Below are 115,343 nucleotides of genomic sequence, written 5' to 3'. Positions count from 1 at the left end.
CTTGCATAATACCAACAAGTACAGAAATTAATATCATACCTAACCAAATTATATTCAGCATTCTTGCCCCCAAGCCTTAAAAAGGAGTAGCATACAGGCTAAAACCAACTCAACGGATGTAAATCTCTTGATGAAATACACTCCCTCTCCTTTACATTGTTTATTAATTTTTGTTTGCATATTAAGCAGTTATTTCTGTCATGCTATAGACTCGGCAGCAATTGAACAACAAGCCGATGCATCAATTAGAGAACTATATCATAGTCTTGAAAGCATACCGAACGCCAGTATCACAGAGCGCATAGACTGGATTAGCGAACATTTTAAAGGTACCCCTTACATACTGGGTTCTCTAGGAGAAGGGCCAAATGCACGCTATGATCAATTTCCACGTTATCGAGTTGATGGTTTTGACTGTGACACCTACGTCAATACTGTACTTGCACTGGCAGTGGCGAACTCTCTTGAAACCTTTAAACAATGCTTGCAATACACTCGTTATAATGACGGTAAAATCGCCTACATCAATCGCAATCACTTTACTTCTATAGATTGGAATCGTAACAACCAAAACCGAGGCTTAATTAAAGACATCACTCTTTCTATAAAAAACAAACTCAATCAACCCGTAGCTCTCTATACCAAAACAATGATAGACAAACCGGGTTGGTATGCCCATAAAACCAAGGATACAATCAGATGGGTGCATGAAAATAAATCCGAACAAGCTAAATGCCTATCAGAGCTACAAAAGAAAGGCCATAAGCTGAAAGCTACTTTGTCTGTCGTTCCCTACATTCCACTGAACGTATTATTCACAAAAGACGGAACACCGGATCGTGATCTGTTTAATCAAATTCCTTCAGGTTCAATAGTAGAAATAGTCAGAATCAACTGGAATATACGTCATCTGATTGGTACTTCGCTCAATATTTCTCATTTAGGATTTGCGATCAGGAAGAATGACCAACTTTATTTTAGACAGGCTTCATCACAGCATGGAAAAGTAGTTGACGTACCCTTAATTGATTACCTCAATGCAGCGCAAAAGAGCCCTACTATAAAAGGAATAAATATTCAGGTACTGATACCCAAAAAACCAATCACGCATTTTTGCAAAAATTTTAAGTCTGATTTAGTTTCCAAGAAATAAGGCTCCGTTGGATTACTCTATTCTTTAATCCAACAAAACCTTTTTACAACATGACGTGACTACTTGGCTCTATTGTCGTATCAATCTAATATTTTGTACATTAAAATCAGGCTTTTGTGTTGAACGATAAGGGTTGATGTCTATTCCGCCTCGACGAGTATAACGCCCGTATACAGTCAATTCCTGTGGCTTGCACTGTTTCATAATATCAACAAAAATTCGTTCTATACATTGCTCATGAAATTCATTGTGATTACGAAAAGAAACAATATAACGTAACAAACCTTCTTTATTTATTTTAGGGCCTTTATAGTGAATTTGCACACTCCCCCAATCAGGCTGATAGGTCACCAGACAATTGGATTTTAATAAATCGGTATATAAAACCTCTTCCACCTGTTCCTCTTCAACGGTCAGGAAGGAAGGGTCTACCGAGTATACAGAGCAGGAGATATCCAATGAATCAATAGATTCACCATTGAAGGCATTCTGCAGACCTGTTGTATGAGCATTTCCGAGCTGATTAATTCTTACATGTACGTCTGATTTTAAACTGTGACTCAGATCGTTAATGATAGTGTGTTCGACATCAGCTATTGAATCAAAGCGAGTATTATTAAACGTATTAAAATACAGTTTTAATGATTTGGACTCTATAATATTTGGAGAATGACAATCATAAACAATTTCTGCCACAGCAACCACAGGCTTGCCTTTAGAATTAAGCCAGGACACTTCATAATGGTTCCAGGCATCAAATCCCCAAAATGGTAGCTGTTCGGGATTAATCCCTATTTCAAGGCGCTTACCTTCTCGAGGAATAGGAAATAATTTATCGGCATTATAATGTGCCTCATAATCCGATTTCTTACCCAATTCCAATTTCCGATTCTGTTCCAATTCAAATTCCACCAGACAACTCTTATATACATGCAAACTTAATTGCTCTAAAAAGATACATTATACAACAAGGAACAACATATCGTAATAGCCAAGGGGGGAAGAAAAGAAACAAGGTTTTAAAGTTTATATTACGATAGTCGTTTTTAGTTTAAAGTCTATTTTTACGATTACCAGTCTTAATGGATTTAATAAGCCCCCTCCAGTAAGGAGCGAAGAGGGCTTGTCTTTTAGCGTTTCTCGATGATTCAATACATCGTCAACTGATATTTTTCGGTGATTTTCGGGCGTGGCACGGTTTCCGAAAATTCATAAAGCATACGCAGACTGGTGCTAACTTTTTGAAAAGGTGGGCGGTATCGCTCTGAACACTGGCGAAATGCTCCCTCCGGAGAAATATCCGTCGACAACGCACCACCGTGTGCACGAATGAGGTCAATAGCATAAGAAATCATTTGAAAATAACATGCTTGTTGAGACTCATTGGGAGCAGAGAGAGCACGACACATCTCCATTGCACGCTCAAATTCCTGCGGTGTGTAGCATCGAGGCAAATCGAGTTTGTGTGCCACCGTCAGGATACGATGGATAAAATTGCGATGGTGTCTTTCATTAATATCAGGATGGTCGTTCTTGATATCAGGCCCCTGTTCATAGTGAGGGTTTCCCATCCAACGTACGACATGCAACAAGCGTTCATGCATGCCCTCATCGAGGGCGTGCGGGGCATATTTGTTTAAAAAGTCGCTAAGATTCTGCATACTCACCAACCTGAATTCATCATAGCGCAAAAGATTTTCCCGTGCTGCAATTTCGCTTTCCCGACCGGTAATGCTGTAGGCTGCGGCAACACGCATCCAGTCACATTCCTCTGGAGTCACGCTTTGACAGTAACGCTGAAACTCAACTTCACGGGCGTGGTGCGCAAAATAATCAATCACGACATCGACTAATGACATCATGCGGTATGTATGAGCCAGACCATGATTTGGCCTTTGCACACTAACACCCTCAAGGATTATTTGATGCTCCGCATCCTGATAAGCATGGCGCAAATGATTGCGATAAGCTTCAGCAAGTGCAAATGACGACCAGTAGCTTCCGCCAGGTTGTACACCAGGGCTATTGATTTCCCTTGCAAAAAAACGCCCGGCTGCATCCCTGGTGTAGAGAAATGTGGTTCCCGCAGGGATGAGAATCTCTCCTTCGGTACTATTCATAACAGGTCTTAACGAGCAATCTGTTTCAAGCTTTGTCCGCACGGTACCGTGATTATGAAAATACGAGGAGCCCTCCTGGAAAATACTAAAGCTTGTCACAGAAGGCATAAAACTGGGATTGGCCAAACGACGCATAGCAATATCCGCATCTCCACGTGTGCTGACAGCTTTTAAATTTTCACCCCTATCAACCAGCCCATACCTTGGAAACAGTAAATGCAAGTTGTTGAATCCTTGAATAACCTTGTGATATTCATCCCGGTCAATCACCGCTGTTTCAACAGCAGATCGCAGTATAGCTTCGTAGGATGCCTGGTCTGTCTTCAATGTCTCAATGGTCTCGGCATTCAATTCGCCTCGCGCCAAAAGAACCCGCTCCAGTATCTGACGCTCTTCCAAGCTGATTAACACTTTGGGTAACTGAGCGGCTGACCAGTTGACCAGACTGCCACACAGAAAGTTAGCCATCAGGTTTGCGTGGCCATCTGCCGGACTTATCCATACATATCGTGAATTTGAATCCTGAGGCTCCCCGCGAAATAGACGATTCATGTTTTTATATTTATTAGAGACATACTTTGCCAATGCATTCTGAGCCGTTTCGGGAAGCCTGTCGACAATACTTTTTAAAACGCCATCACCGGATTTCAGGCTGAAATCGTTGCTCAATCCTTGAATCGTTTCACCAAGGCGCATAACTTGAGCCTCAGTAAGTTCGATATGATTGAAATTCGCCTCTCGCAACAGACCACCAAGGTAAATATCGGGCTCTACACCAAATTGCAAAACATAACCAAGCGAGTCATCGTAACGCATTTGGGCCTGCTCAATATCCTCTGGCGTGCTTAGCCGAACCAAAATCGCCTCAAGGGCCAGTGTGGCGTCAGATTTGTTCAACGGCCCCTCGGTAATAGAGAATTCAGTATCCATTGTGTCCGATATCCGTGCGAGAATTTTTTCACGTTGAGCGTTGTATCCTTCCTGTTCAGGCATAAGAAGTGGATGAGCGTCTGAAATAAGGTTACGAAGAGCCATCATCACTTTTGTCATGAGATAGTGAGAACACGCTAAGGGTTTATTACCTGAAAAAAATGCCTCATATAAGTAGTGGTGATAGACGATACTGGCCCCACAAATGCGAAACCAGTGCAACAAGGGAGTAATCCTGTCAGGCCTGTCCATTATCGCTTCAAAATAACTGCGGTGTTCGGGGAGCCTGGCACCAGAAGCCGTTATCAGACGAAGATGCTTTTGCAGCCTGTATACATTCTCAGCTTGTTCAATAACCAGTTCAAAAAGTCGCCGGTCTTCAGGCAGACGAGCACCTACGGCTATTAATCCGCAAAGAGGTGCTGTTAAATTGAGGGCATTCGCTTCCTCGTCAATAAGAGCCTCAAAAAGGGTCTGATCTTCAGGCAGGCGGGCACCGGCAGTGATTAATGCCCGCAACCCAGGTTTCAGGAGCAAGACATCTTGTGCCTGCTTGAGAATGGGCTCAAAAAACTCCTGTTTTTCGGCTAAATAAATATCTGATTCGGTCTGGGGAATACAGGGAACTTCAAGGCTTTCCATATCTTGTGCCTGTTGAATAACCGCTTCAAATAGCGCCTGGTGCTCAGGCAGGATGGCCCCTGCAATGATCAGGGAGTAAATCCGAGTGGTAAGGTTCACTGCATGCGCAGCCCTGGGTATAAGCGCTTGAAAAAGTGCCTCGTCTGTAGGCAGAATGGCTCCTGCAGTAATCAATAATCTAATCGGTTCCTGCAGCTTGTCTGCATATTCTGCCTCATTGATAACCTCTTCAAAAAGGGCGCTGTTTTCGAAAACACTTGCACCTAAGCTACCTAATGAAGCAAACGCGACAACCAGCTTGTCTGCATATTTTGACTGCTCGATAAGCGCTTCAAATAGTGCCCCGTGTGAGAGAGCGCTGGCACCAGCCTGCATTAAAGCGGCTAATGCCGCCTGAAGCCCGCGGCCATATTGTGCATGATGGATAACACGTTCAAAAAGGGACGGGTGTTCATGCAATGTGGCGCCTGCATCCAGCAGTGCCTGAAATGAGGATTCAAGTCCCGATGCATATCTTGCCTGCTGGATAACTTTTTGAAATAGCTCCTGGTGAGTTGCAAGGCTTGCCCCTGCCCTCTCTAGTCCTGCAAATGCGACTTTCAATGCCTCTGCATATGCGAGGGGATAATGATACCCAAATTCCTGCCAACTGGCTGAAGCGACTGCTTGTTGGCTTATTAACTCAAAAAGTATCCGGTTTTCAGGAAGCTGAACCCGCATACCATATAACAAATCAACCCCGGCTTTCAATTTGTCCGTATATTGTGCTTGATCGATAAACAGTTCAAAAAGCGACCGCTCTTGAGGAAAGCGGGCCCCTGCGTCGTATAATGCCCGTAAAGCGCTTTTCAGGTGGTCTGCGAGCAGCGTCTTTCGAATAAGTGCCCGAAAAAGGGACTCATCTGCAGGGAGGCTCGCACCTATTTCGTACATCACAGCATAGAGGTCTTCGAGCGGTTGAGCGAAAGAAGCTTGATGCATCAATCGTTCAAAAATGGATTGACAGTCAGGCAAGCTTGCTCCTACAGCTTTTAAGGCGGGATAATCACTTTGCTTCAGGGCATCACTATCAATTACTTCATTTTGAAGTGGGGAGGCATTGGTGAGGAGTTCATTATCATCATCTTCACCAAGCTTATTTGCATCAAACGTGTCATTTGGGACGGCATTGAGGTAGTCCAGGCTATCAGAATAGACTTCATCCGCTTGTGCTGATTGGATTTTGATATCGTTATTATCGGGCATAACAAAGCTCACCAATTGATCAATATGAAAATTATTATATCACGGATCGGAATTGGTCGACAATTAAACATGATGTGATTTAATTGACTTGGACAGTATGGTTAAAAGATAGTGTGTTCAATTTGAGATAAAAGCCAATGAGATCTAATCATTAATAATTTTTTAAATTTCTAATACAGGATCCGCTGGTATTCATATTTTAAAACGTATAAGGGGTCAGATCTTGCCCTTTGCTGATCCAATTCAAATTCCATAAAATTTCTCTTTACTTAATATGCGCTCAATTGACTTAAAAAAAAACATTATACATGAAAACAATGCATATGATAAAAAGTAAGATGACCTAAAAATAACCCGAACGTGAGCATTAGCCCTGCTCGGCAGTTATTACACAGGGATTAAATGCGGCTCTAGGGGCGCATCTGGTCCTTATTATCCTGTAGAAGGATACCAGCTCCGAAACCAGCTCCGAATGCAGCAGCAGCGGTGACGAAAAATCCTAAGCTCATCAGCAAAACTGAAGAATAAGACTCTGATTTGGGGGAAGTGCACTTAGGAGGTGAAAATGGCTCATCGGTCTTTGCCGATATACTGGAATCATGGATAACTCCCATTTCTTCGGCAATAAGCGCAGCTTCAAATTGCTCTCCTGAATATACACGATGCACTGTAATAGTCCTGTTGGTAATGGCTCGAGCAGGCGTACTTCGTTGTAAGGCCAGTTGCGAGTTTCTGGGAATATATCCCAACGTACTTGGCACCCCACAATCAGCATCACCGCATTCAATGTGCGAACACACTCCCTCATAAAAATGTAGAGGCTCCTCCTCCTCAATCCAGCTATTGCTCAACATAAATGCCCTAAGCTGGGTGAGTTGTCCCGTTTTCCAATCATGACTTAAGGTAATTAACGATCTGTCTTTAAGTGTAGGATTAATGTATGAAATCAAAATAGGCCGGCTCTCACCCTCAACCTGGTACACTGCGATCAAGTTTTTTTCTTCTGGTATCGTTAAATTGGTGTCGACTCTTTTAAGCTCTCTTCCAAGAATATAAGCCAAATATCCAGCAATATAATCTGGATAACTGTGAAAAGTTACAATAGCGCTGGTATAGTGATCATCATGTAAAAACCATGCGGCAACATTGGTTTTTAGTAATGCCGGGGCATCTCTCTTACCGCATTCATAGTCAGATTGATTGAAATTAAAATGTAATATTGGTTCGTGTTTTCTGCGTTCATCGCAATCAACGACCCGATTTTTGAAATAATAAAACGTTGGTTTTCGACATAAAGTATGATCAAATCCAAATAATGCAACTCTATACTTATTACGATTAGTCATTGAAATCATCCATCAAGCTCACCTCTCCATTGCAATCCATCATATAACGACTGCTATCAACACGTCCATATTCCAATGATAAAAAGAAGAGATGTGCTCTTTGCATGGAGTTGACTGAAGAACGATGATGTTGAATATCCATTCAAAACTGGATTAGTGGTTTTTACAACAGAACATTAACCAATAGTTTATGAAGTATTTTTTAATCGCCAGACAGAGTTTTAATGTTTCATGTATATCAAAGATGCCTCGGGCAAGCCGAGGCATAAAACGTGGGCTGAAGTGTTAACGAACTCTATTTAAACTCAGCAGCATTTTTTTTCGCATCATTGACCAAACCTAACATTGCTTGTTCAATAATATGAAAAGACTGTTGCATATAATCCAAAGCCTTGTGGCCATTTTCAACTGCCATGTTAATTTGTTTTTCAAGAATTTCTTCAGGCTTTTTAACATGAGCCAGTTCATCAGGCTTAAGATAGCTCAGGCCTTGTAGAGTCTTAACATTAAGTTCTGCGATTGCTTGAAAAGGCTCTTGTAATTTTTTAGCCATTTCGCTCCATTTTTCAAAATTTGCCTGGTTCATGATATTCTCCAATATGTTGCACTGCACAATTTAATAATAGACCTTGTTTTTCATAGGTGTCAATAGAAAATCAAAAAAAATTTTGCACTGCACCATTGTATTACCCTTTAAACAACTGTTGCCATTGCTGCAACGCCTGCTGGATTTGTTTATTCCAGGTTTCTGTTGCTTGTTGATAGGGGTTATTTTGCAAGGGCTTATCCATAGTCTGAAAAAGATGTTCCATCATACTTTTTAAAGACACATGCATGGGGTGATTTGCCAACACGATGATTTGCCGCAATATTTGAGGAGATAGAAACTGGGTAGGCCCCGCTTCCATCTCAACTATAATTTGCAGCAACACCGAGTTAGTCAAATCCTTACCCGTCTCTGAATCCTCAATCGTGAATTCAATTCCCTCCACTACATAACTCTGAAGCTGTTCCTGAGTAATGTACTGGCTGGTTTCAGTATCATAAAGTCGACGATTTTTATATTTTTTAATTAAACGGGCCATAAAAACTCTCAAAGGTAAATTACATCCTAGTTTAATACATATGTAACCCACCGTTAACACTGAGATTTGCACCTGTTATATAACGGCTTTTTTCACTGATTAAAAACTCTATAGCCCATGCAATTTCCTGGGGATCAGCCAATCTTTTTGCCGGTATTAAGTCTATGATACTCGCTAAAATATCAGGTCTGATTCCTTGCATTAATCGTGTATTGACATATCCTGGCGATATGCTGTTCACCGTGATGTTTTTGCTCATTAACTCTTGAGCCAGACTTTTGGTAAAACCATAGACCCCGGCTTTAGATGCGGCATAATTAGCCTGGGAGAATTGTCCCTTTTGAGCATTCACTGACGATACATTAACAATACGACCCGAAGCCTGAGCTTTCATACTGTCAACAACCTGCCGCGTCACATTAAACATACCATCAAGATTAACCCGTAATACCTCATCCCATTGTTGTTTGGTCATTTTGGTAAATACCGCATCTCGAGTAATGCCGGCATTATTAATTAATGCATCAACAGCACCCAATTCTTTGATAATGACACTGATAACTTCCTGGCATTGATCAAAATCAGTAACGTCCATATGCCTAAAAGTTATATTTTTATATCCTTCATCCCTTAATTCTTTTATCCAGGCGTTTCCTCTGTCATCGGAAACAAGATCAAGTGCAACAACATGCTTATAAGTGGCATCCAATTGCTTGGCAACCGCCGTTCCAATATCACCAGTTCCACCGGTAATTAATACAACATTATTATTTTGCATGAAATTCTCTGTTTAATTGATAAAATCGGCTCAAAAAGTACGTATGTGACTCTAGCAAAATACTCCAATAATTTGCAGTACCTGCCAGAATTCAATTACATATATTGGCCGCCATTAACGTCGAGATTTGCGCCAGTAATAAAGCCGCTATCAGGCGAAGACAAAAAAGCCACTGCATCTGCCACTTCTTTTGGATATCCTAGTCGACCAACCGGAATATTTGCAATAATGGAGTTCAGTACGTCTTCTTTGACCGATGCCAGCATAGGCGTTTCAATATACCCTGGCGAAATGGTGTTGACTGTAATCCCTTTGCTTGCCACTTCTAATGCAAGACTTTTGGTAAACCCAAACAATGCCGCTTTAGTTGACGCATAATTACATTGACCAAATTGACCTTTTCGTCCGTTAATGGACGAAATACTGATGATGCGACCAAATCCTTTGTCCAACATCATAGGGATGACATTACGGGTCATATTAAAAACACTGGTGAGATTGGCATCTAATACACTTTGCCATTGCTGTGGGGTCATTTTTCTTAAACTGGAGTCTTGGGTAACGCCGGCATTATTTACCAGAACATCAATGCGACCATACCGTTCCATTATTAAATTGGTTATTTTTTCACAATCACTGTATTGGGCAATATCACCGTAAACGATATCAATATCATACCCTAATTGTTTTTGTTCCGTTTGCCATTGTTTTGCTTCTTCATGGCGCCCGTCTTTAAAATAACACGCAATAACCTTGAAATCCGCTGACAAGCGTTGACTTATTGCAGATCCTATCCCTCCGGTTCCTCCGGTCACAACAGCTATCATTTGTTCCATAACAACTCCCTGTTTTGAAATGATTACTGAACTTATTACTACAATGTAAATTCCTTCACTTGTCAATCCTGTACTTTCTAAATCAGATCTGTCCGCAAAATTAAATACAAAGTCAATAAACCATAGACCACACCATAAAAAAAAGCGAATTAAAAAAATGACGCTGTATTTTGAGACTAACCTACGACACTAACTAATTGAATTCCTACTCTTTTTGTAACTCTCCACCTCATCCCAAGCGCAGCGAGGGATGACGTGGGGGGGTACCTCTTTTTTAGAAAAAAAATGAAGAAAGAAAACATATTTAGGATTGAAGATACTTCAGGATGAGAGATATATTAGACCTTGAATGGAACACAAACTGCATTAATGCATGATGTTTACTTTATGAGGACACTATGATCAACAAATTACTCTGCACCACGCTTTCACTTAGCACACTAATAATCCCCTTCCACGCATATGCCAATGACGATTCGTGCGAAATCCAGATTGCCGTATCAAGCCCACCCATTCAACCGGATCAGAATGTTGCTTTTAATATCACTAATGACAATGGTCTGAGTAAATCAATCATTCTTCAAGGTGGAAGTTCACCAAAGATCATTGGAAAATTAACCTGCTCTCCCATGCCGTATACTGTAAGTGCCACTTTGTTCAATACTCTGCCGAATACACCAGTCATAAATGGCGCTCAGATTGGTCAATGCACACTCAAAGCAGGCAACATATCTTTAAATGGTTCCAATAACAGTGTGTCGGTTGTTTTTCCTAATGATTTTATATGTAATTCGTAGAAGGTCAGAATAAACTAGTTGTTTGCTTTATTAGTTGTCACAGTAAATGTGTTTTTGATTCAAGAAAGATTGAAGAGTGTGGATAAAAAAACCACACTCTCATATGATAACTACTTGCCATAAACAGGCACATATCCTTTTAACTGCTGAGCAAATTGCCTCAACACATCAAGACCTGATTCTTCAGCCTGACGGCACCATTGTTGCAGTGCATCGATTAATTCTTTTTGTGATGAGGCTGTTTTCATCCAGACATTCTGCAACGATTTTTTGTAACTGTATACGATACGTAATTGCTCTCGAGCTTCCAAAAGCCTCTCTAATCGTGTTTTGGCTTTAGTCGTCAGCAACATGTCGTCACGGCGAAGTAATTTGCCTGCTCGTTGAAACAGCTTTCTGTCCTCCTTGGACTCAACGCTTTGGCTCTTCTCTTGCTTGAGTATAGGTCTTATTACTTCTTTGTAATAATTGGACATCACTTGAAAACGATTGGAAATGACTGCCTTAACGGTGTCAATATCTACCTGCAGTTTTCCTTCTGCCCTAGCGAGTTTAGGCGGTAATTTTTTAACTTTAGCTAAACCGAAGAATGACAGAATGCAAATATACATCCATCCTAAATCAAATTCCCACCACTTAACCGAAAATTTGGCTGATGATGCGAAAGTATGGTGATTGTTGTGCAGCTCTTCGCCACCTATCCAAAATCCCCAGGGAATAATATTGGTTGCAGCATCCAGACACTCAAAATTTCTGTATCCCCAATGATGGCCTATACCGTTGATAACCCCTGCAGCAAACAATGGGATCCACATCATTTGAATGGCCCAAACGGTTAATCCAGGAACACCAAATAAAAATAAATCAATAACTAACATCAGCAAGATACCCTTAGCTGAATGGCGAGAATAAACATGACGTTCCAACCAGTCATTTGGAGTACCATGAGCGTATTTCGCAACCATCTCTTTATCCTTGCGTGCTGCACGGTAAAGCTCAGCTCCTTGCCAAAATACTTTCTTAATGCCTAAAACCACTGGACTGTGAGGGTCGCCCTCAACATCGGTAGTTGCATGATGCTTTCTATGGATGGCTACCCAATCAGCGGTAACCATGCCAGTAGTTAACCACAGCCAAAAACGAAAAAAATGACTGACTACTGGATGCAATGTTAACGCTCGGTGCGTTTGATTGCGATGAAGATAAATGGTCACTGCAGCTATAGTTATTTGCGTTAACACGACAGTTGCAAGAACATATCCCCAGAAAGACAGGTTTAAAAATCCGAACACCATAAAGACCCCGCTTTATATAAAATTGGTAACAAAAAAATAGAGCATCTCCCTTTGGGATGCAATAGTTTCATAACATTATATCCATATAGTACAATGATAACACATTTTTCATGATAACATTGCATCATTTAACGATGTAACCGATAATTGAGATCTCACTTTCTTCTGGAATAAGCCATGAACGATAAATTAAAACAGATTTTGGAACAGATAGCCCCGTTTATTATCATAGGCGTTGGGATTGCTGTTTTTATTGGCTTATTGTTTATGTTCTTTTATGTTGCTGTTTGGGGCGTGCTCATCGGCGGCGCTTTATATCTGGCAGCCCTGGCAAGAAACTACTTTTTTCCTCCTAAACCTACGGACACCGAATCAGGACGGATTATTGAGCATGATGATAAAAAATAATGCCTGAATTACCAGAGGTTGAGACGACAAAACAGGGAATATTACCCCACCTGGAAGGTCAAATAATTAAAGGCGCACACGTACGTAACGCCTCACTGCGCTTGCCTGTTCCTGCTCAAATGAATGAATGGTGTCTTGGGAAAAAAATTCTCACTGTCACCCGAAGAGCGAAATATCTAATTATTCATTTAAACGAGGGCTACCTGCTCATCCATCTGGGTATGTCAGGTCATTTAAGAGTAGTTCCTGAGGGAACCCAAGCACAAAAACATGATCACATCGATATTAGCCTCACCAATGGATTCATGCTCCGCTATTGTGATCCTCGACGATTTGGACTGTTCGTTTATACAGAAGATAACCCGCATCAACATAGTCTTCTGAGCCATTTGGGCCCCGAGCCCTTGAGTGAAGATTTTAATCCTGAGTATTTGTCGAACAAAGCGCAAAATAAGAATCAACCGGTTAAATCATTCATCATGAATAACGACACCGTTGTTGGTGTTGGTAATATTTACGCCAGCGAAAGTCTCTTTCTAACGGGTTTACATCCCTTGACACCGGCTAAAAATCTCTCAAAACCCCAGATAAATGATTTAACCGCCCACATAAAAAAAATACTGCACTCAGCAATAACTGCGGGGGGTACTACATTAAAAGATTTTTATGCTTTCGATGGCAAACCAGGTTATTTCAGGATATCACTGCAAGTCTATGGTCGAAAAAAACAAACCTGTTACCGCTGTTCCTCTCTCATAGACAGCATACTGATAGCGGGTCGCCAGTCGGCATTTTGTCCGCAATGCCAACCACTAGTCGTCCTCCCTGAATAACTGGATTAATAAATTACAATATATCAAATATTAGATCATTTGTTTTCTATTCTGTATAATCACTTCGATTTAAAACTTTCACAAGGTTATTCCAGTGCTTCATATCAATGCAAGAATTCACGAAACATCTCGCTATCAAGACAACGGGATTGTTTATCGCCCGGATTTTATCATTTACGATATGGATCTAAACCAATACCGCAGATTTTGGGACAAAATAAAAAAACATCCCAAAAATCAACTCTATACGGATGGAATACACGTACGGCCTGTCAACTGGTTACAATCCCTTTTTCAATCCTTTAAAGGATGGCTGGGTTTTGAAAATCATTGTCAGGCAGACAAAGTTGAATTGGCTTTAGCTAAAATTGCCTACTCCGGTTACCTGAAAAATATTCATCAGGAATACCCTCTACACTCTAACCCACCCATTATTTCAGCCCAATTTGAAAAGCTGATTAATTCCCCACGAACAAACGAATGCTCTGCGCAATTACAAAAAATGCTGATGGATTATTATGCAAACGACTTCATAAAACAACCAGTAGGTCTTACTCCCTATGTTGCTTTCGGCCAAACATTTAACGAACAAAATTTGGAATATTTACTCCCTACCGTTGATCCTCAAGATGAAGTAGTCATAACGAAAGCGATTCAATCCATGAACTATAAATATCGCCCCGACCTTGCACAGCGTTTAAAAGACAGTCGTTTTAATTCAGTGTATGCAAGACATCTGGTACAAAGAAATGAATTTCAGCATGCCTTATGCTGGGACGAGGACATCAAATATGTTTTTCCGGAAGAGTACATAATCTACTTCATCTACCACAAAAAGGTCATCGGTAATGCATTAAAATGGGCAATTGATCTCATGGTCTGTATATTCGTATCGTCAGACCGTGAAAAGCAAATGGAATTAATTACATACATTAAAAAAAATTTAACTCTCGCAGAGCAACTGCACCATATGCCCCCCCATTCTGAATTAACGCAAAACCTTGCCCAAAGTTATTTGGAAGATGCAAAAAAAGAACATAATAAATATTCTTTAAATAAATTAATTTTCGGATCACAGGCTATCCCTTTGCTGACCCACGCTACTGGTCTGGTTCCTGATATTCTGGACAAAGACCACTCGCTCCAAAACATCACCTTGATTAATCTATGGCGCAATCATCAGTTAGATCAGGCAATAAAAGACGGTAACTTCGGTATTGCCAAGGTGCTTTTTGAATCGCATCAGGATACAGTATTCGATACCAATAACCTCTATGCCTTAAAACAAGCCTATCTTCTCGAATACACAAAAAATCAATCTTTAGCCCAAAAAGAACTGCTGCAAAAAAATTACCCACAAGTCATTCAGGTAGCCAAACGTAATATACAACTGTCTAAACAAATTGCTCGCATCACCCCCGAAGATAATCCGCTAATGACATCGGTCATAGATTATGTCAATTGGATACTTAAGATTGATAAAAAAGAGCATCCTGAAGCTAAAGATGCAGCACTTGCAACTCTGGAAGAAGCACAAAATCTTTTAAAAAAGCATAGGTTAATGAATAATTCACCAAACTGTCTTCACACTGTGAATCAATTGTTGCTGCGCAAGATTGAGTGCCTCATGGAACACATCAAAGTTCCCAGTAATTTTTTATCCATACGCAAGGAAATCCTCCCCCAGATCACCAAACCACTTGAGCAATTACACATAAATCTCGACACATTCATCAAACTTAATGAGTCCAATCCTACAAACGAGATTAAACCCGTGCTGGGAAAAATCTATTACATCAAGGGAGATGTGCTCCATTTTTATAACAACGATCTCAAAAATGCGCTTTCCTTTTTTAAGAGAGCAGCGGACATTATGCCTAAAAATTCTTATTACAGATTACGTTACTTTGAGCTTACTCAAGATGACAGGCGCCATAAAGTACGGGATGAAATAAAACAGACCTCAGCACTGTACTCAGGATGGCTGGAGGAACGATGGAATCATAAACGCTTTATGTCTGATAATTTTGACATTCATGTCCCCCAGACTCAAGCGACTACTCAAGGTATTTTATCCCGCATCACAGGTTTTTTTAACGGTTGATTGGAGCTAAAGCGATCAAAATATCCAGTTGATTAATTCATCTAGGCAATCTAATTCGCTTGCTGTATGATTACTCACCAATCAAACAAATATGATGACAATGAAAATAAGCCGATTGAGAACTGCCTGGATAGTTCTTGCACTGTTCTATTATACAAGTGCTGTAAGTGTACGCTCCATATTTAAATATTACTTTAGTACGCCTACCAGACCCTGGGTAGACAAAAATATTCATCGCTGGATAGATCAGCTCCTCAACAAAGTCAAAGTAGACTACAAAGTCGTCAATGAATTTAACGTGCAACCACAACCCGGTGAAGCAACCATTTTAATGTGCAACCACTCCAGCGCTTATGACATCCCACTGGGATTTAAAGCGTTTCCACAAAACTCCATTCGAATGTTAGCCAAAAAAGAATTGTCCCGTGTACCGTTACTTGGCAAGGGCATGAAAGCCGCAGAATTTCCTTTCGTAGACAGAAAAAACAGATATCAGGCAATCAAAGATCTGGAATATGCCAAGCAACTTATGGAAAGCGGCATTATCATCTGGATTGCTCCGGAGGGCACCCGCTCAAAAGATGGCAAACTCGCCCCATTTAAAAAGGGCGCATTTATTACCGCCATCCAGGCACGAGCAACGATAATACCTATTGGTATAAGAGGCGCATTTGATATTCTCCCTGCTCGTTCTTTTCAGATCAATCTGAATCAAAAAGCAGAAATTCATATTGGAAAACCAATAAAAGCGGCAGACTATACCATTGAAACTAAAGAAGAACTGATTCAAAAAACCTATCAGGCCATTAAAATATTGACCGGAGAGGAAAAAAATCAATAACTGATTCCATAGCCTTTAGGAGTGGATGCCACCTTTGCAGCCAAACCAATGCCTCTGGGATCGGAGGCAACAGTTAACAGATTACGCTCTTTATCCCAGGTAATTGCTTGCATATCTCCGTAATTTTGTTCTAATGGCATTAACCGATAACCCATCGCCTTCAACCCATCCTGGATAATTTTTGGAAAAGCATCAGGCTCAAACTGCAGCAAATCGGGCAAATATTGATGATGAAAGCGCATGGCTGAAACCATGCTGATTGCTCCATATCCCTCGTTAAAAAGTAAAGAGGCTAACAAAACCATAGTCGGAATTCTGCTTCCTCCAGGGGTACCCAGGATGGCAATACGATCAGGCAACTCAAGAAAGGTAGGCGTCATACTGGATAAAGGTCTTTTACCTGGCATTATTGCGTTTTTATCGCTTCCTACTATGCCAAACACATTCTCAACTCCGGTTTTATTTGAAAAATCATCCATTTCATCATTGAGCAGCACCCCTGTTCCTTCTGCAACGACACTGGAACCAAAAATGTAATGTACCGTCATTGTTGCAGCAACCCGGTTTCCTTCAGCATCAATAATTGAAAAATGAGTAGTCGTTGTACTGGCTTGTGACGCAGTACTTTCCCCTTTTAAAGCCTTGCTCGAGATAGGCTTATCAGGAGTAATTAACGTGCTTAAATACTTTGCGTTCTCTGCACTGATTAATTTATCCACTGGAACCGTTACATAATCAGGATCGCCTAAAAATTGATCCCGTTGCCAATAGGTTAATCGCATGGATTCAACCACACAGTGAACCCATTGAATTTTATTGTAAGCAGGAAGAGGAAAATAGCTCAAAATATTAAGCATGGTTAATAATGCGATTCCGCCCGCCGATGGCGGAGGAGCGGTAATGATTAACATATTATGATAAGCCCCAATTAAAGGCTCTCTGACTTTAATCGTGTATTCAGCCAAATCAGCAAGAGTCCAAATTCCTCCTGCAGCGTTAACTCCCTGAACCAAACGTTGCGCTGTTTCGCCCTGATAAAATCCTTTTTCACCGCGTTGAGCGATAAGCATTAAGGTATTTGCCAAATCAGTTTGCACCAAAGTATCGCCAAGAGCATAAGGTTGACCATTTTTCAGAAAAACAGCAGCACTTGCAGGATATTTTTTTAGTTGTTCCATTCTGTCGTTCATTGTTGAAAATGCAATAAATCGCTCATCAACAAGAAAGCCCTCTTTTGCCAGCTTAATCGCTGGTGCCAAAGTTTTGGTCAATGGTAAACGACCGAAATGTTTTGCAATATAGACCAGTGCAGCAGGCTCACCTGGTATGGCTGCTGCAAGCCCACCATTTAACGATAATCTGGGTTTAACCTTTCCTTCACTATCCAGAAACATATTCCTGGATGCAGCCTTGGGAGCAGTCTCTCGAGCGTCTATAAACACATTTTTGTGGGTTTTTTCTTCATGCAATAACCAAAATCCGCCTCCCCCTAAGCCAGAATGATAAGGTTCAACAACAGCAAGAGCGGCAGTAACCGCCACGGCTGCGTCAAAAGCATTTCCACCGGCAGCCAGAATCTCAAGTCCCGCATTGGTAGCTAGAGGATGAGCACTCGCTATGGCGTAGCCAGGAGGTTGACTGGATATAGAATAAGCATATATGGGGTAGGTGCTGACAATAAAAAAAAGTACACGATTACACCAACTTAACATCCGTTTCATCTCGTCTCTTGTTTAATTCGGTAACAACGCAGGGAGGGACAAATTGAGAAACATCGCCATTAAGGGCTGCGATTTCTCGTACCAGGGTAGATGATATAAACATTAGATTCTCAGAAGGTGTTAAAAATAAAGTCTCCACTTTTTTTGAGAGTTTTCTATTCATTCCGGCTAATTGAAATTCGTATTCAAAGTCAGATACCGCACGTAAACCCCGTAAAATTATGCTTGCATTTTGTTCAATAACGAAATCAATTAAGAGATTATCAAAGCCAACGACCTTAACTCCTGGTATGTGCCCAACGGCCTCTTCAAGCAGGCGAATTCGAGTTTCCAAAGCAAGATAAGGCCTTTTCATTTTATTACTGGCTACGGCTACTGTGAGTTCCGGAAAAATGCGTGCAGCACGGGAAATTATATCGACATGGCCGTTAGTCACTGGATCAAATGTGCCTGGATATATTGCTTTATTTTTCATATTTATTAACATCGATTGCATATAAACGCAGTCTAGCGTATTGTTAATTGAAAAACTATAGAAATGGAATTTGAGGTGAGCAATGAATGCATTAAAACGCTGTGCAATCGTATCTGTCTGTTTACTTACCGCTTGTGCTCCCCCCCGTCCTGCGGAAGACCTGCCAATAAATAAGGTAGTCCCACTGGCAGAGCGCAAAGCAGAAACCGCAACCATCTCATCATGGAATATTAAAGGTGCTTTAGCTGCTAAAAGTAAAACAAAAGGATGGTCAGCTACCATGAACTGGGTGCAACATGGCCCCGGCTCCTATCAAATACGCTTGATGGGTCCCTTGGGCGGTGGTACGGTGCTGATTAATAAAAGCGGCGGCACGGTAACCTTCCAGGATGGTTCTAAAACATCAACGTCCAATAATGCGGATGAATTACTCTTTAAACAAACAGGTATTCGCTTGCCCGTAAATAATCTGTACTATTGGGTTAGAGGATTGCCTGCTCCCGGTGGCGTGCAAACAGAGCAACACGATAAATACAACCACCTGACTCAATTAAGACAAAGTGGCTATACCATTAATTTCACCAAGTATACTTCGGTCAAAGGTATCGATTTACCCAGTATGATCCGCCTTGAAGGAAACGGGGTGATGATTAAGGTCATTATCAAAAACTGGTCTGTTTCTGCATGAAATGTTCTGTTGCCTGCTCAAATAAAATAGCTTAGCAGGCAACAGGAGTTATTCAGGAACAGAAAATTTTACGGTGATGTATTTTAAAAGGCTTTAGAATACAAATTTAGTAAATTATTTGCGTTATGAAGTTGACATCATTCAAAAAGCACTGCAAAATACGCAGCACGATGCAAGGATGATTGAATTTATTATCATCATGGATGATGTAAGAATCTACAATTTTTAGGGGTGTCGCCAAGCGGTAAGGCACAGGGTTTTGATCCCTGCATACCTAGGTTCGAATCCTAGCACCCCTGCCATTTTCTTGTTGATTCAACCTAGAATAAAAGTAGTTGAATCTAGGTACAAGTAAACAGACGGCAGAAGATACCCTGGAAGGATGCGTGCTTCGTATCGCTCAAACAATAATAATATCTTTCTGGCTGTCTTCTGCTATGTGTTTAAGTTAAGCGATTAACCTAAATCTAAGGCTTTTTACACATGTCCACAATGATGATTTTTACCGGGAATGCTAACCCTGAATTGGCTCTAAAAATATCCTCTCACTTGCAAATACCCATTGGTCAAGCGACTGTTGGTACATTCAGCGATGGAGAAACCATGGTCGAGATATTGGAAAATGTCCGTGGTAAAGATGTTTTCGTTCTTCAATCAACCTGTGCACCCTCCAACAATAATCTAATGGAATTGCTGACCATGGCAGATGCCCTGAGACGCTCATCAGCTGGTCGAATTACCGCTGTAGTTCCTTATTTTGGATATGCTCGCCAGGACAGAAGAGTGCGATCTGCTCGTGTCCCAATTACTGCTAAAGTTGTTGCCGACATGATGGCATCGGTAGGAATTTGCCGAGTGCTTACCGTTGATTTGCATGCAGATCAAATACAGGGTTTTTTCTACATGCCTGTTGATAACGTCTACTCAACGCCCATACTTATAGAAGATATAGCAAAGCAAAATCTCAATAACATCATGATAGTTTCACCTGATGTGGGTGGTGTGGTCAGAGCAAGGGCAGTAGCTAAACGACTGGACGATGCGGAATTGTCGATAATTGACAAACGACGAAGCGGACCTAACAAATCAGAAGTAATGCATATTATTGGCGAACCTGCCGGAAAAAATTGCATTATTGTTGACGACATAGTAGATACGGCGGGAACACTATGTTCCGCAGCACATGAATTAAAAAAGAATGGTGCTTTAAGCGTCAGAGCCTACATCACTCATCCCGTATTATCCGGTCCTGCAGTGAATAACATCAGACACTCCTGTCTTGATGAAGTAGTAGTAACGGATACCATCCCGTTATCTCTCGATGCACAGAACTGTGAAAAAATTCGCATAGTAAGCCTTGCGGATATGCTGGCGCAAGCAATAAAACGAGTTAATGTTGAAGAATCTGTAAGCTCAATGTTTGCAGAATAAAATCACACCAAATTTTAACCCGTATCTGGAGTTTAATCCGATACGGGTTCCATCCTACCCAAATAAATAAAACCTGAAAACTGCAGATTTAAGCAACGTGAGTTAATTACTGGCATGTCGTTCATTCATTCTCAGCGTGCTTAAAACAATCCAATTTAATTTGATTTTATTTCAAAATTCATGCCAGTTAGGACTTTATTTTTAATTATTTTGTTGCTACCATACAAAATCAAATATTCATAACCACTTTTCCTCCTGTGGATATTTTTTCTTGATCTCTTGCTTCTTACTCCCAAAATAAAACTCTTAATATTCATCAACTCTTGTAACACATAGTGTTTCGTGCACTTTTCGTGTATTTTAGAATGATTACTTATCCACATTTTTTGTGGATATCTCTGTGTATAGGCTCTTAATGTTCAGGTAAATTAAGCGCATCAATTAAGTGATAATCCTCTATACAAAGATGAAGGTTTTCAAAATAAAGAAAATAGATCAAATTCATCGAAGAGTGTTCATTTATTTAGTGTTTAATCTTTTCCTTCATCGAGTTGTGTTCTTATAACAAACACTACGTGCTAAACTGACAAAAAATATATCATGAGGCACTAATGAGTACAGAAAATATTAATATTGTTGGAATACTGATCGATGCAATATATGAAAATTTTATACTTTATAAAATAAGCGATAGATGGGAAAAAACCAATCAAGGCAATGTTCATAATGGGACTAGCATCTATGAAATGAAAGACTTCGAACGCATCATTGAAGTATTACCTAATATTTTATCCGCTAATACTCAACTGATTATTGTTTATGATGTGTCCTGTGTTAACAAAGAAAACTCCATAAAACAACTTCTTTCAAAAATAAATCAATTAAAGAAAAATAATTTATTGCCTGCATTGGTTTGTATTGGACATGAGCAATCACCATGGAACAATGAAATTATAGAACAATTCTCATCTTTTAAAGAGCTTAAAAGCATTCGCTCTGTTGATCATGTAAATTTATTAAAAAAAATAGTAAACCACGAGTTAGCTAAAACTCAACGAGAACTTATAGACACTAATAAAGAAAAACCGAGTATGATGATTTTGGGCGGTTTTATTGCCGTAATGGGAATTGCTGCGGTAGCTATTGCATTGACTGTACTCAATACCTCTATTGCAGGATTGATAGTAACCGCTATTGGCATAGCAGCCACTTTTACAGGATGGGGATTATTTGCTAACGAAGCATTCAAAAACAAAAAAACAATAACCGATGAACCTTTAGATTATTCAGAATACAAAGTATTACTTTAAACAAAGTATGATGGGTTAACTGGTTTTCTTGCAACATAAAAGCCAGTTATTGCCTAGAGAGCCCAAATTGAGTATTTGATTGCTGGTGTTCAGCACTCATAGCGGCAGAACTTGAACCACCGAATAATGTTTGAGTAGATGAAGCTAGACTATGCGAAGCCATGGATTCTTTTAATTTTGCTTCTTCTTCAGTAATGGCCATGTCTTCAGGTGCGTGAGTACGGGCTTGGTGCAGCGCATTCTCCGCTTCACCCCACTGACGCTCCATTCTGAACGTACACGCAATATTCAACCATGCGTCTGCAATTTCCTGATGATCGGCTGTTTTTTTGAGAATAGTAGAAAAATATTCTCTTGCCTCAGAAAAACGCTGCTGTTTATAAAAACACATCCCCATTTGATTGATGACCACAAGATGCTCTGGGTCGAATTGCAGTGCTTCATGATAAATATCTTGCGCATACGAATAAGCGCAATTTCGATATAAATGATGTCCGTATTGCGCAATACATTCGGTAAGATTGGAGGTGATAATCATTTTTAAGGCTGGATTTTGCTCTTGGCAAACAGATAATGCTTTACGGTAATAATCTATTGCATAGACGAAACTTCTGGCCACAGCCTGCTCTACCGCATCCTCATCTTTAATTATTCTTTTTAGCACTTCGGTATAATGCTCATACCAACTGGCAAGACTGTGTATTAACACAGGACTATCACTACAAAAATTTAAGGCCTTACTAATACAAGTAAACGCTTCACTAAACATTCCAGAACTGGTGGACACATCTGACTCAAGACAAGATAAGGCTAGTTTGATGTACAGTAGCCCCATATTGTTCCAGGCAGAGGCTCCGGACGGGTAGATTTGGGTAGCAGTCTGGTAACTATTAAGAGCCGCTGACAGCTCCTCTTGCAGGTCATAACATTGACCTAATAGATCATATGCATCAGCAAGATTAGATACATCTTCCTCAGTATTTTTCCGCAATTCTATGTATTTATTAAGCGAGGATATCGCTCGTTGGTTGTCATCCAAAAAAAAGCAGCATTTACCCAAATACAGATAACTCTCGCCTACTTCCGGATTTTGATTTATCGCTTGCAAAAATAGGCTCTGAGCTAAAGCATAATTATTTGCATCAAATGCCTTAACCCCATCGATGTGAAACGAATTAAACATAGTATATTCAGGCCAACACGTCAAAAGGTTATAATTTTATCACTTTGGATTAATTACGGCAATTATTGTCTAAGTTGTTATTACCCTGATTGTAACTCTCCAGAGATTTAATTAATCTCACTGGATTTTCCTTGGTTAAATGAATTAGCTAAATTCAGAGGCAATGCTGCGAAATGTTAAATTAATACGTGGCTCTTTAATTTTCTTATTTTGCGGTAAACTATGCTGCCAATGAGTTTGGGTTATTCCTTTCATTATCAATAGACTTCCTGAAGGTAAATCAATTGAAATGACTTCTTTGGATTTTTTGTGCTTCAACATAAACCGCCGCTGCGCCCCAAGGCTTAATGATGCTATTGCACCATTTTTAATTAACTCCTTTTCTGCGTCACTGTGCCATCCCATGCCCTCGCTGCCATTATGGTATAAATTCATGAGACATGAGTTAAATTGCTCTTTGCTTTGCTGTTCAATCAATGATTTCAAAACGAGCAATTCATCAGTCCATAAATGAGCCTGTCTACGAATTTGCGAATAAGTATAGGTATAAGGATGATCCGCATACCAAGCTGTTTTTCGTTTAGTAATAATGTGCTTCCCAAAAATCAATGCCTCATCAGGTTTCCAGGAAATTTGATGTAACAAATAGTTAAAATAGTAATGAATTTGCTTGGGTGTTAATACAATACCTTGATAATAAACCTCTCCATCATAGGGAAGAATATTTGCATTTAATTCGGGAGGTAAATTGTAATGGTGCATTCAATGCTCTTTGGCGGGTAGTTTATTCGTTGCGACTGTATACAGTACCATGGTTGTCCGTAACAACAATTTTTTATAAAAAAAAGGGAGCTGCGCTCCCTTTTTTTAATTTAACTCTTTATTAATCACGAGTACCAACATATTTATCATCAAAATAACGTCGTAATTTTGTTCTTAAAGTTCCACGACTAATGCCCAGCATGATAGCAGCACGGGACTGATTGTACTTGCAATGTTCCATAACAGCACGAAATAGAGGGGTCTCAATTTCTTCAAGTACGAACTGGTATAAGTCAACAGGATCAGTTCCCTTAAGCTCTGAAAAATATTTTTGTACTGAGTGAGTCACGCTTTCGGCTAGTGAAGCAGTGGTATCTCCTGCATCATTACTGATTGTTGTCATTATTATTAGCTCCTCCTTTTAAAAACAGTATATTACCGAATTGAGCAATTACAGACAAGGGCAGAACAACAAAAACTGTATTAAAATTCAATATCTAGTGACTTTGCTGTTAACTCTTGCTTCCCTGAAAAGTTCTTTTGGCTATAAAAGAGATAAGCTCCTGGAAGGAGCTTATCTCAAAACAAATTTTTGTTAGAATTTTAACATGGATGGATCAAACGCTTTACCGTTTACCAGGAACTTGCCTTGATCCAGACTCATTTCAACCACATAATCTGAGCCATCTACAGTAATTAAACCGGATTGCTCAATCGTTGCAATTTGCTTTTCGGTTTGCATTACAGCTAATTGCTCAGGAGTTGGAGGCGTCGCATTGGCTTGCGATGAGTTGCCTTGCAACTGTTGAATCAACGCTTGTTGCATCTCGGGTTGATTTGCCAGTTGTTGCATTATTGATTGCTGCATTAATTGTTTAACAACAGCTGTTGGCACCCTCAATTTAGCATTACCTTGAATTTTTTGAATCAATTCAAAAGGATTGGTGCTATCACCTTTGGGTAGACTAACCAGCATGCTGCCGTCTATAGTTCCTTCAGGTAATTTCAGACTTAACCGGGAAATTTCAAACTCGGCCCCTTTGGTAAATAATTTAGGTAATTCAGGAAGCATAGCCAGCATTGCCTGTTGACGCTCAGCTTCGGTTCCATTTTGCATTGTTGTTGCTTGCTGATTAATGCGTGCGAGTACTTCTGCATCAAGATTGCGTAAAGACATTTCCAGTGAACCCGGACCATAAGTCTTTCCATTAGAAACTACAGACTTCAACTCGGTTCTGAAATGAGTACTGAATAAACCATCCTCAATATCGCTACTTGAGCTTAATGAAAACTCATTCAATTCAAACAATTTCTGGTCTTTAACAACCACATCAAAAGAAGGCAAAGAAAAACTGGCTTCACCCAGATACAAGCCAGCGGGAGTCTGATGCAAATCAAATTCACTGGTGACTTTACCCATGGTCATTTTAGTATCGTCTTTTGCAATGTTCATGCCTGAAAGAATAATGTCACCACTGACTTTATCCAGATTTGCAGACATAGTGGTAGTGCTTTCCATACCCATCCAGTTGAAAGTACCATTACCATCTTTAGCAATCAACTTAAAGGATGGCAGGAATAATTCCAGGGTGCTTCGATTTAAATAGTTTACAAAAATGCTTAAATCCAATTGAGGCTTAATTGAATCCTTAGAAAACATTTCATCAAATTGTTGATTGTATTGTTCAGGTAAGGGAAATACGGTTTTAGCATAACCCATTCCAAAATGAACGCTTTTATCAGCAAAAATAAATGGTCCATGATGAATGACCAGTGGCATATCCATTTGATAGTCTTGCGCTGCTACTGTCTGAGACTTACCATCAGCATCTTTAACGACACGCTCTGGAACATGCAAACGCCATTTTATTTGAGCATCAGAGCAAAACCAACCTCGGTTATACTGCTGAATATCAGCAAAAAGACCATTAGATTGATTGATTACTTCTACGTTATTTTTAATGGTTCTTTCAGTGAGAACACCCATGCCATAATATCCGCCCAGGACTAAAACAGCCAGGATAATTATTAATCCTGCAAGTTTTTTCATTATTATCTCCATGTGATTAGTTTGCAACCCGCATTACTTTATTGCAGCAAAGCGCTGGGCAAAGTATAGCAGTAAATCATCAAAAAGTGTGACACTCTGTTGTAAGAAGATTAAAACTTAGAGAAAAAAAAGGATTAAAATGATACACATGACTGTCATTTGCATAATACATCTGACTCTGTATGCGACAATAATAACGTTCCTGACAGAATGAACATCATCATGATTCGTTGATACATCTCACTCTTTTTAGCATTGGACAAAAATTACAGAAGAAACAAGAAAGATTGCTGCAAACAGGTTCATCAAAGGTAATGAACCTGTTCTTAAGCTTAAAGAAATTAACACAAAACCTGATTTATCGAACGGGTTTACAGTAAGTCTCTTTAACAGTAAAGGCCAAAAATAACGCAACCAAAGAACATAAGGGCAATAATTTCAAACCTGCCTGAAAATCAGAGAGCAATAAAGATTCAACATTATAGGCTCTGGCTCCGGCAACCATATCGACTAATCGACCAACCAGCGGCTGCAATAACGCACCCACGAAAATGGAGGTCATGTTAGTGAACGCTATAGAGGTACCAACCACATTTCGGTCATGTAATTCTGTAGATACCGCATATGCTATAGCTACACCAGTATTGGTCAACCCAAAAGCAAAGAAGAGCAGATAGGCTGTAGTTTGATTCATAGACGGATAAAAAACAAAAATAGTGGTTAGTACAACACCGAATGCAGCAGACATGATCATCAAGGGTTTACGACGCCCCATTCTGTCCGATAACCAGCCTGACAAAGGCCCACTTATACCCCATCCTATAAAAATCAAGCCTGTCGCAAAAGCAGCGGCATGTGCTCCCAACCCACGCCCGAATTGTAAATAAGCAGGACCAATTGCCTCGCCTATAACCGCAGTCGGACCAAACAAGAACCCAGCGTACAAAGCGTTAAGCCAGGTTTGACGGCTGGAAAGTATTATTTTTAAACTTTGTAGGATACTAATTCTATTATCGGAGAGAACTTCCTGCCGGTGAGCTCCAGGTCTATCCTGAACGAATTGATACAACAGGCCCGCAAGTGCGATAAACAAAAAGGCGATAATCAACATGCTGTGACGCCAACCCACATTACTGACCAGGAAGGAAACAGGCGCTTCACCGGCAGCAGCTCCAAGCATACCAAGAGACTGGGTTAATCCGGCTAATAATCCCAACATGGTAGGAGGAAACCATGACGTAGCCAAACGTAAGGAGCAGACAAAGGCAAATGCGGCGCTAAAACCAATTAACATTCTGCCTATGGAAGCCATCATCAATCCATCAGCAAGGCCAAAGACACAACAACCAAAAGCGGTTATCAAAGACATCACAGTTAACAACCAACGGATGCTTAGACGATCTACCGTTAATCCAACCGGAATCTGCATCAGTATATAAGGGATATAAAAAGACGCCGTTAAAATACCAAATCCTGCTTCGTTTATCCCAAAATCCATTTGTAAATAACGATGCATAACCCCTGGGGCAACACGCGCTAGATAATCAGAAAAATAAAAAGCAGCTGCTAATCCCCAAACCAACCAGGCAAACCCCAAATAGTGTTTGCGTTGATACATTTCCACTTTAGATGCATTCATTTCGTTCATAAGCTCTCTACTTGAAACAGTACGGACTAAACTTTAACGAGGTCAAGATGAATACGTTCACCTCAAACACCCTTTTTCGAAATAACCCACTGTAAATATTCTTCCTGATACCCCAAAGGGCTAGCCAAAATCTGATTATTATCTTGTAATGTTGGAGTTTAAATGTTGCCACAGACTCAATTTAAACAGTTTAAATGTCAGAATTATTTAAACACTGAACAATTAATCAACAAAAACAGGAGTACATTATACTTCTGTTGTAAGTTATTTCAACACATAGTTTGATTTCATTTGACAGTTATTAGCGATAACAACCAGAGTGGAGTATAATAATTCTTTTTTTACGAAATTTATAATGAATAGTCTCAATTTAGCAATAAAAGAAGCTCTAAATGCTTCTGGTACTACAAAAGAGGCGAATAAAGCCTATCTTGAGTTTATTAAAGCAAACTTTATCATTCCGGTAGAACACGATTCAAAAGACGACAGCCCTGTCGTTTTATTTCTTCAAGAAAACAATCAGACTTTTCTTCCTGTTTTTACAGAAATGCGCTATCTGGATGCCTGGGCTGGTGAAATAAGTACTCAGATCAAATTACTCAAGTTATCAGGAGTCGATCTGCTTAAAGGTCTTGGTGAAGACGTTACGGTATGTCTTGATATAGGCAGCGAACATTATAAGGAGTTTATTCCTGCGGAAACAGCACGAATGAGGTCAATGGTTTTAAAGTTATTCAAGGACTAATGCTGCCCCCCTGGATTCTTAAAATTCCGGGTAATCAAGCATCAGTTTTTAACCCCTGTTTTTTCAACAGTGCCTATCCAATTGAAGAAGCATTAACACATGCTCTTCAATTGGATGCGATTTATCAAGCTACCAGTTCAAGTAACTGGTATCCGACTATAGCTGAAGCAGCTATCGCACCACTAATTTCAAAAACTAAAGATAAAAAACTGTTTTTGTGACAATACTGTTGATCATTTGCAGCAACTTCTTTGTCAAGAAGGGTTTCTTCTTCATCCAGACTGTCCATGGTAAATAAAGGTTTTTCTCCAAAGGTGCCTACCCACCATCCTTCCAACCACTGTTCCGCTTCTTGAGAGCCTTCACGGAAGGGATTATCTTGCTCATCAACTTCTGAAAGCGCACATTCATACCCAAAAATATAACACTCTTCATAACTTGGATGTTCAATGTTAAATCTTAATTTAATGTGTGGTAATAAGGCTGTTGTATCGTTCATAATAATCCCCTTGCGATGTATCCAATATATAATGACCTATATTCAACTGACGCTACTCCTGGTTATTTAGATTAAAACATGTGATCTATTGAAGAACATTAAGAACTATAGTTGATCACATTTAGATTCATTTTACGTCTTATTAAGGCTCCCTGCTTTTACTGATTCAATATTTACATATTCTTGACAATAATCTTTTAATTCTTCGTATAAAAATCAAAAGGAACAAATTTATTCTTTGATTTTCTTTATATTAAGCAACTATCAGGCCAACTTTATAACCCATTGTTTATTATATCTTTTTGTTAAATATGCAGTGAAAACACAGCAAAAATTCACGTAACAATAAGGCAGAAAGATGCAGAGATTATTCAGATGTAAACTAATAAAAAACATCATACTTGAATGATGGAGGCAGCCCAAAGCTGGGCTGATTCGTAAGGCATGGCTTTTTTATAGCAACAATTCATGAGCTTTATGTGAATTGTTGGCTTCCGGCAATTTCTGCCGGTTATGGGGCAAGTCTTCTCCGCACCCATTGGCCGGCTTCTTGATAATAATGAATTCGGTCATGCAATCTGTTATCACGTCCTTGCCAAAACTCAATTTCGTCGGGAATGACCATATATCCTCCCCAATGTTCAGGCCGAAGCACCGGTGCCTGACCATGTCGCTGGATTAATTCGTTTAATGCCTGTTCTAAAGAAGCTCGATTTGATATTTCTTTGCTTTGTGGTGATATTACTGCACTGAATTGACTCTTAACAGGTCTGGATAAAAAATAAGCATCCGATTGCTCTTTGCTTACTTTTTTTACACGTCCTCGTACACGTACCTGCCGGGCCATTTGAGGCCAATAAAAATTGAGTGCAGCATATGGGTTGTTGTTAATCTGCATTGCTTTAGCACTTTGATAATTGGTATAGAACACAAAATTACCTTCGTCTAATCCCTTTAACAACACCACTCGAGCATCAGGAAATCCTCTCTCATCAACAGTTGCCAGCACCATTGCCGTGGGATCATTTTTTTCATTCTGTAATACTTCTTCAAACCAAAGTTTAAACTGAGCTACAGGTTCTTGCTGAGCCGTTTCCTCATTAAGACTTAATTCACCATAATCACGTCTGATATCTGCAAGACTTCTAAAATCACTCATCATTCACTAATCCGAAAGTAGATATGCATCAATTATACGCTTGGAAATCATCATTTTGCGAGAGAAGAAAAATAATATAAGGCTCTGATGAATTGCTATTAGATGCAATGCGTTGCTGCAAAGAGCGTTTTAAAGAGGAATTAACAATAAACAGGCAGCAGCCTGACTTCAGGCTGCTATTTCATGACCTTACCAACCAGTGACTTCAGCCACGGCATCACCTAAATCTGCAGGAGAACGTACTGTTCTTACTCCTGCGGCTTCCAAAGCGGCATATTTCTCTGCTGCGGTGCCTTTACCACCAGAAATAATCGCACCAGCATGTCCCATTCGTTTACCGGCGGGAGCTGTTACCCCTGCAATATAAGACACTACTGGCTTACGAACATGAGCTTTGATGTATTCAGCCGCTTCTTCTTCCGCAGATCCACCAATTTCGCCAACCATGATAATCGCTTCTGTTTGAGGATCCTGTTCAAAAAGAGCTAACGCATCGATAAAATTAGTTCCGGGAATGGGATCACCACCTATTCCTATACAGGTACTTTGTCCAAAACCTTTATCTGTAGTTTGTTTCACTGCTTCATAAGTCAACGTACCGGAACGAGAAACAATTCCGACTTTACCCGGTAAATGGATAGAGCCTGGCATAATACCAATTTTACACTCACCTGGGGTGATAATTCCCGGGCAGTTGGGGCCTATCAAACGTGCATCGGTATTGTTTTCCAGATACACTTTTACCTGCAACATATCCAGGACAGGAACACCCTCAGTAATGCAAACAATCAATTTAATGCCTGCATCAGCAGCTTCCAGGATGGAATCCTTACAAAAGGGAGCCGGAACGTAAATGACGCTGGCATCCGCTCCTGTTGCTTCTACTGCTTCTCTCATGGTATTGAATACAGGTAAACCCAAATGAAGCTGCCCGCCTTTTCCTGGAGTAACCCCTCCCACCATTTGAGTACCGTAAGCAAGAGCTTGTTCCGAATGATAAGTTCCTTGTTTGCCGGTAAACCCCTGGCACAACACTTTGGTTTGCTTATTCACTAATACACTCATTATTAACCTCTTCATTTTGTGTTGTTGCCGAATCAACAGTTATCTCAAATACACTGCGGGGATTTAACGCCATACGCATTAATCCTGCTTTTTTCGCTTTTTAACACGTCTGGCGATGAAACGTCATTTGATTCTATTGATCCTGCAACTCTAAATTGTATTAAACCTGATACAGATTATTTATCAATCTACAGCAGCTACTATTTTCTTGGCTGCATCAGTCAAACTGGTCGCAGCGATAACATTCAGATCGCTCTTGTTTAAAATCTCTGCACCCAATTGCGCATTATTACCCTCAAGGCGAACAACTACAGGTATTTTTACATCCACTTCTTTCACTGCGGCAAGAATACCATCAGCAATCAGATCGCAACGCACTATTCCGCCAAAGATATTAACTAATATACCTTTTACCTTGTCATCAGATAAAATAATCTTTAACGCTTCACTGACTCGCTCTTTAGTCGCACCACCACCAACATCAAGGAAATTGGCTGGCTCGCCACCATGCAATTTGATCACATCCATGGTTGCCATTGCCAGTCCTGCACCATTAACCATACATCCAATCGTTCCATCCAGTGGAATGTAATTTAATTCCCAGTCACTGGCACGGTTTTCTCGCTCATCTTCTTGAGTGGCATCACGCATGCTTTTCAATTTAGGTTGTCTGTAAAGAGCATTACCATCGATATTGATTTTCCCGTCAAGGCAAATTAACTGTCCTGTTTTGGTGACAACCAACGGATTGATTTCAAGCAGACTGAGGTCGCACTCGACAAACATTTTACCTAATCCCATCATCAAGTGGGTAAACTGTTTGATCTGATCATCGGCTAAACCTAATTTGAACGCTGTGTCACGACACTGAAAGGGCATAACGCCAACTAATGGATCGACAACAATTTTTACAATTTTTTCTGGTGTTTCTTCAGCCACTTTTTCAATTTCAACGCCACCCTCTGTAGAAGCCATAATCACGACACGGCGGGTTGCTCTGTCAACTACGGCACCAAGATACAGCTCTCTTGCGATATCACAGGTTTCTTCAACAAGTACTGAATTAACAGGCTGTCCTTTAGCATCAGTCTGATAAGTCACCAGGTGAGTACCTAACAAAGACTTGGCCACTGCTGCCAGCTCATCTTTGGTTGAAACCAGTTTCACACCACCCGCTTTACCTCGTCCACCAGCATGTACCTGAGCCTTAACGACCCATCTCGGTGTAGAGAGTTGAGATGCAACCTGTAACGCATCTTCAACATTATAAGCCACCTCACCACGAGGAACGGGTAAATTATAACTTGCGAATAATTGCTTGGCCTGATATTCATGTAAATTCATTGTAATTACCTTTCTATAAAAAGCAAAACCCGTCTACACGGGTTAAGCTGTTAAGTGTGCATGTTAGACATTAAGTAAAAGACGAGCAGGATCTTCCAGCAACTCTTTAACACTTACTAAAAACTGAACCGAATCCTTCCCATCAATCAAACGGTGATCGTAAGATAAAGCGACATACATCATAGGACGAATAACAATTTGTCCTTTTTCGACTACAGGCCTATCCTCAATCTTATGCATTCCCAAAATACCAGTCTGGGGTGGGTTGATAATTGGGGTCGCAAGTAAAGAACCGAATACACCACCATTGGTTATAGTAAACGTTCCGCCTTGCATCTCTTCCATGGATAATTTACCTTGCCTGGCTTTTGTTGCCGCATCATTAATCGCCAGTTCAATTTCGGCCATACTCAGCTGATCCGCATCTCGAATCACCGGAACAACTAATCCTCTCTCTGTAGATACAGCGATTCCTACATCATAAAAACCATGATAAACAACGTCTTGACCATCTATGGAGGCGTTTACCGCTGGAAATCTCTTCAACGATTCAACTACCGCTTTAGTAAAAAATGACATAAAGCCCAATTTTACCCCATGCTTTTTCTCAAAATTATCTTTGTATTGAGCACGCATATCCATTACGGCTTTTAGATTTACCTCGTTAAAAGTAGTTAACATGGCCGCATTATGCTGAGCCTCTAACAAACGCTCGGCAATCTTGGCTCGTAAACGGGTCATGGGAACACGCCGTTCTTCTCGAGCACCCATAGGAGCAACAGCTACGGTTTGTACTTTGGGTGATTCAGTAGATTGCGCTGATTGCCCTCTTTTGGACTCGATATACGCAAGAACATCTTCTTTAGTAATCCGCCCGTCTTTACCAGTTCCTTGAATTTGACCTGGCTGCAAATCATGTTCCGCCATCATACGGCGCACAACAGGACTGGTCGATTTATCTTCGTGGGCACTAACGGGTTCATTAGCAGAAACCTGCTGCTCTTGCACCGGTGCAACAGCTGCCGGAGTTGCACCAGAAGTTATTTTTGCAAGCAATTGACCTGATCCGACTGTATCACCCACCTGAAACACTATCTCAGTGAGCACACCATCTGCAGGAGCAGGAACTTCAAGAACTACTTTATCTGTCTCCAGATCCACCAGATTTTCATCACGAGCGACTTGGTCACCGACTTTTTTATGCCATGCAGCTACCGTTGCATCAGCTACAGACTCGGGTAGAACAGGTACTTTGACTTCAATAGACATGGTTATACCTTCTCATTTTATAGTGTTTAAACCTATTTATTACCTAATAACGCTTGCTCAACCAAGGCAAGCTGTTGTTGCGCATGCAATGCAGGACTGCCCACCGCAGGAGCAGCAGCAAATTCTCTACCTGCATAAAATAATGACTGCTCTGGGCGCAGGCAATCGCGCATATTGTGCTGGGAAGAAAACCAGACGCCCTGATTTTGGGGCTCTTCCTGACACCATATGACTTCATTAGCATGTGGGTATTTTTCCAACTCGGCTATTAAAGCCTTCTTGGGAAACGGATAAAGCTGTTCAATGCGCACTATAGCGATATGATTCAGTTTTTTATCTCGTCGCATTTGCAATAAGTCATAATAAACCTTACCGCAACACAACACCACTTTAGTTACCTTGGCAGCCTGCAATTCATCAATTTCCGGGATAACAGTGTAGAACTTGCCATTGGTTAAATCATCCAGGGGAGAAACAGCCAACTTATGACGTAACAAACTCTTGGGAGTCATAATAATCAAGGGTTTTCTAAAGTTACGGATCACTTGTCTGCGCAATAAATGAAATATCTGCGCTGGCGTAGTTGGCGTACACACCTGCATGTTGTGCTGAGCACAAAGTTGCATGTAGCGTTCCAAACGAGCTGATGAATGCTCTGGTCCCTGCCCTTCATAACCATGGGGCAACATCATAACCAGTCCGCACAAACGCCCCCATTTTTGTTCTCCAGAGCTGATAAACTGATCGATTACCACCTGCGCTCCATTGGCAAAATCGCCGAACTGAGCTTCCCAAATAACCAAATGAGATGGTTCTGATGAAGCAAAACCGTATTCAAAAGCAAGTACCGCTTCTTCAGACAAGACTGAATCGATAACAGTAAATGATCGTTTGGTCTCCGAGGATATTTGTTCCAGAGGGATAAATACCTCGCCAGTTTCTGCGTCATGTAATACCGCATGTCGATGAGCGAAGGTACCCCGTCCACAGTCCTGACCGGATAATCTGACGCCGTACCCGTCTTTTAATAAGCTGGCATAAGCCATGGTTTCGGCATAGCCCCAATTCATAGGAATCTCGCCATGCGACATCTTTTCACGTTCAGCCAACAAGCGTTGGACAACAGGATGCAATGCAAATCCTTCAGGAATAACACTTAGCTTCCTGGTCAGCTCCTTTAACTCAGTTTTACTTATCGTTGTCTTGGCTTTATCAGTCCATTTAGCGTTAATGTAAGGAGACCAGTCTATGGAATATTTACCCTCATAGTCTTCATGAACAAGATCAACAACCGATTTCCCTTGATCCAGGCGTTCCCTGTATGCGTCAACAAATTTATCCACATCATTTTTGGATAGTATGCCAGAACTGATTAATTGATCGGCATAAATCTCGCGTAATGGACGCAAGGATTTAATTTTTTTATACATTGTAGGTTGAGTCACGGCAGGTTCATCTGCTTCATTGTGCCCATTACGTCGGTAACAGACTAAATCAATCACCACATCTCGTTTGAATTTCATTCGGTAATCAAAGGCGAGTTGAGTTGCAAAAACAACTGCTTCCGGATCATCGCCATTAACGTGCAGAACCGGAGCCTGAACCATTTTTGCCACGTCAGTACAGTATAAGGTAGAACGAGCATCTAATGGATTACTGGTAGTAAATCCAACCTGATTATTGATAACTATATGGATGGTTCCACCAGTTGAGTACCCTCTGGCCTGAGAAAAGTTAAATGTTTCCATCACCACACCTTGACCGGCAAAAGCGGCATCACCGTGCAGGACTACAGGAACTACGGTGTCTTTTTTCAACAGGTCTTTACGGCGCTCTAGTCGGGAACGAACAGAACCTTCAACAACAGGGCCGATAATTTCCAAATGTGAGGGATTAAATGCAAGCGCCAAATGTAAAATCGCACCAGATTCCGTTTTAATATCAGAAGAAAATCCAAGGTGATATTTCACATCGCCAGTTCGCTCGTACTTCACTTTTCCTTCAAATTCCTGGAATAATTGTCCTGGCTCTTTCCCCAGAACATTTACCAGTACGTTTAGTCGTCCTCTGTGCGCCATACCGATGACAACTTCCTTTACGCCATCCCGACCCGCATTATTGATGATCTCTTTCATCATGGGAATCAAAGAGTCACCACCTTCCAGCGAAAAGCGTTTCTGACCAACATAACGGGTACCCAGATAACGCTCTAAACCATCGGCAGCAATTAAATCTTTTAAAATTTGAACCTTTTTCTCGGAATTAAAATCAGGGCGGCCACGTACGGACTCCATGCGCTGCTGTAACCAGGCAATTTCTTCTGCGTCGGAAATGTGCATGTACTCAATTCCGATGGTTCGGCAATACGTGTCTTTTAAAGCCTTATAAAGCTCAGATAGCTGCATTTCAGGCCCGTTGAAACTCGTACCGGCAAAAAAGGAGCGATTTTTATCTGCGTCAGCCAGATGATGATAGGCTAATTCCAAGCGGGAAACATGAACCCTCTCGGCCATTCCCAGCGGATCCAGATCAGCAGCAAGATGCCCCAATGCTCTGAAATCATTGATTAAATTGGCAACCTGATATTGTTGGCTATCTGCTGACTGAACAACATGAGTGACTTTCTTATCAGCATTTTCCAAGAAATATTCACGTATGGCTTTATGGGATACGTCTTTATCTGCACCATTAGTTTTAGGTAATGCGCTAAACACGGCTTGCCAATCAGCAGATACCGAGTCTGGATCAGCAAGATAATCCTCATAAAGACTATCGACATACGCCATACTTCCGCCAGATAAAAAGGAAGAAGCCCATTCATTTTGCAGATAGGAACTGCTCATTGTTCTCTCCAAAGGGTTTACGCAGTCTTGTTTAACCCGCCTGCTTCATGCGGGGCCTGGGTTTAAGCTCCAGGCCCGCACTGAAAGGGAATACTACTGTTTAAAGTAACAAGTATTGGTCAAACAAGTACGAGTTGATTTTTAAATCATGTTTCCTGTGTCAGCATTTGCGTGCGAATTTTAGCAATCGCTTGCGATGGATTGAGTCCCTTCGGGCACACGTTGGTGCAATTCATAATAGTCCTGCAACGAAATACGCTAAATGGATCCTGTAACTTATCCAATCGATGTTGCGTTGCTGTATCACGGCTGTCCGCTAGAAATCGTCTGGCCTGTAAAAGTCCTGCCGGGCCGACAAATTTATCAGGATTCCACCAGAACGATGGGCAAGAGCTGGTACAGCAAGCGCATAAAATACATTCATACAGTCCATCGAGTTGTGCTCTTTCTTCGGGAGACTGCAAACGTTCCTGAGCAGGTGCTACTTCATCATTCTGCAAATAAGGCTCTATACGTTCGTATTGTTGATAGAACTGGCTCATATCAACCGCCAAATCACGTATAACCGGAAATCCAGGTAAAGGACGGATGACTATTTTATCCGTATTCAGCTGAGATAAGTGAGTTATACAGGCAAGACCATTAGTTCCGTTAATATTCATGCCATCAGAACCGCAGACCCCTTCTCGACAAGAGCGTCTGTACGTGATGGATGGGTCCTGTTCTGCTTTTAATCGTTCGAGCAAAGTAAGAACCATAGGATCACTTTTAACAGGGATCTCTATCTCATAATCTTTCATATAAGGTTTGTCATCCACCTCGGGATTATAACGATATATCGACAGGGTCACATTTCTACTATCAGTCATTATATATCCTCTTTAATAAACACGTTCTTTGGGCTCAAAGGGCTCGATGTATTTGGGTGATGTATTCACCGGACGATAATCAAGCACCTCACCTTCCTCAAAATACAGCGTGTGTTTTATCCAGTTCGCATCGTCACGAGCGGGATAGTCCTCCCGACTGTGTGCTCCTCTGCTTTCTGTTCGAGCAATCGCCGATTGGGCTGTTGCGTAAGCAGTAGCCATAAGGTTATCCAACTCCAGAGCAGTAACTCGTTCGGTATTGAACACATGGCTTTTATCATCCAGTTTCGCATGAGCCAGCCGTTCACGAAGTGCCTGTAACCGTTTTAATCCCGAAGCCATCACTTCGCCAGTTCGAAACACCCCAAAATCTTCCTGCATAACACGTTGCATTTCATCACGAATTTTCGCAGGGCTTTCACCCTCTTTAGACTCTTCCCAACGGTTATATCGCACCAAAGAAGCGGCAATATCGTCTTCGCTAATGTAAGGCATATCGGGCAATTGATTCGATTGCCATAGTTCTTCAACATGTATACCCGCAGCCCTTCCAAACACCACAAGATCCAGTAATGAATTACCACCAAGTCTATTGGCTCCATGAACAGAAACGCAGGCGCACTCTCCTACGGCATACAAGCCTTCAACCAAATGTTCGGTACCATTGGTTTTAGTGATTACCTGACCGTGCATGTTGGTCGGTATTCCGCCCATACTGTAATGGCAGGTAGGCACAACCGGGATGGGTTCCAATATGGGATCCACACCAGCAAATTTCATGGATAACTCACGGATACCAGGCAATCTTGATTTAATCAAATCGGCGCCAAGGTGATCCAGTTTTAACTTGACGTGATCAACACCCTTGGGATCAAAGCCCTTACCGGCACGAATTTCCAGAGCCATAGACCGGGCAACCACGTCACGTGAGGCCAAATCTTTTACGCGCGGAGCGTAACGCTCCATGAAGCGCTCTCCGTCTTTGTTGATCAGATATCCGCCTTCACCTCGGCAACCTTCAGTAACCAAGGTACCAGCCCCAGCTATTCCGGTAGGATGAAATTGCCACATTTCCATATCTTGCAGTGGGATTCCAGCTCTGAGCGCCATTCCAAATCCATCACCGGTATTAATGTAGGCATTTGTTGTTGATTGATAAATGCGCCCTGCGCCACCCGTTGCAAGGATGCAAACTCGAGTCTGAAAAAATACGACTTCACCAGATTCAATATTCATGGCGGTGACGCCGGCAATACGCCCATGCGAATCTTTAACAAAATCCAGAGCGTACCATTCGCTAAATACGTGAGTTTTTGCTTTGAGGTTTTGCTGGTATAAAGTATGCAGCAGTGCATGACCGGTTCTGTCTGCTGCGGCAGCCGTTCGTGCAGCCTGTTCGCCGCCAAAATTTTTAGACTGACCACCAAACTGACGTTGATAAATTTTACCACTATCCATTCGTGAGAAAGGCAAACCCATGTGTTCCAGTTCGTATACTGCTTCAGGACCTGTTTTGCACAGATACTCGATACAATCCTGATCGCCTATATAATCAGCGCCCTTAACCGTATCGTACATGTGCCAACGCCAATCATCCGGATGTGAGTTACCCAAAGCAACAGTTATTCCTCCCTGCGCTGAAACAGTATGAGAACGTGTAGGGAAAACCTTGGAGAGCAGCGCTACTTTTAATCCTGAATTTGCCAGCTGGAGAGCGGCTCGCATACCTGCCCCACCAGCGCCAATAATTACTGCATCGAATTTATTACGTGGAATTGCCATGCTTATTGTCCCCAAACAATCATTAAGCCCCAAATAAACTGACTAAGGAGCCAAAGAACGACTACCATTTGTACCGCCAAACGGATCACAGTACATTTCATGTAGTCTGTTGTAACGGTCCAAATACCGATCCAGGCATGCAATGACAATGCCAGCAATCCAATCGCAGTCGCTATTTGAAACACTATATTGCTGAACAACAAATGCCATTGTTCAAAAGTCAAATCAGGGTGTGTGATTAAAAAAGCAAATATAAATAAGGAATACGCCGCAAAATAAACTGCGGTCACTCGTTGAATCAACCAATCTTTTAAGCCATTACCTGTTAAACTCGTGACATTAGTTACCATATCCAGATTCCTAGAATAATTGTCAAAATAACCGAAAGAATGATCACCATAATGGAAGTACGTCGACTTGATTCCAGGTGCTCACCAAATCCCATATCCATTATTATGTGTCGAATGCCTGCCAGAATATGATAGGCCAGCGATGCGCTAAATGCCCACAATACCAGTTTATAAAAAGGGCTTGAAATCATGCTTTTCATTTGGATAAAGGATTCTTCAGATTGAAGAGAAAGCCCCAGAATGTATAGCATGATAGGCAATAAAATAAATAACAGTACTCCAGAAATCCTATGCAATATGGACGAAATCGCCATAGGAGGGAATTTTAAAGTACCTAAATCAAGATTAACCGGTCTCTTCTTGTTCACTGTTGATTTCTTCCTCATTAGAAAATGTTGTAAATATAGCACCTTCCCGAATACAACTCGAATAAGCCTATTCTCATCTTCATCCATAGCGATGATTTTTATCCTGATAACTGCATTACTACCAGACTAACTTTTTGGCATAACTACCAAATAAGTGACGATAGTACAATTTAGAACGGCTAAATTTCAATACATGCAAGCCAAGTATAGCACTCTGTTTTTATCACGCAAAGTTAAGTCGGTAAGTAAAATTGAGAAGCAACTGGCTAATTAATACAACTGGTACTATTATTAAACAAAACAGTGGCCTGGAAGGCTTTATGATCATAAAAAGACCCATATTTAATCAACAACTAAAATGTGTCGCTTATGAAATTTTATCGCATCAAAATCAACAATCAAGCGAAGAATTAACCAAAGGATTTTTAGATCTGATTACCAGTTCCGATACGCAGCTTCCCCTCTTCATTCCCTATGCCTTGAAAATCTATCTGGAACAGTTAGATCCTCCACTTAAAAATCCCATAATTTTAAAATTACCCGCAGAAGACATAGAGTCAATTTATTCACTGTCCGAATTGCAAGAGTCTGCCTTTTCAATTGCCTTGCTAATTAATAAACCACAACAACTGGCATGGCTTAATTTTGCTGAATATGTTGCACTTACCGATCATCTGATGAACCAGTCTGATGTAACCAAAGTAGTTCAGTACAGTAAATTAAAGCGCAGAAAAGTAATCGCTTACGACATAGGACGACCGGCAAGTTTCGAAAAATGCAAAGCCATGACTATGGATTATTACTGCGGTGACTTTCTTTTTCATCCCTCAGAAAGCGGACAAAAAGACATCGCTGCAAATAAACTAAATTTTTTTCAACTCATTCAAAGGGTGCAAAAGGATGACTGTGATTTTAATGATATATCAGCGCTTATTCAATCTGATCCCTTATTAAGCTATCAAATCCTTAGAGTTGCCAATTCTATAGGCATCTCTGGCGGACATACTATAGAATCCATTGATCAGGCAATCGCTCGATTTGGCTTAATCAATCTAAAGAACTGGGTGATGCTGTTCTCCATGAAAAATATTTCAGACAAACCTGTAGAAATATTAGAATCAGCGCTTATAAGAGCCTACATGACCAGAGCATTAGCAGAGACCAGCGCTCACATCAACGGTCAAAGTGCCTACACTGCTGGTTTGCTGTCTATTTTAGATTGCTTGTTAAACAAACCCATGTGCGAACTGATAGAGCACATCACCTTGTCTGAAGACATCAAAATGGCCTTGATTGACAAAAAGGGTACTTTAGGACAACTGCTTTCTTTAGTTGTCGCTTATGAACAAGGACAATGGGAAGAAGTCAACGCACAAAATTACAATGGAGTGGATATGAGTAAGCTGTACATAGACAGTTTGGCCTTGATAACTGATAGCTCCAAAGCCATGCATGACTAAAATGAGACGGGATAGAGAAAAAATCTCCTAGCTTGGTACCACTCTCATTAAACTCTCTTCATTGTTTGGCTCTAAGAGAGCAGGATATTCATTTAAAAAGTTTATACCATCTTGAATTTCTTCCAGCTGAGCATCACACAAGTGACGCACATCGACGTATAAACTATAGGCCGCTGCGGCTAATAGAAAAGCGGACAGGATGGATAAGGTTAATCCTAGAAATACCATACCTATTGGACCTGTGGTTAATGCAGCGCTAAGAACAACTCCTGAAGCAGCAACGAGTAGTATTAGGGAGTTACTAACCAGATAACAGCCGGATTCGAATTTTATACCGATCTCATCTTTCAGCTCATCTTTTACTAAAGCGAAAGAATTTATAATTTTATCCTTAAAGCGAGTGAAATTGAAACGTGGATTAACGATTGCGTTCTTGATTGCCGAATCAAGCTCAATATGCAGTCGTTTTATACTGGCTGTAGAACCTAAAATTCCTCTCAATTGATGGATGCTGGAGGCTATATTCGCAGCGTGCTGCTTTAATTTTAATAAAGCGGCATATCTGTGCTGTTCTGCATTCAATGTTGCTCTATCCAGCAGTTTTGACTGGATTTTGTTTTCATTGTCTGTAGAGGAGAATCTGGGAATATGAATTCTTGTAAAAAAGAGCATGGTTATTAATCCAGCATTAAAACAGCTATTTTATCCCAAAAGATGTCTATTATGCAACAACAAAGACTAAAGCGATTGAATTTTAACCATGTCGATTAAAAGGATTTGCTAAAGTCTAGCCCAAAAAACGAAACGAATGGGTTCGCATCTTGCCGTGTGACACGAGGTCGCATTGAGCTTTATCTGTCAAAAGGATTAATAAATCTTCCTTTTTTTAGGTGAATTTGATTAAAGTATGCGGTTTAAAAGACATATTAGGAGTATTCTTAAGTCTTGTACGCTTGAGATTAAGACAGATCATGTTTTTTATTCGATACCTGGCGGCAGTGTGTTATGACATCATCATTCTGTTCGTATTATTTTTTTCGCTAACGGCACTGGTAGTGTTAGTCAATAAAGGTCATGCCATACCCCCTTCTACCCTCTGGTATCAGCTTTTGTTGTCAGGAATAGGGTTGCTTTATTATCAAAGTTCAATCCGCTTTGGAGGACAAACGCTGGGAATGAGGGCTTGGCGATTTAAATTAATGACAGTTGACCAAAAAAGATTAACCAACCAAGATATTTTTTTACGGATTGTTTGTTTCATCCCCGCACTGCTCCTTGCACCTGTTTACATGAAAAGCAGTTACAGTGTATTAAATCGCTGGACGAACACTAGCTTTTCTCAAGTTGAATAAAGCGAGCTAACGCTTTATTCCTGCAGGAGATGCGTGCACGATTTGTCTGTAGGTGTCACGTGGTGCTTCTGATGGATATCCATAGCCCTTGTCAGCCAGACGCCTTACCGTTTCTAAATAACGCTCACCCCATGTTCCAGGATCAAAATTAGTCACAACGACATTATAGCTTAAATTGATTATGGACTCGAAAGCCTTTCTTTGCGCCAGTTCATGACCGCCAAAAGCGACTTGTACTTCATCTTCCATACTCACGCCCCCCGACTTGAGGCGCTCGATAAGGATATAAATCATTTTTTCTATGGTATAAAATAATTTACACATAGACATCCCTGCTTGAAACATATCCTCGCTTTTGGACGTAGATAATTTGTGACCCGAATCATGAATGTCATAAACAAATTCCAACTCGCTTGAACCCGGCAGAGTTTCTGGTTTTATAATAATCGGCGGATTCATCGCCTCAATATGCGGCGAAGTGATGTAGAGATGAAAATCGGCCCAATGCCACCAAATTTGATAAACTCGATCAACCAGGGTGATTGGATTATTTAAATCTTTAGCTACTTCCAATTTCCGCAAGTCCATACTGACTTCCGCAAATCCAGGATTCTCTTCATTCTCAGAGTCGGTCATTCATATTACCCAAGTACTAAACGAGATACCTTTATATTAGCCCAAAATTGACTAATGAGCACGAAGCTTGTAACAAATAGAGGAAAAAAGAGTGCTCTGCAAACTGAGCGATTAAAAAACAAATAAGACCCAATGCCGTTGTTATAGTGGCACACGATACAACGGATCATCGCACTGACTGATAATACTCGGGAGGAGTTCGACACTTAAAACAGGTACTTTGACAGGAGCTCTTTTCCTGACACTTTTTTATTACGCCTTTCTTGAGCCAAATATCCAACATAGGTTGTAAGGCTGGAAGATCCAAACGAAATTCTCTGGTCAATTGTTGGGTACTGACGACACCTTGTCGCCCAATATAATCACGAATTTGTAACAACACTGCATCTCTCCATATTTTTACCGCTGAATTTAAATACCACCACAACCAGAATCAAACTGGATATCATGGCTATTATCCATAAAGCGCTTTGCTCCGGATGTTTTATAAACTGAGCAATCTGATAAAAAATAACAGCAGTAGCATAGGCAACAACAAAAGACCAAATCACAGATGTCCACATCAAGCGACTGTTTGCTTCCTGCTTGATGACGGCCATGGTCGATACACAAGGGATATACAGCAGAACAAACAGCAAGTAGGCATAAGCACCTGCCTGTCCATCAAAGCGTTGCGACATCATCCCATAAACTGATTTGGATACATCGCTGTCTGCCGCACTGGCTAAAACCGGATTCCATAATGCCGAACCCAGCTCAGAAAGATTTTCCGGAATAGACCATAATGCGGCTTTAATTCCGGCCCAAAAATCAAAATGTACGGTGGCCACTTCCCCTAAATGCCCCACCTGAGCATAAAGAGTATTTAAGGTACCGACCACAACTTCCTTGGCAAGCATTCCGGTCAATAATCCAACGGTCGCTGGCCAATTGTCTTGATGAATCCCCATAGGCGCAAATAAAGGCGTTATCCATTGCCCCATCAAAGAAAGTAATGATTCAGTGCTGGCATCACCGGAGTTAATGCCCCCACCAAGAGTAATAGCATTTAGTCCTCCCAGGATAACGCAAATGGGAAGAATCAATCGTCCTGCACGCCAGACGAAGAATTTGAGCCTCATCAAGGTCTCTTTGCACAAACGCGTCAATGCCGGTTTATGATAAGCAGGTAATTCGAGTATTAATGGCGCAGCGTGGCCTTGTAATGCCGTTTTACGCAACAAAAATCCAGTTAAAACGGCCATTAAAATGCCGATCAAATATAAGGAAAACACTACATTCTGGCCACCGGAAGGAAAAAAAGCAGCCACAAAAACCGCATAAATAGCCAAACGAGCACTACAGGACATAAAGGGACTCATCATGACCGTTAGCAGCCTATCTCGCTCGGAATCGAGGGTTCGTGCTGCCATAATCGCCGGAACATTACAGCCAAATCCCACTATCATAGGCACAAAGGATTTACCGGGAAGCCCTAAAGCCCGCATGGCTTTATCCACAACGAAAGCTGCTCTTGCCATATATCCCGAAGTTTCCAGCAAGGATAAGAAGAAAAACATGGACGCAATTACGGGAATAAAGGTCAAAGTAGTATTGATTCCCTTGCCCACACCGTTAGCAATTAAGGCAATTAACCAGTTGGGGGCATGTATTTGCTGCAATAACCAGGCACTGCCCTGAACAAATACAGTATCCGTAGCTATGTCAAAAAAATCCTGGAACGCCCCCCCGATATTGATGGAAAACAAAAACATCAAATACATCATGGCAAAAAACAAAGGCAAGGCCAAAAATCGATTCAGGACAATTTTATCCAGCTTCGCCGTGAAATGTTCACTGGCATCGCTTTTCTTTTGCTGCACTGCCTGAACAATTTGGTGAATAACCTGATATCGCACATCTGCCAACAATACATCCAAATCAAGAGCATCATTCCTGGATTGTTCCCACTGTATTTGTATGGACTCCTTACCGATGAGAGTATCACCTTCGGCTATTCTGAGTGCGTAATAATGAGCAAGTGACTGACTGTACCCTTCATGAATTAATTGGCTTTCAAGTGAGTTTAATACGTTTTGCACGGGTAATGGCAGTGCTAATGCAAGCGGTTTTTGTTGCTCGGGAATGGCCAAAAGTGTATTTTTTAACTCGGCAATACCCACATTTTTATGCGCCTGAATGGGAACTACCGGGCAACCTAATTGCTCTGCTAACGCATTCACATCAACCGTAATGCCACGTTGCTGGGCAATATCCATCATGTTAAGCGCAACGATAACGGGTTTACCCAATTCCAGAATTTGGGTGGTTAAATAAACATGTCGTTCCAAATGACTTGCGTCAATAACGTTAATGATGCAATCAGCATCAAGATTTACTACAGACTGAGCTGCAATCTGCTCATCCTGACTCATGCCTTGAGCATTTGCAACCAGAGAATAGACACCGGGTAAATCGGTGACATGAATTAAATGAGTGCCTACTGAACATTGGCCTGTCTTTTTTTCAACAGTTACACCAGGCCAATTTCCGACTCGTTGACTGTCTCCGGTTAATGCATTAAATAAAGTAGTTTTACCGCAGTTTGGGTTCCCTACCAACAATACCTGAATCATAGACGCTCCAACACTAATTGACTTGCTTCGTCTTTGCGAAGCGTCAAGGATGTTCCTCTTACCTCAACCTGAACGGGGCAGCCCAAAGGAGCAATTCTTATCACTGAAAACTCAACTCCTCGGGTAATTCCCAGGGATAATAACCGTCTTTTGTACTGTTGATTTGTCGCACCAAAATCGACTAATCGCACTCTATCGCCACGCACCAATTCAGAAATGTTCATAATGTACTGCTTGAAAATAGTTTAATAGCCCAATTGTATCACAAATGATATCGAGAATCATTCTCACTTAAGTAAAAAAATATACATTAATACAGAAAAAAGAACCATTATCCATCGGTTTTTAACATGTTGTGCACGATTCGCCGGGGATGTCTGCCCAGATAGTCTACCGATTGCATTTCCATCAAACGGCTCAAGGTACGCTTAAACGTGTCTTTCATTTCGCCTTGAATGTAGAGTTCCTCAACAGGAACATCGGCAGACATAATAACATTAATCCCTCTATCGTACATGACATCAATAAAATGAATGAACATAATGGTTTGCAAGGTATGATTTTCTGTTAAACAGGGAATGCCACTTACAAAAATCGTATCAAAACGATCAGCAAGTTCCAGATAATCCAATTGGCTCCGAGGTAAATTGCAAATGACATCAAAAGAAAACCAAATGGTTTGGGCACCGCATTGAATGTAAGGAATATCTCTGCTTTGGATAACCAACGTACCGTGTACTGAAAACTCTTGAGTAAAAAACTGAAACTGTTGCTTCATTTTTTGCTCTGTCTGCTCGCCTAAAGGGTACAAATAAGCATCGAGTAAAGGTTGATGACCAATACGATAATCTTTTTTTTCTGGAATTTTAATCACTTCGCAGTCATTTTTGATAATCTCTATTGCGGGTAAGAAACGCTCTCGATGCACTCCGTTGCGATACAAATCATCAGGGCTGGTATTAGAAGAGACCACCAAAATCACACCGTGAGCATGCAATGCCTGAAACAACTCCGCAAGAATCATGGCATAGGCCACATCATGCACCAAAAACTCATCGAAACATAATAGACGAATGGATTTGGCCATCTTTTTCGCAATAAGACGCAGAGGATCTTTTCGTCCTTGTAATTGCCTTAACTGAAAATCAATTTGTTGCATGAAATGATGAAAATGAAACCGAGCTTTCTTTTCTTCGGCAATAAATTGAAAAAACAAATCGACCAAATAGGTTTTACCCACGCCAACCGGCCCGTAGATGTATAATCCCTTAATTTTTTTTTGGCCTGGCCACCGAAACCAGGATTTACAATCGCAAGCCAATTCGTCGGCAAGCCTTTGCATGGAAATCAAAATTTCTCGTTGATTCTCGTCATCTTGTATCTCACTTCTTTGAATGGCCGCCTCATACTGTTTTATTAAATTCATGACTCGTGAAACCTGTCGCTTAAGCAGTCTGTTAATCGAGTTTTAAGCTCAATTAATTTCCCATGAAAAAAATGTCCCGTATCTGCAAATTCAAGCACCGGAATCGGAGGATGAGCCTGTCTGGCAAAATCCAGTACCAAAGCACTGGGAACTACTTCATCATTATCGCCCTGAAGAATAAACCAAGACTCCGGTTGTGGGGCAAATTCTTTATAGTCGTAATGATGAACTGGCGGCGCAATGGTAACGAGTAGACTAGGTCTTGATTGAGCGGCGGCTCGGTAACACACATAGGATCCAAAAGAAAAGCCCGCAAAAATCAGCTTTATTCCAGGTTGCTCTTGCTGCCATGTATGAACCAGTTCAAGCATGTCCTTACTCTCACCGATACCGTCATCATAAACACCAGCTGACTGCCCAACACCCCTGAAATTAAAACGCAGTGATGGGATGCCCAATTCTTTAAAAACTCGGGACAAAGTAGTGACGACCTTGTTATTCATAGTCCCGCCTTGCAAAGAGTGCGGATGACCCAAAAAGGCAACATAGGGCGTGTGCATGCTCTCGGGAACAGTTAAAACCGCTTCAATTTGTCCGACCATCCCTTGGAGAAATAAAGCGTGTTCACCTGGAGTACTTAACTTATCAACGAATTGCATAGAAAAACCTGTTATCCTGAAAATGAAACCATGATACCTCAGATTTAACGTGTGTTTAACCTATGATAGTGCTAAATCAATAGCTCAATCACTTTGCACGAAATAATTGTTTGGTTGTGATTCAATTTTTTTGCCATACACGATAAGATCATAGTGATGCACCGACCCTTGTGGCGGTGACTTTATTAACTATTCTGGAGGACTTGATCCATGAGACAGGTACCTGATGTTACGCAATTCTTCTCTATTCACCCCATACTCTGCGAACCTACTGGGGGCACAGTATGAAAATCCATGATTTTAAAATAAAAAAACAAACCGGTAAAAAGATAGCCATGCTAACCTGTTACGATTATCCCTCTGCCCGCATCATTGGCGAATCCAGTATAGACTGTGTTTTGGTCGGTGATTCTGTGGCAATGACCGTACACGGCTATGATACGACTGTTATGGCGACTATAGAAATGATGGAGCTGCATACTAAAGCAGTTGCCCGTGGTTTGAATCATCAGTTTTTAATTACCGATCTTCCCTTTTTAAGTCATAAACGCTCCATTTCCGAGACTGTTTCAGAAGTGCATCGTCTTCTACAGGCAGGTGCTCATGCCATTAAAATTGAAGGAGCCGATGAAGACACATGCAATACCATATCCTACCTGGTTAAAGCCGGTATCCCCGTGATGGGACATATTGGCTTGACTCCTCAGTCCATTCACCAGCTGGGCGGTTTTAAAGTTCAAGGGAAAAACCAGGAACAAGCCGAACGCTTATTGCAACAAGCATATGCTTTGGAACAAAGCGGTTGTTTTGCTTTGGTTATTGAATGTGTTCCCCAAACTCTGGCTAAAACCATCACCGACTCTCTTTGTATTCCAACAATTGGCATTGGTGCAGGCTTAGACACTGATGGACAAGTACTGGTGTGGCATGACATGCTGGGATTACAATCCACATTCACCCCCAAATTCGCCAAAAAATACACTCAAGGTAAAGATCTGTTTCTTGAAGCCATTGATGCCTATGCGCAACAAGTTCAACAGGCTCATTTTCCAAGTCCTGAATATTCTTTTTAGGGGGCATGTTATGCGTATTTTTCGTCAACTTAATGAATGGATTCACTTTAGAAACACCCTAGCTCCTGACCTTAGCCTGGGCTTTGTTCCAACTATGGGCAACCTGCATGCTGGACATGCTTCATTATTCAAACACAGCAGGGATGAAAATGACAGCACAGTATCCAGCCTGTTTATTAATCCAACTCAGTTTAATAACCCTGATGATTTCACCCATTACCCCCGAACTTTAGCAGCTGACCTCGAATTAATGAAAGATGCTGGGGTGAATTATTGTATTTTACCCGATCAACAGGACATGTATCCCGATGACTACACCTATCAAGTTCAGGAAAATCAACTGTGCCAATTAATGGAAGGAAAACACCGCCCGGGACATTTTAATGGTGTTTTGACTGTAGTCATGAAATTACTTCATCTGACTAGGCCAACCAGAGCCTATTTTGGTGAAAAGGATTATCAACAGTACTTGCTCATTGATGGCATGGTCAAAGCATTGTTTATGAATGTTGAAATTAAATCCTGCCCAACGGTGCGTGAGCCTAGTGGTTTAGCATACAGTTCACGCAACAACAGACTAACCCCAGAGGAAAAAAAACTGGCCGAAGAATTTGCCGTTTTATTTCATCAGAATAAATCCTGTACTCTGATCAAAGCAGAGTTAGAACAAAAGGGAATCGCTGTCGAATACATAGAAGAACATCTGGGACGAAAATTTGCAGCGGTGCTCATTGGTACGGTACGCCTGATTGACAATTATTCAATTTGCTAATATTAAGAAAAAAGCCGCTGCTACAGCGGCTTTTTGGTACTAAGAAGATGCAATTTTGCCACATTAAACAGTGAGCATTGCGTAAAAAAAGTCCCTCTACCTTATTGTTTAAATATCTCATACAAAAAATGCTGCATAGCCAACCATGATCGCTGCTCTGCCAGTGAATTAAACATCAACCCTAGCGAAGTATCATGGGCCTGTGGATTAGTAAAGGCATGTTGCACCTGTCCGTACATGTGTACCTGCCAGTCAACCTTGGCCTGGGTCATTTCCTGACAAAAGACATTTACTTGCTCGGGCTTGACCATAGGATCATCATAACCATGTAATACCAGAATTTTCGCTTTGATGGGTGCGGAGTCAAGATGTTCCGGTTTATTCAAAATGCCGTGAAACGTTACAACACCTTTTAAATCAGCACCGCTTCGAGCCAAATCAAGAGCACATAAACCACCGAAGCAAAATCCTATTACCGCAATTCTGGATTTATCAACTTCAGGTCTGGCAGCTACCGCATGATATGCTGCGAGCAAGCGATCTCTTAGCAAAGAGCGATCCGCAATTAAAGGCTGCATTAATGCCATTTTTTCATCATTATTTGCCCCCTGGCGACCTTGGCCATAAGCATCCAGGGCGAATCCAACATAGCCCATTTCAGCAAGCATTCTGGCTTTTTGACAGGCAAAATCATTACGCCCTGTCCAGTCATGAGCGACAATCACTGCCGGTCGAGGGGTCAAGTTCTGTTCATCAAAAGCTAAAAAACCATGTAACTCTTGATCATTGTGATGATAAATTGAATTTGCTGCAAACATATACACTGTCCTTATTATGGATAATAAAAATAGTCTAGGGGAAAAAGGATAAAAGTCCAGCGATTCCAAATTGATAACTAAATCCATACCCGATACAAAAGATTTAAATGCCATTATTTATGGTGTTAAAGCGAAATCCTCAAACGATGAATGATTACAGGGGCGTTGCTTGCCTGAAAAGAATCCCATCCAAGTACTTATTGAGATTGATGCTAATTCTCGTTTGGCTCCTTTAAGCTCTGGAATCAGATCCTGAATAGCAACCAGGATGTCATGATGGTTTTGTGATAAAAATAAAAGGTAGGGACTGGACTTACAGATCAGAAGAAGAGCCTTGAGCCGTTGCGACTCGGGTAGCGATTCAAAAATGACAGTCAATATTTCAGGCTTTATTGCATCTGTACCTGGCTCTCTAATGTGTGCAATCAATGCCCTAAATGCATCAAGTCGCTGCTGCACCATAATAAGCTCGAACAGGAGATTCGCTAAATCGAGATTTGCAGTGGCCTGTCGTAACAATCCCCAGCCAGAGGAACAACTATCCTTTATCGCATCCAACCTTTGGCCCACAGGTATCTTTTCCAAAAGCGTTCTCAGCAAGCTGAGATTACTTTCTGCATAGTGTAACAAATTACGACCGAACTTATCATGCTGTATTATTGCATTTATCCATTGTTCTTCTGGTAATAAATCGAAAATGACGCCCAATATTCCCGGATTTTCGAGGATAAACTGCATAAGAGTTTGAGCATCATAATTAATGCGAAATAAGGCTTCAAACCGTTGGTCTGGTGGATAAATCTCTAAAATAATGTGCACTGACTTGCACTGAGCTAAAGCACAATCCAACACTCTGTCTCCACTCTGATTTACCAGAGAAATAACCTCAAGTCTTTGCTCTTGGGGAAGCATATCAAGGATAATTCGTAACGATAAAGGATTAGTTACCGCCTCATGCAATAGCGTTTGGCCATTACTCATAACCTGAGCTACAACAGCACCCAATTGATCTTGGGAAAAAAGCTCCAGAAGGATTTTTAGCGAATGGTGACAGTCAACTGCACAATCTAAAACCCTGAAGTCCCAGTAATTAACCTGACACACGGCATCACGTTTTTGATCTTCAGGATAAACGTCCAAAACCATTTGCAAGGATTGATGGTGTTTTACGGCCAAATGCAGTGCGGTGTCACCGGCATTATTTGCTATACTCACTATTCTTAATTTGTGCAATTCAGGCAAAAAAGTGAGAATAACGCCGAGGAAATCAGGCTGAGTTACCGCTCGATGCAGCATAGTATTGCCGAACTCATCAACCTGGCATAGTGTGTCAAGCCGTTGTGCCTCAGTCAAGCTCCGTAGAAAAGTACTCAGTGCCTCAGGACTAGTAAACTCCTCAAACACCAGCTCATCATCGGAAAAAGAGCGTTCATTCACCTCATCGTCACTCCAATAATGAATTTCCTCTTCATCAGGCGATTGTGGCGTTTTAGGATGCCAAGGGGCATTGATATTATCTGAAATACCCGCATAGATAATGGCTCCCAGTCTCTGGTCTTCAGGCAGTAACTCAAGAATAACGCTCATTGATTTGGTTTTTTTGCTTGCTAAATGCAAAACCGAAGCGCCTGAATTATTGCATTGAAGAAGAGCTCGAAGCCTCTCTTGTGGGGGATAAAATTCCAGAAGAATTCGTAACGATTCAGGATAAATTGCCGCCTGATGCAACACCGTATTCCCTTTATGATTGGCGTAACATATTGCGTTTAAGTGGTCTTCATCAGGATAAAGTGCAAGAACAATGCGCAAAGAATCGGAATAGGCAACAGTATGGTGCAACAATAGATTACCTTGGCTATCAGGACGTTTAATCCTACTTAACGCCTCACAGTACGGTATAAATTTAAGAATAGTGTCTAACGATTCACGATAAGCTAACGCCAAATGCAATAGGTTTGTGCCATCATAATGAGTTAATTTCAAAACAGCTAACCGGTCTTTTTCGGTTAATGATTTAAAAATAACAGCTAATGACTCTGGATAGGCTATGGCAGATTGCAATACCAAAAAGCCATAATTATTCTTTAGTTTCACTGCATCCAGTCGTTGAGCCTTGAGTATCCTGTTAAGAAAAGCACTGAGCATGACCGGATTGGATGCCATTAAATGCAGGGGTGTTGTCCTCTCTCCTGAACGGATAATATTAAACCGGTGGCTTTTGGGAAACAGGTTAAAAATATTAAGATGCCGTTGAGTCATTGATGCATCCCGGGATAAAATCCCCCCAACCCAATTGATTAGTGCCTCAGACTCAAAAAGAAGTTGAATCTCCAGAAAATATTTGACCCATTTTTTAAAAAAGGGATAATTTTTACTGGTCAATGCCATTGAGGTAATTGGTGAACAGGAGAACGAGAGCAAGGCAGGATTTGAGGTATTCGATAAATAACGTGAAACAACGCTTTTAAATTCACTTATTACCTCCTGGTAGTTGACAAACCTCCATCCTGCCTGATTCATTGAGCCAATATAAGCTCCTTTTTTATGCCAATCCAGCATCATTTTTAGTGAATAGTGCACACCAGTTTCATTTATCACCGTGTAATAAGTTCGATTGATAGCCAGGAGCTGCTCCAACTCTTCCAGGCGATGTTGAGCCAAATCAAGCATTAAATCGTAAAGAAAATACCCTCGCATGTCTTGTTTTTTATAAACGAGATAAGCAATCATTTTTTTAAAACGTTCATTGTTAATTAGTGGCTCAGGTGAATGAAACAAAGAAGACAAAAACAAGCGGGTTCTTTGGATAATGAGTTGCTGAAACAATTTCGATGTATCCGGTTGATAGTGGATAAAAAACATCGATTTTTCAGCCAGAACGCTTTGTCTTGTCGCACTGGTATAACCGTAATAATCTACTGGTTTTATAGAAACTACAGGGTAATCAGCAAGTGACACCCGATCAGTGACGCCACAGGATACTCCAGTATTAACCCGATTAATTCCCTTTTCCTCGCAAAGAAGCATGCCCAGATAACGATACATGGTTATAACCAAAGAAATAGAAACGTTATGTGAAACCTCAATTGAATCAAGACATAAATCACCACCTGTACTTCGCCAAACCCAGGCTTGAGCAAGAACAGGATCATGCAAATTAAGATGATCTTCATCTCCAGAAAACAGCACATAAAAAGCACCATTAGGCGATCCAATACCATGGACAACACATTCATATGCATCACCATCTAACGATTGACAGCAATACGTCAATTTCCCAAGGCAAACCGCCAAAGCCGCTTCTTCATCGACTGATGTATTTAGTTTGGTTAAATAGGTTTTGGGAAAACCAACCTCAGACCCCTTTATAGTGATAGCAGGAATAGCCTTATCATCATTGTCTCGTTTCAAGGAATCAAACACTGCCCTGGTTTGTTCCCTGATTCCATAACGAACGAGCAAACGACGTGCTCGATCATTGTGGTATTTATATTCCTCATAAAAAGCCTGCAAAACGAGCAAAGATGCGTGCTCCAGGCGAATCCCTCGAGCAAGCGCTGCCAATTCCAAATACAACCTTTCTTTTTCTCTGCTCAAATAACTTAATTTATCCTGGCGTGCTCTTTTATCATTTAAATCGGGATGTTTTACAGGGGATTGGGCAACGACTTGATATCTACGAATTGTATTCGCCAGCTCCGTCTCTTTAACCTTTATTTGACCAATATTTGTATAGACGAATTGCCCTAATAAACTCATCCGCTTTATGGCCGCTGCGTGTGCTAATAAAATTCTAAAGCGTGGATTAAGCATGTTCTCCAAAATTTGTGCTCTTTTTTTCCACAATAAAAAATGACGCGGATCCAGAGAAGGTAATGTGAAGCGACAGGCATCAAAAACCAGATTAGTAACCTTGTTCCATTTAGGGAAATTGATGAGGTAATGATAAATTGCTTTTTCACTGTCAAAAATACAGGATAATTTCCTGGCATGTTTTTTAGGGTTACCACTTTGCTCCTGAAGATACGCCAGTTTACATAACAGAATAATTTTTTGGTAAAGAAATCGATTAACATAAGATGACCATGGTTTATTACCAGATCCTATCCCAGAATCGGCCTGACTGCTTGATGCAGCATACCTCGTTGCATCCCCGCCTTCGGGTGTGTCATCGCTACAGATGCGTGCGACATAATCTGCCGCAACAGGGCCATTTGCTTGCCTGACTCGGTCTAATAACCGATTAAAACGACCTTCTGCTTTTTCCTGGTTTACTCGGTCCCTCTGCATCACTTTTTCTTTGATGTGTTCAGGTAACTTCCTTGTATCAGTATTTTGGCGGCTTTTCTTAATAAACGCTATTTCGCTCAGTATTTTTATAAATTTCATCAATAACGCCGGATAATTTGACTTATTGCAGACCTTGGCGACTAAGATATCACGTCTTAAGTCAATTTATAAACACCAATAAATGGCAATCAACGGTTCGTAATAAAAATCCAGGTAGCGCTGATAGCGGCTTCATGCGATCAAATGACACCACGACTGAAAATGACACACTCTTTTTTTAGTTTGGTCTAAACTTAAATTAAAAATTGAGGGGAATAACATCATGATGACTAATTCACTCACACAAATTCGGGATTTTCTCCATGCGCAGCTGTGCTATCAATTATTTATAACCCCCCTTCATTTTCCTCTGGATAAACAATATCGGGATTTTGCCAGAATGGCTTGCGAATATATTGAAATTAAACGTAGTGAAGCCATCCATCAGGACACTCCTCGTCACCACGTGATCCATCGATTTGCTCCGGCTAAAAACGCCAATGGCAAAAAAGTTCTTATCGCTCACGGTTGGATGTCACGTGCGGCCTATATGGTACGATTGATTCGCTATCTGCACCTAAACGGTTATGAGGTTTATGCTCTGGATTTTCCTGCACATGGAGAAGCAAAAGGAATACAACTTCCCTGGACGGACGCAGTCACTGTTTTAAAAGAAACCATCAACCAACATGGGCCCTTTCATGGATTAATTGGTCATTCATTTGGTGGTTCCATGCTATTAAGTACTCTCAACCTGGCAGGTCAATTTCCACAATGGCAGCTGCATACCAAACCCGAACGAGTCATATTAATTGCATCGCCAACACAAATGCGCAGCCCAGTAAATACCATTGCTCGGCGGATGAAACTCACTGGTCATGGATATTTGCAACTACGTCATTTGATTCATCAGCAAGCAGATATTGATCCCAAACTCATACGTTTAAAATATTTTACGTCTCAAGCCGCAGACATCCCCTTTTTATGCATTCATGGAAAAAATGACATTACCGTTAAACCTAAAGAATCCATTATTTTTTGCAAGGAATACAAAAAAGCCAATCTGGCCTTATTACCTGATGCAGATCACGTGAGTGTCTTGATGGATGAGCGGGTAGAACAGCTGGTTGGTGAGTTTTTAACTAACTCGATTGAACCGCAATTTGGGTACAAGGAAATACATCCACAAATCAAACCTTAAAGACAATACACCAGCCTCTGTTAACCATTCAGCCAGCATAGGGTGGATGAGCAGAGAACAAGGGCTGGAGTATGTAGAAACTGCTTTATGATTCCATGTATTGGCGAATTTTCTTCATGGCATTTTTTTCAAGCTGCCGGACACGTTCGGCGGATACACCGTATTTATCGGCTAAATCATGCAGGGTTAATTTATCCTCAGCAAGCCAGCGTTGCTGTAAAATATCCTGACTGCGCTCATCGAGCTGTTCCATGGCGCACATCAGTCGTTCACGGCTTTGATCGCCCGTGTCTTCTTTTTCCAGCATTAACGCAGGATCGTCATTAACATCGAACAAATAACGTTCTGGAGCCTTATAAGCGTCATCATTATCATCAACTTCAGGAGCGTCATAAGATGAATCCATAACATTCAGGCGCTGCTCCATAACCAGGACATCCTCACGGCTAACGCCCAGGTCTTTCGCTACAGCATCAACCTCTTCATTGCTAAACCAGCCCAAGCGATTTTTCATTTGGCGCAGATTAAAAAATAATTTACGTTGCGCTTTGGTTGTTGCGATTTTGACAATACGCCAATTACGCAAAACAAACTCATGAATTTCCGCTTTAATCCAGTGAACCGCAAAAGAAACAAGACGAACGCCCATTTTAGGATCAAAACGCTTAACAGCCTTCATCAAACCGACATTGCCTTCCTGAATTAAATCATTCAAGGGCAAACCGTAGCCCAGGTAACCTCGAGCTACCCTAACCACATAACGTAAGTGAGCAAGTACCAGACGTCTTGCTGCTTCTATATCTCCTTCAGAGTGAAAACGCTCGGCACAAGCAATTTCTTCTTCCAGACTAAGCATTGGAATTTGATTTACCCGATGAATATAAGAATCAAGACTACCAACGGGTAGATTCATTGCAGCAAGTTGCAACTGTTGACTCATACTACTTCCTCCAGTCATCAACACTAAAGTAATTATCTGCTTTATTATACACTAATTATAGGGTTCTATAGAAGCCAATTGCCTTTTTACCGACAATAGAGCTCCGAGCCACCCGAGTATAATTGCAAAAAAAACAAGTAGCAAGATTTGTCTCATTGTCAGCAATGTCAGCGGATAGTGCATTTGATAAGCAACAGCCAGTTGATTCACGACAACACCTAAACTTAAGATAAAAATATTCACCAAAAAAACAGCGCAAACTGCTCCGGCCATGCCATACCAGATGCCCGAATATAAAAAAGGTCTGAGAATAAAGGCATCAGTTGCGCCTATCAGTTTTAAAATCTGAATTTCTTCTTGCCTGTTACTTAGAGCAAGGCGCAGCGTGTTGCCTATAACAATGACCACAGCAAGAGCAAGCAAAGCCATGAGCGCTTTGGCTAAATAACCTACAAAAATAAGAATAGCATGAAGCCGGTTTATCCACTCCATATCAAGCTTGACTTGTTCTACTTCCGGAAAGGCTTTAAATTGCCTTGAGAGCAAATCCAGTTTTGCCGGCGAATCGATAACAAGAGCCGGGACTATTTTAATCACCGCAGGTAAAGGATTTTCTGGTAGGTAGCGCATGATGTCATGCATTCCCTCCTGTTGGGTTAACTCAGCCAAACCCTCTTTGGATGAAGTTAAAGATGCTTGACCAACCCCTTCCGTATTGCGTATTTTTTCTAATAATTGCGTTTGTTCCGTTTGAGTTAAAGCGGGTTGCAAGTACAGAGAGATGTGCCCTCCACGTTGCCAACTTATGGTCAAATTGCCCAGATTATCGGTAAAGACCCAAAAAAGGGCAGGTAAAGCTAATGCAATGGCAATGACGATAACCGTCATCATTGTTCCCAAAGGTTTACGGCAAAGCAAGTTCAGGCTTTGCACAGCGGCCTGAAGATGATACACGAACAAAGATTGCGTTCTTTTTAACACAGTCTTCCTCCCTTGAGCATGATGATACGATGCTTCATTCCGGCAATCAGAGCCAAATCATGAGTAGCAATCAAAATGCTTACCCCAACCTGATTAAACTGCTCAAAAAGAGACATAATTTCAGAAGACAATTTAGGATCAAGATTTCCTGTGGGCTCATCAGCCAATAATAAAGCCGGTTTGTGAACCACTGCTCGAGCAATCCCTACTCGCTGTTGTTCACCTCCTGAAAGATGAGCTGGCGCCATTTTTTCTTTACTTAACAATCCAACCATATCCAGGGCCGCATGCACTCGTTTGGCAATCATTGGATAGGGCATCCCCTGAATTTGGAGCGGCAGGGCAACATTATCAAACACAGTGCGGTCATTGAGCAAATGAGGGGATTGAAAAGTAATTCCCAAATGACTGCGGTGCGCAGCAACGTCTCTTTTTTTGAGTTGATTTAATTTCAGGCCATTTACGGTTAATTGACCGGAGGTAGGCCATTCCAGTAAAGCGATTAACTTGAGAAAAGTACTTTTTCCTGCGCCAGAATGGCCGGTCAGAAAGGCCATTTCGCCTTTTTGCATTGCAAAACTGACCTGGCTTAATGCCTCGAAGCCGCCCGGATAACGTTTAGTAACTTGGTCAAATGTGATCATCATTGAATAGTGCACCGACAAATTGCGCTGCATTAAAGGGCCGTAAATCTTCTATGCCCTCCCCAACACCTAGATAACGAAATGGTATCCCCAAATCATTAGCTATGGCAAATAATATTCCGCCTTTAGCGGTTCCATCCAGTTTGGTCATGGTAATTCCTGTGACGTGCACCGCTTCATGAAACTGACGTGCCTGATTCAATGCATTTTGCCCTATGCTTGCATCCAGAACCAGCATTATTTCATGAGGTGCTTGAGGATCAATTTTCTGCAGTACTCGTTTGACCTTCTTTAACTCTTCCATCAAATTGTTTTGTGTATGAAGACGACCTGCGGTATCTGCAATCAACACATCCACTTTACGAGCCTTTGCCGCCTGCAGCGCATCAAAAATTACCGAAGCACTGTCAGCGCCGGTATGTTGGGCAATAACAGGAATATCATTCCTCTCCCCCCAAACATGCAATTGCTCTACTGCAGCTGCCCTGAAGGTATCGCCAGCAGCTAACATGACTTTTTTGCCTTGACTTTGAAATTGTTTTGCCAGCTTGCCTATAGTGGTTGTTTTACCTGCGCCGTTAACGCCCACCATTAACAGTACAAAAGGAGAGTGATCGGGGGTTTGTAAGGTTAAAGGCTGTTGCTCTTGCTCCAGAATAGTCTGTAAGTGCCCTTTTAAAGCCTGATAGACTGCATTACCATCGGATAATTGTTTTCGTTCCAAACCATCCGTAATGTGTTTCAAAACAGCCTGAGTCGTGTCTATTCCTAAATCTGCACTGATTAACAAGGTTTCCAACTCGTCTAGCAAATCAGGATTGATTTCTTTTTTTCCCAGTAAAAGACGACCGATACCATCACCGAGCTGGTGGCGTGTTTTACTCAAGCCCCGCTTGAAACGCACAAAAAGACTCTCTTTGAGAGATGATTCCTCGACCTCAACGGCGTCAATATCCTCATGAACCGGAATTTCTGCGTTGTCTGTAACCGGTGTATTATGTTGTTCAGTTGCCTCAACAGGTACTGAATCTTGATTTCGTTTAAACCATTTAATCATTTTAGTGTACAATTCCCGAGAAATATGAAATTCTATCAGCTTTTTCGCTTTGAGGTTAATTTATGCGCAAAATACTTATTACCTTGCTTATGGTACTATCTTGCCAGACCTTTAGCCAAGTACAAGAGTATATCCTGAATAATGGATTAAAAGTATTGGTTAAGGAAGATCACCGTGCACCCATCGCCGTTTCGATGATTTGGTATAACGTGGGCTCTGCCGATGAACCGGGTGAGCTAACCGGAGTATCGCATGCAATTGAACATATGATGTTCAAAGGCACCAAAAAATTCCCTCAAGGCGTATTTTCCCAAACAATTGCGGCACAGGGCGGCCAAGAAAATGCCTTCACCAATAACGACTTTACAGCTTATTTTGAAAAAATAGATGCCTCAAGGCTGGCAATCAGTTTCGAGCTGGAAGCAGACCGAATGACTCATTTGCTTCTTGATGCCAATGAATTTGCCAAAGAAATTAAGGTAATCCAAGAGGAGCGTCGTCTGCGTACCGATGATAATCCCCAAGCATTAACCTTTGAACGTTTTTTGGCAACTGCCCATCTGACAGCCCCCTATAATCATCCCGTGATTGGTTGGATGAATATACTGCAACAAATGCAGGTAGACGATCTGAAAAAATGGTACGAAGCCTATTACGCACCCAATAATGCCGTTCTGGTGGTCGTTGGCGATGTAAATCCAGAACAGGTTCATGCCCTCGCCAAGCAGTATTTTGGCCCTATTACCAAAAAGGCGATTGCAGAAAGAAAACCACAAAAAGAACCACCTGCCCTGGGTAAGAAATCCATAGTCATAGAGGCACCAGCTCAATTGCCACTCTATATGATGGGATTCACGGTACCCAGCGTCAAAACCGCTCGCACTACTTGGGAACCTTATGCTCTCGAACTGATTGCAGGTATTCTCGATGCTGGTGACAGTGCACGTTTCACAAAAAATTTGATTAAAGGAAGCCGCATTGCAACTGGTGCTGACGTCTACTATAACCTGTATGCACGATATGAAACACAATTCATCATGTATGGCGCCCCCAGCCAAAATTCCCAAATAACTGATGTCAAAAAAGGCCTTCTTGCCGAAGTCAATTCGCTAAAAAATACCCCAATAAGCGAAAAGGAGCTAAAACGAATAAAAAATCAAATCATTGCGCAAAAAACTTTTGAAAAAGATTCTATTTTCGGTCAAGCCATGGAATTGGGTTTATTGGAATCAGTGGGTATAGGCTGGAGAAGTGCCAACAATTATACTCAAGCAATTAACAGCATCACCCCAGAACAAATTCAACAAACGGCAAAACGGTATTTCAATGAGTCGAATATGACCGAAGCCGAATTAAAGCCCACGACTAATAATGAGGTCAAATCATGAGAAAGTTCACTGTCTTCATTTCCGCCTTGCTTGTGTTGTGTGGGCAAAATGTTTTGGCCAATACGTTTAAAACACAACAATGGCACACGAAAAATGGGGTACGGGTTGTCTTCTATAGAGCAATGGAAGTACCTATGCTGGACATCAGTATGGCCTTTGCTGCGGGTTCAGCTTATGACGGACAATACTACGGACTAAGCGCACTCACTGCTCACTTGCTGAATCAAGGTAACGGCGGTAAAAATGCAACGCAAATAGCCGAAGCCCTGGCTGATACTGGCGCACAGTTTCATACTGAGGTCAGTCGAGATATGGCGGTCTACACCTTACGAACGCTGACCAGTCAAGACGCTTTGCACCAATCAACCCTGGCATTCAGCCAGATAATTAATCATCCTGATTTTCCGGACGAGGCCTTTGCCGATACAAAACAGCAGCAATTAATGGCCATAAAGCAGGTTGATGAATCGCCCGATGATGTGGCCAGTCTTAATTTTTTTAAAACCTTATATCAGGATCACCCGTACGCACATCCAGTGAACGGTACCCTTGCAACCTTAAGCAGCATTCATAAAAAACACGTTATCCAATTCTACAAAGACTATTACGTCAGTAATAATGCAGTTCTGGTGATGGTCGGAGCCCTTGATCCACATCAAGCACATCAATTAGCAGAACAATTAACCCAGGATTTGCCTCAAGGTAAATCAGCCACGGCAATTCCCAAAGCCAATCAGTTACACAATGCCGAACAAATCAATATTCCCTTCCCCTCATCACAAACCGTCGTTCGCCTGGGTCAGCTGGGCATTGATCACCATAATCCTCATTATTTTCCGCTCATCGTTGGCAATTATATCTTAGGCGGCGGCACCTTGCTCTCCCGATTGGGAACTGAGGTTAGAGAAAAACGGGGGTTGACTTATGGGGTAGACAGTCAATTTGTTCCTATGCCCGGAGAAGGTCCTTTTATCATCAGTTTATCGACCAAAAACGATCAGGCTACTCATGCCCTGGATATCACTCATACTACCTTGAGTCGTTTTATATCCAATGGCCCAAGTAAAAAAGAACTGGATGCCGCAAAAAAATACTTGACCGGAAGCTTCCCTCTCTCTTTAGCAAGCAACCGTAATATTGCGAGCTTATTAGTGCGAATGGCATTTTATAATTTACCTGAAAATTATCTGGATACCTATGTGCAACATATCAACGCAGTCACACATGAAGAGATAAGACAAGCGTTCAAAGAACAGGTCAATCCCGAAAAACTATTACTCGTCACAGTGGGGCAATCTTGAAACACAGTATTCGCATTATTGGTGGTCAATTCAGAGGAAAGAAAATCCAGTTTCCCGAGGTTGAAGGCTTAAGACCAACCCCTGATAGGGTCAGGGAAACTCTGTTCAACTGGCTCATGATGGACATTAAAGAAGCACGCTGCCTGGATGCATTTGCAGGTAGCGGCGCTTTAGGCCTGGAAGCCTTTTCCCGAGGCGCAGCAAAGGTGGTATTTGTTGAGCAATCACCCATTGCTCATGCCAGTCTTCGCCAAACACTATCGCAACTGAATCATCCCAGTTTGAAACTGATTAAAACTGATGCATTATCCTATTTGAACCAGTGTACTGAACAGTTTGATGTTATTTTTCTGGATCCACCCTTTGCCAAAAACTACATTCCCCAATGCATGGAACTCATCAGACAAAAACAACTTCTTCCCCCCGGCGGCCTTGTATATATTGAATCATCAACAGCAACTGAGCTGGATGAACAATACTGGCACCAGGTGAAATTAAAACAGGCAGGTCAGGTTATATTTGGCTTATTTCAAAAACTCTGAATAACTATATCTTGACAAGGAGCTTGGCTCCTGTTTCAATCAAACCAATACTCCTAGACATTAAAGAACATTAAATGAACAATAAAATTGTCATTATGTTTATTGCGGCAGCCATGCTTACAGGCTGTGCCGGTACATTGAGAAAACCGCCGGTGAATAATCCCAGCGATGATGCCACGATCAAACTGGCAGAAGCAGCCGTATCGGTTAGCGATTCAATGCTGGAAATGGCGCGAATTGAAAAAGTAATTACCCCGCCCGGTAAAGACAACACACTCACCATACCCAATGCGTATAACATGCAAGCCAGAGCCAGTGTGGACTGGTCAGGCCCTATTGAAGAGCTCACTGCTCGAGTTGCCAAAGCCGCTCATTTTAAATTGCGTGTGCTCGGGCAGGTTCCGGCAGTTCCAGTATTAATAAGCCTAAGCTTAAAAGACGTAAGCTTGGCAGAATTACTTCGTAATATTGACTACCAGGCAGGTAAAAAAGCCAATATTCATGTATATCCTAACAGTCAGGTTGTTGAATTGCGCTATGCCAAAATTTATTCCTAGTGTCACTATCTTAGTATCAGCCTTGCTGATTTCCTGTACTTCATCCCGTACTAATATGGGCGATACAGGCTCGTTAGCAGGGATTCAATCCATGGCCAACTCTCAGTACACTCGAGTTCAGTCCAAGAAAAAGATGAGTAAAATCCGCGAAATGGCTCTTAAGGACGTTGCCTTAAGTCTCGGTGCCCAAGCGGGATTAGCCTGGCGAGCAAAAATCATTGACGAGGATTTAACAAAACAAGCAAGAAATCTGGATACCATTTATGATTTTAATTCTCTGGTTCTCGAACATAATATATTGCCACCTGTACTGCTTGAAGGCAGAAACACCCTGAACCTGGCTGATGCACAAAGCATAAGGGTTTCAGACAGAACCTATAAAGTATCCAAACAGGCACACTTCATCACCACTCCGCCTACCTGGCGTCAGTATTTATGGATGGACTATGTGAAACCTGAAGCACCCAATTCTACATTGCTCCCTAAAACCAAAGCAGAGAAAGAATTATGGTGCATTTATACTGCAAAAGGATGGAAAAATGGTATAGAACAAGCCAATACCATTCTTGAGGAAAACATTGCCAGAATCAAAGAAGATTTTGGTGGCATGATCCTCTACAGAAAACTGCTCGCCATGAACATGGTAACCCCTCCTTACGTATCTCACACGGATCTGGGCGTCACCGGCGATGGTTCTGAAATCCATATTGATGACCGAGTCTTAAGAATTACTGCATTGCCAGCACTGAATGTGAACAGTAACGAATGGAAAGCCGCCGTTGCCAAAGATGAAAATGCGCTGGAACAGTTTAAAAATATGGAAAAAATTGCCAGTCAGTCTAAAATTATCATAACGAATAAATCCTGGCAGCCCACCATAGCACCAGTTAATTAATGATAAATTATGACTAACATCAATTTAATGCCTGACGAACCGACCCGCTTTACCCCAGTGTTTATGGACAGAATGCTGGAGCATGCGGAGCGTTTGAACGCATCGGATATTACCATTCAAACTGGTGAACCCATTTATGCGGAAGTTTATGGGAAATTACTCCGCATAACGAACAGACGCTTATCAAACACCGAATTAGGCGACTTGATTAACGCCATCTATGGCCCCAATGCGACTACTCAACTGTTATCAGGCAAAGACATAGACACCCATTACGAATTTCGCCCAAACCGTGGCGTTCGTTACCGCTACAGGGTTAATGGTACTGCCTGTTTGGTTGAGGGACATGATGCCATTCAGCTGACTTTAAGAACTATTCCAACTACGCCCCCTAATCTGAGCAGCATGAATCTTCCAGATTCTATACTTGAAGCAATTGCGCCCCAGGAAGGTATTGTGTTTATTACCGGAGCAACGGGCTCTGGAAAATCAACACTATTGGCTTCAATCATTCGTGAATTAATTGAGACTGCGGATTCCAACCGTAAGGTACTGACTTACGAATCACCAATTGAATTCGTTTATGATGAAATTGAAACCATATCCTCTGTAGTTAGCCAATCAGAAATTCCCCGCCATCTACCCAGCTTTGCGGATGGCGTTAGAAATGCACTAAGAAGAAAACCCCGTTTAATTATGGTTGGAGAGTGTCGTGATGCGGAGACAATAAGTGCTGCACTAGAGGCCGCTCTGACTGGACACCCAGTTTATACCACCTTGCATACTTCAGGAGTCGCAGAAACCATGCGTCGTCTGGTAACCTCGTTTTCAGGTGAAGAACGGTTAGGAAGAACTATTGATATTCTGGAAACCATCAGGTTGTGTATTTGGCAAAAACTGGTTCCAACCGTTGATGATAAACGGGTTGCATTAAGAGAATATCTGGTTTTTGATGAAGAAGTCAGAGACATTCTTCTTGAGGGAGATCCCAATGATGTGACTTCTGCCACCCGTAAACTGGTAAGGCAAAAAGGACAACTGATGACCTGGGACGCTAAAGCAAAATTTGAACAAGGTATTATCAGTGAGCGAGTTTATAAGCTGATCATTGCCGGAGCTAAAGAATACCAACAGTAATTGAGCGATCCATTTTATCTTGCATGAGTTTTGCTCTGTCTATCCTCCATCACACAAGACTTTTATCATATTGGGTCGTATTTTTCTTTCGCTTTTGTTACCCTCTGCAAAACATAGGGACGTGCAGATAAAGCGAAGGATGATTAAATCATGTTTTTTACCCAGTTTTTTCACATACTGATTTTATTTTTTAGTATATTCACTTCTATTCATACTTACGCAACGGCAACTCAATCTTTAGAAACATCAACATTAATCAGTATCAAACTATTAGGAATTAATGATTTTCATGGTCAAATCAGTACAGGAAGACGTGTTAAAAACGAACCGGTAGGCGGAGCAGCGGTGCTTGCGGCATACATCAAAGAAGCTCAATCGGGTATGGAAGACAGAACAATAATTACGATAATGGGCGATCAGGTCGGTGCATCTCCTCCTTCTTCTGGTTTGCTTCATGATGAACCTACCATTTTATTTACTAATACTTTAGGTAACACCCATTGCAATACCAAAGACAGGATGAATCCTTTATGTAACGTCGTTGCTACGGTTGGTAATCATGAATTTGATAAAGGTCAAAAAGCACTGTTTGATTTAATCTACGGTACTGATAATCCGCCAACGAACCATTGGATCTCCTTACCTAATTATCCAGGAGCAGCTTATCCCTATATTTCTGCGAATATTGTTGATGAACGTACCAAAAAAACCTTATTTCCACCCTATGTCATTAAAGAAATTAATGGCATTCATATTGGATTTATCGGTGCCCTGTTAAAAAATGCCCCCGACTCCATGTTTCCCGATAATGCCAAAGGAATTCAATTTTTAGATGAGGCCAAAACCATTAATCACTATCTTCCCGAAATGAAGGCTCAGGGCGCAGAGATTGTGGTTGTTCTCATTCATGAAGGAGGCAACCAGATTCCCTATGCAGGAGATACCCAAACTCATTCTGATGTTACTGGTGCAATTAACGAGGTGATACACCAATTAGATGATGATGTCGATGTGGTTATGGCAGGACATACTCATCAGTTTCTTAATGCCTACATCCCTAATCGTAATGGAGTCAACATTCTGGTCACTCAGGCTCACAGCTACAGTGTTGCTTTTGCAGAAGTGACTTTGCAGGTGGATGCAATAACGCATAAAGTACGTCACAAAACCGCCAGAATCATTACAACCCACGCCCAAAAATACCCAGGAACCCATCCCGATACGACAGCGCTCCAATTAGTGAAACTGGCCGAAGATGCGGTAGAGCCTATTGTTTCTGGTTTTGTAGGAGTCGCTCAAAATAATATATCAAGAAATCAAAACACTGCTGGAGAATCGGGCTTGGGTAACTTAATAGCCGATGCGTTTAAAACGGAAATGAATGCCGATATAGGAATGACCAATCCAAGCAGTATGCGTGATGATCTGCCGCAAGGAACGGTCAATTGGGGGCATATTTATGCGGTCCTTCCTTTTGGAAACGGCGTGGTCAAAGTAACGCTCACCGGGCAGGATCTCTATGATCTTTTGGAACAACAATGGATGGGATCGTATGACAACATTCTGCAAATCTCAGGGCTGACCTGTATTTATGATCCCGCCAAACCTGTAGGGCACAGAATAACTAGTCTGCTGCATCACAATAAACCTCTGCAAAAAAATAAAATCTACAGTATTGCCACCAATAATTTCCTGGCTACTGGCGGTGGGGTTTTTTCTGTGATGCGAAGAGCAACTCATATCCAGGAGGGCGAAAGTGATAGAGATACGGTGCTTAATTACATTAAAAAATTACCGCAACCGTTCACCGCAGCGATTGAAGGAAGGATACAGCAAAGCGCATCACTGCGGTGACTAAATAAACCATAAATGCCAGAGACACTCATCTCCAGGGCAAACGCATCTAAATTATGAACATAAATCTCCACCCTTTTGCCTACGTCCTGCGCTTTATGCGCAGGATCCATGCGATCTTAGTGCAGGCAAAGATCTGGATTCTGCGCATAAAGCGCAGAACGTAGGCGTCTTGGTCTTAGATAATACGTTTAGATGCGTTTACCCTGCACTCATCTCGATACAGTCGATTGCAATGAATGAATTATGATAAGATAACTCCATACATAAACCATATGGACTTGGAACTGCTTTTTGGAGTTTATAATCTAAAACTCAACTTCTGTATCTCGTTCCTGTCCATTACTGTTGAGATGCTGCCATAGACAAAAACGCTGAACGTTATTATAAAACCGCCAAAACTTTATTTCTTCCTGTAAAGCCAATAAACGAAATTAATGGTTTTGAGGTCATCCTGGGATCTCGTCATTATTTGTTCAGGGAGAGTGAAAATCCGTTTAATAACATTAGCAGTTCCAGCATTGCGACGAATAAGTATTGTACCAGCAAAATACTGGAACACGCAGGGATCCCTGTTCCCCGATCCGTTATTATTCATAGTGACGATTTTCACAACCATAAAACCGGCGAGCTGATTCAGGGCTTAAAATTTCCTTTAGTCCTAAAGCCTTTATTAGATGGCTCTAAAGGTAAAGATGTATTATGCAATATCAAAACCTTAGACCAGCTCCTGCATTTTTTAAAACACTATCTTTCAGTTTATGAGTATTTATTAATCGAAGAATTTCACGGAAAATTGAACTCTTACAGAGTCCTGGTTTTTAATCGACGAGTAATAGGCGTAGTGCAACGATATCCTGCAAGTATTACAGGAGACGGCACACATACTATTGAACAATTAATTCATTTGACCAACAAACAACGCAAAATAATCAATGATTTTTTAGGTCCTATTGTTCTGGATGATGAAGGCAAAATCAAATTAAAAGAACTGGGATTAACTCCAGATTATGTACCGTCTTTAGGCGAGCGGGTTATCTTGGCTTATACCTCTAACGCAACCCGAGGAGGTACCTATGAAACTCTTGGAAAACACATGTGTAAGGAAAACCGTAAATTGCTGAGCAAAGTAGCGTCCGTATTAAATTTGGATCTTGCAGGAATCGATGTTGAATGCCTGGATCTCAATATTCCAATAACCCAATCTCACGGGGTAATCATTGAGGTAAATCATAGACCCAGTATACGGATACATGAACTTCCATTAGCAGGCAAGCCACAATGGGTCACTAAAACCATCATGCGTTCATTCATTTACCGCCATCCCTTGAGCTATTTACATGCACTCTTTACCCATAAACCCACATCATTTTATTTCCGGTCAATTACTGTGTGTTTGATTATGGCATTAGTGTTTTGGTTAGCGATTTGAATAACAATACTCCATGACGGCACGATTTATAATAAAACTGTTTTTTTATAAGCCTCGCCCAGGTTTTCGAGTTTATTGAATGCATAAGTACTATAATTAAAAGAGTAGGAATGAAAATAAAACCGCAAGATGTAATAGAGGTAACGCAATGAACTCAGTTCAGCTTTTAGATGCATCCTTAAGGGATGGAGGACATAGAACCAATTTCCATTTTTCGGATGAGCAGTTACGAGGCATTTTACAGCCTCTGGATAATACGGGTATAGAATTTATAGAAATTGGATACCGCAATGGCTCTTTACATCCCATAAAGAATATTGGCAGGGCTGGGATTACCGATAGAGATTATCTTCTTTTTTGTCAGTCTTTAATTAAAAAATCAACAATTGCCGTTATGGCTCACCCCAATAACATTAATGAAAATGATTTATTGGAATTAAAAAATTGCGGTGTAGGAATGTTGAGAATCTGCATCGCTAAAAATAAATTGGCTGAAGCTGTTCCAGTAATTAAACTGGCGCAAAAATTAAAATTAATGGTATCAGTCAATTTCATTCATATGACCTATTACACTGATGAAGAACTTGATGAGGTTGTTGAACAAGTTTGTCGCCATAAACCGGACGTGATCTATTTTGCAGATTCAAACGGCAGTATCTTACCGCAGCGCATTAAAGCCATTTATGAACGGTATACCACTAATTATTCCATTCCCTTTGGGTTTCATGCCCATGATAATATAGGCTTGGCTCAATCCAACGCTTTGGCAGCGCTTGATGCGGGAGTAGAGTTCATAGATGCCTCTCTTGCCGGTATGGGAAAAGGTACGGGAAATCTGAAAACCGAATTTTTTATCGCCTGCCTGCATGCTAATAAAGTACAGAAATATGATTTACACGCCGCACTCACTGCCTCAAACTACGTCAGAGATGCGCTCAATATTGGCCATGAAGCGATTGAAATGGATGAATTTATCAGGGGAATTTCCGATTATTCAACAGCTGATCTTAAAGCGCTGCCGCCAAAAACTGAGCCGGGTCGCTAGTAGGTATCAGTGATCGTTCACTGCTTACTGACTGTTTAATAATTCACCCATGAGAGCATCATGAAAAAAAAGAAAATACTGGTTCTAACTCCAGACACCCCCCACCCATCCTACATCGATTTGGTGGTCAGCCCATTGACCTTTCTTGCTGATGAATACGCTATTCATCCTCTGGATTCGCTAAGTATTATGGAAGACATCCCCTTATCTTCTTTTTATTCATTGTGGGCACAAAAGTTAGAGGCATATATTCCAAACTATGATGCTTTTTTTGGCTTTTCTTTTGGTGGCGTCATCCTGCAACAATGTTTTTCGCTATTTGCCGGGGTTAAAAAACCCATAGTACTGTTCTCCACACCAACATTTGCTGACATTACCCTCAAAAATACCCTTGAAAAAGTGATCACTCAATGTAAAAACAATCAGCTGGATTTAGCACTTAATACCCTCTACCAACACGTTTATTACCCTAATGCCATCCCGGAATACTCTCTTCATCAACTGGATAACACCGTGGCTATTGATAGGGTGATTTACGGTTTACAACGTGTTTTGGCTACGGATTCAACAGCCATAGTCTCATCATGTACAGTCAACCACCTGCATCTTATTGGTGCGCATTCTCATTTAGTGAACACAGATAACGTTGTTCCACCGCAAACAGGGACTTTGCTGCAGGTACCCGCAGCCGGAATGAGGGTATTACGAGATAATCCACACTATTGTCAAAAAGTACTTTGGGAGGCATTACGTCATGCCGAGCAATAAAATTCTGAATATAGCGGTGTTACCTGGCGATGGAATAGGGGCAGAAGTGACGCATGCCGTGCTTCCTTTGTTTGACGCATTACAGCTTCCGATACAATTGCATTTTGGCGACATAGGATGGTCTTACTGGAAAAAAGAAGGCACACCAATTCCGGCAAGAACCTGGAAACTCATATCCGATTCGGATACCGCCTTATTAGGAGCGACTACCAGCAAACCCACAAGAGAAGCCTTAGCAGAACTGGCGCCCGAATTACAAAAAGAAACACCGCATTATTGCTCACCCATCATTCAATTAAGACAACAACTGGATTTATTTGCAAATATCAGACCTTGTTTTTCGCTAAAAAATACAGAAAAGCAATTTAATTTTTGCGTCATTAGAGAAAATACTGAAGGTCTTTATGCCGGATTTGATTATTATCCTTTGCCTGAGCCGCTGAGCAAACTAATTCACGAAAACGAGCACTGGCGAACTATTCCCCGAGATGAAATCAGTTGTACCTTAAGACTGCAATCAAAATCCGGACTTGTTCGGTTAATACAGTTTGCTTTTGATTACGCCTCAACTCAAGGCTTTACTCGAGTTACGTTTGCAGATAAACCCAATGTCTTAAGACAAAGCAGTCCTTTTGCCCTGGAACTTTTTGAGGGTATTGCCAATAACTACCCTCATATCCATGCCGATATTTTAAATGTGGATGCCGTGGCATTATGGATGATCACTAGCCCTGAAGAATTGGGCGTCATTGTTGCTGAAAACATGTTTGGCGATATTTTGTCTGATGTTGGCGCAGGAGTAATGGGCGGTTTAGGGTTTGCTCCCAGTGCTAATATAGGGTTAAAAGGCAGCTACTTTGAACCTGTTCATGGCAGCGGGCCTCGTATGAAACCCCATAGTGCAAATCCTTGCGCTATGTTTTTGACCCTATCCATGCTGCTGAATCATTTTGGTTTTACAACACAGGCAAAAACTATCCGAGAGGCCGTCGCTGCAATTGTTCGTGAAAAGCAGTTTATTACTTATGACCTGGGCGGAACAAGCACGACTAAGGATATGGCTAAAGCCATTATTGATCGCTATGTGCTCATGGATGCACCATGCAACAACGTAGCCTTTACCCCAAAAGATACAGCGCCATTATCCACAGATCTGGATAAAATTAAAGAATTCAGCACCGCCGAACTATCAGATGCGCTTGATGCCTGTGGCATTGAAGGAGCATTATTGCATATAAAACCCTTAACACCGGGATTAAAACTGGTTGGGCCTGCTTATACCATTCAATATAAAGCCAACGAAACAAAATCATCAACATTTCAAAATGCGGCACAATATATCGATAATGTTCCCTCCCATTCAGTCCTTGTTATTGATAATCAGGGCCATGATGACTGTACGGTATGGGGTGATATTCTTACTCAGGTTGCACTGCAAAATAAAATAGCCGGGACGGTGGTACATGGCGCCGTACGTGATGTGCAAACAATTCGAAGCCTTGCATACCCCCTGTTTTGTAGTGCTGTGTTTATGCGCTCTGGTAAGAACCGGGTCCATAAAGCTGATGAGCAATGCCCTCTTCATATTAACAACATACTCATTAATCCTGGCGATATTATTGTTGCAGATGATAATGGCGTTCTGGTCATTCCGAGAAATAACCTGACAGAGATACTTGATAAAGCAAGCAATATCAGAGTGACCGAAAATAAAATAAAGTCTGCCGTTCAATCAGGCTCTACTTTAAAACAGGCACGAATCACGTATCATTACGATCAACCCTGGTTAAGCCCCAAAAAATAAGAAGCTATTGTGCTCGATCTTGATGCTTATGATTTTATCGATATTCATTATCATGCCGACCCTGATCTGTACCTAAGGCGTTGGGATGCGCTGGACGCTGGAAGAATATATCAAGACTGTCATGGAGTTGTCGTTTTAAAAAGCCATCTTGGTGCGACCTCCATTCAAGCAACCCTGGCGCAAAAATTAGGGCTACCTGTTCTGCCTTCACTGGTGTTAAATCATAATACGGGTGGAATTAATTATCGTGTGGTCATGCATGCATTAAGTGAATATCAGCCCTTAATACCCGCACGAATGATCGTTGATTTCCCAACCATCACGGGAAGAAAAATAAAATCTCGACTGGCACGAACACTCGCTCATCCACAATTAGCACCCAACAGTTTGCAGCCTGAAACCGTTTTTAATGAACACAATCAACTAAAAAAAGAGGTCATTGATGTGTTAAAAATGGCTAAAGATTACCCCATTGTGTTATCAACCGGACATGCCTCAGCAGATGAAGTCTACGCATTAGTTAATGCGTGCATCCAATATAACGTGGGTGCTTTATTACTTAACCAACCCGCAAATCCACTGACCAACCTGCATACAGCGCAATTAAGAGAGTTAGCACAAAACGACTTTATCTGGATAGAACAAACCGCACTAACCTGTTTATTAGGTTATCAAGATAAAGACGAGGTACATGAAATACTCCGCTCATTACCCAGAGTACTCTACAGTTCTGATCTGGGGCAAACAGAGCAAATGGATATAAAACCATGGGTTAATTATTCAATAAATTTGTTTGCTCAATGGCAATTATCCGAGCAAAGAATAAAAGAACTCATGCATCTTAATGCGCAGACTTTACTAAAGCTCTAAAGAGCCTGACTTAATGAGGTGCGCCCCCGCTGTGACCTCAATAAATCAAGCAAAAAGCTCTCGTAAAAACGTTAATGTCGTTGTCCAGGAGCGATGATCGGCGCGTTCGTTATAATGCAATCCCATCTCATCATCATGAGCCTCAGGGTTAGTGAATGAATGTTGGGTATGGCCATACATGTGAATTTGCCAATCGGCTTTTCGTTGATTCATTTCATCTGCAAATTGTTGAACCTGTTCTGGTGGTACCAAAGGATCATCATAACCGTGCAACACCAGAATTTTGCTCTTAATTGGTTCCTGAGGCACATGTTTTGGAGGATGAAGCAACCCATGAAAACTGACCACGCCTTTGATTGCGGCAAGGGAGCGAGCCAAATCCAGAACACATAATCCCCCAAAACAATAGCCAATAGCGGCAATTTTTGCTTTATCGGCACAAGCGAACTGATTTAAAAACTGAACTGCGGCCATAATACGGGACAGCAGTATTCTTCTGTCCTGCATCAAGGGCGCCATTAATGCTCTGCGTGCCGTTTTGTCAGCCCCGGTTCTGGCATCGCCATACATATCGACAGCAAAGCCGACATAACCCATTGCAGCCAGTTCTTCTGCCTTAGTGCACATCCGTTCGCTTCGGCCAACCCAGTCATGCACCACCATAACCGCAGGCAGTGGATGAGACAAACTGCTGTCGTAGGCAATAAATCCCCTGCATTCTGTAGTACCGTCTTTGTACTTTATTTCGTTACTTATTATCACGTTTTATCTTATCAAAAAAAAATAAACCCTGTTAAAAAAAGGGGAAACTATTCATCTGCATTCAATTAGAATTTGAAAATCAGATAGAAACAGGCAGCAACGGAATTCGTTAAACTGTTGCTGCCCTATTTGGAGGGTTATTACTCGGCACCAACTCCACCGCCTGGAGATTTACTGCTGGAGCCACCATCCTCACCAGATTTACTGCCACTTGCTGAAGCTTCGCCTCCGGATTGAAGAGCGCTCTTGATGGAGGAGCCCATTTCACCAACTCGTTTACCGGCTATAGCCCCCATTTTTTGTCCCATTTGTGACTGTGCCCCTTGGGTTTGCTCAGCACCAGCCTTAACCCCTGCTTTAAGCTCTTCACCCCAGCCAGCAGCGTCCTGCCCCAGACTTTCAGGTGAACCACTTATCCAGCGTAACACTTTATCGGGCAAATAAGCGATGAGCGAAAATGCTTTTTGCACCATAATGAGGTACATGGTGGTGTATATTAATATGGAGAAGAAATAAGCGTACACTCCCGCCCAGTCTGTATACCCTCCCGTTCCCGATGCTTGCTGAGGCGGTGCGTTCTTGGCCATCTCGAAGCCACCAAAATTGGAGCCGGATGTATCGAGAGTATAGCTGCCTGTCTGGATGAAGGAAATGGCATGATCAAACCCTGCATTCAATATCCATACCCCGACATAAGACAAAGCAATTGCGCTGATATATCCGATGATCATCATGGACGGCCTTAAAAACACGTTCATCAGAATCATAATAGCAGCTTCACCTTTACCGAACGCATCATGTCCCTCGGGGTGAGTCACACCCAAAGCAACAATGGGCGCTGCGACCATCGCTTCAATTACGGCAATAAGCCAGGCTATGGAACCAAAAGTGAAAATCATATACGGCAAGACAGGAATGTAATACGCAGTAACAAACCCTACGGCAACCATAGTACCCACCCATGCCATAAGTAGCGGCAGAGATAAGCCGATTAAAGCGTATATAAACAACCCGAAAGGAAATATTAACGAGCTGCTCACCGCTATATCTATGAGCATAAGCCATAAGTTAGCCGAGAAGTTTATGTACATCACACCCATATTCGCCAGAGCCACAATGGGGTTTACTCCCGGTTGCGACACCGTATTCAATCCTGCTTTAAAGATAAGACTCATTCCTTGCAGCGGAACCATCAAAAAGGCCATGATCACTTGATTGATGATCTGGGAGAACATTTTCAAAAGCGTGTTATACAAGTTCCTGAATATGACGTTGTAGAAGAGATCACCAAACATTCTTCCCAGACAGAAGGTGAAAAAGAGAATTCGGACTCGACCGCAATCAAAATCTCCTTTGGGTAAGTAATATTGCTCCGTAGAGATACTGAAATCTATCATATTGGCAAACTGCGGTTGAGCAATTCCGGGTTGCCCTGGTAATTGCACCATCACGGAGTTATTGATAAAGCCGTATACTGTTGATGACTGCTGATTACCGACTACCGGGCGCTTTGCATCATCTTTCATGCTTGGCTTGGAAACCATATCATCTAAAGAGGCACCGTTGATGATTGATTGCACCTTATCCAAAGGGGTTTTATCACCTTGAAACCAGGTACACAATAACGAATATTGACCGGAACAACTGTTGTTAGAAGTGAAGCTGGATACCAGATTTGTTGGATCAAAGGTACTGGTATTTAAGCCAGTATTGGTATCAAACTGATTCGCACTTGTTACCGCATTTCCATTCAATTGCACCAAATCAAAGAAATACGAGCCAGCCATAATCCAACCCTGATTGGCTGCTTGGGTAATGAAATCACGGGATGTATTACTGTTGCTGTTGTTGTTGGCCTGATTAATCAGGTTTAACGTAGGCATCATGACTGCGTTGTAATCAGAAATAGCGCCCAAAAATTCCGTTCCGTTAAACAAAACACTGGAATTCGTCCCTGTAGGGGTTGGGACAGGCCCCCAAATCACACAGACTTGCGAATAATCACTACAAATCTGCCCTTGAGCCGTAAAAGGTACACCAAATTGCTGCTTGGCTATTGGTGAAAAATTAGTCGTTGTCGTTCCAGTATTGGTATTGGAAAAATCAGGGTCATTATTAATAATGATCTGGGCGATAGAAGACAAGGTGATGTACATTTGCTGAATTGCTATAGCTCGGGACATTTGTGCTGTTTCAAGCTGAGAGGGAGTTAATTGTTGATAGAGATTCGGTATTTCATTGGTATTGCCTTTTTTGTTTGTTTTCGTCATCGTTTGATTGGGATCAATAGTACTGTTTAAACTATTCCAGGTAATGGTTCCACAGATGCCGTTTAAAAAATTGAAAGGAGAGGTTGAATCAAAATTAGGCATTGGTAAAGAAAAACTGTTGGCGCTTGGATTATTATTTTGAGTAATGACCGCATTAACCGTACCTAAAAAGTCAGGCACTGCCGTTTTACAAAAATTGTCCATCACCTCAGAGGGATTACCCGCACAAGGCCCTACATCATTGGCCTGAGATTGCAGATAACTCTGTCTTTGTGCCTCCAGTTTATTTTGCAAGCCCAACATACACACCTGACCGGCAAGAATAGTCAGGGCGCCATCAGAGACGCCGCCTGTTGATGATGCAGTCAAAGCATCCGCCGGATTTGCCTGCGCCTGGATGATGACCCCGCCCCGGTTTAGATAACCCAAGGCGGCCTCCCAAACCTTATCGGCTGCGCCTATTCCCTGGACAATGACCCACATGACGAAAATTTGCATCATGCAATAACCGGATGCTTTAGGAATTAATAAAGCCAAGCCCATAGTAGAGCGCAAGGGAATCCAGATTGAAGACCATTTTTGCCCAAGCATTTGCCCTTCATGGGCGGTATTCATGGTGGATACCAAAAGGGTGTAAGTGATAATAATACCACCTAAGGCCAATACTGCAGCATTGAACACCCCAAACATGGTGCCCATGATTTGACTGCCCGTGCCATGCAAAACACCGTCAACCACACCGAACAAATTGCCCAAAAAGATAACGGAATAATCAGTTGCCGGAGGAGCGAAACTTAAAGAGCCGGATTCGTCAGCGAAAAGTAAAGCGGGAAACAGGAATAAAAGAACAGTTAAAACCAGTTTATTCATTCGTTCTCCCCCAGGATACCTTGTTTATACCACTCTATCACAGTGCAACCCAATTTTTTATGTTTTATTTGGAAGTACCAGAAATGATAGCGAAATGCCAAAACCAAAGCGATCATCATAACAACCAAGCTTACTACAACCGCCTTAATTGAGCCGTAAAGAAGTTGATATCCCGAATAGAAAAAAATCAGTCCAGCAACGGTCAACATCACCATGCTCAACCGAAACAAGGCATTTTGTTTGGCTTGCAACTCAGCATCAGTTAACTTCAATTTGTTAACCGCCAAATCAAAAGATTCCACTTCGACATTCTTCTGGCTGATAAACAAACGCTTAAAGCCGTTTATCAGATAAAGGGTGAATGCGTTCATTCTGTCCCAGTCAGACCAAGTGCGAATGTTAACAATTCGCCTGAACATATTTCCTATTCGCGTACCTGATTTCTTTTTCATATTTTTTACTTTATTAATAATGGACTTTTACCCTTCATAATATACTATAGTAGTATGTAGTGGATTCGTCCATCAACTTATCACCGTAAAAAAAGAGTAAAAAATGCCTGATCTCAGTCACGAAGCATCTGCTAAATACTGGTTTGAATATTTGGATCCCATGATTTACAGAGTGATTACTTTTATGGAAAGTGTCGAGGACTGGACACTAGACGGCGATCCTGAATTTGAAGAAGCAATGACGCAACTGGGCAAAGAACTCGACGATATAGAAAAAATCGATCTGGGACTCATGGCCGAAGAAGAAAAATTCATTCAAATCGTTGGCAATATCAAGTCAGGCAGAGGGTTACGTTTATTGCAGGCGATTGATACTGTGCATCCAGGCAGTGCGTCAAGAGTATTAATTCGTGCTGAAGAGACGAGCATGGGAGCACATGATGCGGCCGGCTTCTTTCTCAAGAGAAACATCATATTCGAACGTTTACGATTATTATCACGGGTTTTTTGTCAATACCGCCTGAAACTTGTTCTACGCGCACTTGAAGGGGATGAATAATGAAGTTACTGTCAAAATGTTCACTGGTTACTTTGTTGTGCCTGAGTAGTTATTCCATTGTGGTTACAGCCACCGATAATATTCTCGATGTACCCACTCAAAATAATAACAACAGCGATGTCAGCACCTACTTGAAAAATCTGGGAAGTTTTATGGGTTTTGACCTCACAACCAACAACCCGCCTACCCCCCCTAGCAATTTTACCTCAGCATTACTCAATGAGGTGGATGCCAGTCTTTTTCAGAATTATGTTTTCAGTACTTTTTTTGGCGCCATTCCTGTCAATGCGATGGGACAGGTCATGCAACAATTTGTGCCAACATCTATTCCTGGAGCCAAAGGAGTCAACGATTTGGCTAACACGACCTTCAAAAATTATGGCGATGGCTCATCCTCAGACAACACCAGCGTTACTGCTTCTATTTTACTGGATCAGCAAAGTTCAACCAGCGGTTCGTTCTTGCCTGACCCCGTAAGTCAGGCAGTTTTTAATATTCTGGGAACTCCTGATTATTCGTACTGTATGAATAATGACGGCTCAGCATGGAATAAAGGAAACTGCCAATACCTCTACCAGGATAAAGTTAATTTTAACACTTCGGGTTACATTCCCAAAGTCACTGAATACTTCAGCTACGATTACAATCAAAAATTTATCTCGCAGCTCAACAGTAACTCGCTAATAGCGCCATTACTGTATTCCCCTGATCAAATTTCTTCATCAGGAACGAGCTCTTCCTCTGCACAGCCCGGAAGCAACCCGGGATTAAGCGCTCAAACTCAGGCTCAACTTGCGAACAATTTTATTCGTTATGCCGCAGGCCTCGTATCTCCTTCCTCATTACCCAAAATGAAAGACTATGGCGATTTATACCAGTTAGCAACCAGCAACGCCAACGCAAATCCACCCAATCCACAACAAATGCAAGCTCAAGCAACCATTAGTAATTATTTTAACAGCCTCAGAGTTTACGCAGCCCAAAGCTCCGTTGGCTTCAGTAATTTATATTACATCATGTCCAGACGTCTGCCTCAACAACAGCCTTCTGCCGGTGATGGCAGCTCGGCAGTAGTTTCAAGTCAGGCATTAAGCGAATTTAACATGGCAACATGGCGAATCTTGAACCCAAGAGCACAAACAGGGCAAGATGGACTCCCAACCCAATGGATGCAGCAATTGGATACGGCCTCTACGGCGACTATTCAAAAAGAAATCGCCGTACTACTGGCAGAAATCAATTACCAAATGTATCTGGATCGCCAGTTGCAGGAGCGGATATTATTAACCAATACAATTATGTTAATGCAGAATTTAAAAGCCGGTGCACCTTCTGCTGATTTCAGTACTCAAGGTAGTGACGCTCAATCAACCAATTCTGATGGAACCCAATAATCAGGGACACAACTCAAGTAGATTAAAATACTGCATCAAAACTCCCCGGATTATCCGGGGTATCCTCCAAACCCTTTGCCTATAAAAACGATGAGATTTTGAACTCATGTCATGTGGACATGCTCTCTATGGCATCACAATTACACTGCATTCACAGAACCCTGTGCTTAATGAAGACAGACTAATTATCCCCTGAAATGTTTTATATTCTTTTAACATACTATAAATGCACTAAAACATGGGTGCAAAAAATAGCTGATATGGTATTATTCCAAACAAAATTTGCAATAATCTTTAACGTATCTGACAAGGAACGATTCGCATAAAGATGCGTTAACTTTTAAAAAAGTGAGCTGTTATGCCCAAACCCTATATTTTTTATGTCTCCGGGATGACCTGCACCAGTTGTAGTTCAACATTAGAATCTTATTTAAAGGCAATGGATTTAGGGGAAATAGAAACTTTTGATGTGAAGGTAACAGAACCTGATCCAAAAAAACTCACCATTACTTTTACTAATGAAGAAGACCTTTCTGCTGAACAACACTTAAAAAAGTGGAATAGCATAAAAGGTTATATAGAAGATTTAAAATATACCTGTGAAGACGCTCAGTATGCAGAGACTATATCGGCAAAAACTATTGCGTCGCAGTTCGAACAAAGAAAAAAAATTCTCAAGTCTCATTGGCTTCTTGGCGCTTTAGGATGTATTTCAGGAATTGCATTACTTGCACTGAGCCTGACCATGGGGGGATTACCCCTAATCGCCATGATTCCTATTGCCTGTTTAAGCAGTGCACTTACTGTATTACTTGGGGCACGTTCTTATTATGAAGCTTGGAAAAAATTAATCACCTTACAAAGCCCAACAATGGATACCTTGTTTGCTATTAGCACCATTTCGGTGATGATTGTCTCTGTTGCCGCATTTTTTGTCCCCTGGCTTCCCATGATGTTTGAAGCAGGATTACTTATTTATGGGTTCAGGCATATAGGCATTGCTATAGAGGAAACCATCAAAGAAAAAATCTCATCATCACGCTTTCAAGATAGAGCGCCCAAATCGGTACGGCTGGCTTTGTCTGAAGACGCACAAGAAACAGACTTGCTGCAGATTAAGGCTGGTGATCGCATCATCATCATGCCAGGCGAAATCATTCCTTTAGATGGAGAGTGCGAGAATGAAAGCAGCATCTACACCACCATCATCACCGGTGCAATATTGCCTCAACATGCTCGCAAAGGGCAAAAAGTCCTTGCCGGCATGCGTCTGGCAGAAAATACATCTCCCTTAACCATTTGTGTTTCAAGGCCGGCTGCCCAATCATACCTTGCCCGTCTTGATGAAGGAATTGAACAATCCATTCACGAAAAAGCACCTCTGGAAATAAAAACAGGTCAACTTCTTTCCTATTTTGTTCCCATGGTGATAACTCTGGCAATAAGTTCGGGCATTATTTTAGGACTATTCTTCCCTCCGGCAATTGCAATCCAATGTGCGATATCCGTTCTGGTTTCAGCCTGTCCTTGTACTCTGGGTTTAATCATCCCGCTGGCAGTAAAAACCGGCATTCATAAAGCAGCAGAACATGGAGTAACATTTAAAAACTCCAAAGTACTGCAAGAAGCAGAACAAATAGATACCATAGTCTTTGATTTAAACGGTACGCTCACTGAAGGAGTTCCCGCAGTAAAGCATTATGCAGTGCTTGATAATGCACCTGTAACCTGCGATGATTTTCTGGCCTTGTGCTCCGCCTTGGAGGATGATTCAAGTCATCCGGTAGGTAAATCAATTCATGCCTTTTGCAATAAACATCCCATAAAAAAATTAACGGCTACAAAATCTCTATCTCCCCATCATTCAGGCATCCAGGGGAGTATCAACGATAAACACTACTTAATAGGAAGTCCTGCATTGATGAACGAAATGGGGATTTCAACCGCACATCTGGAAAAAACGCTAAAATTAGAAGCTGGAGACAGTCTTGTACTTCTAGCCCAAGACAAAAAACTCTTAGGATACATCATCATCACTGATCCGCTTCGCAAGGATTCATACAAAACCATCAAAACATTGACCGAGATGGGCAAAACAGTACATTTATGTACTGGAGCGGATCACCATACTGCCGCTCGCTATGCAAAAGCCTTAGGAATTACTCATATCCATGCAAATGCTCTGGCCAGATCTTTGGTAGATGGAGATAAATCCAAACCGGCTTATTTAAAAATTTTGCAACGCAAAGGACACAAAGTAGCAATGGTAGGAGATGCAGCTAATGATGCCCCAGCTATAGCCGCAAGCGATCTGGGCATAGCAGTACTCTCTCAAGACAGTGATGAATTAACCCAACAACACGCCGGAGCAGTTATTCAGAAGAATACTTTATTGCCTATTATCAATACGTTTTCTGTTTCTCAACAAACAGTGTCCAATATAAGAGAAAATTTGCTTTTTAGCCTTATCTACAATACAGCTGCAATACTCCTTGCAGGTGGATTACTGGTAGCAGTGGGCATTACCTTGAATCCAGCAGTTGGTGTTGCTCTAATGGCAATACAAGCGAGCCTCATTATGTTTAATGTCTATCGCTTTAAAAAACAACCCTTACAACAACCCCAAGATATAGAACAAATCAAAGAACAATCAGGCACAGCAAATCAAACACTGCACCCCAAAACTTTAGAGCATCAAGCCAAAACAGCCAATAAACACCAAAAAACAGTTGCAAGGGCTCATCCAAATCCTGATCCTCATCATTCAAGTTATCTATGGAACATATGCTCACGAGCCGCTGCAAAGGCTGATAAACCATCGAGATGTACCGAAGAAAAAGCAAGCCAAGTATCGAACAGAACCTAGCCCGGGAGTAGGCTACCCAAAATATCAAGAGGGTTATGGTTTGCTTTTTGCTCTCTGGTAATACCTATAGCCAGGAGATGATAACAAAAGCAGTTTATCAATATCTGACTCTATTTCTTTTAGCGCTTCAACATATTTACTAAAAGTGTCAGTATACCAGTAATCAATGGTTGTATTAAAATAGCGGGCAAGTTATCTTTTTTTTTGACATTGTTGTGCATAATACGTGGTGTTATAAATAAAAGACCATTCAACACCAAATAAAAATAACGCCTTGATTGAGGGTATTTCAGTGCAATAAATGCGGCAGGACTCAACAAAACGGCAAAGTAGATACCGTATTGATGCAGGGTATTACTTAAATAAGATTTATGCCGGTGTAATCGGTGTTGATGAATTTTTAATTGTTTTGTTATCAACACTATCTCTTTTTTCGTCTGGTTCCGTAAGTTCATGTTTATTAAGCTCAGCATTAGAAAGAAATTCCCTGGTATTGATAAAACTCATATTTTTTAAATTAAACGTTAAGTACTGCATCAAAATAAATAAAATAAGGAGATTAAGTACCAAAACCGCAGAACAAGATACCGCAAAACTACCCGACAAGGCATAAACACCACATCCAAACAAGACAGCCATGGTAAACCAGGTGGTAATCAGAATAACAAAGAACATACAAAGAGTTAAAACCAGGGGGATGATACTTTGTCCAGCCAGCCTGGTTTCATATCGGATGAGTTTTAAAAAGGTTTTTCCAAGACTGAAGTACTCAGTGAGGTACCCTTCCAAATGGTGCAGCCAAGTAATCATTTTTTAAAAAATGCAGCCAACAGCATACCCACGCCTGCTGCGACCAATACTGAAGTCAGCGGTTTTTCCTGAATTTTCTGTACCAGTTTATCAGAATATTCCTTAACGGTTTCTTCAGCATCCGCAACTTTGTTGACTCCCTCATGATATACTTCACGAGCAAACTTTTTCCCTTCATGAAGCAGCTCCTCGGCAGCAGCGGCAACATGAGCGCTTTGGGATTTTTGGTTGGTGTTTACAACTTTTGATTTCGTAGCAGCCATAATAATCATCCTTGAAAAAGCCGTGTAATTTAAAGTCTAGTTCAAAGATCACTATTTTGCACACCAGTTCACAATTCCATAGCGCAACACCTGACTAAAATATTTGCGCCAATTGGTTCATGACATCATCCACAGTGATCAGTTTCATTGCTTCATCGCCATGAACTTGCGTCCCCCAAATATTCTGAGCCATTGAATAACCCAACACGTGCTCCACAGCCTGAGGATAACGATTAACAACCAAATGTTGAAAGGTATAAGGCCCGGAGATTAAGGGATTGGTGACTGCATGCAAGGCCACAACCGGAGTGTTGACTGCTACAGACATATGAGAAGGTCCAGTGTCAGGGCAAAGTACTGCCTTGGCTGAACTAATAACTGCCAGGAGTTGCTTGGGTTTGGTTTTTCCAACCAGATCAGTCGCTGGAATAACCTGCCGTATTTGCTCAGCAAGAAAACGATCGTATTCACCAGGCCCCCCGGTCAAAACAATTTGCGCCCCCCATCGCTCTATAACCTGTTGCAACACGGCAATGTAGCGCTCAACAGGCCAGCTTCGCTCCGGTTTACTGGCGGCAGGATTAACAACCAGGATGGGATCTTGTTGCGGTAAATGGTTTTGCGCCCACTCATAGTCAGCAGAGGTTACCGGCAAATCCCAGCGTATTATGCGTTCCTTGATACCCAATGGTTCTGCAAATCGCAAAAAACCTTCTAAAGTATGCTCCTGCCCTGGATTAATTTGCTCTTTGACAAACCATCCGTGCGCATCATTGGCACGATGCGTATCATAGCCAATTTTACGTTTTGCCTTGATTAAAGGATAGAGCAAATTAGTGCGCAAACTGGCCTGAGGAGCTAACAGAACATCAAATTGACGGCTGCTCATCTGTTTTTTAAATTGCCAATAATCAGACAGTGTTTTAGGTTTATCAATAACGATAAATTCTACACCGTCCATTCCCTCTACCAGATCATAAGCCGGCCGAGAAATAATCCAGGTTAATTGAGTATCAGGCAGACCAGATTGCAGGGTTCTGATTAAGGGAACCAGCATCAGAACATCCCCTAAAGCAGAGAGCCTGACGATACAGATGGACTTAATCATTTTGTAAAACAAAACGGGAACCGCAATAGGGGCAAACTTCTACTCCGGTTTTTTCAATGGGCAAATACACTTTGGGATGTGCATTCCACAACTCCATTTCATCAGTTGGACAACTGAGCGGTAACTCATGATGATGCACGACATAATTCTTTTGGGTACTTGCCGGTTCTTTAATTGATTTTGACATGTTGTTCCTTTGCGGCATGGAATAAATTAAGAGTGCTCATTATCTAATATTTCCCTGGTTTTCGCCAGAATCTCATTACTAAAAGTCTCAATTTGCGGATCATAACGAAAAACCTCATCCCAATGGCGCAACCAGGTTAGCTGTCGCTTTGCGAGTTGTCTTGTTGCTGCAACTCCTTTTTCACCCAAAGTCGAATAATCATAGTCCCCCCGAAGATACTCAGAAACTTGCCTGTATCCCACGCAACGCATTGATGGCATATTCATATCTAACGGCCAACGGTTTTGTAATTGCTCCACTTCTTTAACCAATCCATCATCTAACATGTGTTTAAAACGTATGGCGATTCGCTCATGCAGCCAGGCTCTTTGTTGCGGAAATAATACAAAATTAACAAATCGAAATGATGTTTTTTGCTTCTTTTCAGCAAGAAAACGGGATAAAGGCATCCCCGATACGTAATAAACTTCCAGGGCGCGCTGGATACGTTGAGCGTCATGTGCATGAATACGGCCTGCGGTATCGGGATCAATGTCTTGCAGTTTTTGATGAAGAGCGCCCCAACCAATCGTGGCAGCCTCATCTTCTATTTGTTTACGAATCATCCCATTCGCTTCAGGAAGCTGAGACAAACCATTTTGGAGCGCATTAAAATACATCATCGTGCCACCGACAAGCAAAGGTATTTTGCCTTTTTTAATTATCGCCTGACAAAGAGAGGTGGCATCGGTACAAAATTGGGCTGCCGAGTAGGATTCAACAGGATCTATAATGTCTATTAAGTGATGCGGGGCATGTTGCAATTCCTGGGTTGAGGGTTTTGCGGTACCTATATTCATTTCTTTGTATATCATGGCCGAATCGACACTGATTATTTCAAAGGGAAGATGCTGCACTAATTCACACGCTAATCCCGTTTTTCCTGAAGCAGTAGGACCCATTAAACAAAAAATCAAATTAGACATGCAACAACTTCCGACAATCATTAACGGTTAACGCTTTAAACGTCCCCTGGCTTCCGAAATCCTGATTCTGAGAATTAAATAAAAAATGATTTAACTCCATGCGCTCATCCTGAGTAAAATATTTTAAATCAAAACTCTGACTTTTACTGATTAGCGCAACAAGGGTATTACTGTCCATGACATGCAAAGCAAATATCGATTGAAGCAACTGGTTCAAGTCCAAATAAGGTAATATAACAGGCACAGTTTGAACCCGCACCGTATCTTCGCTAAACATCTCCACCTGAATTCCTAGCTGAGCCAGTTGCTGTTTTAATTCAACCTGATTTAAAGCGAATCCCTTGGGAACTGAATAATTAAGAGGCACTAACAATGGTCTGCACTGCAAAGGTAAATTCGCATGATCTAACTGATGACACACCCATTTTTGATATAATGCCACGCCATCGACTATGTAGGGCTGCTCATTAAAGAAAACAAAGAGAAACTGATTATTTAAAACAATCCAGGAAGCATCAGTTGGGGTTACTCCTCCCAATCCAGATGATTTATTCTTGCCGAATAAGGGCAATTCAGACGCTGTGTTTAATCGAGAAATGGCAGCTAAATCAGCATAAGATGTGGTTAGCCCATAGTCAGATGGATAAGAAACCGGCTCACCAAGTTCTGAATTTCTTCCTGAAACCGGATCCGCTGCACGTGTGTAATCGACATCACTGGCCAGATTGGCGGCACCAAGCGCTTTACTCAAGTGAGCAACAAAAAAATCATGAATCAAACGAGGTTGTTGAAAACGTACCTCGTGTTTGGTTGGATGAACATTCACATCGACATCAGCGGCAGCAAGACTAAAATACAATAAACATGCAGGAAATCGACCTGGATGCAAATGGCCATCATAAGATTGTTTTAAGGCATGATTGATTAATTTATCCTTCACCATACGTTGATTAATGTACACCCATTGTCTGTCGTTCTGGCTTCGTTGATACCCAGGGCCACTTACCCACCCTTGCAGACTCATTCCAGCCATATCCACATTAAGATAAATAGCATCTTTCATAAAAGCTGAGCCAAATATTTTCGTCAGGCGAGTTAATTTTGCTTGCTCATTTAGTGCCGGGGGCAGAGATAAAACCAGTTTATTATTATGCTTTAACGTGATGGCTATAGTTGGGGCACTCAAGGCAAAACGCTTAACGACCGTTTCTATAGCCTGAAACTCAATCTTTTCGCCTTTCAAAAATTTTTTTCTTACTGGGGCATTAAAAAACAAATCAACCACATCTATTGTTGTGCCAACACCACGTGCGCAAGGAGAAATACTGATGTCATCGCCTTGAATCCGCAACATCATAGCATGGTCTTGCTCAGCCGGTCGGGAACTGATAGTCATTTTGGCAATAGAGGAAATACTGGCTAGTGCTTCTCCTCTAAATCCCATACTGTCTATAGCATACAAATCATCAAGTTTTGCTATTTTACTGGTCGCATGAGCCGCTACAGCCAAGGGCAAATCCTCAGCGACTATACCCATACCATTATCGCTGACTTTAATTTGATTTAACCCGCCATAACCTATCTCTACAGTAATGCTGTTGGCTCCCGCATCAAAAGCGTTTTCAAGCAGCTCTTTAACCACCGATGCGGGTCGCTCTATGACTTCTCCTGCGGCAATCTGGTTTGCAATGACAGCAGGCAATTGATGTATTCTCATACCCATGCAGAAGGAATCACTAATTTTTGCCCTGGTTTCAGGGCTGGCTTGCCAGAAATGCCGTTCATCGCCTGAAGGGCCTGAACCGTTACATGGTAGCGAGAGGCTATAGCGGGCAAAGTATCACCAGATCGGACAATGTGATAATGGGTAGATGTCATTGCTTCGATACGAGTACCATGCGGTGGATTTTCCCAAAAATAATTTTTTATCCCATGAAAAATGGCCTGACTTAAACGGGATTGATAGGCTGAACTGGTCAAATTGCGCTCTTCTCTCGGGTTTGAAATGAAACCGGTTTCCACCAAAATGGAAGGAATGTCGGTAGATTTCAAGACAACAAATCCGGCTTGTTCCACTTTGTTATTGTGTAGATTGGTAAAATTGTCCAGTTGACTCAACACCTTGCTGCCCATTTGCAACCCTGAGTTAATGGTTGCGGTTTGAGATAAGTCAATTAACACCGAGCGCACCACGCCATTGGAATCATCCAGATCGCCAAGGTTAACGCCACCTAATTCTGAATAGTTTTCTTTTTCTGCCAACCATCGTGCGGCTTCACTGGTCGCACCTCTTTGTGATAAAGCAAACACTGAAGCGCCATTGGAGTGTGGATTATTAAATGCATCGGCATGAATGGAGACAAATACATCGCCATTGAATTTTCTGGCAATATCCAACCGTTGCCTCAACCCAACATAATAGTCACCAGATCGTGTTAATACGGCTTTCATTCCCGGTTGTTTGTCAATGAGCTGTTTTAACTTCAAGGTAATGGCCAAAACAACATCTTTTTCCTTACTCTTGCTCGGTCCCCTTGCTCCCGGATCTTTACCACCATGCCCGGCATCAAGAACCACGATAACGTCTCTTAAATATCTATTTGAAGGACTATGAGGTACTTTTATGGGTCGGGAATGCATTATTGCCGGTTGATTGGCATGCACTTCCTCCGATTTAACTGATACTGCTGTCGGTTTCTTCACTTTTTGCGACTGGGTGACTGGGTAATTGGGCTTGTTTGGCGTGGCTTGATGTACTGTCGGTGAGTTGTTCATGGCCTCCATATCAATACGAATTCCCTTATTCTCCCAGAGAGAAGAGCGCACCTTAATATTCTGGGTCACATCAAAAACCAGCCTTAAGGTCTGGGGATTAGGAAAACCACTACGAACTTGTTTAATCAGCGAAGCGTTTAAGCCGAGTTGCTTGAGATTAACGCCAAGACTTGTGGTATTTAGATCCAACACAACCCGATTTGGATTTACTAGAGTAAACACCCTGTGACTAAATAAACCATCTACCGTGATAAACAATGAGGTTTTTCCCGTGTCTTGAGACAGGGTAATATTACTCAATTGAGCGGTATAAACAGATGCAGAACCTATACATAAGAGCCAACTCAAAACCCATGCACGTATTGTCATTTTTCACCTGCCAGGCAAGCTAAAACTCGTTCACCAGCTACGCTTGATGCGCAAACCTGCATTTCGCGACCAGCACCTTTAATACCTAATTTAAAACGAATATCAACTTGTGGCAATGCATTTCCAGCATGTTCTGCCCATTCAATACAACAAATAGTATCATGGGAAAAATAATCCCTGAATCCCAAATAATCCAGTTCTTCTTCGTATTGTATACGGTACAAATCAAAATGATGAACAGGAACACCATGACATGAGTAGCTTTCAACCAATGAAAATGTTGGGCTCTTTATCGCAGACTGTACGCCCATATTTTTTAACATGGCTCTGATAATTGTTGTTTTTCCTGCTCCTATCTCACCACTAAAACACAGGATGAGGGGCGGTGCAATACAAGAAGCCAAGCGTTGGGCAAAGCGCACACTGGCTTGCTCATCCACAAGGTCAATAACCATTAATTTGTCGTTACTGTTACTTATCATGATTTCATACAATTCAAAATGTTAGGCAACACATCCAGTAAATCACTGGCAACAAGACCGGCCTCTCCTAAAGTTTGGGCGCATAGATCTCCCGCCGCAGCATGAATCCAGACACCGAGTTTTGCTGCATCCACCAAAGACAATCTCTGAGCACAAAACCCGGCAATAATGCCGCTTAATACATCACCCATACCAGCCGTTGCCATACCAGGATTCCCTTTAGGACAAACAAAACTCTGTCCATATGCCGATTGGATTATCGTACCAGCGCCTTTTAGCACAACAATACCGCCATAGTGTTGTTGTATTATCCTGGCAGACTGATATCTGTCCTTTTGAATTTCTCTGGTTGAACAGGAAAGCAAGCCCGCTGCTTCACCAGGATGAGGGGTTAATATCCAATTATCATCTACCTGTGGATGCTCTGAAAGCAGGCGAAGTGCCGAAGCATCAATAACCATAGGTAGTTGTGACGTAATCGCAGCAAAAAACAAATCGTGTGCCCATACGCTTTCACCAAGACCTGGACCAATCACACACACCGTTGCTTTGTCTAACAAAGGAGTTAATTCATGTGCGGACTCTACGCCCCAAATCATGACCTCCGGTGCTATAGACACGGCAGCATTTGCAAAATTGGGCCAGGTAGCGATAGAAACTGCCCCAGCACCAATGCGCAAGGCAGCTTTTGCCGCAAGACTGGCAGCCCCTGGCATTCCTGGACCACCCCCAACAACCAACACATGACCGTAATCCCCTTTATGAGAATTTCGTTTTCTTGGTTTTAATGGCATGGACAGTAACGATTCACTTAACAATGTTGCAAAAGGCGATTGTTTTTCAATCAATGACTCAAGAGTAAGAGAGGCACGATGGATTACTCCACAATAATCTGGGCCATCCAGAGTATACATTCCCGTCTTAAGCGCAATAAAAGTCAGGGTAACTGTCGCTTTCACACAAAAATTTTCAACCAGTCCAGTATCCGCATTTAATCCCGATGGAATATCCAGAGACAAAACAGGTAACCCACTGGAATTAATCTGATTAATGGCCGTAGCAATAACACCATGAACAGCACCCTTCAAGCCTGTGCCTAATAAGGCATCGACTATCAGCTCAACATCACCATCCAGCGGCTCATCAGCGGATAGACATTCAACTCCGGCATCTATTGCTTTATTCGCTGCGTTTTTAGCAGCAGCGGGCAAATCAGCAATAGCTTTACACTGATACACTACTACTGAGAGCCCTTGCTCGTGTGCCAACCTGGCAAATACATATCCATCCCCTGCATTATTCCCAGAGCCACAAAACACTGCAATATGACGCACATGAGAAAAATGCTGATGCACAAACGTCAATGCCTCGGTCCCAGCCTGCATCATTAATTCATGTTCGTCCAATTGAAATAATTGAGTAGCTTGCTGTTCACAGGCTCTGATGTGTTCACTACGATAAAGGGCATTTTCTGGCTTGGTCACCTGTTGCTCCGAAATCTGTATTTGAAGAATAACTGCTTGCAAAGACTTTAGCCAAAGTAATGCATAAACACCGTGGCAAAATCCACTTTTACACTGTTACAAGAAGCAGCAGGTTCCTCGCATTGAGTAACCCGCATTAACTTACTCTACCAATTTTAATGATGGTTTTTTTCTTACAGAAGCATCTGATTCAGGTGAACTGGTTGGCGGTTGAGGCTCCTCGCCTTCTTCTACAGTAAAAGCAATCCCCCTACCGTTCTCTTTGGCATAAATTTCCAATACCGCATTAGGAGCCACAAATATTTGTTCTGTTTGACCAGAAAAACGTGCGGTGAATACAATGCGATCATTTTCCAGTAAAAGACCACGCGTCGCTGAGGGCGAAATATTCAGTACGATTCGGTCATGACGAACATGCTCTTTAGGAACCTGAACATTAGGATAAGTCGCATCAACCAGTATATAAGGGGTCAACTGATTATCGACTATCCAATCATAAAAAGCGCGTATCAGATAAGGTTTATTTGATGTCATTGCCATGTTATGCCGCTCTTATTTGTCTCTCAGCATCAGTCAAACTCGTTTGGAACGAATCACGTTTGAATACACGCTGCATGTAGGAGATGATACCTTTATATTGGGGAGCAATTTCCAGACCTAGTTTGGGCAGGCGCCACAATAATGGGGCTAAAGCACAGTCCAGCAAAGAAAACTCATCACTCAAAAAATAAGGTTTATCGGCAAAGACCGGATCCAGGCTGGTTAAGCTTTCCAACAAATTGATTCTGGCCTGCTCGGTATTTTCATCTTTTAAAATATAATTCATCAAATAATACCAGTCCTGCTCTATTCTGTGCATCATTTTACGGGTTTCTGCACGAGCAACTGGATATACAGGGAGCAAGGGAGGATGAGGAAAACGCTCGTCCAAATATTCCATGATGATGCGGGCTTCATAAAGAACCAATTCCCGGTCGATCAATGTAGGAACTGTACCGTATGGATTAATTGCCAGGAGATCAGCGCTTGGTTCAGTTTGATTTACTGCAAGAATTTCTACATTAACGCCTTTTTCTGCCAACACTATACGTACCTGATGACTATAAACATCATCTATATCTGAAAATAAAGACATTATAGTGCGCTTTGCAACAATTGCCATTAGCAACTCCTATCGATTCATGAAAGCCTGAAAATAGCTTCCGTATTTTACAGTTCAAAGAGCAACATTCTACCACATTTTTACCCTTCTGGGGGACTTTATGCCAAAATCTAAGTCGTTTTTGTTAATAACCTCTTAATATTCCTGATAAAACAAAAAAACACTTTATTTTATTCGTTTCCAATAGCTTTTCTTCAACCTATAGGCAAAAACAAAAAGAACACATAAAAACAAAATCACCAAAGCACCCATTTTATAACGAACCATTTTGGCAGGCTCACCCACATAAACCAGAAAGGTGACCAAATCTTTGAGGGCGCTATCAAATTCCGCCTGATACATTGCACCGTGACGCAATAAAACCAGGTTTGAGGAAGATGAATTATTCTTCATTAAGACCATTTGCCCTATCAAAGGCTCCAGCACATTAGGCATGGCAACATCGGGCATCAACAGGTTATTGGCGCCAAAGGGTCTTGTGTTGTCACTGTAAAAACTCTTTAAATAGGTGTAAAGCCAATCAGGGCCTCTGTCTCGAGCACTCAAAGACAAGTCAGGTGGAACCATACCAAACCACTGCTTGGCATCCTCTGGGGGCATTGCGATGTGGATGGGGTTATAAATTGTTGCCTCGGTGAATATCAAATTATTTTTCAACAAATCCTCATCAAGCTCACCATCAAAAGTAGTCAAACCCAATGCATGCCCCATTTTGTTGTAACGCATGTATTTCAAAGAGTGACAACCGGAACAATAATTCATAAAAAACCGTGCGCCTCGTTGTAAGCTCTCCTTATCGTTTATATCTATCTCAACAGAATAAAGAGGCTTATCATCAGCCATGGCCAGAGCAATTCCCGCCGGATCGAGGAAAAATAGAGCGGCTATCACATAAGAGAGGAGTTTAATCATAACGCACCTATTCGTGAAGGAACGGGTTTGGTAGTCTCCAATCGGGTATAAAATGGCATAAATATAAAAAAAGCAAAATAAATCACGGTGCCTATTCGGGCTAATAGCAAACGTACCGGGGTTACTGGAGCAGTTCCCAAGTATCCCAGAAGCAACACGCTTAATACGAACATGCCAAGACTTACACGAGATAACATTCCTTTATATCGCATGGAGCGAACGCCACTTCTGTCGAGCCAAGGTACGAGAAAGAGAATAAAAATAGCCGATTGCATGGCCGCAATTCCCCACATTTTGTCGGGAATTGCTCTCAAGATGGCATAAAATGGTGCCATGTACCAAACTGGGGCAATATGCTCAGGAGTAACCATAGGATTTGCCGGAACAAAATTGGCGTGTTCTAAAAAATAACCGCCCATCTCAGGCGCAAAGAAAACAATACTAAAAAAACCAATTAAAAAAAGAATCATGCCAGTAAAATCTTTGACCGTGTAAAACGGATGAAAAGGAATTCCATCGAGAGGAATACCCCGTTCATCAACGTGATGTTTGATATCAATTCCTTCAGGATTATTCGAACCCACTTGATGTAAGGCAACTATATGCAAAAAAACCAGGGTTAACATCAAAATGGGAATACCAATCACATGCAAAGCAAAAAATCGCTGTAATGTTGCATTTGCAACGGTGAAATCACCTCTAATCCAAATTGCCAGGCTTTTACCAATATAGGGTATTGCACCAAATAACGAGGTGATGACCTCAGCGCCCCAATAAGACATTTGTCCCCAAGGCAGTAAATAGCCAAAAAACGCTTCAGCTAATAACAACAGATAAAGAAACATGCCTAAAAGCCACACCAGTTCTCTGGGCTTTTGATAAGAGCCGTAAAGTAAACCACGAAACATATGTACATAAATAACAATAAAAAAAGCCGAGGCTCCAGTTGAATGCATATAACGCAATAACCAACCGTAATTAACATCTCGCATAATGTATTCAACAGAAGAAAAAGCCTGATCTGCGCTTGGGGTATAAAACATAGTTAGCCACAAACCAGTAGCCAATTGATTGACCAAAACCACTAGAGCCAATGAACCAAAAAAATAAAAAAAATTAAGATTTTTAGGAACGTAGTAATGACTGAAATGATTTTTCCATATGCTCAACAGAGGAAAACGTGCATCCAGCCAATTAAGTAATCCACTCATGGTTGAATCCTTATTTTGCTTCCTCACCAATCACTAGCGTGTGCTCATTACTAAAGTGATATGGGGGAACTTCCAAATTTATAGGGGCAGGTACGCCCTTGAAAACACGGCCCGCAAGATCAAACGTGGATCCATGGCAAGGACAAAAAAAGCCCCCTGGCCAATCGGGTCCCAACTGCCCTAAATCAGGTTTGTATTTAGGCGAGCAGCCCAGATGGGTACAAATGCCAATAAGAACCAGGTATTCAGGATTAATGGATCGGTATTTATTTTTGGCGTATTCAGGTTGCTGATCGACCAAGGATTCAGGATCGCGCAACATGGTGTCATCACCGTTTAATTGCTCCAGCATTTCTTTGGTTCGTCGGATGATCCAAACAGGCTTGCCTCGCCATTCAACTATGGCTTGCTCTCCAGGCTCCATACGTGATAAATCAACTTGAACAGGTGCACCCGCTGCTTGCGCTTTGGCACTTGGTAACCAGGAAGAAACAAACGGTGTCAAAGCACATACAGCGCCAATGCCACCTAATGCACAAGTAGAGGTCAGTAGAAATTGGCGTCTTTCTTTATCCAGAGAAGGATCTGCACGTTCATCCACATCCTGGTTCAGATCATTAGTTTCGTTCACCGCTGTATTATCCTGATTCAAAGATAAACTTATTTATAACAAAGATATCCTCATTTTCAAACGGATAGAAGTACTATTTTTTTACGCAGTAAAAAAAAACCCGCACAAAGCGGGTTTCTTGGGGAAGAGATAATTATCGCTTCGAGTACTGGGTAGCACGACGTGCTTTGTGCAGACCCACTTTCTTTCGTTCCACGCGACGTGAGTCACGAGTCAACAGACCACGGGCACGAAGCTTTCTACGGAATGAATCAGGGTTAGGTTCTGCATCTTCTGCCAGTCCGTGCTCATCATAGGCAACCAAGGCTCTGGCAATACCCAATCGCACAGCACCCGCTTGTCCAGAAACACCACCACCTTCAACGGTAATGTAGATGTCAAATTTGTTCAGCACGTCAACTGTTTCAAGAGGTTGCATTACGACCATGCAAGAAGTTTCACGACAAAAATATTCTTTCAGCGTACGATTATTTACTTTTATTTCACCCTTTCCAGGACGTAAAAACACACGAGCTGTTGAACTTTTTCTACGGCCAGTACCGTAGTATTGCTTCATTTCAGCCATAATACTTATTCCTCAATCTCAAGTTGCTTGGGTTGCTGTGCTGTATGCGGATGATCGCTGCCAACGTAAACTTTCAGCTTGCGATACATTTCTCGACCCAATGGATTTTTAGGTAACATGCCTTTCACAGCAATCTCAATAATTTTTACAGGATTGTGTGCCTGCATTTTTTCAAATGTAACGGATTTGATACCACCAGGAAAACCTGTGTGTCGATGATACATCTTGTTTTTAAATTTACGGCCAGTCACTGTGACTTTATCCGCATTAGTTACAATGATGTAATCACCTGTATCAACGTGAGGTGTATACTCAGCTTTATGTTTGCCACGCAAGCGTCGGGCAATCTCAGTAGCTAAGCGACCCAAAACCTTATTGCTGGCATCGACCACTAACCAGTCTCGTTTGACTTCATGGCCTTTGGCACTAATTGTCTTCATTAAATAAACTCCGAACCGCCTAAATTGGTAATCTTTCTATCATGGACGGGCGATTTTAACCAAAACAGAAACATCCTACAAGTAAAAAGGATAAAAATTTATTAACAAATATTTAATTCCATCTAAAAAAGTCATCTGTTACATCAAATATGTGAACTAATTCCTGTAATTCCACTGCGTTTATTCTACAAAAAGAATATGCATCTTACCTATCGATTAACAGCCGCTCTGCAGACATGCCCGCAACTAAGTGGCTCTCAATTATATGATCAATATCGGCAATTGAAGAGTAAGAATACCACACTCCCTCAGGATAAATCACCAGACATGGCCCTGAGCCACAACGCCCAAGACAACCGGACTTGCTCACCCGGTATTTTCCAGGGCCATGCAGTTCCAACTCGAGCAATCGTGATTTAAGATGGGCAAAATACTCTTCACCGCCAGTATTGGCGCAGCATTGTTTGCCTGCAGCCTTTTGATTGGTACATATCATTATGTGCTTGGCGTAATAAGTCAAGAATTTATTTTCCTATAGCTTCTATATTCGTTTTTAATTTTAAACCCGGTTTAAAGGTTACCACTCTTCGGGCAACAACAGGAACCTCTTCTCCTGTTTTTGGATTTCTACCTGGTCTTTGCGGTTTGTCTCTTAAGTTAAAATTACCAAATCCAGACAATTTAACATGCTCTCCATGCTCTAATGCATGGCGCAGTTCCTCAAAAAAGTTCTCAACCATTTCCTTGGCAACCGGCTTGCTAAGTTTTAATTCATCGCACAAGGATTCCGCTATTATTGCTTTACTTAGTGCATTCACGATTAGTCCCTCAACAAAATTGAAAATTCGTTTTCCAGTGCTTTGATTATAGCATCAATTAGCAAATTGATCTCAGAATCAACTAACGTTCGTGTATCATCTTGCAAGATCAATGCAACAGCAATGCTTTTCTTGCCTTCAGGAACCCCTGTACCAACATAAACATCAAAAACATCAAAAGACTTTAACCAATCTTCCTTGATAACTGTTCTGACTGTTTGTTCAATTTGCATGACAGATATTTTATCATCCACTAAAAAGGACAAATCTCGTCTTATTTGCGGATATTTGGAAATGGACTTGAATACTGGCGATCCAGAAGTATTGAGGGCATCGAGGGTTATCTCAAACAATATTACATCCTGAACAATATCCAGGGCATCAGTCAGGCGTGGATGTAATGTCCCAATCCAGCCAGCATGATGGCCGTTCAAAATAATTTGGGCTGATTGTCCTGGGTGCAAGGCATCATGAGCTGCAGGCACAAATGCCACATGACTTGTTTTAAACAATGAAAAAAGCGATTCCAAATCACCTTTTAAGTCATAGAAATCGAAACAGCGTTTTGTTTCGTTCCAATTGAGGCCGCCTAACTCGCCCATTAACAATCCAGCGACACAAGGACGCTCTGATAAATTCTTATTCTCTACGTCAAAAACGACCCCTATTTCAAAAAATTTTATCGCATTTTGCTGTCTATGGAGGTTATAAATCATCGAAGCGATTAATCCAGGCCACATACCAACCCGCATCTGCGACAATTCAGACGAAATAGGATTGAGTAATTGCATAAACTCTTTATGAGGATACAGTGCTTCTTGTATCTCCGGGTCGACAAAACTGTAACTTATGGTCTCATGATATCCCCTGGATAAAAACCAATGTGACAGTTTCTGAGCAATACTTTCGTTAAAACAGACCGTTCCGGCATGTACAGCGGCATTCATGGGAGTTGCTGTTAGATTATCGTAGCCATACAAGCGAATAATTTCTTCAACCAAATCAACGTCTTGCTGTATATCAAAGCGATGCGAAGGAATAATTACATCAAACTGATTCTGTTCTTCACGAGTAATCTCTATTCCCAAGCCTTCTAAAAACATGCGCATATCGGCTAGAGATATAGCCAATCCAGTCAGTTTTTGCACTTTTGCCGTATCAAAAGTAAACTGCACACGTTTTGGTAAATGAGCTTGGTCACAGGCTTCAATCACGGGACCTGCCTGACCGCCTGTTATGGATAAAATTAATGCTGTAGCCCGCTCCAACGCCTTTAATTGCAGAAAGGGATCAACACCTCGTTCATACCGTTGCGAAGAATCGCTAAATAATCCATACGTTCTGGCAACACCTGCAATTGAAACTGGATTGAAAAATGCACTTTCTAAAAAGACATCAGTTGTCTCAGCATGAACAGCACTATGCTCACCACCCATAATACCTGCCATGGCTAGAGGTGTTTCTTCATCAGCAATAACAAGAACGTTATCGTTTAAAACAATCTCCTGACCATCTAATAAAACCAATCGCTCCTTATCCTTGCCGAAGCGAACATGAATTGCGCCCTTAATGATGCCCAGATCAAAGGCATGCATAGGCTGGCCGAGCTCAAGCATGACATAATTCATCACATCAACTACGGGATGAAGTACTCTTATCCCACTGCGGCGTAAGCGCTCACTCATCCAAAGCGGTGTTTTTGCATGGGGGTTTATATTTCGTATTATTCGACCACAATATCTCGGACAAGCGGTTGAACTGTTTAAATGAACAGCAATCACATCGTCTACAGTAGGTACAGTTGTCGCAACACTAGGTTCTGCCAGGGGTAATTTGTTAAGTACTGCGACTTCCCTGGCTATGCCCAAAACACTAAAGCAATCGGCCCTATTAGGTGTCAAGTCTACATCCAGGACATGATCATCAAGATTAAGATAAGTACGCAAATCCACACCAACAGGTGCATCGTCTTCCAACTCCATAATCCCATCAGAGTGCTCGGCCAGACCAAGCTCAGTTACGGAACACAACATCCCCTGTGACAGTTCACCCCGTAACCGAGACTCCTTGATGTGCAAGCCGCCAGGTAATTTGGCACCAATCATCGCTAAAGCTACTTTGAGTCCTGGCCGGACATTTGCAGCACCACAAACAATTTTTAAGGGCTGGGAGGTGTTGACGTTGACCTCACACAAGGTCAATTTATCTGCATCAGGATGGGGTTTTGTAGTGATAACTTCGGCAACAACCACCTGTGTAAATGCTCCGGCAACCGGATTTACTGCATCTACCTCTAAACCAGCCATAGTCAATTGATCGGCTAACTCGTGTTCTGTTAATGAGAAGTTAACCCATTCACGTAACCATAACTTACTTAATTTCATCTATAGTCCCCATAATTCAATTGTTGCCGCACACTGCTTACGATCCACATTCTTCAGGTGGTATCGCCTGTTTCAGATGATTATTACAGTGGGAGAGCACAGTACTCTGTACTCAATGATTAAAACTGCTTTAAAAAGGTCAAATCATTTTCAAACATCATCCGCAAATCATCAATCCCAAAATACAACATAGCTAACCTATCCATCCCCATACCAAATGCCCACCCTTGATATTCATCTGGAGAGATATTGACCGCATTCAAAACGTTAGGATGCACCATACCGCATCCTAAAACCTCCAACCAACCAGTAAATTTACACGATCGACATCCTTTACCACTGCATTGAGTACATTCTATATCCACTTCTGCTGAAGGCTCGGTAAATGGAAAATAGGAAGGCCTAAACCGCAACGCCAGTTTACGTCCAAAAAAATGAGCAAAAAAATCATTAAGCAACCCTTTTAGACCAGCCAAAGTAGCCTGTTTATCGATTAATAATCCTTCAACCTGATGAAACATAGGAGTATGGGTTACGTCTGAATCACATCGGTATACTCGACCAGGCGCAATTAAACGAAAAGGGGGTTTACGCTGTTCCATAGTACGAACTTGTACTGGCGAAGTATGCGTGCGTAATAATCGGCCGTCACCAAAATAAAACGTATCGTGCATAGCACGTGCCGGGTGGTGGCCGGGAATATTCAAGGCTTCAAAATTGTAAAATTCGGTTTCAATTTCAGGCCCATCGATAATATCAAAGCCAAGACGAGTGAAATACTCATTAATTCTTTGTTTTACCTGAGTAACAGGATGTAAGGATCCCGATTCCCGGTTACGACCCGAGAGGGTTACATCAATGCGCTCCTGAGATAGTTTTTCTGTTAATTGTTTTTCTTTTAACTCAAGCATCTTTGTTTCAATCAATGCAGCGATTTCACGTTTTGCCTGATTGACTTGTTGCCCCATTTTGGGTTTTTCTTCGGCGGATAAGTTCGCAAGGCCTTTTAAAATATCAGTTAACTTCCCTTTTTTTCCTAAAAAATCGACCCGAATTAACTCAAGAGTTGTAATATCTGCTGCCTGGTTAATCGCTTTAGAGGCTTGTTCTTGTATGGTGATAATATCCTGCATTTTTATGCCCACAAGTAAAAAGGAGGCCTTGGCCTCCTAAATAATTTTATTAGTACATTCTCTTGCTGTGATAAATGAACGACTGATTAACCTGCTAAAGCAGCTTTAGCCTGTTCAGCAATCGCAGCAAATGCTACTTTATCATGAACAGCCAGGTCAGCCAGTACTTTTCTATCCAGTTCAATTGACGCTTTTTTCAAACCATCAATTAAACGGCTGTAGGACATACCGCACTCACGAGCTTGAGCGTTAATACGAACTATCCATAGAGCACGAAACTGTCTTTTTTTCTGACGTCTATCACGATAAGCATACTGGCCTGCTTTGATAACGGCCTGTTTGGCTACACGATAGGTTCGGCTGCGTGCGCCGTAATAACCTTTTGCCTGATCTAATATTTTTTTATGACGCGCTTTTGCGGTCACACCACGTTTTACTCTTGGCATATCTTAATCTCCCCTTAACCACCACGCAACATACACTCTGCCTTACGTGCATCGCATGGCTTCAAAACACTGGCACCTACGCGTAAATGGCGTTTTTGCTTAGTAGATTTCTTGGTGAGAATATGATTTCTGTAAGCACCGCGACGTTTAATCGCACCACTTGCTGTCTTGCGGAAGCGTTTACATGCTCCGCGATGTGATTTTAACTTTGGCATAACAATATACTCCGCATTTGCTACTTAGTTTTTTTGGGTGATAAAACCATCAGTAATTGTCTTCCTTCACGTTTAGCATGTTGCTCAACAACAGCCACATCAGCAGTATCCTGCTGAATACGCTCCAGAATTTTCATACCGAGTTCTTGATGCGCCATTTCACGACCACGAAAGCGGAGCGTGATTTTGACCTTATCACCATGATTCAGGAAACGGATCAGGTTGCGTAGCTTGACCTGATAATCTCCATCTTCCGTCGTGGGACGGAATTTCAACTCTTTGACCTGAATTTGCTTTTGCTTTTTCTTTGCTTCAGCTTGTTTTTTACTCAGTTCAAAAAGAAATTTACCATAATCCATAATACGGCATACGGGAGGCTTGGCTGTTGGTGATATTTCAACCAAATCAAATCCGCCTTCTTCCGCAGCTCTTAGGGCTTCTCGTGTTGATACAATTCCTGCCTGGTTACCATCGACATCAATTAAGCGTACCTCAGGTACAGTGATCTGTTCATTAATTCTTGCGCGATCATTTTCACGCTTAGTTGGTGCACTAATGGTTTAATCCTCCAGTTTGTTTCTCAAAAGAGATCCTTTGTCAGCAATTTCTTGCTTTAAGGTATCACATATTGTATCTAAAGTCATCACACCCAAGTCCTCACCTTCACGTGTACGAACGGATACCTGACTGTTTTCCACTTCTTTATCGCCTATAACTAATAAATAGGGAACTTTTTGTAAAGTATGCTCCCGGATTTTAAAGCCAATTTTCTCATTTCTCAAGTCGAAATGTGTACGAATACCACTTTTTTGTAAAATTCGTGCAACTTTTTCTGCATATTCGTTCTGTTTTTCACTTATGGTGAGCACAACTGCCTGAACTGGAGACAACCAAAGAGGCAATTTTCCAGCATAGTGCTCAATTAATATTCCCATAAATCGCTCAAATGATCCTAAAATAGCACGGTGGAGCATCACTGGCGTTTGTTTGCTGCCGTCCTCGGCAATATAATTGGCCTCTAATCGAGCGGGCATGGAAAAATCAACCTGGATTGTACCACACTGCCAAATACGTCCCAGACAATCAGATAAAGAACACTCAATTTTTGGGCCATAAAAAGCACCTTCTCCGGGTGCATCTACCCACTCAATTCCCCTGCCCTGCATGGCTTGTTTTAGAGCAAGTTCCGCTTTATCCCATACCTCATCGGAGCCGACCCGCTTTTCAGGACGTAAAGCGAGACGATATTTAATCTCGTTAAATCCAAAGTCGGTGTATACCGATTGCACCAGCTCGAGCATCATGGCTACTTCTGACTGAATTTGATCTTCTGTACAGAAGATATGTGCATCATCCTGCACCATATTTCTAACCCGCATTAGGCCATGCAAAGAGCCCGATGGTTCACATCGATGACAGTTACCAAATTCAGAGAGTCTTAATGGTAAATCTCTGTAACTTTTTAACCCCTGGTTGTATACCTGAACATGGCAAGGGCAATTCATTGGTTTTACCGCATAATGGCGATTCTCAGTTTCAGTGACAAACATCTCATCTCTGAAATTTGCCCAATGGCCTGATTTTTCCCACAATACTTTATCTACCAGCTGCGGTGTTTTTATTTCCTGATACCCGAAGTCAGCCAAACGCAGGCGCATGTATCGTTCCAGTTCCTGATAAATAGTCCAGCCATTGGGATGCCAAAACACCATACCCGGTGCAATATCCTGAAAATGAAACAAGTCCAGAGCTTTTCCCAACTTACGGTGATCACGCTTCTCCGCCTCTTCCAGACGAAATAAATAATCGGCCAAGGATTTTTTATCAGCCCATGCCGTACCGTAAATACGCTGCAGCATTTCATTGTTGGAATCACCACGCCAATAGGCACCCGCCAACTTGGTCAGTTTAAATGCTTTTAAAAAACCGGTAGAAGGAACATGAGGCCCCCGACACAAATCTTCGAAATCACCCTGCCTGTACAACGAAAGAACTTCGCCAGCAGGAATATCCGCAATTATTTTAGCTTTGTATTCTTCACCTAATTTTTTGAAGTAGGCAATCGCTTCATCACGAGGTAGTTCTCTGCGAGTAACAGGGTAGTTTGCTTTTGCCAATTCCTGCATTTTTGCTTCAATCAACAGAAGATCTTCGGGCGTGAACGGCCGCTCAAAAGCAAAATCGTAATAAAAACCGTCATCAATGACTGGCCCTATAGTCACTTGGGCTTTAGGGAACAGCGCTTTAACAGCCTGGGCTAATAAATGAGCCACAGAATGTCGGATGACTTCCAGACTTTCAGCCTGTTTCTCAGTAATAATCACCAAAGAACAATCCGTATCTATTAGATAACTGGTATCAACCAAACGACCATCCACACGACCAGCCAGCGCAGCCTTGGCTAATCCGGGACTAATATGATGCGCAACATCGTAAACAGTCACAGGGGCTTCAAAATGTTTCACACTTCCATCAGGTAATTTAATGTTTGGCATAGTTCTTTCCGTCTTCTTATCCGTCACACACTTCCTTTCAAAAAAAAACCCTGCGGAGCAGGGTTAAAACTTTTGTATTCAGTGCAGCAGCTGCTCTTTAAAATATAGATTCTACTGTATCTTATGATTTACCTGGTAGGCACGAGTGGGATCGAACCACCGACCACCACCATGTCAAGGTGGTGCTCTACCACTGAGCTACGTGCCTAGAATTCGACTTGTATTCAAAATAGGCTTGGATTATATAATAAAGAATTATTGCAAAGCAAATCATTTATCCATTTTTTTGCATAATCGAGGGAATAATCAAGAACAACCCTGGCATAGTACTTAATGTGGGGCATAATTAAAAGGCATCGAACTAAAATCATGAGGTGCCAATACAGGCTCTTCGAGAACAGGAATACTCTATCTATGTGGTTTAAAGTAGAAAAAAATTACGTCTTTCTTACCGTCTATGCTAAACCAAATGCTAAAAAATCAGCATTATTAGGCATAACCAATGATGCGCTGCAAATAGCACTTCATGCCAAACCGCAAAACGGCCAGGCCAATACCGAACTGCTGCAGTTTATTGCAAAAAAATTTAAAGTACCCAAATCGCATTGCGAATTAATTCGAGGTGACAGCAGCCGCCATAAGCAAATCAGGATGCCCTGGTCAGACCATTTAATGCAACTGATTACAAGGCTTGATCTTCCCGTTATAGAATAGAAAGGCCCAAATGGAGGGGTACCATTCAAGCCGATGAAATGCGAGGTAACTGCTATGTTTTACCACTGTTCCATGAGTTGGACTTTAATGTGATACGGGTTCCATCCGGTATCAGGGGTTTTCCGTGTTTGGACTGTTGAAACTTTTTCCGTACGTTTCGAGGGTCATTATAGTCGTTTGATTTCCATTGTCAACACTTAATTTCGAAACGAAACTTTAAGTTTCCATTTATTACATTATTTGCAGGTTATGTTATCGTTTGTTACACTCTAGCGAGCATAATAAATGAGGAACATTGCATCCCCATGGAAAAAGTTAACTTAACCAAACAGTTCGCTTACCGCTTGCGTGACGCAATGATAGCTGCCGGTTTCAATTCACAACGCTCAACATCCGGGGTATGTATTCACAAACTGGCGGAGATAACCGGATATTCAGTGCAAATATGTCGGAAATATTTGCGTGGAGAGGCCATACCTGAACCAGTGAAACTCGTGGAAATCGCTACAAAACTGCATGTTTCCCCTGGATGGCTATTATTTGGGGATGCTTATAACGATCCCGGTTTAGCCAAAGATCAAATAACAATCAGCAAGAATTTACTTCACTATATTTTCACACGAGCTGCATGTCTATATAATGGCGGCTTAATGGAAAATGAGGTGCCTGGTTTTTTAATGGAATTGATTAACGACGTCAGCCTAATCAACGCTAATGAAGAACAGTCAAAAAAAATTATAGATTTGGCTTTGGCTTCAGTGAAGCATTTTAGCCATCCGCATGGAACATAGAGAAGTATACATGGAAAATAGCAGTAGAGTGGTGCTCCACCCACAGCATCTTGAGATTCTTTTTGCATTTAAAAGTAAACTGTCATACATATTCAGGGATGTATTAGGAATACATGAAATTCATCATATCGCTGTGACACGCATTAACGAAGATAATGAGCTTATCTCCTTATCATCAACACCATCAATGGAATTCAATTTATTCAGCAGTTCACTTTGGCACTTTGACAAGACTTACGACCCCAAATGGTTTCAATTGGGCTCACAAGCTTTATGGCAAAATTTATATGACCCGGAACGGTATGATGAACTTTATTATCTCAAACAAATTAAGCACTCCTTTCCTATAGGGCTATCAATAGCTGCAAAAATAGACAATGATTACGTTATCTATTCTTTGGCAAGCCGAAAATCATGCCAGCATACGCAAGAATTGTTTACCAACCAACGAGATGATTTTTATAAAATTGGCCAATATTGCTCCAACATGCTGAATCCCTTATTTAACTATTGCGATACCTTATCGGCGCAGAATTTACAGCTACAGGTCTAACATGAAACATCAAAATAAAGTAATACTCGGCGGATTGATGGGAAATATTGTAGAGGCTTACGATATGTCCATTTGTTATTTCTTATCCGCCGAACTTTCCCAAAACTTGCTGGGCGAAACCAAAGGGAGGCCAACTGTCATGCTATCCCTTATTTTTATTGCTTATTTGGCTAAACCTATAGGCGCATTTTTTCTTGGACTTCTTTCAGACTTGTATGGCCGAAAAAATGTACTGATGGCCTCCATACTGATTATGGGCATTTCTACAGCACTTATTGGTGTCATTCCTGCTTATGATCAAATTGGCATGATGGCAGTGGCCTGTTTGTTGTCATTCAGAATAATCCAGAGTATGGCTCTGGGTTCTGAATTCTTAAACTCATCTTCACTGCTGGTTGAAAGTGGTGATACTAGCCAACGGGGATTTAGAGGATGCTGGTCTTCTTTCGGTGTTAAAGCGGGATACCTAATCGCCTGCTTGGTTGCGGAAGCTTTTCACTACTATTCAAAAACGAATCCGGATCTTCACGAGCTATGGCGAATCCCCTTTTTGTTTGCCTTGTTAACCACCGTAATCGGTTTTTTAATTCGGGCAAAAATGCCCGAGAGCCTGGCCTATATTATTTATTATTCCAACAGAAAAAAACCGACCACAAAGGAAATATATAAACAATCGCTTGATTTTGTAAAAAGATATCCGTTTATGTTTTACTTTGCCTTCTTTTCTGTATTTTTATCAGTTACAACAGGATTTTTCTTTTATCTCTATATTCCTTTACATGCTGTTCAATATGCGCATATACCGCATGATTTGATAATGAAATCCAATATGTTATCGTTGTTAGCGGTTACGATTCTGATTCCACTATTTGGCAGACTATCAGACAAGCGAGATCGCTTAAAAATGTTGATTTTTGCGAGCAGCGGACTGCTGATTATGACCTACCCATTTATGCATATTATCAATTATGGCAATACAGGGTATTTTATTTTAATGCAACTGATTATCTCCGTACCCTGTGCGTGCTATTACAGCGTCTCTACAGTTCTTCTGACTGAGTTATTTCCTTTACAAATCAGATGCACCGCTCTTTCTATAGTCTACTCGGTCTCGGCAAGTCTGGCAGCCGGGCTTCCTCCCCTGTTAGCTGACTATCTGGCAAGAACTACTCAAATGCCCAGCTCCCCGAGCCTCATCATTATGGTATTAGCGGCAGTAGTGCTCATCAATGTTCGCTATCTGGCTCGTCATTATCGTAAAGGCATCAACAGTTACCAGATTGCCCAGATGGATACCGAGCTCCCTGTATTCACAGTTCACTATCAAAAGCCAACCTGACGACTCGCCATGAATTAAAAAACACATTATTGTATTCGACGAACAAAGACATTCGTTTAATATAAATTATTCTATAATAATGATAATGTCGTACTAAAGTGCGACTGATTCTATCTTCGTATTCTTTAGGGGATACTACAGTACGCTTTAGTACCTTCAAAGGACAGTCATGACAATTTATATTTACTGGTTTTTACTGGCTTTAGTTTTGCTTGGACTGGAAATGGCAACCGGAACCTTTTATTTATTAATCCTTGCGATTGCGATGGCTGTTGGTGGATTCCTGGCCTTTATTGGACTGGCGTTTACCGCTCAGCTAACTCTGGCCGCATTAGCGAGTATTGTCGGCATCATGTATTTGTATCGCTGGAAAAGCGACCATCAAGCAGAGGCAAATCCCTTTAATCTCGACGTGGGTCAATCTGTAGAAGTATTAGCCTGGAAAGAAGATGGCACGGCACGTGTTTTTTACCGAGGGACTGAATGGAATGCTGAACCAGAGTCTCAAGAAATGAATCATAAAGACATTTTTTATATCAAGGATGTTCGTGGCTCTGTTCTTGTTATAACCAATAAAAAGCCACTGTAACTTATAGGATCACTCACTGGAGGCATCATGGAAATTGCATTATCAATTTTAGCTGTAGCCGTTGTTTTTATCATTACTGCGCTTAAAGTTGTACCTCAGCAAAACTCATGGATAGTCGAACGATTGGGAAAATTTCATGCGGCATTATCACCCGGATTAAACGTAGTTATTCCGTTCATTGATAGAGTCGCTTACAAACATATGCTGAAAGAAGTGCCGCTTGATGTTCCCAGTCAGATTTGTATTACCAAGGACAACACACAATTACAGGTAGACGGTATTTTGTATTTCCAGGTTACAGATCCTAAACTTGCATCTTACGGAACCAGTGATTACGTTTTAGCGATAACCCAACTAGCCCAAACTACTTTGCGTTCAGTTATAGGCAAAATGGAGCTGGATAAGACATTTGAAGAGCGAGAGCACATCAATGCCGCAGTCGTTGCCGCACTGGATGAAGCAGCAACAAGTTGGGGAGTCAAAGTATTACGGTATGAAATCAAGGACTTAACCCCTCCCAAGGAAATTATTCATGCCATGCAAGCTCAGATAACTGCAGAAAGGGAAAAAAGAGCATTAATTGCCGCCTCAGAAGGTAGAAAACAGGAACAAATTAATCTTGCTACTGGCGAACGAGAGGCATTCATTCAACGCTCGGAGGGAGAGAAACAATCCGCCATTAACCGTGCTCAAGGAGAGGCTGAGGCAATTAAAGCCGTAGCAGCAGCCAATGCTCAGGCCATTGTCCAAGTAGCTCAGGCCATCCAATCTACCGGGGGTATGGAAGCAGTAAATTTTAAAGTTGCAGAGCAATACATAGATGCCTTTGGACGAGTTGCCAAAGAGGGTAACACGCTGATACTGCCAGGAAATCTTGCGGATCTCGGCGGATTGGTAGCAACAGCTATGAGCATCGTGAAAAGTAAAAAGTAAGCCAATATCATAGAACAATGCTTATTTAGAATATAAATAAGCATTATGCAGTTATTGTAAGTTTTAATGATACCGCATCATGAGAACCGTTATTGCTTCCTTCAATAATATTTTGTGCGCCACTGATATTAATAAGCTCTTTTTGGTAAAAAGCATGGCCATAGCTGAAATCTACGGTCATGTTATCCCACATTTGATACCCCATGGAACAACCGACAGTCAAGCTATCTCCTGTGCCTATTTGATAACGCCCATTTGCAGGCGACTGATTATAAGTTCCGGCTACTCGCACCTTCCATTGTGGTGAGGCGTTATATATGGTTCCAAGAGTGAGTAGCCAACTGTTATGAAAGTAATAATTAACTTGCGCCTGAGGAACGATAAAAGAATTGCGCCCCAATTGGGTCACAAAATTGTAGATATACGCTTCTTTAAAAATATCCCATTGCAGGTATTGAGCTGTACCAATAAAACCCAAATGTTCATTAAAAAAATGACTCAAAGAAATGACAGTTCGTGCTGGCGTCCAAAATTTAAAATTGAAATTATCTGCAGAAATAAACTGCGGATTGTATCGTGTACTGGTTCCACGAAAAGGATAGGTAACTGCACTACGATAATTCAACCCTAAAGTGGTTGTTTTAGCCAATTGCACCAAAACCCCCAAATCCCCACCCCAACTGTATGCCTTGCTGTTATTGTAACTTTGACTATCAGGAATATTAAAACGAGGCCCCCCTGAGACGGGCTCTTGTTCCAATTTAGCGTAGGTTATATTGAGATTACCTCCCAGAGAGATAACTTCATTGATTTTAAAACCAAGCGCAGGCACTAAATCCAAGGCATTTGTTTGATTTCGTGGTTGAACATAACGTAGAACAGAATGTTCATCCAGTTCTCTATTAAAATCATTGGCAACCACAGCAAAGCCACCAGTAAAGCGGCTGTTAATAGGAAAACTAACATACATGGAAGGTAAGGCAAATTTGGATTGGGTCATTACCGAACCCGACTCACTCAATCCCAAAGGAATTTGTTGGACACTACCAGTAAATTCAAACTGCGATCGTGCCAAGGTTCCCAAAAGAATAAGCTGGGGTTTTGATATGGTCGTTAAAGCACCGGGATTAAAATAAACAGCAGTAGCATCTCTAACAACTGCTGCACCTAATGTCTGCTCTATAAAAGATGCATGTAAATATCCGTTTAAAAATAATAATCCTGAAGCCAAATAATAGTTCACTTCGATTACCTATATCCTTAATTTTCAAGCTAAAGGCTGATTTGATGCTGTATCATAGAAACATTTAACGCTGAGTACAACTTAAGTTAAAATATACTAACGTAAAGGGCAAATAGATAAACCCCAAATTTATTGGCATTATTTAAAAAAACATCTTTTAACGAGAGTACCGATGGCAGAACTCATTAATTTGAATAAAAAAAGAAAGGCCAAAAACAAAGCCAAAAAAGAAAAAAAAGCGGTTGAAAATCGCATTAAATTTGGCAGAACTAAAGAAGAAAAAATAAGAGAACAACAAGAAAACAAGCGAGACCAGCACCTTTTAGATGGGCATAAACTGGATAAGCCTGAAAAATAATAGCGTCCTCTTACTAGCTCATCAAGCCGTACATGCCCAAAACTGGTCATGTACAGAACAATGATATTTTAATGCCTCATAGCAAATTCATTCGTGCAATATGGGTAGTGCTTGAACTGGCACAAACGGAATCGTTCTGAGTTTCTGCAAGCCTTGCTAACCAGCGATATTTTGCTCTGATGGCTGCACCATTCCATGATTTATTGACAAAAGTACACTCATGCTGGTCAACATATTGTTGTAAGCTCTGTTTTTTATGAGTACTGACGATCTGATTCAAATCAGCGGCATCAAGTTTCGAAAAATCAATACGCTGCGCCATTTTGAGCAACGCAGGGGGAAGCCTGCCTTGCTTTGCGTACTCCCAGAGAGTATGTCCTTGTTTGGCAAAAAACATCAGCGACTTTATCATAAAGGTTGCGCAACTGTAGTAGTCAACTTTCAAACGTTCGGTATTGATATAAAGCGTAATACCCGGTAACGCTTGGCGGATGGCTTGTGCTAATAAACTGTCGTCAAGGTCGCCCGGTTCCGAGTCAACAATCTGGCCATAAAGACATCCGTCTATGCACTCAATGTATGCCGCCGTGGCATGAATGTCATCAACAAAACCTATAGCAACTCGGCCTTCACTTTTGAGAGGATTATCACGCAAATAATCTGAGACACGAACACTGTCGTTATCCACCAGAATGCAAGGAAAATCTTGATAAACAGGATTTTGACCTTTTTTCATCGCCCAAATGGCCTCAATAGCTTTAAATGTCAAAAAATACTCTCCTATGCGTTCTCTAACACCTTTAGCGGATTTTGAATAATATCCTTCCTCAAGAAGTGGATTTGCCTTATTTGCCTTGAGCAAGGCATGTACTTGAGGTCGAGTCGCAAAAAAGGCATTTCGTGACAGTGTATTTAAACTAAGACCTCGACGTGTTTTTCCTTCGTTAACAAAAGTGTCTTTCCCTGTTGCAAGAACAAAACCGTCATCAGTCATATCGCAGGAATAATGTACTGGAGGCACAGACTGCAAAACATGATGAAGAGCTGGATTTAAATACCCTTGTTGGGCAAGGATAAAACGCTCATTTATCGAATCATATCCAATATCCTTGTAGCCTATGATTCGAGCGGGCTCTTCATTTTGGCTCTGGTATTTATGGGCTTGGGGCGTATTTCCACCCTTGCCAAACAATACCTTGCAAATCCTTTGGTCTTTCATGAGGATGTAGGTAGCAGCCAGTTCATATAAGGCAAGAATAATGCGTTCATCATGCCATTTATTCCATTCAATGGAATCAAAAACAATTTCATTTCTACTGGTTAAACCCACCCAGGATTGAGCAACCCAAGGATTATGGGTATTCTTTTTCATGATCCGGATAAACCCTCCATAGGGAGTTTTAGCCCCATGCAGAACACAATCCCTGGAATGTCCATTAATACTTTGACAACACGCTGTTTTTTTTCCCAGCAAAAATATCATGGGATCAATATCGGACATGGTTTCAATAACATACTCATCATGGTGAATCAGACTGCCATCAAGGGAGAATTTGGGAATATAGCTTACCTGTTTTGGGCCCCGCTCAATAATAGACAATGTTTTGAAAAAATCCTGAGCCGACACCCCTGCTGCTGCGCATTCAAAAGCATAATCCATATATTTTGGATCTATAGGGCGTGTATGATAGAGCTTCGAAACGACAATCCCTGTTAGCGCACGTGCTGTCATTTTGTCAAAACGAGCTTGTTGTTCCAATCGGTTAAAAAATTCGGTAAGTGGCGGCGGACCTTGTCTGCCAGCAAAAAACGCCATATCTTGAGGCATCCAGGCTTGCAAAGCCTCCCAAACAAGTGCATTTTGTTGTTTTCTATCCTGTTTACTCATGCGTACTGGTCGGGTAGCAGAGGAAACAGAACGTGATGAACCAACAGTAATGGCTGGCAAACGTCCCTGATAATCAGGATGGTTTTGCATCCGGTCGAGAACCAGCCAATGATAATAGCTGGCCACAGTCATTGTTCTAAAACGTGCATGCGGATGATGGTCAAGATGATTTCTTGCTGATTTCCATGAAGGCAATGGGTTAGAAAATACACGCTCGAGAACAGGAGCAAGCGGTATAAAATTAAACACCTTACGATAATAACCACCCTCACTGTTAATGAGTAAATTACGCCAGGATTCAATATCCCATACTCCAGCATTCGGTAAACCGAAGATACACGCATCATGAACCGGACGTCTGCGCCCTTTAAAATGTTCAAGATACAGCTGCGCTTGTTCAAAAGAGCCGAATAATACCGTCAATTTATAAGCATTCAACTCCGAATTAGGATCTGCCTCTATAAGTGCCGCTTTTCTTGTTATAACCAGGAGCTGTTCATACACTTGGGGATCAAAGCCAAAAGGAGATAAATTTTGCAACGGTTCTGGAAGATCAAATTCAGGAAAAATCATTTCCCAACGCACGGTTTTGATCGAACGCATGCATGCTGAGAGCAAAAACCAGTCGCAAAAATTAAGTTCATAATTTGGGGCATACATAAAATATTGAGCGATAAGCGGTGCATAATCTTCAACTGATTCAAAATGGCTAACACATTTTCTTTTATATATGATGAGATCATATAAATCATTAAAGACTGTCTCAATGGCCTGTAGGGTAAATTTATCCGCATGAAATGGATGTATGTCCTTTTGCAAACTCTGATAAAACATATCCGGCAAAACTGCTAGAGCAGGATCACTGCCATAAGCAACCAAAAATTGTTCATTTAGATACAATTTAAAATCAGGTATACTCATTATGGCCTGAATGGCATAGTCATTATTACTCTTAAGGATTTTGCAGATATTAATTCGCTGACCGGGTTTCACGTGACTTAAATAAAAATCGATTATGCTGCGCTTATTTTGCTCTGCAGCGTAAGAAAAAACTTGATCAGGAATTGTTACCTGTTTTTCATTAACAAATCGATTCAAATAATGCAAAGCACGAGATTCTGGCTCTAACATTACCAGGCGCAGTGCTGAATAGTGATCACATTTCGAAATGATGGCAAATAAACGATCGAGATGTTCGTCAGAAATTGTATCCGGGTTGATATCCAAAAGGTAATCAACGGTTTTATCTAGTCCATATAATTCCAATAGATTAATTCCCAAGTCATACAAATTTTTGTAAAACGCAGTCCTAATCACATCAGAATTTGGCCTGGCACCCATTTGGATCAGGAAATTCATCATAGTTTCGTTATTACAGACGAGCGCAATATTTAGTGCGTATCCTGTTAAAGGTGCCCCTAAATCTAGCAACCTCGTTACTAAAGGAATATCGTTTGTCATAACGGCTGCGGCAATAGTAAACTGATCAAAGGGGGCCTTGTATTGCATTAAAAGATCAAACATTGCACTATGATTGTTTCTTAATGCTGCGCTTAAAGCCCCGGATGGAATTGGAAATCCCTGAAGCAGCTTTTCCTCAACCCATGATAAATGTTTTAATTCAACAGCACGCTCAAACGCTTTCGCTCGTTCACTTACAGATAAATCAGCCCAAACAAAATCGATTACTTCAATGGATTTTACTGAATAAGAGACCGAAAATAAGGAGAGATCCCATTTAAATTCACGAAAAATAGTAAGCACAGGAATATCAATACAGTTAGTTATGCCACCAATCTCAGCAAACAATTGACTGGCACCCGCAGGATTCGATTTTTGAATAAGGGATCTGTAAAGCTTTAAACAAGTCTCTGAATATTCAGAGGGTATTTGAGGAGCATTTTTATAAACTGCATAAAAAAAGTCGGGATGCATGGAACCATCTTCTTGCAGATCGAGGTAATGATGTAGTATTGGAAAAAACACTATAAGCCTTGCCGCTTCAATTGCAGCCCTTTTAGTTACGTGAGTACCCTGATTAAAAAGTTCCATAGCTCTTATAACGTCTTTTGTATGAATGGCTCGTTCCAGTTCAATACCCTGAGCAAAAGGATTAGTTATATCAGCCGTCATATTGTAGCTTGATAGTGCATTATTAGTCGTATCGGATGTGGAGGCTGACACAGAATGTGACGTGGCATGATCACGTAAATTTTGCTTGCTTCGCATAATTGATTCCTTAGTCTATGCGTCAAATCGACCAATTATACAACATAGTGATCACTTTGCATATCTTAAATACAGCTTTCATGTGTTTGGTAATATGCCTTGAATTAGTTCATAGAGAGGGTGTGCAATGGAATACTATGAGATAAAAACCCGGGTTTCGGCTCTTTGAGCCTACACCCAGGCTACTCGCTGATGAATCCATATGCGTAGCCTGGGTGTAGGCCTGAAAGGCCGTAACCCGGGTTCACCTTCGAGTGAATTAACATCTCAAAATTACCTTGAGCTCTATTAGAACTTCAATTGTTTGTTTCGTAATACGCCTTGAATTAATACATAGAGAGTGTATGTATTGGAATACTATGAGATGAAAACCCGGGTTTCGGCTCTTTGAGCCTACACCCAGGCTACTCGCTACTCGCTGATGAATTCATATGCGTAGCCTGGGTGTAGGCCTGAAAGGCCGTAACCCGGGTTCACCTTCATGTGAATTAACATCTCAAAATTACATTGAGCTCTATTAGAACTTCAATTGTTTTGTTTCGTAAAACGCCTTGAATTAATACATAGAGAGTGTATGTATTGGAATACTATGAGATGAAAACCCGGGTTTCGGCTCTTTGAGCCTACACCCAGGCTACTCGCTGATGAATCCATATGCGTAGCCTGGGTGAAGGCCTGAAAGGCCGTAACCCGGGTTCACCTTCATGTGAATTTACATCTCAAAATCATATTGAGCTCTATTAAAAGTTCAATCGTTTTGTTTGCTAATAAACCTTTAATTAACTCATAGAGAGCGTATGCAATAGAATACTATGAGATGAAAACCCGGGTTTCGGCTCTTTGAGCCTACACCCAGGCTACTCGCTACTCGCTGATGAATCCATATGCGTAGCCTGGGTGTAGGCCTGAAAGGCCGTAACCCGGGTTCACCTTCGAGTGAATTGACATCTCAAAATCATATTGAGCTCTATTAGAAGTTCAATTGTTTTGTTTCGTAAAACGCCTTGAATTAGTTCATAGAGAGTGTCTGCAATAGAATCCTATGAGATGAAAACCCGGGTTTCGGCTCTTTGAGCCTGCACCCAGGCTACAATAGAGGTTGTTTGTCATGCTCGACGTGAGGTAACAAATGGTGCGAAAAATTCAGC

The 115,343-nt window shown here is 41.5% G+C and carries 105 protein-coding genes and 2 tRNA genes (1 of these 107 running past the window's edge); 38 read left to right on the top strand and 69 right to left on the bottom strand.

Annotation, left to right across the window (positions count from 1 at the left end; genetic code table 11):
* On the bottom strand, positions 1-61 hold the 5' portion of the coding sequence (locus Lwor_RS08050) for a nucleoside recognition domain-containing protein (protein WP_058493357.1). The gene continues 545 nt to the left of window position 1, outside the view; the window shows 61 of its 606 coding nt (coding positions 1-61); its start codon is at positions 59-61; its stop codon lies off the left edge, out of view.
* Between the two features lie 69 nt (positions 62-130).
* Between Lwor_RS08050 and Lwor_RS08045 the strand changes: the two genes are divergently transcribed.
* Positions 131-1,153 (top strand): N-acetylmuramoyl-L-alanine amidase-like domain-containing protein, encoded by a 1,023-nt coding sequence (locus Lwor_RS08045; RefSeq protein ID WP_058493356.1) that lies wholly within the window; start codon positions 131-133, stop codon positions 1,151-1,153.
* Between the two features lie 69 nt (positions 1,154-1,222).
* Here the strand turns inward: Lwor_RS08045 and queF are convergent, their stop codons facing one another.
* The 7 genes from queF to phbB (Lwor_RS08010) form a co-directional block, all read right to left on the bottom strand.
* Positions 1,223-2,065 (bottom strand): NADPH-dependent 7-cyano-7-deazaguanine reductase QueF, encoded by an 843-nt coding sequence (gene queF, locus Lwor_RS08040; protein ID WP_238584636.1) that lies wholly within the window; start codon positions 2,063-2,065, stop codon positions 1,223-1,225.
* A 236-nt stretch (positions 2,066-2,301) separates the two neighbouring features.
* Complete coding sequence (locus Lwor_RS08035; RefSeq protein ID WP_058493355.1) at positions 2,302-6,090, bottom strand: SidE phosphodiesterase domain-containing protein; 3,789 nt, start codon at positions 6,088-6,090, stop codon at positions 2,302-2,304.
* A 410-nt stretch (positions 6,091-6,500) separates the two neighbouring features.
* A complete protein-coding gene (locus Lwor_RS08030) occupies positions 6,501-7,436 on the bottom strand; it encodes a hypothetical protein (RefSeq protein ID WP_058493354.1) in 936 nt (311 codons plus the stop codon).
* 295 nt (positions 7,437-7,731) lie between these two features.
* Positions 7,732-8,022 carry a phasin family protein gene (locus Lwor_RS08025; protein WP_058493353.1) on the bottom strand — a complete coding sequence of 97 codons (291 nt, stop codon included), beginning with the start codon at positions 8,020-8,022 and terminating at the stop codon, positions 7,732-7,734.
* A 100-nt stretch (positions 8,023-8,122) separates the two neighbouring features.
* The gene (locus Lwor_RS08020) at positions 8,123-8,521 is read right to left on the bottom strand and encodes a polyhydroxyalkanoate synthesis regulator DNA-binding domain-containing protein (protein WP_058493352.1); all 399 of its coding nucleotides are present in this window, start codon (positions 8,519-8,521) and stop codon (positions 8,123-8,125) included.
* 31 nt (positions 8,522-8,552) lie between these two features.
* Positions 8,553-9,299 (bottom strand): acetoacetyl-CoA reductase, encoded by a 747-nt coding sequence (phbB, locus tag Lwor_RS08015; protein ID WP_058493351.1) that lies wholly within the window; start codon positions 9,297-9,299, stop codon positions 8,553-8,555.
* A 95-nt stretch (positions 9,300-9,394) separates the two neighbouring features.
* Positions 9,395-10,135, bottom strand: coding sequence for an acetoacetyl-CoA reductase (gene phbB, locus Lwor_RS08010; protein ID WP_058493350.1), 741 nt, complete (start codon positions 10,133-10,135; stop codon positions 9,395-9,397).
* A 398-nt stretch (positions 10,136-10,533) separates the two neighbouring features.
* Here phbB (Lwor_RS08010) and Lwor_RS08005 point away from each other — a divergent pair, with 398 nt between their 5' ends.
* Complete coding sequence (locus Lwor_RS08005) at positions 10,534-10,932, top strand: hypothetical protein (RefSeq protein WP_058493349.1); 399 nt, start codon at positions 10,534-10,536, stop codon at positions 10,930-10,932.
* 110 nt (positions 10,933-11,042) lie between these two features.
* On the opposite strand, the gene Lwor_RS08000 is transcribed toward Lwor_RS08005, so the two are convergent.
* Complete coding sequence (locus tag Lwor_RS08000; protein ID WP_058493348.1) at positions 11,043-12,227, bottom strand: DesA family fatty acid desaturase; 1,185 nt, start codon at positions 12,225-12,227, stop codon at positions 11,043-11,045.
* Positions 12,228-12,404: 177 nt separating this feature from the next.
* Here Lwor_RS08000 and Lwor_RS07995 point away from each other — a divergent pair, with 177 nt between their 5' ends.
* The 4 genes from Lwor_RS07995 to Lwor_RS07980 all read left to right on the top strand — a co-directional run bounded on the left by Lwor_RS07995 (position 12,405) and on the right by Lwor_RS07980 (position 16,413).
* A complete protein-coding gene (locus tag Lwor_RS07995) occupies positions 12,405-12,635 on the top strand; it encodes a hypothetical protein (RefSeq protein ID WP_058493347.1) in 231 nt (76 codons plus the stop codon).
* The gene (mutM, locus tag Lwor_RS07990) at positions 12,635-13,468 is read left to right on the top strand and encodes a bifunctional DNA-formamidopyrimidine glycosylase/DNA-(apurinic or apyrimidinic site) lyase (protein WP_058493346.1); all 834 of its coding nucleotides are present in this window, start codon (positions 12,635-12,637) and stop codon (positions 13,466-13,468) included. The genes Lwor_RS07995 and mutM overlap by 1 nt, the downstream gene beginning before the upstream one ends.
* A gap of 94 nt (positions 13,469-13,562) precedes the next feature.
* Entirely contained in the window at positions 13,563-15,572 is a 2,010-nt protein-coding gene (locus Lwor_RS07985; protein ID WP_058493345.1) for a hypothetical protein, read from the top strand.
* Between the two features lie 100 nt (positions 15,573-15,672).
* On the top strand, positions 15,673-16,413 hold the full coding sequence (locus Lwor_RS07980) for a lysophospholipid acyltransferase family protein (protein ID WP_058493344.1): 741 nt from the start codon (positions 15,673-15,675) through the stop codon (positions 16,411-16,413).
* On the opposite strand, the gene ggt is transcribed toward Lwor_RS07980, so the two are convergent.
* Both ggt and coaD read right to left on the bottom strand, forming a co-directional pair.
* A complete protein-coding gene (ggt, locus tag Lwor_RS07975; RefSeq protein ID WP_058493343.1) occupies positions 16,407-18,134 on the bottom strand; it encodes a gamma-glutamyltransferase in 1,728 nt (575 codons plus the stop codon). The genes Lwor_RS07980 and ggt overlap by 7 nt on opposite strands.
* Positions 18,109-18,609, bottom strand: a complete 501-nt coding sequence (gene coaD / locus Lwor_RS07970) for a pantetheine-phosphate adenylyltransferase (protein WP_415582894.1) — start codon at positions 18,607-18,609, stop codon at positions 18,109-18,111. The genes ggt and coaD overlap by 26 nt, the downstream gene beginning before the upstream one ends.
* A gap of 82 nt (positions 18,610-18,691) precedes the next feature.
* Between coaD and lolB the strand changes: the two genes are divergently transcribed.
* The 4 genes from lolB (at position 18,692) to Lwor_RS07950 (ending at position 22,038) form a co-directional block, all read left to right on the top strand.
* The gene (lolB, locus tag Lwor_RS07965; RefSeq protein WP_058493341.1) at positions 18,692-19,297 is read left to right on the top strand and encodes a lipoprotein insertase outer membrane protein LolB; all 606 of its coding nucleotides are present in this window, start codon (positions 18,692-18,694) and stop codon (positions 19,295-19,297) included.
* Between the two features lie 227 nt (positions 19,298-19,524).
* Positions 19,525-19,599: transfer RNA gene (locus Lwor_RS07960), tRNA-Gln, on the top strand.
* Between the two features lie 181 nt (positions 19,600-19,780).
* On the top strand, positions 19,781-20,728 hold the full coding sequence (locus tag Lwor_RS07955) for a ribose-phosphate pyrophosphokinase (RefSeq protein WP_058493340.1): 948 nt from the start codon (positions 19,781-19,783) through the stop codon (positions 20,726-20,728).
* Positions 20,729-21,339: 611 nt separating this feature from the next.
* Entirely contained in the window at positions 21,340-22,038 is a 699-nt protein-coding gene (locus Lwor_RS07950) for a hypothetical protein (RefSeq protein ID WP_058493339.1), read from the top strand.
* A gap of 46 nt (positions 22,039-22,084) precedes the next feature.
* Here the strand turns inward: Lwor_RS07950 and Lwor_RS07945 are convergent, their stop codons facing one another.
* From Lwor_RS07945 to Lwor_RS07925, 5 genes are all read right to left on the bottom strand, one after another.
* Entirely contained in the window at positions 22,085-23,221 is a 1,137-nt protein-coding gene (locus tag Lwor_RS07945) for a tetratricopeptide repeat protein (protein WP_058493338.1), read from the bottom strand.
* A gap of 144 nt (positions 23,222-23,365) precedes the next feature.
* Positions 23,366-23,983: an alpha-ketoglutarate-dependent dioxygenase AlkB family protein gene (locus tag Lwor_RS07940; RefSeq protein ID WP_058493337.1), complete on the bottom strand. Its 618-nt coding sequence runs from the start codon at positions 23,981-23,983 to the stop codon at positions 23,366-23,368.
* Positions 23,984-24,104: 121 nt separating this feature from the next.
* Positions 24,105-24,386 carry a helix-turn-helix domain-containing protein gene (locus Lwor_RS07935; protein WP_018576070.1) on the bottom strand — a complete coding sequence of 94 codons (282 nt, stop codon included), beginning with the start codon at positions 24,384-24,386 and terminating at the stop codon, positions 24,105-24,107.
* Between the two features lie 192 nt (positions 24,387-24,578).
* Positions 24,579-26,033, bottom strand: a complete 1,455-nt coding sequence (locus Lwor_RS07930) for a YdgA family protein (protein WP_058493336.1) — start codon at positions 26,031-26,033, stop codon at positions 24,579-24,581.
* Positions 26,034-26,391: 358 nt separating this feature from the next.
* Entirely contained in the window at positions 26,392-27,672 is a 1,281-nt protein-coding gene (locus Lwor_RS07925; protein ID WP_115091131.1) for an MFS transporter, read from the bottom strand.
* Between the two features lie 364 nt (positions 27,673-28,036).
* Here Lwor_RS07925 and Lwor_RS07920 point away from each other — a divergent pair, with 364 nt between their 5' ends.
* A complete protein-coding gene (locus Lwor_RS07920) occupies positions 28,037-28,426 on the top strand; it encodes an SseB family protein (RefSeq protein WP_058493334.1) in 390 nt (129 codons plus the stop codon).
* Positions 28,427-28,550: 124 nt separating this feature from the next.
* On the opposite strand, the gene Lwor_RS07915 is transcribed toward Lwor_RS07920, so the two are convergent.
* From Lwor_RS07915 to sdhC, 10 genes are all read right to left on the bottom strand, one after another.
* Positions 28,551-28,925 (bottom strand): hypothetical protein, encoded by a 375-nt coding sequence (locus Lwor_RS07915; RefSeq protein WP_058493333.1) that lies wholly within the window; start codon positions 28,923-28,925, stop codon positions 28,551-28,553.
* A gap of 511 nt (positions 28,926-29,436) precedes the next feature.
* The gene (gene pdxH, locus Lwor_RS07910; protein ID WP_058493386.1) at positions 29,437-30,084 is read right to left on the bottom strand and encodes a pyridoxamine 5'-phosphate oxidase; all 648 of its coding nucleotides are present in this window, start codon (positions 30,082-30,084) and stop codon (positions 29,437-29,439) included.
* Between the two features lie 189 nt (positions 30,085-30,273).
* A complete protein-coding gene (sucD, locus tag Lwor_RS07905; protein ID WP_058493332.1) occupies positions 30,274-31,149 on the bottom strand; it encodes a succinate--CoA ligase subunit alpha in 876 nt (291 codons plus the stop codon).
* Between the two features lie 183 nt (positions 31,150-31,332).
* Positions 31,333-32,493: an ADP-forming succinate--CoA ligase subunit beta gene (sucC, locus tag Lwor_RS07900; RefSeq protein WP_058493331.1), complete on the bottom strand. Its 1,161-nt coding sequence runs from the start codon at positions 32,491-32,493 to the stop codon at positions 31,333-31,335.
* Between the two features lie 63 nt (positions 32,494-32,556).
* Positions 32,557-33,762 carry a 2-oxoglutarate dehydrogenase complex dihydrolipoyllysine-residue succinyltransferase gene (gene odhB, locus Lwor_RS07895; RefSeq protein ID WP_058493330.1) on the bottom strand — a complete coding sequence of 402 codons (1,206 nt, stop codon included), beginning with the start codon at positions 33,760-33,762 and terminating at the stop codon, positions 32,557-32,559.
* Positions 33,763-33,794: 32 nt separating this feature from the next.
* Entirely contained in the window at positions 33,795-36,605 is a 2,811-nt protein-coding gene (locus Lwor_RS07890) for a 2-oxoglutarate dehydrogenase E1 component (RefSeq protein ID WP_058493329.1), read from the bottom strand.
* Between the two features lie 146 nt (positions 36,606-36,751).
* Positions 36,752-37,474 (bottom strand): succinate dehydrogenase iron-sulfur subunit, encoded by a 723-nt coding sequence (locus Lwor_RS07885; RefSeq protein WP_058493328.1) that lies wholly within the window; start codon positions 37,472-37,474, stop codon positions 36,752-36,754.
* 12 nt (positions 37,475-37,486) lie between these two features.
* Positions 37,487-39,256 (bottom strand): succinate dehydrogenase flavoprotein subunit, encoded by a 1,770-nt coding sequence (sdhA, locus tag Lwor_RS07880; RefSeq protein WP_058493327.1) that lies wholly within the window; start codon positions 39,254-39,256, stop codon positions 37,487-37,489.
* Between the two features lie 2 nt (positions 39,257-39,258).
* Positions 39,259-39,606 (bottom strand): succinate dehydrogenase, hydrophobic membrane anchor protein, encoded by a 348-nt coding sequence (sdhD, locus tag Lwor_RS07875; RefSeq protein WP_058493326.1) that lies wholly within the window; start codon positions 39,604-39,606, stop codon positions 39,259-39,261.
* On the bottom strand, positions 39,600-39,974 hold the full coding sequence (gene sdhC, locus Lwor_RS07870; RefSeq protein WP_058493385.1) for a succinate dehydrogenase, cytochrome b556 subunit: 375 nt from the start codon (positions 39,972-39,974) through the stop codon (positions 39,600-39,602). The genes sdhD and sdhC overlap by 7 nt, the downstream gene beginning before the upstream one ends.
* Positions 39,975-40,294: 320 nt before the next feature.
* On the opposite strand from sdhC, the gene Lwor_RS07865 reads away from it, so the two are divergent.
* Positions 40,295-41,434 carry an EAL and HDOD domain-containing protein gene (locus tag Lwor_RS07865; protein WP_058493325.1) on the top strand — a complete coding sequence of 380 codons (1,140 nt, stop codon included), beginning with the start codon at positions 40,295-40,297 and terminating at the stop codon, positions 41,432-41,434.
* A 27-nt stretch (positions 41,435-41,461) separates the two neighbouring features.
* Here Lwor_RS07865 and Lwor_RS07860 read toward each other — a convergent pair whose 3' ends face one another.
* Positions 41,462-42,106, bottom strand: a complete 645-nt coding sequence (locus Lwor_RS07860) for a hypothetical protein (protein WP_058493324.1) — start codon at positions 42,104-42,106, stop codon at positions 41,462-41,464.
* Between the two features lie 299 nt (positions 42,107-42,405).
* Here Lwor_RS07860 and Lwor_RS07855 point away from each other — a divergent pair, with 299 nt between their 5' ends.
* A complete protein-coding gene (locus Lwor_RS07855) occupies positions 42,406-42,786 on the top strand; it encodes an RDD family protein (RefSeq protein WP_058493384.1) in 381 nt (126 codons plus the stop codon).
* A gap of 6 nt (positions 42,787-42,792) precedes the next feature.
* On the opposite strand, the gene Lwor_RS07850 is transcribed toward Lwor_RS07855, so the two are convergent.
* The 6 genes from Lwor_RS07850 to Lwor_RS07825 form a co-directional block, all read right to left on the bottom strand.
* Positions 42,793-43,422, bottom strand: a complete 630-nt coding sequence (locus tag Lwor_RS07850) for a hypothetical protein (protein ID WP_058493323.1) — start codon at positions 43,420-43,422, stop codon at positions 42,793-42,795.
* 166 nt (positions 43,423-43,588) lie between these two features.
* A complete protein-coding gene (locus Lwor_RS07845) occupies positions 43,589-43,804 on the bottom strand; it encodes a FeoC-like transcriptional regulator (protein ID WP_058493322.1) in 216 nt (71 codons plus the stop codon).
* A complete protein-coding gene (gene feoB, locus Lwor_RS07840) occupies positions 43,785-46,037 on the bottom strand; it encodes a Fe(2+) transporter permease subunit FeoB (RefSeq protein ID WP_058493321.1) in 2,253 nt (750 codons plus the stop codon). Before feoB ends, Lwor_RS07845 begins: the two co-directional genes overlap by 20 nt.
* On the bottom strand, positions 46,034-46,261 hold the full coding sequence (locus Lwor_RS07835; RefSeq protein ID WP_083501592.1) for a FeoA family protein: 228 nt from the start codon (positions 46,259-46,261) through the stop codon (positions 46,034-46,036). Before Lwor_RS07835 ends, feoB begins: the two co-directional genes overlap by 4 nt.
* A 107-nt stretch (positions 46,262-46,368) precedes the next feature.
* Complete coding sequence (gene zapE / locus Lwor_RS07830) at positions 46,369-47,463, bottom strand: cell division protein ZapE (RefSeq protein WP_058493319.1); 1,095 nt, start codon at positions 47,461-47,463, stop codon at positions 46,369-46,371.
* The gene (locus Lwor_RS07825; protein ID WP_058493318.1) at positions 47,460-48,122 is read right to left on the bottom strand and encodes an alpha/beta hydrolase; all 663 of its coding nucleotides are present in this window, start codon (positions 48,120-48,122) and stop codon (positions 47,460-47,462) included. The genes zapE and Lwor_RS07825 overlap by 4 nt, the downstream gene beginning before the upstream one ends.
* A 284-nt stretch (positions 48,123-48,406) precedes the next feature.
* On the opposite strand from Lwor_RS07825, the gene panB reads away from it, so the two are divergent.
* On the top strand, positions 48,407-49,195 hold the full coding sequence (gene panB / locus Lwor_RS07820; RefSeq protein WP_058493317.1) for a 3-methyl-2-oxobutanoate hydroxymethyltransferase: 789 nt from the start codon (positions 48,407-48,409) through the stop codon (positions 49,193-49,195).
* 10 nt (positions 49,196-49,205) lie between these two features.
* On the top strand, positions 49,206-49,967 hold the full coding sequence (panC, locus tag Lwor_RS07815) for a pantoate--beta-alanine ligase (protein WP_058493316.1): 762 nt from the start codon (positions 49,206-49,208) through the stop codon (positions 49,965-49,967).
* A gap of 101 nt (positions 49,968-50,068) precedes the next feature.
* Here panC and Lwor_RS07810 read toward each other — a convergent pair whose 3' ends face one another.
* Both Lwor_RS07810 and Lwor_RS07805 read right to left on the bottom strand, forming a co-directional pair.
* Positions 50,069-50,785, bottom strand: coding sequence for a dienelactone hydrolase family protein (locus Lwor_RS07810; protein ID WP_058493315.1), 717 nt, complete (start codon positions 50,783-50,785; stop codon positions 50,069-50,071).
* Between the two features lie 117 nt (positions 50,786-50,902).
* Positions 50,903-55,174, bottom strand: a complete 4,272-nt coding sequence (locus Lwor_RS07805; RefSeq protein ID WP_058493314.1) for an ankyrin repeat domain-containing protein — start codon at positions 55,172-55,174, stop codon at positions 50,903-50,905.
* A gap of 223 nt (positions 55,175-55,397) precedes the next feature.
* Here Lwor_RS07805 and Lwor_RS07800 point away from each other — a divergent pair, with 223 nt between their 5' ends.
* Positions 55,398-56,315 (top strand): alpha/beta hydrolase, encoded by a 918-nt coding sequence (locus Lwor_RS07800; RefSeq protein WP_058493313.1) that lies wholly within the window; start codon positions 55,398-55,400, stop codon positions 56,313-56,315.
* 85 nt (positions 56,316-56,400) lie between these two features.
* On the opposite strand, the gene rpoH is transcribed toward Lwor_RS07800, so the two are convergent.
* From rpoH to ftsY, 4 genes are read right to left on the bottom strand one after another with little or no spacing between them, the layout of a single operon-like run.
* Positions 56,401-57,255 carry an RNA polymerase sigma factor RpoH gene (gene rpoH / locus Lwor_RS07795; RefSeq protein ID WP_058493312.1) on the bottom strand — a complete coding sequence of 285 codons (855 nt, stop codon included), beginning with the start codon at positions 57,253-57,255 and terminating at the stop codon, positions 56,401-56,403.
* A gap of 51 nt (positions 57,256-57,306) precedes the next feature.
* Positions 57,307-58,236, bottom strand: coding sequence for a permease-like cell division protein FtsX (ftsX, locus tag Lwor_RS07790; RefSeq protein ID WP_058493311.1), 930 nt, complete (start codon positions 58,234-58,236; stop codon positions 57,307-57,309).
* Positions 58,230-58,880 (bottom strand): cell division ATP-binding protein FtsE, encoded by a 651-nt coding sequence (gene ftsE, locus Lwor_RS07785; protein WP_058493383.1) that lies wholly within the window; start codon positions 58,878-58,880, stop codon positions 58,230-58,232. The genes ftsX and ftsE overlap by 7 nt, the downstream gene beginning before the upstream one ends.
* Complete coding sequence (gene ftsY, locus Lwor_RS07780) at positions 58,867-59,937, bottom strand: signal recognition particle-docking protein FtsY (protein WP_058493310.1); 1,071 nt, start codon at positions 59,935-59,937, stop codon at positions 58,867-58,869. The genes ftsE and ftsY overlap by 14 nt, the downstream gene beginning before the upstream one ends.
* A gap of 62 nt (positions 59,938-59,999) precedes the next feature.
* Between ftsY and Lwor_RS07775 the strand changes: the two genes are divergently transcribed.
* From Lwor_RS07775 to Lwor_RS07720, 12 genes are all read left to right on the top strand, one after another.
* Entirely contained in the window at positions 60,000-61,325 is a 1,326-nt protein-coding gene (locus Lwor_RS07775) for a M16 family metallopeptidase (protein WP_058493309.1), read from the top strand.
* Entirely contained in the window at positions 61,322-62,626 is a 1,305-nt protein-coding gene (locus Lwor_RS07770; protein ID WP_058493308.1) for a M16 family metallopeptidase, read from the top strand. The genes Lwor_RS07775 and Lwor_RS07770 overlap by 4 nt, the downstream gene beginning before the upstream one ends.
* Positions 62,623-63,168, top strand: a complete 546-nt coding sequence (gene rsmD / locus Lwor_RS07765) for a 16S rRNA (guanine(966)-N(2))-methyltransferase RsmD (RefSeq protein WP_058493307.1) — start codon at positions 62,623-62,625, stop codon at positions 63,166-63,168. Before Lwor_RS07770 ends, rsmD begins: the two co-directional genes overlap by 4 nt.
* 74 nt (positions 63,169-63,242) lie before the next feature.
* Entirely contained in the window at positions 63,243-63,725 is a 483-nt protein-coding gene (gene dotD, locus Lwor_RS07760; protein ID WP_058493306.1) for a type IVB secretion system lipoprotein DotD, read from the top strand.
* Entirely contained in the window at positions 63,706-64,620 is a 915-nt protein-coding gene (locus Lwor_RS07755) for a type IV secretion system DotC family protein (RefSeq protein ID WP_058493305.1), read from the top strand. Before dotD ends, Lwor_RS07755 begins: the two co-directional genes overlap by 20 nt.
* Positions 64,621-64,647: 27 nt before the next feature.
* A complete protein-coding gene (gene dotB / locus Lwor_RS07750) occupies positions 64,648-65,757 on the top strand; it encodes a Dot/Icm type IV secretion system ATPase DotB (RefSeq protein WP_058493382.1) in 1,110 nt (369 codons plus the stop codon).
* A 150-nt stretch (positions 65,758-65,907) separates the two neighbouring features.
* A complete protein-coding gene (locus Lwor_RS07745; protein WP_115091003.1) occupies positions 65,908-67,611 on the top strand; it encodes a bifunctional metallophosphatase/5'-nucleotidase in 1,704 nt (567 codons plus the stop codon).
* Between the two features lie 472 nt (positions 67,612-68,083).
* Positions 68,084-69,043 (top strand): UDP-N-acetylmuramyl peptide synthase, encoded by a 960-nt coding sequence (locus Lwor_RS07740; protein WP_238584635.1) that lies wholly within the window; start codon positions 68,084-68,086, stop codon positions 69,041-69,043.
* Positions 69,044-69,191: 148 nt separating this feature from the next.
* The gene (locus tag Lwor_RS07735; protein ID WP_058493302.1) at positions 69,192-70,088 is read left to right on the top strand and encodes a beta/alpha barrel domain-containing protein; all 897 of its coding nucleotides are present in this window, start codon (positions 69,192-69,194) and stop codon (positions 70,086-70,088) included.
* Positions 70,089-70,148: 60 nt separating this feature from the next.
* The gene (locus Lwor_RS07730) at positions 70,149-70,856 is read left to right on the top strand and encodes a hypothetical protein (RefSeq protein WP_058493301.1); all 708 of its coding nucleotides are present in this window, start codon (positions 70,149-70,151) and stop codon (positions 70,854-70,856) included.
* Complete coding sequence (locus Lwor_RS07725; protein ID WP_058493300.1) at positions 70,843-72,660, top strand: isocitrate/isopropylmalate family dehydrogenase; 1,818 nt, start codon at positions 70,843-70,845, stop codon at positions 72,658-72,660. The genes Lwor_RS07730 and Lwor_RS07725 overlap by 14 nt, the downstream gene beginning before the upstream one ends.
* Before the next feature lie 9 nt (positions 72,661-72,669).
* A complete protein-coding gene (locus Lwor_RS07720) occupies positions 72,670-73,530 on the top strand; it encodes a DUF6282 family protein (protein WP_058493299.1) in 861 nt (286 codons plus the stop codon).
* Between the two features lie 45 nt (positions 73,531-73,575).
* Here Lwor_RS07720 and Lwor_RS07715 read toward each other — a convergent pair whose 3' ends face one another.
* From Lwor_RS07715 to icmV, 3 genes are all read right to left on the bottom strand, one after another.
* A complete protein-coding gene (locus tag Lwor_RS07715) occupies positions 73,576-74,292 on the bottom strand; it encodes a dienelactone hydrolase family protein (RefSeq protein WP_058493298.1) in 717 nt (238 codons plus the stop codon).
* A 140-nt stretch (positions 74,293-74,432) separates the two neighbouring features.
* Positions 74,433-77,432 (bottom strand): type IVB secretion system protein DotA, encoded by a 3,000-nt coding sequence (gene dotA, locus Lwor_RS07710; RefSeq protein ID WP_058493297.1) that lies wholly within the window; start codon positions 77,430-77,432, stop codon positions 74,433-74,435.
* Positions 77,429-77,884, bottom strand: coding sequence for a type IVB secretion system protein IcmV (gene icmV, locus Lwor_RS07705; RefSeq protein ID WP_058493296.1), 456 nt, complete (start codon positions 77,882-77,884; stop codon positions 77,429-77,431). The genes dotA and icmV overlap by 4 nt, the downstream gene beginning before the upstream one ends.
* Positions 77,885-77,987: 103 nt before the next feature.
* Between icmV and icmW the strand changes: the two genes are divergently transcribed.
* The 3 genes from icmW to Lwor_RS07690 all read left to right on the top strand — a co-directional run bounded on the left by icmW (position 77,988) and on the right by Lwor_RS07690 (position 82,703).
* Complete coding sequence (icmW, locus tag Lwor_RS07700; RefSeq protein ID WP_058493295.1) at positions 77,988-78,443, top strand: type IVB secretion system protein IcmW; 456 nt, start codon at positions 77,988-77,990, stop codon at positions 78,441-78,443.
* The gene (icmX, locus tag Lwor_RS07695) at positions 78,443-79,837 is read left to right on the top strand and encodes a type IVB secretion system protein IcmX (protein WP_058493294.1); all 1,395 of its coding nucleotides are present in this window, start codon (positions 78,443-78,445) and stop codon (positions 79,835-79,837) included. Before icmW ends, icmX begins: the two co-directional genes overlap by 1 nt.
* A 358-nt stretch (positions 79,838-80,195) precedes the next feature.
* Positions 80,196-82,703 carry a heavy metal translocating P-type ATPase gene (locus Lwor_RS07690; protein ID WP_058493293.1) on the top strand — a complete coding sequence of 836 codons (2,508 nt, stop codon included), beginning with the start codon at positions 80,196-80,198 and terminating at the stop codon, positions 82,701-82,703.
* Positions 82,704-83,072: 369 nt separating this feature from the next.
* Here Lwor_RS07690 and Lwor_RS07680 read toward each other — a convergent pair whose 3' ends face one another.
* From Lwor_RS07680 to Lwor_RS07560, 25 genes are all read right to left on the bottom strand, one after another.
* A complete protein-coding gene (locus tag Lwor_RS07680) occupies positions 83,073-83,513 on the bottom strand; it encodes a hypothetical protein (RefSeq protein ID WP_058493291.1) in 441 nt (146 codons plus the stop codon).
* Complete coding sequence (locus Lwor_RS07675) at positions 83,510-83,776, bottom strand: hypothetical protein (protein WP_058493290.1); 267 nt, start codon at positions 83,774-83,776, stop codon at positions 83,510-83,512. The genes Lwor_RS07680 and Lwor_RS07675 overlap by 4 nt, the downstream gene beginning before the upstream one ends.
* A gap of 94 nt (positions 83,777-83,870) precedes the next feature.
* Positions 83,871-84,884, bottom strand: coding sequence for a glycosyltransferase family 9 protein (locus Lwor_RS07670; RefSeq protein ID WP_058493289.1), 1,014 nt, complete (start codon positions 84,882-84,884; stop codon positions 83,871-83,873).
* Positions 84,877-85,071 (bottom strand): zinc-finger domain-containing protein, encoded by a 195-nt coding sequence (locus Lwor_RS07665; RefSeq protein ID WP_058493288.1) that lies wholly within the window; start codon positions 85,069-85,071, stop codon positions 84,877-84,879. The genes Lwor_RS07670 and Lwor_RS07665 overlap by 8 nt, the downstream gene beginning before the upstream one ends.
* Positions 85,072-85,097: 26 nt before the next feature.
* The gene (gene miaA, locus Lwor_RS07660; protein ID WP_058493287.1) at positions 85,098-86,036 is read right to left on the bottom strand and encodes a tRNA (adenosine(37)-N6)-dimethylallyltransferase MiaA; all 939 of its coding nucleotides are present in this window, start codon (positions 86,034-86,036) and stop codon (positions 85,098-85,100) included.
* Complete coding sequence (gene mutL / locus Lwor_RS07655) at positions 86,029-87,759, bottom strand: DNA mismatch repair endonuclease MutL (protein WP_058493286.1); 1,731 nt, start codon at positions 87,757-87,759, stop codon at positions 86,029-86,031. The genes miaA and mutL overlap by 8 nt, the downstream gene beginning before the upstream one ends.
* Positions 87,750-89,180 (bottom strand): N-acetylmuramoyl-L-alanine amidase, encoded by a 1,431-nt coding sequence (locus Lwor_RS07650; RefSeq protein ID WP_058493285.1) that lies wholly within the window; start codon positions 89,178-89,180, stop codon positions 87,750-87,752. Before Lwor_RS07650 ends, mutL begins: the two co-directional genes overlap by 10 nt.
* Positions 89,177-89,662, bottom strand: a complete 486-nt coding sequence (tsaE, locus tag Lwor_RS07645; protein WP_058493284.1) for a tRNA (adenosine(37)-N6)-threonylcarbamoyltransferase complex ATPase subunit type 1 TsaE — start codon at positions 89,660-89,662, stop codon at positions 89,177-89,179. The genes Lwor_RS07650 and tsaE overlap by 4 nt, the downstream gene beginning before the upstream one ends.
* A complete protein-coding gene (locus Lwor_RS07640) occupies positions 89,659-91,146 on the bottom strand; it encodes a bifunctional ADP-dependent NAD(P)H-hydrate dehydratase/NAD(P)H-hydrate epimerase (RefSeq protein WP_058493283.1) in 1,488 nt (495 codons plus the stop codon). The genes tsaE and Lwor_RS07640 overlap by 4 nt, the downstream gene beginning before the upstream one ends.
* A 141-nt stretch (positions 91,147-91,287) precedes the next feature.
* A complete protein-coding gene (locus tag Lwor_RS07635) occupies positions 91,288-91,686 on the bottom strand; it encodes a ClpXP protease specificity-enhancing factor (RefSeq protein ID WP_058493282.1) in 399 nt (132 codons plus the stop codon).
* Position 91,687: 1 nt separating this feature from the next.
* Positions 91,688-92,308 carry a stringent starvation protein SspA gene (sspA, locus tag Lwor_RS07630; protein ID WP_058493281.1) on the bottom strand — a complete coding sequence of 207 codons (621 nt, stop codon included), beginning with the start codon at positions 92,306-92,308 and terminating at the stop codon, positions 91,688-91,690.
* Positions 92,309-92,473: 165 nt separating this feature from the next.
* The gene (locus tag Lwor_RS07625) at positions 92,474-93,220 is read right to left on the bottom strand and encodes a cytochrome c1 (protein WP_058493280.1); all 747 of its coding nucleotides are present in this window, start codon (positions 93,218-93,220) and stop codon (positions 92,474-92,476) included.
* Positions 93,217-94,431 carry a cytochrome b gene (locus Lwor_RS07620; protein ID WP_058493279.1) on the bottom strand — a complete coding sequence of 405 codons (1,215 nt, stop codon included), beginning with the start codon at positions 94,429-94,431 and terminating at the stop codon, positions 93,217-93,219. Before Lwor_RS07620 ends, Lwor_RS07625 begins: the two co-directional genes overlap by 4 nt.
* A gap of 10 nt (positions 94,432-94,441) precedes the next feature.
* Positions 94,442-95,062, bottom strand: coding sequence for a ubiquinol-cytochrome c reductase iron-sulfur subunit (gene petA / locus Lwor_RS07615; RefSeq protein WP_058493278.1), 621 nt, complete (start codon positions 95,060-95,062; stop codon positions 94,442-94,444).
* 133 nt (positions 95,063-95,195) lie between these two features.
* Positions 95,196-95,627, bottom strand: coding sequence for a 30S ribosomal protein S9 (gene rpsI, locus Lwor_RS07610; RefSeq protein ID WP_058493277.1), 432 nt, complete (start codon positions 95,625-95,627; stop codon positions 95,196-95,198).
* A 5-nt stretch (positions 95,628-95,632) separates the two neighbouring features.
* Entirely contained in the window at positions 95,633-96,067 is a 435-nt protein-coding gene (gene rplM / locus Lwor_RS07605; RefSeq protein ID WP_058493276.1) for a 50S ribosomal protein L13, read from the bottom strand.
* A 205-nt stretch (positions 96,068-96,272) separates the two neighbouring features.
* Positions 96,273-96,587: a (2Fe-2S) ferredoxin domain-containing protein gene (locus tag Lwor_RS07600; protein ID WP_058493275.1), complete on the bottom strand. Its 315-nt coding sequence runs from the start codon at positions 96,585-96,587 to the stop codon at positions 96,273-96,275.
* 4 nt (positions 96,588-96,591) lie between these two features.
* Positions 96,592-96,885 (bottom strand): integration host factor subunit alpha, encoded by a 294-nt coding sequence (locus tag Lwor_RS07595; RefSeq protein WP_058493274.1) that lies wholly within the window; start codon positions 96,883-96,885, stop codon positions 96,592-96,594.
* A 2-nt stretch (positions 96,886-96,887) separates the two neighbouring features.
* Complete coding sequence (pheT, locus tag Lwor_RS07590) at positions 96,888-99,269, bottom strand: phenylalanine--tRNA ligase subunit beta (protein ID WP_058493273.1); 2,382 nt, start codon at positions 99,267-99,269, stop codon at positions 96,888-96,890.
* A 119-nt stretch (positions 99,270-99,388) separates the two neighbouring features.
* Positions 99,389-100,402, bottom strand: coding sequence for a phenylalanine--tRNA ligase subunit alpha (gene pheS, locus Lwor_RS07585; RefSeq protein ID WP_058493272.1), 1,014 nt, complete (start codon positions 100,400-100,402; stop codon positions 99,389-99,391).
* Positions 100,403-100,488: 86 nt separating this feature from the next.
* A complete protein-coding gene (gene rplT / locus Lwor_RS07580) occupies positions 100,489-100,848 on the bottom strand; it encodes a 50S ribosomal protein L20 (protein WP_058493271.1) in 360 nt (119 codons plus the stop codon).
* Positions 100,849-100,862: 14 nt separating this feature from the next.
* A complete protein-coding gene (rpmI, locus tag Lwor_RS07575; protein WP_058493270.1) occupies positions 100,863-101,063 on the bottom strand; it encodes a 50S ribosomal protein L35 in 201 nt (66 codons plus the stop codon).
* Between the two features lie 20 nt (positions 101,064-101,083).
* Entirely contained in the window at positions 101,084-101,620 is a 537-nt protein-coding gene (gene infC / locus Lwor_RS07570) for a translation initiation factor IF-3 (RefSeq protein WP_058493269.1), read from the bottom strand.
* Positions 101,621-101,623: 3 nt separating this feature from the next.
* Positions 101,624-103,558 (bottom strand): threonine--tRNA ligase, encoded by a 1,935-nt coding sequence (gene thrS / locus Lwor_RS07565; RefSeq protein ID WP_058493268.1) that lies wholly within the window; start codon positions 103,556-103,558, stop codon positions 101,624-101,626.
* A 133-nt stretch (positions 103,559-103,691) separates the two neighbouring features.
* Positions 103,692-103,766 (bottom strand) — tRNA-Val (locus Lwor_RS07560).
* 206 nt (positions 103,767-103,972) lie between these two features.
* On the opposite strand from Lwor_RS07560, the gene Lwor_RS07555 reads away from it, so the two are divergent.
* From Lwor_RS07555 to Lwor_RS07530, 6 genes are all read left to right on the top strand, one after another.
* Complete coding sequence (locus Lwor_RS07555; RefSeq protein ID WP_058493267.1) at positions 103,973-104,272, top strand: DUF167 domain-containing protein; 300 nt, start codon at positions 103,973-103,975, stop codon at positions 104,270-104,272.
* 305 nt (positions 104,273-104,577) lie between these two features.
* Entirely contained in the window at positions 104,578-105,063 is a 486-nt protein-coding gene (locus tag Lwor_RS07550; protein WP_058493266.1) for a helix-turn-helix domain-containing protein, read from the top strand.
* A gap of 10 nt (positions 105,064-105,073) precedes the next feature.
* Positions 105,074-105,616 (top strand): hypothetical protein, encoded by a 543-nt coding sequence (locus tag Lwor_RS07545; protein ID WP_058493265.1) that lies wholly within the window; start codon positions 105,074-105,076, stop codon positions 105,614-105,616.
* A 1-nt stretch (position 105,617) separates the two neighbouring features.
* On the top strand, positions 105,618-106,955 hold the full coding sequence (locus tag Lwor_RS07540; protein WP_058493264.1) for an MFS transporter: 1,338 nt from the start codon (positions 105,618-105,620) through the stop codon (positions 106,953-106,955).
* Between the two features lie 169 nt (positions 106,956-107,124).
* Positions 107,125-107,544 carry an NfeD family protein gene (locus Lwor_RS07535; RefSeq protein ID WP_058493263.1) on the top strand — a complete coding sequence of 140 codons (420 nt, stop codon included), beginning with the start codon at positions 107,125-107,127 and terminating at the stop codon, positions 107,542-107,544.
* Positions 107,545-107,571: 27 nt separating this feature from the next.
* A complete protein-coding gene (locus Lwor_RS07530; RefSeq protein WP_058493262.1) occupies positions 107,572-108,477 on the top strand; it encodes an SPFH domain-containing protein in 906 nt (301 codons plus the stop codon).
* A 43-nt stretch (positions 108,478-108,520) separates the two neighbouring features.
* Here Lwor_RS07530 and Lwor_RS07525 read toward each other — a convergent pair whose 3' ends face one another.
* Positions 108,521-109,720, bottom strand: a complete 1,200-nt coding sequence (locus tag Lwor_RS07525; RefSeq protein ID WP_238584634.1) for an OmpP1/FadL family transporter — start codon at positions 109,718-109,720, stop codon at positions 108,521-108,523.
* A gap of 172 nt (positions 109,721-109,892) precedes the next feature.
* On the opposite strand from Lwor_RS07525, the gene Lwor_RS07520 reads away from it, so the two are divergent.
* Complete coding sequence (locus Lwor_RS07520; protein WP_058493261.1) at positions 109,893-110,078, top strand: DUF4169 family protein; 186 nt, start codon at positions 109,893-109,895, stop codon at positions 110,076-110,078.
* A 76-nt stretch (positions 110,079-110,154) separates the two neighbouring features.
* On the opposite strand, the gene Lwor_RS07515 is transcribed toward Lwor_RS07520, so the two are convergent.
* Positions 110,155-114,195 (bottom strand): hypothetical protein, encoded by a 4,041-nt coding sequence (locus tag Lwor_RS07515; RefSeq protein ID WP_058493260.1) that lies wholly within the window; start codon positions 114,193-114,195, stop codon positions 110,155-110,157.
* Between the last annotated feature and the right edge of the window lie 1,148 nt (positions 114,196-115,343).

It is taken from the genome of Legionella worsleiensis (assembly GCF_001467535.1).
GTDB classification, from domain to species: Bacteria; Pseudomonadota; Gammaproteobacteria; order Legionellales; family Legionellaceae; genus Legionella; species Legionella worsleiensis.
Note: the sequence above shows the minus strand (reverse complement) of the source record. Positions and strands in the feature narration are given on the sequence as shown.

Excerpts from the sequence above, each read along its gene's own strand:
- dotD (WP_058493306.1), top strand. The coding sequence starts at position 63,243 with ATGAACAATAAAATTGTCATTATGTTTATTGCGGCAGCCATGCTTACA.
- Lwor_RS07915 (WP_058493333.1), bottom strand. The coding sequence starts at position 28,925 with ATGAACGATACAACAGCCTTATTACCACACATTAAATTAAGATTTAAC.
- Lwor_RS08030 (WP_058493354.1), bottom strand. The coding sequence starts at position 7,436 with ATGACTAATCGTAATAAGTATAGAGTTGCATTATTTGGATTTGATCAT.
- Lwor_RS07950 (WP_058493339.1), top strand. The coding sequence starts at position 21,340 with ATGAGTACAGAAAATATTAATATTGTTGGAATACTGATCGATGCAATA.
- icmW (WP_058493295.1), top strand. The coding sequence starts at position 77,988 with ATGCCTGATCTCAGTCACGAAGCATCTGCTAAATACTGGTTTGAATAT.
- Lwor_RS07810 (WP_058493315.1), bottom strand. The coding sequence starts at position 50,785 with ATGTTTGCAGCAAATTCAATTTATCATCACAATGATCAAGAGTTACAT.
- Lwor_RS07930 (WP_058493336.1), bottom strand. The coding sequence starts at position 26,033 with ATGAAAAAACTTGCAGGATTAATAATTATCCTGGCTGTTTTAGTCCTG.
- Lwor_RS07850 (WP_058493323.1), bottom strand. The coding sequence starts at position 43,422 with ATGACCGACTCTGAGAATGAAGAGAATCCTGGATTTGCGGAAGTCAGT.
- rpoH (WP_058493312.1), bottom strand. The coding sequence starts at position 57,255 with ATGAGTCAACAGTTGCAACTTGCTGCAATGAATCTACCCGTTGGTAGT.
- ftsE (WP_058493383.1), bottom strand. The coding sequence starts at position 58,880 with ATGATCACATTTGACCAAGTTACTAAACGTTATCCGGGCGGCTTCGAG.
- pheS (WP_058493272.1), bottom strand. The coding sequence starts at position 100,402 with ATGCAGGATATTATCACCATACAAGAACAAGCCTCTAAAGCGATTAAC.
- feoB (WP_058493321.1), bottom strand. The coding sequence starts at position 46,037 with ATGATTCAGGTATTGTTGGTAGGGAACCCAAACTGCGGTAAAACTACT.
- Lwor_RS07690 (WP_058493293.1), top strand. The coding sequence starts at position 80,196 with ATGCCCAAACCCTATATTTTTTATGTCTCCGGGATGACCTGCACCAGT.
- Lwor_RS07515 (WP_058493260.1), bottom strand. The coding sequence starts at position 114,195 with ATGCGAAGCAAGCAAAATTTACGTGATCATGCCACGTCACATTCTGTG.
- Lwor_RS07675 (WP_058493290.1), bottom strand. The coding sequence starts at position 83,776 with ATGGCTGCTACGAAATCAAAAGTTGTAAACACCAACCAAAAATCCCAA.
- panC (WP_058493316.1), top strand. The coding sequence starts at position 49,206 with ATGCGTATTTTTCGTCAACTTAATGAATGGATTCACTTTAGAAACACC.
- Lwor_RS07955 (WP_058493340.1), top strand. The coding sequence starts at position 19,781 with ATGTCCACAATGATGATTTTTACCGGGAATGCTAACCCTGAATTGGCT.
- Lwor_RS08035 (WP_058493355.1), bottom strand. The coding sequence starts at position 6,090 with ATGCCCGATAATAACGATATCAAAATCCAATCAGCACAAGCGGATGAA.
- Lwor_RS07545 (WP_058493265.1), top strand. The coding sequence starts at position 105,074 with ATGGAAAATAGCAGTAGAGTGGTGCTCCACCCACAGCATCTTGAGATT.
- miaA (WP_058493287.1), bottom strand. The coding sequence starts at position 86,036 with ATGTCTAATTTGATTTTTTGTTTAATGGGTCCTACTGCTTCAGGAAAA.
- Lwor_RS07800 (WP_058493313.1), top strand. The coding sequence starts at position 55,398 with ATGATGACTAATTCACTCACACAAATTCGGGATTTTCTCCATGCGCAG.
- Lwor_RS07520 (WP_058493261.1), top strand. The coding sequence starts at position 109,893 with ATGGCAGAACTCATTAATTTGAATAAAAAAAGAAAGGCCAAAAACAAA.
- pheT (WP_058493273.1), bottom strand. The coding sequence starts at position 99,269 with ATGAAATTAAGTAAGTTATGGTTACGTGAATGGGTTAACTTCTCATTA.
- Lwor_RS07535 (WP_058493263.1), top strand. The coding sequence starts at position 107,125 with ATGACAATTTATATTTACTGGTTTTTACTGGCTTTAGTTTTGCTTGGA.
- Lwor_RS07940 (WP_058493337.1), bottom strand. The coding sequence starts at position 23,983 with ATGCACCATTACAATTTACCTCCCGAATTAAATGCAAATATTCTTCCC.
- Lwor_RS07865 (WP_058493325.1), top strand. The coding sequence starts at position 40,295 with ATGATCATAAAAAGACCCATATTTAATCAACAACTAAAATGTGTCGCT.
- Lwor_RS07890 (WP_058493329.1), bottom strand. The coding sequence starts at position 36,605 with ATGAGCAGTTCCTATCTGCAAAATGAATGGGCTTCTTCCTTTTTATCT.
- Lwor_RS07770 (WP_058493308.1), top strand. The coding sequence starts at position 61,322 with ATGAGAAAGTTCACTGTCTTCATTTCCGCCTTGCTTGTGTTGTGTGGG.
- lolB (WP_058493341.1), top strand. The coding sequence starts at position 18,692 with ATGAATGCATTAAAACGCTGTGCAATCGTATCTGTCTGTTTACTTACC.
- Lwor_RS07530 (WP_058493262.1), top strand. The coding sequence starts at position 107,572 with ATGGAAATTGCATTATCAATTTTAGCTGTAGCCGTTGTTTTTATCATT.
- Lwor_RS07805 (WP_058493314.1), bottom strand. The coding sequence starts at position 55,174 with ATGAAATTTATAAAAATACTGAGCGAAATAGCGTTTATTAAGAAAAGC.
- sdhA (WP_058493327.1), bottom strand. The coding sequence starts at position 39,256 with ATGGCAATTCCACGTAATAAATTCGATGCAGTAATTATTGGCGCTGGT.
- sucC (WP_058493331.1), bottom strand. The coding sequence starts at position 32,493 with ATGAATTTACATGAATATCAGGCCAAGCAATTATTCGCAAGTTATAAT.
- Lwor_RS07650 (WP_058493285.1), bottom strand. The coding sequence starts at position 89,180 with ATGACAATACGTGCATGGGTTTTGAGTTGGCTCTTATGTATAGGTTCT.
- Lwor_RS07755 (WP_058493305.1), top strand. The coding sequence starts at position 63,706 with ATGCCAAAATTTATTCCTAGTGTCACTATCTTAGTATCAGCCTTGCTG.
- Lwor_RS07725 (WP_058493300.1), top strand. The coding sequence starts at position 70,843 with ATGCCGAGCAATAAAATTCTGAATATAGCGGTGTTACCTGGCGATGGA.
- Lwor_RS07980 (WP_058493344.1), top strand. The coding sequence starts at position 15,673 with ATGAAAATAAGCCGATTGAGAACTGCCTGGATAGTTCTTGCACTGTTC.
- panB (WP_058493317.1), top strand. The coding sequence starts at position 48,407 with ATGAAAATCCATGATTTTAAAATAAAAAAACAAACCGGTAAAAAGATA.
- coaD (WP_415582894.1), bottom strand. The coding sequence starts at position 18,609 with ATGAAAAATAAAGCAATATATCCAGGCACATTTGATCCAGTGACTAAC.
- ggt (WP_058493343.1), bottom strand. The coding sequence starts at position 18,134 with ATGAAACGGATGTTAAGTTGGTGTAATCGTGTACTTTTTTTTATTGTC.
- rplM (WP_058493276.1), bottom strand. The coding sequence starts at position 96,067 with ATGAAGACAATTAGTGCCAAAGGCCATGAAGTCAAACGAGACTGGTTA.
- dotB (WP_058493382.1), top strand. The coding sequence starts at position 64,648 with ATGCCTGACGAACCGACCCGCTTTACCCCAGTGTTTATGGACAGAATG.
- Lwor_RS07925 (WP_115091131.1), bottom strand. The coding sequence starts at position 27,672 with ATGAATGCATCTAAAGTGGAAATGTATCAACGCAAACACTATTTGGGG.
- tsaE (WP_058493284.1), bottom strand. The coding sequence starts at position 89,662 with ATGATAAGTAACAGTAACGACAAATTAATGGTTATTGACCTTGTGGAT.
- phbB (WP_058493350.1), bottom strand. The coding sequence starts at position 10,135 with ATGGAACAAATGATAGCTGTTGTGACCGGAGGAACCGGAGGGATAGGA.
- pdxH (WP_058493386.1), bottom strand. The coding sequence starts at position 30,084 with ATGAGTGATTTTAGAAGTCTTGCAGATATCAGACGTGATTATGGTGAA.
- Lwor_RS07935 (WP_018576070.1), bottom strand. The coding sequence starts at position 24,386 with ATGACAACAATCAGTAATGATGCAGGAGATACCACTGCTTCACTAGCC.
- sspA (WP_058493281.1), bottom strand. The coding sequence starts at position 92,308 with ATGGCAATTGTTGCAAAGCGCACTATAATGTCTTTATTTTCAGATATA.
- Lwor_RS07775 (WP_058493309.1), top strand. The coding sequence starts at position 60,000 with ATGCGCAAAATACTTATTACCTTGCTTATGGTACTATCTTGCCAGACC.
- Lwor_RS07665 (WP_058493288.1), bottom strand. The coding sequence starts at position 85,071 with ATGTCAAAATCAATTAAAGAACCGGCAAGTACCCAAAAGAATTATGTC.
- Lwor_RS07835 (WP_083501592.1), bottom strand. The coding sequence starts at position 46,261 with ATGAACATTTCTGAATTGGTGCGTGGCGATAGAGTGCGATTAGTCGAT.
- thrS (WP_058493268.1), bottom strand. The coding sequence starts at position 103,558 with ATGCCAAACATTAAATTACCTGATGGAAGTGTGAAACATTTTGAAGCC.
- rplT (WP_058493271.1), bottom strand. The coding sequence starts at position 100,848 with ATGCCAAGAGTAAAACGTGGTGTGACCGCAAAAGCGCGTCATAAAAAA.
- Lwor_RS07995 (WP_058493347.1), top strand. The coding sequence starts at position 12,405 with ATGAACGATAAATTAAAACAGATTTTGGAACAGATAGCCCCGTTTATT.
- rpsI (WP_058493277.1), bottom strand. The coding sequence starts at position 95,627 with ATGGCTGAAATGAAGCAATACTACGGTACTGGCCGTAGAAAAAGTTCA.
- Lwor_RS07625 (WP_058493280.1), bottom strand. The coding sequence starts at position 93,220 with ATGATTAAACTCCTCTCTTATGTGATAGCCGCTCTATTTTTCCTCGAT.
- Lwor_RS07635 (WP_058493282.1), bottom strand. The coding sequence starts at position 91,686 with ATGGCAATGACATCAAATAAACCTTATCTGATACGCGCTTTTTATGAT.
- Lwor_RS07555 (WP_058493267.1), top strand. The coding sequence starts at position 103,973 with ATGTGGTTTAAAGTAGAAAAAAATTACGTCTTTCTTACCGTCTATGCT.
- Lwor_RS08000 (WP_058493348.1), bottom strand. The coding sequence starts at position 12,227 with ATGGTGTTCGGATTTTTAAACCTGTCTTTCTGGGGATATGTTCTTGCA.
- Lwor_RS07860 (WP_058493324.1), bottom strand. The coding sequence starts at position 42,106 with ATGCTCTTTTTTACAAGAATTCATATTCCCAGATTCTCCTCTACAGAC.
- Lwor_RS07855 (WP_058493384.1), top strand. The coding sequence starts at position 42,406 with ATGTTTTTTATTCGATACCTGGCGGCAGTGTGTTATGACATCATCATT.
- dotA (WP_058493297.1), bottom strand. The coding sequence starts at position 77,432 with ATGAATAAACTGGTTTTAACTGTTCTTTTATTCCTGTTTCCCGCTTTA.
- zapE (WP_058493319.1), bottom strand. The coding sequence starts at position 47,463 with ATGAATTTAATAAAACAGTATGAGGCGGCCATTCAAAGAAGTGAGATA.
- Lwor_RS07885 (WP_058493328.1), bottom strand. The coding sequence starts at position 37,474 with ATGACTGATAGTAGAAATGTGACCCTGTCGATATATCGTTATAATCCC.
- Lwor_RS08025 (WP_058493353.1), bottom strand. The coding sequence starts at position 8,022 with ATGAACCAGGCAAATTTTGAAAAATGGAGCGAAATGGCTAAAAAATTA.
- mutM (WP_058493346.1), top strand. The coding sequence starts at position 12,635 with ATGCCTGAATTACCAGAGGTTGAGACGACAAAACAGGGAATATTACCC.
- Lwor_RS07670 (WP_058493289.1), bottom strand. The coding sequence starts at position 84,884 with ATGATTAAGTCCATCTGTATCGTCAGGCTCTCTGCTTTAGGGGATGTT.
- Lwor_RS07680 (WP_058493291.1), bottom strand. The coding sequence starts at position 83,513 with ATGATTACTTGGCTGCACCATTTGGAAGGGTACCTCACTGAGTACTTC.
- ftsY (WP_058493310.1), bottom strand. The coding sequence starts at position 59,937 with ATGATTAAATGGTTTAAACGAAATCAAGATTCAGTACCTGTTGAGGCA.
- Lwor_RS07550 (WP_058493266.1), top strand. The coding sequence starts at position 104,578 with ATGGAAAAAGTTAACTTAACCAAACAGTTCGCTTACCGCTTGCGTGAC.
- icmV (WP_058493296.1), bottom strand. The coding sequence starts at position 77,884 with ATGAAAAAGAAATCAGGTACGCGAATAGGAAATATGTTCAGGCGAATT.
- Lwor_RS08045 (WP_058493356.1), top strand. The coding sequence starts at position 131 with ATGAAATACACTCCCTCTCCTTTACATTGTTTATTAATTTTTGTTTGC.
- sucD (WP_058493332.1), bottom strand. The coding sequence starts at position 31,149 with ATGAGTGTATTAGTGAATAAGCAAACCAAAGTGTTGTGCCAGGGGTTT.
- rpmI (WP_058493270.1), bottom strand. The coding sequence starts at position 101,063 with ATGCCAAAGTTAAAATCACATCGCGGAGCATGTAAACGCTTCCGCAAG.
- Lwor_RS07825 (WP_058493318.1), bottom strand. The coding sequence starts at position 48,122 with ATGCAATTCGTTGATAAGTTAAGTACTCCAGGTGAACACGCTTTATTT.
- Lwor_RS08005 (WP_058493349.1), top strand. The coding sequence starts at position 10,534 with ATGATCAACAAATTACTCTGCACCACGCTTTCACTTAGCACACTAATA.
- Lwor_RS07920 (WP_058493334.1), top strand. The coding sequence starts at position 28,037 with ATGAATAGTCTCAATTTAGCAATAAAAGAAGCTCTAAATGCTTCTGGT.
- Lwor_RS07745 (WP_115091003.1), top strand. The coding sequence starts at position 65,908 with ATGTTTTTTACCCAGTTTTTTCACATACTGATTTTATTTTTTAGTATA.
- Lwor_RS07620 (WP_058493279.1), bottom strand. The coding sequence starts at position 94,431 with ATGAGTGGATTACTTAATTGGCTGGATGCACGTTTTCCTCTGTTGAGC.
- Lwor_RS07735 (WP_058493302.1), top strand. The coding sequence starts at position 69,192 with ATGAACTCAGTTCAGCTTTTAGATGCATCCTTAAGGGATGGAGGACAT.
- Lwor_RS07730 (WP_058493301.1), top strand. The coding sequence starts at position 70,149 with ATGAAAAAAAAGAAAATACTGGTTCTAACTCCAGACACCCCCCACCCA.
- Lwor_RS07945 (WP_058493338.1), bottom strand. The coding sequence starts at position 23,221 with ATGTTTAATTCGTTTCACATCGATGGGGTTAAGGCATTTGATGCAAAT.
- mutL (WP_058493286.1), bottom strand. The coding sequence starts at position 87,759 with ATGGGTATGAGAATACATCAATTGCCTGCTGTCATTGCAAACCAGATT.
- odhB (WP_058493330.1), bottom strand. The coding sequence starts at position 33,762 with ATGTCTATTGAAGTCAAAGTACCTGTTCTACCCGAGTCTGTAGCTGAT.
- icmX (WP_058493294.1), top strand. The coding sequence starts at position 78,443 with ATGAAGTTACTGTCAAAATGTTCACTGGTTACTTTGTTGTGCCTGAGT.
- Lwor_RS08020 (WP_058493352.1), bottom strand. The coding sequence starts at position 8,521 with ATGGCCCGTTTAATTAAAAAATATAAAAATCGTCGACTTTATGATACT.
- sdhD (WP_058493326.1), bottom strand. The coding sequence starts at position 39,606 with ATGGTAACTAATGTCACGAGTTTAACAGGTAATGGCTTAAAAGATTGG.
- Lwor_RS07540 (WP_058493264.1), top strand. The coding sequence starts at position 105,618 with ATGAAACATCAAAATAAAGTAATACTCGGCGGATTGATGGGAAATATT.
- phbB (WP_058493351.1), bottom strand. The coding sequence starts at position 9,299 with ATGCAAAATAATAATGTTGTATTAATTACCGGTGGAACTGGTGATATT.